The 103,487-nt window shown below is 42.7% G+C and carries 73 protein-coding genes, 4 tRNA genes, 1 rRNA gene and 1 other RNA gene; 27 read left to right on the top strand and 52 right to left on the bottom strand.

Features of this window, described 5'->3' with window-relative positions; genetic code table 11:
- From ACHUGF_RS15165 to ACHUGF_RS15135, 7 genes are all read left to right on the top strand, one after another.
- The coding region (locus tag ACHUGF_RS15165) for an Ig-like domain-containing protein (RefSeq protein ID WP_394132456.1) at positions 1–6,522 on the top strand (6,522 nt) is incomplete at its 5' end.
- Positions 6,523–6,650: 128 nt separating this feature from the next.
- Complete coding sequence (locus ACHUGF_RS15160; protein ID WP_394132455.1) at positions 6,651–8,831, top strand: type I secretion system permease/ATPase; 2,181 nt, start codon at positions 6,651–6,653, stop codon at positions 8,829–8,831.
- A complete protein-coding gene (locus ACHUGF_RS15155) occupies positions 8,828–10,210 on the top strand; it encodes an HlyD family type I secretion periplasmic adaptor subunit (protein WP_394132453.1) in 1,383 nt (460 codons plus the stop codon). Before ACHUGF_RS15160 ends, ACHUGF_RS15155 begins: the two co-directional genes overlap by 4 nt.
- Positions 10,211–10,233: 23 nt before the next feature.
- Complete coding sequence (locus ACHUGF_RS15150; RefSeq protein WP_394132451.1) at positions 10,234–11,643, top strand: TolC family outer membrane protein; 1,410 nt, start codon at positions 10,234–10,236, stop codon at positions 11,641–11,643.
- Positions 11,643–12,251, top strand: a complete 609-nt coding sequence (locus ACHUGF_RS15145; protein WP_394132449.1) for an OmpA family protein — start codon at positions 11,643–11,645, stop codon at positions 12,249–12,251. Before ACHUGF_RS15150 ends, ACHUGF_RS15145 begins: the two co-directional genes overlap by 1 nt.
- A 90-nt stretch (positions 12,252–12,341) precedes the next feature.
- Positions 12,342–12,995: a transglutaminase-like cysteine peptidase gene (locus ACHUGF_RS15140; protein ID WP_394132463.1), complete on the top strand. Its 654-nt coding sequence runs from the start codon at positions 12,342–12,344 to the stop codon at positions 12,993–12,995.
- A gap of 6 nt (positions 12,996–13,001) precedes the next feature.
- Complete coding sequence (locus ACHUGF_RS15135) at positions 13,002–14,924, top strand: bifunctional diguanylate cyclase/phosphodiesterase (protein WP_394132448.1); 1,923 nt, start codon at positions 13,002–13,004, stop codon at positions 14,922–14,924.
- 151 nt (positions 14,925–15,075) lie between these two features.
- Here ACHUGF_RS15135 and ACHUGF_RS15130 read toward each other — a convergent pair.
- The 4 genes from ACHUGF_RS15130 to ACHUGF_RS15115 form a co-directional block, all read right to left on the bottom strand.
- Positions 15,076–15,152 (bottom strand) — tRNA-Pro (locus ACHUGF_RS15130).
- A 161-nt stretch (positions 15,153–15,313) separates the two neighbouring features.
- A tRNA-Pro gene (locus ACHUGF_RS15125) sits at positions 15,314–15,390 on the bottom strand.
- 167 nt (positions 15,391–15,557) lie between these two features.
- A tRNA-His gene (locus tag ACHUGF_RS15120) sits at positions 15,558–15,633 on the bottom strand.
- Between the two features lie 39 nt (positions 15,634–15,672).
- A tRNA-Arg gene (locus ACHUGF_RS15115) sits at positions 15,673–15,749 on the bottom strand.
- 220 nt (positions 15,750–15,969) lie between these two features.
- Here ACHUGF_RS15115 and ACHUGF_RS15110 point away from each other — a divergent pair.
- Entirely contained in the window at positions 15,970–18,582 is a 2,613-nt protein-coding gene (locus ACHUGF_RS15110) for a sensor domain-containing phosphodiesterase (protein WP_394132447.1), read from the top strand.
- A gap of 3 nt (positions 18,583–18,585) precedes the next feature.
- On the opposite strand, the gene rep is transcribed toward ACHUGF_RS15110, so the two are convergent.
- A complete protein-coding gene (gene rep, locus ACHUGF_RS15105; RefSeq protein WP_394132445.1) occupies positions 18,586–20,598 on the bottom strand; it encodes a DNA helicase Rep in 2,013 nt (670 codons plus the stop codon).
- 155 nt (positions 20,599–20,753) lie between these two features.
- On the opposite strand from rep, the gene ubiK reads away from it, so the two are divergent.
- Positions 20,754–21,011, top strand: a complete 258-nt coding sequence (gene ubiK / locus ACHUGF_RS15100) for a ubiquinone biosynthesis accessory factor UbiK (RefSeq protein ID WP_394132443.1) — start codon at positions 20,754–20,756, stop codon at positions 21,009–21,011.
- Between the two features lie 74 nt (positions 21,012–21,085).
- Here ubiK and ACHUGF_RS15095 read toward each other — a convergent pair whose 3' ends face one another.
- From ACHUGF_RS15095 to ilvC, 6 genes are all read right to left on the bottom strand, one after another.
- A complete protein-coding gene (locus ACHUGF_RS15095) occupies positions 21,086–22,228 on the bottom strand; it encodes a pyridoxal-phosphate-dependent aminotransferase family protein (RefSeq protein ID WP_394132442.1) in 1,143 nt (380 codons plus the stop codon).
- Between the two features lie 262 nt (positions 22,229–22,490).
- Positions 22,491–24,056: a threonine ammonia-lyase, biosynthetic gene (gene ilvA, locus ACHUGF_RS15090; protein WP_394132441.1), complete on the bottom strand. Its 1,566-nt coding sequence runs from the start codon at positions 24,054–24,056 to the stop codon at positions 22,491–22,493.
- 1 nt (position 24,057) lies between these two features.
- The gene (ilvD, locus tag ACHUGF_RS15085) at positions 24,058–25,917 is read right to left on the bottom strand and encodes a dihydroxy-acid dehydratase (RefSeq protein WP_394132440.1); all 1,860 of its coding nucleotides are present in this window, start codon (positions 25,915–25,917) and stop codon (positions 24,058–24,060) included.
- A 78-nt stretch (positions 25,918–25,995) separates the two neighbouring features.
- Positions 25,996–26,253 carry an acetolactate synthase 2 small subunit gene (gene ilvM, locus ACHUGF_RS15080; protein WP_394132438.1) on the bottom strand — a complete coding sequence of 86 codons (258 nt, stop codon included), beginning with the start codon at positions 26,251–26,253 and terminating at the stop codon, positions 25,996–25,998.
- Complete coding sequence (gene ilvG, locus ACHUGF_RS15075; protein ID WP_394132437.1) at positions 26,250–27,935, bottom strand: acetolactate synthase 2 catalytic subunit; 1,686 nt, start codon at positions 27,933–27,935, stop codon at positions 26,250–26,252. The genes ilvM and ilvG overlap by 4 nt, the downstream gene beginning before the upstream one ends.
- A 484-nt stretch (positions 27,936–28,419) precedes the next feature.
- Positions 28,420–29,901, bottom strand: a complete 1,482-nt coding sequence (ilvC, locus tag ACHUGF_RS15070; RefSeq protein ID WP_394132435.1) for a ketol-acid reductoisomerase — start codon at positions 29,899–29,901, stop codon at positions 28,420–28,422.
- Positions 29,902–30,147: 246 nt separating this feature from the next.
- On the opposite strand from ilvC, the gene ilvY reads away from it, so the two are divergent.
- From ilvY to ACHUGF_RS15045, 5 genes are all read left to right on the top strand, one after another.
- Positions 30,148–31,020 carry an HTH-type transcriptional activator IlvY gene (ilvY, locus tag ACHUGF_RS15065; RefSeq protein WP_394132433.1) on the top strand — a complete coding sequence of 291 codons (873 nt, stop codon included), beginning with the start codon at positions 30,148–30,150 and terminating at the stop codon, positions 31,018–31,020.
- A gap of 96 nt (positions 31,021–31,116) precedes the next feature.
- Positions 31,117–32,637: a YifB family Mg chelatase-like AAA ATPase gene (locus ACHUGF_RS15060; protein ID WP_394132432.1), complete on the top strand. Its 1,521-nt coding sequence runs from the start codon at positions 31,117–31,119 to the stop codon at positions 32,635–32,637.
- A gap of 78 nt (positions 32,638–32,715) precedes the next feature.
- A complete protein-coding gene (locus ACHUGF_RS15055) occupies positions 32,716–33,642 on the top strand; it encodes an acyltransferase (RefSeq protein WP_394132431.1) in 927 nt (308 codons plus the stop codon).
- 6 nt (positions 33,643–33,648) lie between these two features.
- On the top strand, positions 33,649–34,566 hold the full coding sequence (locus tag ACHUGF_RS15050; RefSeq protein ID WP_394132430.1) for an acyltransferase: 918 nt from the start codon (positions 33,649–33,651) through the stop codon (positions 34,564–34,566).
- 236 nt (positions 34,567–34,802) lie between these two features.
- Positions 34,803–39,356 carry an EAL domain-containing protein gene (locus tag ACHUGF_RS15045; RefSeq protein WP_394132428.1) on the top strand — a complete coding sequence of 1,518 codons (4,554 nt, stop codon included), beginning with the start codon at positions 34,803–34,805 and terminating at the stop codon, positions 39,354–39,356.
- A gap of 176 nt (positions 39,357–39,532) precedes the next feature.
- On the opposite strand, the gene ACHUGF_RS15040 is transcribed toward ACHUGF_RS15045, so the two are convergent.
- Positions 39,533–40,633 carry a branched-chain amino acid aminotransferase gene (locus ACHUGF_RS15040; RefSeq protein WP_394132427.1) on the bottom strand — a complete coding sequence of 367 codons (1,101 nt, stop codon included), beginning with the start codon at positions 40,631–40,633 and terminating at the stop codon, positions 39,533–39,535.
- A gap of 342 nt (positions 40,634–40,975) precedes the next feature.
- Here ACHUGF_RS15040 and ACHUGF_RS15035 point away from each other — a divergent pair, with 342 nt between their 5' ends.
- Complete coding sequence (locus ACHUGF_RS15035; RefSeq protein ID WP_394132425.1) at positions 40,976–41,176, top strand: cell division protein ZapB; 201 nt, start codon at positions 40,976–40,978, stop codon at positions 41,174–41,176.
- Here ACHUGF_RS15035 and ACHUGF_RS15030 read toward each other — a convergent pair.
- The 7 genes from ACHUGF_RS15030 to ACHUGF_RS15000 all read right to left on the bottom strand — a co-directional run bounded on the left by ACHUGF_RS15030 (position 41,173) and on the right by ACHUGF_RS15000 (position 46,539).
- Positions 41,173–41,385: a DUF1107 domain-containing protein gene (locus ACHUGF_RS15030; RefSeq protein ID WP_394132424.1), complete on the bottom strand. Its 213-nt coding sequence runs from the start codon at positions 41,383–41,385 to the stop codon at positions 41,173–41,175. The two genes, ACHUGF_RS15035 and ACHUGF_RS15030, sit on opposite strands and share 4 nt — an antisense overlap.
- 456 nt (positions 41,386–41,841) lie before the next feature.
- Positions 41,842–42,453 (bottom strand): thiol:disulfide interchange protein DsbA/DsbL, encoded by a 612-nt coding sequence (locus ACHUGF_RS15025; RefSeq protein ID WP_394132422.1) that lies wholly within the window; start codon positions 42,451–42,453, stop codon positions 41,842–41,844.
- Positions 42,454–42,592: 139 nt separating this feature from the next.
- Positions 42,593–43,591, bottom strand: a complete 999-nt coding sequence (locus ACHUGF_RS15020) for a serine/threonine protein kinase (RefSeq protein ID WP_394132420.1) — start codon at positions 43,589–43,591, stop codon at positions 42,593–42,595.
- 10 nt (positions 43,592–43,601) lie between these two features.
- On the bottom strand, positions 43,602–43,916 hold the full coding sequence (locus ACHUGF_RS15015) for a DUF3630 family protein (RefSeq protein WP_394132419.1): 315 nt from the start codon (positions 43,914–43,916) through the stop codon (positions 43,602–43,604).
- A gap of 40 nt (positions 43,917–43,956) precedes the next feature.
- Complete coding sequence (locus ACHUGF_RS15010; RefSeq protein WP_394132418.1) at positions 43,957–45,399, bottom strand: protein adenylyltransferase SelO; 1,443 nt, start codon at positions 45,397–45,399, stop codon at positions 43,957–43,959.
- A complete protein-coding gene (locus tag ACHUGF_RS15005) occupies positions 45,389–45,718 on the bottom strand; it encodes a hypothetical protein (RefSeq protein ID WP_394132416.1) in 330 nt (109 codons plus the stop codon). Before ACHUGF_RS15005 ends, ACHUGF_RS15010 begins: the two co-directional genes overlap by 11 nt.
- A 140-nt stretch (positions 45,719–45,858) precedes the next feature.
- On the bottom strand, positions 45,859–46,539 hold the full coding sequence (locus ACHUGF_RS15000) for a hypothetical protein (protein WP_394132415.1): 681 nt from the start codon (positions 46,537–46,539) through the stop codon (positions 45,859–45,861).
- Positions 46,540–46,899: 360 nt separating this feature from the next.
- Here ACHUGF_RS15000 and ACHUGF_RS14995 point away from each other — a divergent pair, with 360 nt between their 5' ends.
- The 3 genes from ACHUGF_RS14995 to ACHUGF_RS14985 all read left to right on the top strand — a co-directional run bounded on the left by ACHUGF_RS14995 (position 46,900) and on the right by ACHUGF_RS14985 (position 48,907).
- Positions 46,900–47,292 carry a nitrous oxide-stimulated promoter family protein gene (locus tag ACHUGF_RS14995; RefSeq protein WP_394132413.1) on the top strand — a complete coding sequence of 131 codons (393 nt, stop codon included), beginning with the start codon at positions 46,900–46,902 and terminating at the stop codon, positions 47,290–47,292.
- 75 nt (positions 47,293–47,367) lie between these two features.
- Positions 47,368–48,249: a hypothetical protein gene (locus ACHUGF_RS14990; RefSeq protein ID WP_394132411.1), complete on the top strand. Its 882-nt coding sequence runs from the start codon at positions 47,368–47,370 to the stop codon at positions 48,247–48,249.
- 79 nt (positions 48,250–48,328) lie between these two features.
- Complete coding sequence (locus tag ACHUGF_RS14985; RefSeq protein WP_394132410.1) at positions 48,329–48,907, top strand: lipid-binding SYLF domain-containing protein; 579 nt, start codon at positions 48,329–48,331, stop codon at positions 48,905–48,907.
- Between the two features lie 59 nt (positions 48,908–48,966).
- On the opposite strand, the gene ACHUGF_RS14980 is transcribed toward ACHUGF_RS14985, so the two are convergent.
- From ACHUGF_RS14980 to ACHUGF_RS14950, 7 genes are all read right to left on the bottom strand, one after another.
- Complete coding sequence (locus ACHUGF_RS14980; protein WP_394132409.1) at positions 48,967–50,463, bottom strand: sensor histidine kinase; 1,497 nt, start codon at positions 50,461–50,463, stop codon at positions 48,967–48,969.
- Positions 50,464–50,472: 9 nt separating this feature from the next.
- A complete protein-coding gene (locus ACHUGF_RS14975) occupies positions 50,473–51,939 on the bottom strand; it encodes a sigma-54-dependent transcriptional regulator (protein WP_394132408.1) in 1,467 nt (488 codons plus the stop codon).
- Positions 51,940–52,126: 187 nt separating this feature from the next.
- Positions 52,127–53,335: an ABC transporter permease gene (locus tag ACHUGF_RS14970; RefSeq protein ID WP_394132406.1), complete on the bottom strand. Its 1,209-nt coding sequence runs from the start codon at positions 53,333–53,335 to the stop codon at positions 52,127–52,129.
- A 22-nt stretch (positions 53,336–53,357) separates the two neighbouring features.
- Positions 53,358–54,671, bottom strand: coding sequence for an ABC transporter permease (locus ACHUGF_RS14965; RefSeq protein ID WP_394132404.1), 1,314 nt, complete (start codon positions 54,669–54,671; stop codon positions 53,358–53,360).
- A 12-nt stretch (positions 54,672–54,683) separates the two neighbouring features.
- Complete coding sequence (locus tag ACHUGF_RS14960) at positions 54,684–55,412, bottom strand: ABC transporter ATP-binding protein (protein ID WP_130597985.1); 729 nt, start codon at positions 55,410–55,412, stop codon at positions 54,684–54,686.
- Positions 55,413–55,667: 255 nt separating this feature from the next.
- On the bottom strand, positions 55,668–55,946 hold the full coding sequence (locus tag ACHUGF_RS14955) for a hypothetical protein (protein ID WP_394132402.1): 279 nt from the start codon (positions 55,944–55,946) through the stop codon (positions 55,668–55,670).
- A 43-nt stretch (positions 55,947–55,989) separates the two neighbouring features.
- Complete coding sequence (locus tag ACHUGF_RS14950) at positions 55,990–57,261, bottom strand: efflux RND transporter periplasmic adaptor subunit (protein WP_394132401.1); 1,272 nt, start codon at positions 57,259–57,261, stop codon at positions 55,990–55,992.
- 534 nt (positions 57,262–57,795) lie between these two features.
- On the opposite strand from ACHUGF_RS14950, the gene ACHUGF_RS14945 reads away from it, so the two are divergent.
- The gene (locus ACHUGF_RS14945; RefSeq protein ID WP_394132461.1) at positions 57,796–58,425 is read left to right on the top strand and encodes a DUF6445 family protein; all 630 of its coding nucleotides are present in this window, start codon (positions 57,796–57,798) and stop codon (positions 58,423–58,425) included.
- A 411-nt stretch (positions 58,426–58,836) separates the two neighbouring features.
- Here ACHUGF_RS14945 and ACHUGF_RS14940 read toward each other — a convergent pair whose 3' ends face one another.
- Positions 58,837–59,814: a transposase gene (locus ACHUGF_RS14940; RefSeq protein ID WP_394132399.1), complete on the bottom strand. Its 978-nt coding sequence runs from the start codon at positions 59,812–59,814 to the stop codon at positions 58,837–58,839.
- 135 nt (positions 59,815–59,949) lie between these two features.
- On the opposite strand from ACHUGF_RS14940, the gene ACHUGF_RS14935 reads away from it, so the two are divergent.
- On the top strand, positions 59,950–60,945 hold the full coding sequence (locus tag ACHUGF_RS14935) for a hypothetical protein (protein WP_394132397.1): 996 nt from the start codon (positions 59,950–59,952) through the stop codon (positions 60,943–60,945).
- A 443-nt stretch (positions 60,946–61,388) separates the two neighbouring features.
- On the opposite strand, the gene ACHUGF_RS14930 is transcribed toward ACHUGF_RS14935, so the two are convergent.
- From ACHUGF_RS14930 to ACHUGF_RS14910, 5 genes are all read right to left on the bottom strand, one after another.
- On the bottom strand, positions 61,389–61,997 hold the full coding sequence (locus ACHUGF_RS14930; protein WP_394132396.1) for a tetratricopeptide repeat protein: 609 nt from the start codon (positions 61,995–61,997) through the stop codon (positions 61,389–61,391).
- The gene (locus ACHUGF_RS14925) at positions 61,997–69,160 is read right to left on the bottom strand and encodes an RHS repeat-associated core domain-containing protein (RefSeq protein WP_394132394.1); all 7,164 of its coding nucleotides are present in this window, start codon (positions 69,158–69,160) and stop codon (positions 61,997–61,999) included. Before ACHUGF_RS14925 ends, ACHUGF_RS14930 begins: the two co-directional genes overlap by 1 nt.
- 428 nt (positions 69,161–69,588) lie before the next feature.
- On the bottom strand, positions 69,589–70,134 hold the full coding sequence (locus ACHUGF_RS14920) for a hypothetical protein (RefSeq protein WP_394132460.1): 546 nt from the start codon (positions 70,132–70,134) through the stop codon (positions 69,589–69,591).
- Between the two features lie 276 nt (positions 70,135–70,410).
- Positions 70,411–72,735 carry a YgiQ family radical SAM protein gene (locus ACHUGF_RS14915; protein WP_394132392.1) on the bottom strand — a complete coding sequence of 775 codons (2,325 nt, stop codon included), beginning with the start codon at positions 72,733–72,735 and terminating at the stop codon, positions 70,411–70,413.
- Positions 72,736–72,857: 122 nt separating this feature from the next.
- Positions 72,858–73,253 (bottom strand): MAPEG family protein, encoded by a 396-nt coding sequence (locus ACHUGF_RS14910; protein ID WP_394132391.1) that lies wholly within the window; start codon positions 73,251–73,253, stop codon positions 72,858–72,860.
- A gap of 159 nt (positions 73,254–73,412) precedes the next feature.
- On the opposite strand from ACHUGF_RS14910, the gene ACHUGF_RS14905 reads away from it, so the two are divergent.
- Complete coding sequence (locus ACHUGF_RS14905) at positions 73,413–74,633, top strand: threonine/serine exporter family protein (RefSeq protein ID WP_394132389.1); 1,221 nt, start codon at positions 73,413–73,415, stop codon at positions 74,631–74,633.
- 333 nt (positions 74,634–74,966) lie between these two features.
- The gene (locus tag ACHUGF_RS14900; protein ID WP_394132388.1) at positions 74,967–76,595 is read left to right on the top strand and encodes a BamA/TamA family outer membrane protein; all 1,629 of its coding nucleotides are present in this window, start codon (positions 74,967–74,969) and stop codon (positions 76,593–76,595) included.
- A 12-nt stretch (positions 76,596–76,607) separates the two neighbouring features.
- On the opposite strand, the gene ACHUGF_RS14895 is transcribed toward ACHUGF_RS14900, so the two are convergent.
- On the bottom strand, positions 76,608–77,162 hold the full coding sequence (locus tag ACHUGF_RS14895) for an NADPH-dependent FMN reductase (protein WP_394132386.1): 555 nt from the start codon (positions 77,160–77,162) through the stop codon (positions 76,608–76,610).
- Positions 77,163–77,331: 169 nt separating this feature from the next.
- Here ACHUGF_RS14895 and ACHUGF_RS14890 point away from each other — a divergent pair, with 169 nt between their 5' ends.
- Positions 77,332–78,237 carry a LysR family transcriptional regulator gene (locus ACHUGF_RS14890; RefSeq protein ID WP_394132384.1) on the top strand — a complete coding sequence of 302 codons (906 nt, stop codon included), beginning with the start codon at positions 77,332–77,334 and terminating at the stop codon, positions 78,235–78,237.
- Between the two features lie 121 nt (positions 78,238–78,358).
- On the opposite strand, the gene ACHUGF_RS14885 is transcribed toward ACHUGF_RS14890, so the two are convergent.
- The 4 genes from ACHUGF_RS14885 to ACHUGF_RS14870 form a co-directional block, all read right to left on the bottom strand.
- Complete coding sequence (locus ACHUGF_RS14885; protein WP_394132382.1) at positions 78,359–79,609, bottom strand: 5'-nucleotidase C-terminal domain-containing protein; 1,251 nt, start codon at positions 79,607–79,609, stop codon at positions 78,359–78,361.
- A 228-nt stretch (positions 79,610–79,837) separates the two neighbouring features.
- Positions 79,838–81,085 (bottom strand): OprD family outer membrane porin, encoded by a 1,248-nt coding sequence (locus ACHUGF_RS14880; RefSeq protein ID WP_394132381.1) that lies wholly within the window; start codon positions 81,083–81,085, stop codon positions 79,838–79,840.
- Between the two features lie 52 nt (positions 81,086–81,137).
- The gene (locus ACHUGF_RS14875) at positions 81,138–81,488 is read right to left on the bottom strand and encodes a cytochrome c3 family protein (protein ID WP_282167177.1); all 351 of its coding nucleotides are present in this window, start codon (positions 81,486–81,488) and stop codon (positions 81,138–81,140) included.
- 78 nt (positions 81,489–81,566) lie between these two features.
- Positions 81,567–83,228, bottom strand: coding sequence for an FAD-binding protein (locus tag ACHUGF_RS14870; protein ID WP_394132380.1), 1,662 nt, complete (start codon positions 83,226–83,228; stop codon positions 81,567–81,569).
- 683 nt (positions 83,229–83,911) lie between these two features.
- Between ACHUGF_RS14870 and ACHUGF_RS14865 the strand changes: the two genes are divergently transcribed.
- The 4 genes from ACHUGF_RS14865 to ACHUGF_RS14850 all read left to right on the top strand — a co-directional run bounded on the left by ACHUGF_RS14865 (position 83,912) and on the right by ACHUGF_RS14850 (position 90,096).
- A complete protein-coding gene (locus ACHUGF_RS14865) occupies positions 83,912–84,622 on the top strand; it encodes a FadR/GntR family transcriptional regulator (protein WP_394132458.1) in 711 nt (236 codons plus the stop codon).
- Between the two features lie 282 nt (positions 84,623–84,904).
- Positions 84,905–85,585: a response regulator transcription factor gene (locus ACHUGF_RS14860; protein WP_394132379.1), complete on the top strand. Its 681-nt coding sequence runs from the start codon at positions 84,905–84,907 to the stop codon at positions 85,583–85,585.
- Entirely contained in the window at positions 85,582–86,976 is a 1,395-nt protein-coding gene (locus tag ACHUGF_RS14855; RefSeq protein WP_394132378.1) for a sensor histidine kinase, read from the top strand. The genes ACHUGF_RS14860 and ACHUGF_RS14855 overlap by 4 nt, the downstream gene beginning before the upstream one ends.
- Before the next feature lie 72 nt (positions 86,977–87,048).
- Positions 87,049–90,096, top strand: a complete 3,048-nt coding sequence (locus ACHUGF_RS14850; RefSeq protein WP_394132376.1) for an Lcl domain-containing protein — start codon at positions 87,049–87,051, stop codon at positions 90,094–90,096.
- Positions 90,097–90,498: 402 nt separating this feature from the next.
- Here the strand turns inward: ACHUGF_RS14850 and ACHUGF_RS14845 are convergent, their stop codons facing one another.
- From ACHUGF_RS14845 to rrf, 15 genes are all read right to left on the bottom strand, one after another.
- Positions 90,499–91,644 (bottom strand): type 1 glutamine amidotransferase domain-containing protein, encoded by a 1,146-nt coding sequence (locus ACHUGF_RS14845; protein ID WP_394132375.1) that lies wholly within the window; start codon positions 91,642–91,644, stop codon positions 90,499–90,501.
- Positions 91,645–91,730: 86 nt separating this feature from the next.
- Positions 91,731–93,056 carry a HAMP domain-containing protein gene (locus ACHUGF_RS14840; protein ID WP_394132373.1) on the bottom strand — a complete coding sequence of 442 codons (1,326 nt, stop codon included), beginning with the start codon at positions 93,054–93,056 and terminating at the stop codon, positions 91,731–91,733.
- Positions 93,057–93,073: 17 nt separating this feature from the next.
- The gene (locus tag ACHUGF_RS14835; RefSeq protein WP_394132371.1) at positions 93,074–93,763 is read right to left on the bottom strand and encodes a response regulator transcription factor; all 690 of its coding nucleotides are present in this window, start codon (positions 93,761–93,763) and stop codon (positions 93,074–93,076) included.
- A 349-nt stretch (positions 93,764–94,112) separates the two neighbouring features.
- On the bottom strand, positions 94,113–95,825 hold the full coding sequence (locus ACHUGF_RS14830) for a Na(+)/H(+) antiporter subunit D (protein WP_394132369.1): 1,713 nt from the start codon (positions 95,823–95,825) through the stop codon (positions 94,113–94,115).
- Positions 95,815–96,069, bottom strand: a complete 255-nt coding sequence (locus tag ACHUGF_RS14825) for a hypothetical protein (protein WP_394132367.1) — start codon at positions 96,067–96,069, stop codon at positions 95,815–95,817. Before ACHUGF_RS14825 ends, ACHUGF_RS14830 begins: the two co-directional genes overlap by 11 nt.
- Positions 96,070–97,584 carry a proton-conducting transporter transmembrane domain-containing protein gene (locus ACHUGF_RS14820; RefSeq protein ID WP_394132365.1) on the bottom strand — a complete coding sequence of 505 codons (1,515 nt, stop codon included), beginning with the start codon at positions 97,582–97,584 and terminating at the stop codon, positions 96,070–96,072.
- Positions 97,581–99,098 carry a monovalent cation/H+ antiporter subunit D family protein gene (locus ACHUGF_RS14815; protein ID WP_394132364.1) on the bottom strand — a complete coding sequence of 506 codons (1,518 nt, stop codon included), beginning with the start codon at positions 99,096–99,098 and terminating at the stop codon, positions 97,581–97,583. Before ACHUGF_RS14815 ends, ACHUGF_RS14820 begins: the two co-directional genes overlap by 4 nt.
- A complete protein-coding gene (locus tag ACHUGF_RS14810; protein WP_394132362.1) occupies positions 99,098–99,454 on the bottom strand; it encodes a cation:proton antiporter subunit C in 357 nt (118 codons plus the stop codon). Before ACHUGF_RS14810 ends, ACHUGF_RS14815 begins: the two co-directional genes overlap by 1 nt.
- Entirely contained in the window at positions 99,451–100,428 is a 978-nt protein-coding gene (locus tag ACHUGF_RS14805; protein ID WP_394132361.1) for a DUF4040 domain-containing protein, read from the bottom strand. The genes ACHUGF_RS14810 and ACHUGF_RS14805 overlap by 4 nt, the downstream gene beginning before the upstream one ends.
- Positions 100,428–100,760: a monovalent cation/H(+) antiporter subunit G gene (mnhG, locus tag ACHUGF_RS14800; RefSeq protein WP_394132360.1), complete on the bottom strand. Its 333-nt coding sequence runs from the start codon at positions 100,758–100,760 to the stop codon at positions 100,428–100,430. The genes ACHUGF_RS14805 and mnhG overlap by 1 nt, the downstream gene beginning before the upstream one ends.
- Positions 100,761–100,762: 2 nt before the next feature.
- On the bottom strand, positions 100,763–101,059 hold the full coding sequence (locus ACHUGF_RS14795) for an MrpF/PhaF family protein (RefSeq protein WP_394132359.1): 297 nt from the start codon (positions 101,057–101,059) through the stop codon (positions 100,763–100,765).
- Entirely contained in the window at positions 101,059–101,556 is a 498-nt protein-coding gene (locus tag ACHUGF_RS14790; protein WP_394132357.1) for a Na+/H+ antiporter subunit E, read from the bottom strand. Before ACHUGF_RS14790 ends, ACHUGF_RS14795 begins: the two co-directional genes overlap by 1 nt.
- A gap of 73 nt (positions 101,557–101,629) precedes the next feature.
- On the bottom strand, positions 101,630–102,493 hold the full coding sequence (locus ACHUGF_RS14785) for a universal stress protein (protein ID WP_394132355.1): 864 nt from the start codon (positions 102,491–102,493) through the stop codon (positions 101,630–101,632).
- 411 nt (positions 102,494–102,904) lie between these two features.
- Positions 102,905–103,266, bottom strand: an RNA gene (gene rnpB / locus ACHUGF_RS14780) — RNase P RNA component class A.
- 147 nt (positions 103,267–103,413) lie between these two features.
- Positions 103,414–103,487: ribosomal RNA gene (gene rrf / locus ACHUGF_RS17965) — 5S ribosomal RNA — on the bottom strand; the annotation flags it as partial.

Below are 103,487 nucleotides of genomic sequence, written 5' to 3'. Positions count from 1 at the left end.
GCTGACGGTTCATACTCATTCACGCCAGCCACTGATTGGAACGGTACTTTACCTGTCATCACCTACACCACTAATACAGGCTCAACAGCGACACTGACCATTGAAGTGACACCTGTTGATGATGCATCTGTGCTTCAAAACGACAGCAATACTGTGGCGGAAGATACCGTTGCAACAGGTAATGTGTTGGATAACGACAGCGATGTAGATCATGCATTAACTGTGGCGACCTTCACGGTTGCCGGTGACAACACCATTCACAGCGCAGGTGACTCAGTCACAGTTGAAGGCGGCACGTTAGTATTAAATGCTGACGGTAGCTACAGCTTTACACCTGCACAAGATTGGAACGGCACGCTGCCGGTGATCACTTACACCACTAACACAGGTATTTCTGCGACACTGACCATTGAAGTGACACCTGTTGATGATGCATCTGTGCTTCAAAACGACAGCAATACTGTGGCGGAAGATACCGTTGCAACAGGTAATGTGTTGGATAACGACAGCGATGTAGATCATGCATTAACTGTGGCGACCTTCACGGTTGCCGGTGACAACACCATTCACAGCGCAGGTGACTCAGTCACGGTTGAAGGCGGCACGTTAGTATTGAATGCTGACGGTTCATACTCATTCACGCCAGCCACTGATTGGAACGGCACGCTGCCGGTGATCACCTACACCACCAATACCGGCTCAACAGCGACACTGACAATCGAAGTCACTCCAGAAAATGACGATTCTATTATTGCCCATGACACTAACACTATTGCTGAAGATCAAGTTGCCACAGGTAATGTGCTTGATAACGACAGCGATGTAGATAATGCATTAACTGTGGCGACCTTCACGGTTGCCAGTGACAACACCATTCACAGCGCAGGTGACTCAGTCACAGTTGAAGGCGGCACGTTAGTATTGAATGCTGACGGTTCATACTCATTCACGCCAGCCACTGATTGGAACGGCACGCTGCCGGTCATCACCTACACCACCAACACAGGTATTTCTGCAACACTGACCATTGAAGTCACGCCAGTTGATGATGCGTCTGTGCTTCAAAACGACAGCAATACCGTGGCGGAAGATACCGTTGCCACAGGTAACGTGCTAACCAATGATTCTGACGTCGATAATGCATTAACTGTGGCGACCTTCACGGTTGCCGGTGACAACACCATTCACAACGCAGGTGACTCGGTCACGGTTGAAGGCGGCACCTTAGTATTAAATGCTGACGGTAGCTACAGCTTTACACCTGCACAAGATTGGAACGGTACTTTACCTGTCATCACCTACACCACCAATACAGGTATTTCTGCGACACTGACGATTGAAGTCACACCTGCTGATGATGCATCTGTCTTGGTTAATGACAGCAATACCGTGGCGGAAGATACCGTTGCCACAGGTAACGTGCTAACCAATGATTCTGACGTCGATAATGCATTAACTGTGGCGACCTTCACGGTTGCCGGTGACAACACCATTCACAACGCAGGTGATTCCGTTACAGTTGAAGGCGGCACGTTAGTATTGAATGCTGACGGTTCGTACTCATTCACGCCAGCCACTGATTGGAACGGCACGCTGCCGGTGATCACTTACACCACCAATACAGGCTCAACAGCGACACTGACTATTGAAGTCACGCCAGTTGATGATGCATCTGTGCTTCAAAACGACAGCAATACCGTGGCGGAAGATACCGTTGCCACAGGTAACGTGCTAACCAATGATTCTGACGTCGATAATGCATTAACTGTGGCGACCTTCACGGTTGCCGGCGACAACACGATTCACAACGCAGGTGACTCAGTTACAGTTGAAGGCGGCACGTTAGTATTGAATGCTGATGGTTCATACTCATTCACGCCAACAAGAGATTGGAGTGGTAATTTACCTGTCATTACTTATATGACGAATACAGGTTTGACAGCAACATTAACCATCATAGTTACACCACAAAATGATGCACCAGATGCAATTGACAATACCTATGTCGCGAATGAGAACCAACAAATCACTGGTAACCTTATTGATGATGATACTGGTGCTGGGCAGGATGTTGATATTGACGGAGATAATCTAACCATTACTCATATCAATGGAGCTGCGCTCACGTTTGTTGCAGGTGCAGCAACAGTCAACATTGATGGCGGTACACTGATTATCAATGAAGATGGAGAGTTCACCTTCACTCATGATGGCACAACCACCAGCATCCCTAGCTTTGAGTACACTGTTTCAGATGGTGCAGGCGGAACAGATACTGCCACGGTTACACTGAATTACAATGATGTAGATGCCGAAAATGACGGTGAGGCAGGTGCTGCATACTCTGTCGTAGCCGACTTCACTTCTGGCCCACTAATCCCAGTAGATGGCGATGGTAACCCAATGTTTACCATGCGCGCGCTGACTTACGATAGTAATGGCAACCTTATTGAAGGTAATTTCTCAACTATCAATGGAGAAGGGATTGGTGTTGCAGGCAGTATTCGTACTGACGGTAAAATCTCATCACAAATTGAATTTGATCCAGTAACTGGCCGCTCAGAAGGGATTGAAATTCAATTCAATGAGCTGGTTAACCAGGTTGAGTTCTCTGTAGCCAGATTATTCGCAGATGAAAATGTTGCTGAACAAGGTGTGTGGAAAGCCTATTACAATGGCGAACTTGTCGCTACTGGCCTGTTTAGCAATCCAACAGGGCAAACAGGCACATTCAATATTGATACCGGTGACGCCGTGTTCGACACCTTGGTATTTGAAGCAGCCAATAATGCTGATCCAATATTGAGCGGTGATTCATCAGACTACGTACTAACTTCAATCTCCGCCACGGGGGCAGGTTTAGGAGAAGGTGCAATTGTCACAGGTGAAAATCAAACGCTTACCATTAATGATCCAACGACGGGTTTACTTGCTAATGATACTGACCTACAAGGCGATAATTTCTCAATTACTGCCATAAATGGCTCGTCAGTAACTAATGGCTCAACAGTGGTACTGCCAAGTGGCGCATTACTGACTATCTATAGTGACGGTACATACAGCTACAACCCTAACGATGCATTTGATAGCTTAACTGCAGGACAAGTTGATCAAGATACATTTACCTATACCATTACCGATGCTAATGGCGCCACTGATACAGCCACAGTTACCATTAACATCATTGGTGCTAATGACGCACCCATTGCAGATGACGATAACTTCTCTGCAGCTGAAGGCTCTGTGTTGGCACTATCTGACAGTTCGTTTGTTGGTAATGACACTGATTTAGAAGGTAACCCGCTTACCGTAGCTGCATTTGCTCAAGACATCACTGGTACAGGCGAGATTGACGCGAATACCTCTGGCAATACCATCACCACAGCATTAGGCGGCACGGTAACTATCAATCCTGATGGTAGCTTTAGCTATCAAGCACCGAGCAATATTGACCATAGTGCAGGCAACGTCACTGATAGTTTTTACTATAAAGCTAGTAATGGATATGAAGACAGCGCTTGGACTCAAGTGATCATTGATGTCACTGATACAGCCCCCGATGCCAATGACGATGTAGACAGTGTCGGCTTTGGTGGCACGGCATATGGCAATGTGATCACAGGTGAAGGTACTGATGGCAGCGGTGTTGATAACATTGGTGCGGATGATACTGAACTAACAAGCATCACCATTGGCGACACGATTTATGACAGTTTCGATGCTAATGGCAATATTACCGTCACTACCAGCGAAGGTATTATTACTATCAACCGAAATGGTAGTTATAGCTTTGTCTCTACAGTGCCAGAACAAAATGGACAAACCGCTCCAAACACACTGATTACATATACCTTGACTGATGCAGATGGTAACTCTAGCCAAGCATTATTGACTATGGTTCAAGACTCAGCACCATCGATTAACGATGATGTTGCAACGGTTAATGAATCAGGCATTGCAGGTGGTACCACTGAAGGTGACGGTAGCAATATTGTCACGGGTAATCTACTGGATAATGACGAAGGTATCAGTGGTTCAACCGTTATCATGCAAGTAGAAGGTATCACACCTATTAATGGCATCATTACGGTCACAACCGCACTGGGTGAGTTGAGAGTTTACACTCAAGATACTGCTGACAACCGAGCTGGTGATTATGAATACACCTTAAACAGTAATAGTGATGGTGACTCAGTCTCAGAAAGCTTTAACTATCAGGTCACTAATGGACTAGGTAATTCAGATGACGGCAGCTTAACCGTCGATATTGTTGATGACGCACCAATCACCAACAACATCCAACAAAACTTAATGTCGGATGCAAATCCAATTACCACTAATATCACAATCGTACTAGATGTGTCAGGCAGTATGGATTACTCAGCGGGGAATGGTAAAACTTACCTAGAAACGGCTGTTGAAGCGCTCACTGCGTTGATCCATGAGGTGGATAAAACCGGTAACGTAAATGTTCAGCTAGTGAGTTTTGCGAGCAGTGCAAATACCACAGGTTGGATGGTTGACGACATTGCAGCGGCAATTGAAGCACTTGAAGCGCTAATCGCTAACGGAGGTACTAATTACGCAGAAGCACTCGATGAAGTGATGAATAGCGGTACTTTACCTCCTGCTGATCAAAGCTTGCTTTACTTTATCTCTGACGGTGAACCCAATGACGGTGGTGAAGTAGATTCTGATTTACAGGATACTTGGGAAGCCTACCTAGCAAACGGAGCTAACGGCGCAGCCTTATATGACATTGCATTTGGTATTGGTATCGGTAATGCTGACCTTACTGAGATTTTCCCAATCTCTCATCCAGAGCCAAATGGTAATGAAGAGTACGCTGTACAAGTTGACAATGCTGATGACTTAACCAGCACAATCATCAATTACTTCGACGGAAATACCATCTCAGGTAACCTAGGTATTTTAAGCGCCTCATCAAGCAGCGGCGTATTGATTGGTGCTGATGGTGGTACTGTTACCAGCATCACTATCGATGGTACTGTTTACTCACTCGACCTAGCAAATCAAATACAAGTCATCACAACAGCATTAGGTGGTGAGTTCACTATCGATTTTGTCACTGGCGAGTACAGTTATACTATCGAAGTTGATCGCAACGTACTTAACCAGAGTGAAAACTTCCAAGTTACTGTAACGGATGGCGACGGCGACAGCGACAGTTTAGAGCTTGTGCTTAATATTGATTATTACGCAGGTGTCGATGCCAATACCAATAATGTTATCACTAACTTAACCGCAGGCAGCACCATTGATATTCCTGTTGAGTACCTCACTCACGGTGATAAATCCCCTTATGAGACAGGTATCACTTCAGTCACTGGCGATGGCAGCTTAAATGGTGACGTTGTCACTGTAGTTAATGCCACTAATGATTCAAGCTTCAATTATCAATTGGACGGAAACGGCGCGACCGACAGTGCAGATGTTGACTTTGAATTTATTACCGGAAACAGACTGGTTGGTTCGGCTGAAAATGACATTATCATTGCAACTAGTTCAGGTAATCCTGGAGATATTCAAGTAAACGCAACAGTAAAACCAGGAAATACCAACGATACAAACGGCGGAAATCAAGTAGGTTTTACTTTTTATAGTGCTATTGCGGGTTTGTATATTACTAGCATTTCTATAGACCTTAGAGCGGGGAGTGACAACAATGCTTATTTTGACACCGATGACCGCTTTGAAATTGGTGACGATACAGTAGGAATTAATAACACCAGTATGTTCAGTTTCACTGACGAAAACTCTGTTTTAACAGCTACGTTTGACGCTAATGATTTTACTAATGGTGATGAGTTATGGTTCTCGGTAGGCACAGACCGATTAGGTAATGATAGAGGCCAAGAGTTTGCTTCTAGGGCTGTCACATTTACAGTTACTTTAAGTGACGGAACCACTCAAACAGGCGTATACGTTTCTGATGGTAATAATGGTGCCACAGCAACGCTGTTAATGGGGGGGGCAATTCTCGATGGTGGTGACGGCGACGACGTACTTGTCGGTGGTGAAGGTGGTGATCTATTAATCGGAGGCGATGGTGATGATGTACTTATCGGTGGCCTAGGTGACGACTTACTTGTGGGCGGTCAAGGCAATGATACTTTTGTCTGGACGCAAAATGATACGGGCATCGACACTATTGATGATTTTAATACTAGTGAAGACAAGCTTGACTTAAGTGACCTATTACAAGGCGAGACAGAATCAAACCTTGGTGATTATCTTTCATTCAGCTTCAACAACGGTAATACCACTATCGAAATTGATGTGGATGGCGACGGCAATGTAGATCAAACCATCATTCTAGATGGCGTAGATTTATCGTCTCTTGATTATTACGGTACAAGTAACGAAGGGGATGTGATTAATAGCTTAATCAATGATGGCGCATTAATCATCACTGATGATAGTCCATCAGACGCAGCGGGCATATCAAATACGAATGCACTTGCACCTCTTGATGAAAATAACGGCAATATCATCCCGTAAAAATAAAGCAATTATCCTACGTCCTATAGTAATATAGGGCGCAGGGATATTATTGCTAACGAATAAACAGCAAGTAAATAACAAAATAAACAAAAAATAAATAATAATAACCACTTAAGGATAAGTTTTTGGCGCAACCGGCTTCGACAGAAAAGCAGCAGCAATGGAGCATTCAGGCATCTCAGCGTGTCAATGTTGATCCGTTACTGGACTCTCTTGTCATTTTAACTGAGCATTTTGGAAACCCTTGCTCCATAGACTCGCTCGCTGCGGGTTTACCTTTATCTGGTGCCGTAATTACGCCGGAGATATTCCCTCAGGCTGCCGCCAGAGCGGGGTTAACTGCCAAGCTATCTCGAAAAAACCTCAACCAAATTTCAGATATTCTTTTACCTTGCATTTTGCTGCTAAAAGACCAACAAGCCTGCATACTGCGAAAAATTGATATTGAATCAGACACAGCGGTTATCCAGCTACCCGAGTCTGCGGGTGAAAAACAACTCAGCATTGAAGAGCTTGAATCACTCTATGTGGGCTACCTGTTTTTAGTCAAACAGCAATATCGTGGTGACAAAAGCTTTGATGTTCACGTACATGACAATACCACCCACTGGTTATGGCAAAGTATTAAAGGTGCAGCCCCTATCTACCGAGATGTACTCATTGCATCAGTATTGGTGAACCTTTTTGCATTGGTATCACCATTATTTATCATGAACGTCTATGACAAAGTCGTGCCCAATTTGGCTTTTGAGTCATTATGGGTGTTAGCAATTGGTGCAGGTATTGCTTATCTATTTGACCTCGTACTTCGGCAATTAAGAAGTTACTTAATTGATGTGGCAGGGAAAAAGATTGACATTATTGTCTCGTCACAACTATTTGCAAAAGCGATTGGTATTCCATTATCTAAACGCTCCCCTAGTGTAGGTGGCATGGCAAGACAACTCGGTGAGTTCGACTCTATTAGAGAGTTTCTTACTTCGGCCACCTTAACCGCACTAGTTGATCTTCCTTTTGCGCTACTGTTTATCCTAGTGATTTATGTAGTCGCGGGTGATTTAGCGATTATCCCAATAGCAGCAGGCATTGTGATCATTGCATTCACTTTGTATATACAGCCCAAACTGAAAGCAGCGATTGAAGAAAGCAATCGCTTCGCCAGCTTAAAGCATGGTCATTTAGTCGAGAGCTTGAACGCCTTAGAGTCAGTAAAAGCCAATGGCGCAGAAGGTCTTGTCCAAAAAAGCTGGCAACAAATGATTGGCCACACGGCAAACTGGAACCTGAAAACCAAGAAACTGACTAACTCAGTGACCAACGTGGCTAACTTTATCGTGCAGTTCAGTGTTGTCTGTATTGTTATTTTAGGAGTGTACCGCGTAGCTGATTATGAAATATCCATGGGTGGTATCATTGCAGCTGTTATGCTCGGTAGTCGTGCAATTAGTCCAATGGCTCAGATAGCAGGACTCATCACTCGTGGTAACTATACTGCCAGCTCACTACGTCAGCTTGATCAAATCATGAATGAAGAAGACGAGTTTGAAAATAAAGGCAACCTGGTTAGCACCCAAAGGCTCAATGGTAAAATTAACGCTGACAATATTAGTTTTAATTTCCCTAATACCGAGAAGCCCACACTCTACCCTATGTCTTTATCGATAAATCCGGGAGAGCGAGTTGCCATCATCGGTCGCAATGGGTCTGGCAAATCTACTTTAGCTAAATTATTGGTGGGCTTATACAAACCCACTGATGGTAGCTTACGTTATGACGGCATAGATTCAGGCCAAATACACCCAAGTGATTTGCGCCGAAACTTTGGCTATCTGCCACAAGATATCACCCTATTCCACGGCAGTATTCGTGACAACATATTATTCGGTTCACGCCAAGTCAGTGAACACCAACTCATGCGAGCAGTTCAGCTTTCAGGAGTCAGTCACTTTACTAACCTAGAATCAGAAGGGCTCGATCAGCAAGTGGGGGAAGGCGGTTTATCATTGAGCCGAGGTCAGCGCCAGACCGTAGCCCTCGCCCGTGCCACACTGAATGACCCGCCAGTACTGTTAATGGATGAACCCACTGCAAGTCTAGATGCACGTGCTGAGAAGCAATTCACTCAGTCAATGCGTCAAGTCACCAAAGACAGAACCCTACTGCTCATTACTCATAAAATGCATCTGCTTAACTTAGTCGATCGCATTATAGTATTAGACCGCGGCCACTTGATTGCTGATGGTCCCAAAGATCAGGTATTGAAAAAAATCAATGAAGGCATACTCGCGGGAGGAAAATCTCGATGAGTAAAAAGTTGACCACTGAAGATCTAGAAATGGCTGATGATGTATTCGGTGCAATTATGACCGATGCGCCTTCAGGCCATAGGCTTATTATCTGGTCATTAGCTGGCATGATGTTGTGCTTTTTCGTTTGGGCTTATTTCTCCGAGCTTGATCAGGTTACTGTGGGTGAAGGTAAAGTCATTCCTTCATCACAGGTGCAGATCATTGAAAGCCTTGATGGTGGTATCTTACAAGAAATCTTCGTTCAAGAAGGTGTATTAGTCACAAAAGGTCAGCCTCTGGCGCGTATTGATGACACTCGCTTTCGCTCAGACTTTGATCAACAAGAACAAGAAGTCATTGGCCTCGAAGCGAATGCAATTAGGATGCGTGCAGAATTAGACAGTATTTTGATTTCGGATATGAGTGCAAACTGGCGTGAACAGGTAAAAATTACCAAGCAGCCTTTAGTATTCCCACAACGACTCATTGAAGAGGAGCCTGAGTTAATTAAACGACAACAGGCAGAATACTCAGGCAAGCTAGATAACCTCAGTAACCAGTTGGAAATTCTTGTGCGTCAAATTCAACAACGCCAACAAGAAACAGAAGAGCTTTCATCCAAAATCAGCACATTAACGACCAGCTTCCAACTCATTTCACGTGAACTTGAGCTAACTCGTCCATTAGCAGAAAAAGGCATTGTACCTGAGGTTGAATTACTCAAGCTTGAGCGAACAGTTAACGACATTCAAGGTGAACTTAAAACGGTAAGGTTACTTCGTCCTAAGCTAAAAGCCGCAACCGATGAAGCGATTTTAAAGCGCCGAGAAGCGGTATTCGTTTATGCCGCGGAAGTCCGCGCCGAGCTAAATGAAACACAAAATAACCTGTCTCGCATGAACCAAGCACAGATTGGCGCTTTTGATAAAGTCAGCAAGGCGGTGATCACCTCCCCTGTTATCGGCACCATTAAAACCTTACATATCAACACGCTTGGCGGCGTGGTTCAGCCAGGTGAAGAAATTATTGAAATTGTCCCATCTGAAGACAAGCTATTAATTGAAACCAAAATTAAGCCAAAGGATATCGCATTTCTTCATCCGGGGTTACCTACTGTCGTTAAAGTCACAGCATATGATTTTACCCGTTATGGTGGCTTAAAAGGCACGGTGGAACATATTAGTGCTGACACCTCACAGGATGAAGAAGGCAACAGTTTTTATACCATAAGAGTAAGGACTGAAGAGTCCGTTTTATATAAAGATGATGGCACACAGATGCCAATAATTCCCGGAATGCTCACGACAGTGGATGTTATCACCGGGAAAAAATCGATTCTTGAGTACATATTTAACCCTATTCTAAGAGCTAAGGATACCGCTCTTCGCGAGCGATAAAAAAGACCAGGAGGTTTTTTGAAATGAGCACATTAAATAATCAGCGTACAAAGCTTAGTGCATTGGCACTGGCTTTATCAATGCTGGTTGTGCCTACAGCATATAGCCAGTCGTTAGAGCAAGCTGTTGCACGTACACTTGACACTCACCCTGAATTACGGATTGCATTCAACCGCTTTAAAATCCGCGAGGAGCAAGTGAACCAAGCATACACAGGTTACATGCCTACAGTTGATATAACCGCAGGTTATGGCTGGGAGCAAACCAATAGCCCCTCGACTAGAAGAAAAGCTGGACAAGGCGATGTTAATGACGAAGGCGTCATTGAACTGAACAGAGGTGAAGCTGGGTTTAGCATAAGACAAATGCTGTTTGATGGCTTCATGACCAGTAATGAAATTGACCGTTATTCATATGAAGCGAGTGCTGAGCAATGGGCGCTATTTGCCGCTGCAGAAGACATGGCACTTGAAGTCAGTAAAGTTTACCTTAACTATATTCAAGCCGATCAAGTTTTAATTCTGGCTGATAAAAACCTAAAAAGTCACGAAGAAATTTATGACCAAATTAAGCAGCGTACCGATTCAGGTTTAGGTTCTATTGCTGATTTATCACAAATTTCCGGTCGCCTTGCCCGTGCACATGCCAATGTAGCCTCAGCTAAGAATAACCTTGAGGATGCTCGCGCTCAATTCGTGCGAATAGTCGAAGCAGAACCAGAAAACTTAATCGTTCCTGTGCCTGATAACGACATGCTGCCACAGGATTTGCCTTCAACAATTAGCACAGCGCTAGATACTCACCCTGTTTTAAAAGCGGCGGCAAATGATATTGAAGCAGCAAAAATGGAGCGTAGGTCATCTCAATCTGGTTACTACCCAACGATTACGCTAGAAATAGAGGGTAACTGGAATAATGATACTCAAGGGGAAGATGGCTTCAGTGCGATAGCCAGCCAAAATGTAGGTGGCCATAACAACAACTTAGTGGGCATGGTTCGCATGAGGTACAATTTATTTTCTGGCGGCAAGGACTTATATCGTGAAAAAGAAGCTGCATATAAAATCAATGAAGCCAAAGAAATCCGCGAACGCGCTAGCCGTCAAGTGATCGAAGGAGCTCGCTTAGCTTGGAATGCTTATGACGCATTGTACCCACAGAAGAAATACATTCGCCAGCATGTGACGGCTGCAAAACAAACACAGGTAGCTTATACCCAGCAGTTTAATCTTGGCCAACGTAGCCTGTTAGATTTGCTGGACACCGAAAATGAGTTATTTGAAGCTCGAAAAGATTACCTTCGTACAGAATATGATGAAATTGTCGCAAAGTATCGTGTACTGAATTCAGCAGGAAAGTTGCTCGATTCGCTAAGAGTAACCCGACCAGCAGTATGGCGTGGTGAAAGCGAGTATGAAGGAGGAGTGAAATAATGAATAAGTTAATGATAATATTAGCTTTAGCCATGGCAGCTACAGGTTGCTCTTCACGTGAAATAGTGAAAATGGAGCACCCTACTCAACAAAGTTTTGACCTTTACGATCCTGATGGAGATGGTGTCATTACTGCCCGCGACCGTTGTGTTGAAACTATTACAGGTGCAGACATTAATAACTTTGGTTGTGGTGAAATTACCAATATTGATGAACGTAAAGAGCTAAAAATTCTTTTTGCAAACGATTCCTATCACATCGAACCAGAATATTATGGTCAAATTGAGCAAGTTGCATTATTGATGCAGCGCTATCCAAAAGCCATTGTCACCATCGAAGGTCACTGTAGTCAATCTGGAAGCTATGAGCTCAACCTTGCACTTTCTCAAAACCGTGCTGAAGCGGTAACTCAAGTTTTGCAAGACCAATTTAGCATTGATGCATCACGTCTGACAGCCGTAGGGTACAGCTACGATCAACCGATTGCGGATAACCTAACAGAGGAAGGCCGTCGGTTAAACCGCCGTGTAATTGCATCAGTTAAAGGTGATGGCACTCAAACAGAAATGAAGTGGCATATCTATACTGTGGATGAGGAAGTCGAATAACCAGTTTTAGCTTGAAAGGAACTCAATTTGAGCGGCGTAGGTATTTCATTTATTAAGTCATATACCAACAAACTGAGCCATGCCTTTGTCATGGTCACGGCATTGTTGGTATCAAGCTTATACGCCTCGCCAACTCAAAACCTAGATTCAACCAAAATTATCAATGCTCTTAAAGCCAGCTACGGAGAAAGAGCTGGGTTGCGTGCCAAAGCTTGGTTCAAAATTTTAGATGAATCAGCCAGTTTGAGTGACAAGCAAAAACTGGAAAATGTGAATAATTTTTTCAATATGTTCCGCTTTATTGATGATGCCAAGCTTTGGGGTGACTCCAATTACTGGGCATCACCGATGGAGTTCATTGGTGTCAGTGGTGGTGATTGCGAAGACTTTTCAATCGCAAAGTATTTCACATTATTACAACTGGGTATTCCGGAAGAAAAGCTGCGGATCACCATGGTAAAAGCGACCTCGTTAAACCAATACCATATGGTGCTGGCTTACTATGAAAAACCCAGCGCAATTCCACTGGTGCTAGATAACTTAGATAAGCAAATAAAACCTGCAACTCAGCGTAATGATTTATTACCCGTATACAGTTTTAACGGTAAACAGCTGTGGTTAAACAAAGAAAAAGGTCGAGGCCAGCTTGCTGGTTCTTCTTCTCGATTAGAGAAATGGACTGACCTTAAACATCGATTGGGTGTAGAGCGTTTACGCCAACCTAAAATGAAAATAATGGAGTAGTGCCCCATGACCCTGTTCCGGCAGATTTATGCGTTACTTTTTGTGCTTTTCTTGTTAACTATTACAAGTTTAGCATATGTACAGATCACTGAGACTCAGAGCTTTTTAACTAAGCAAATGGAGTCGGATCTCAACAATGCCAGTAACTCACTGGGGCTAATGCTAGTCCCCGTGCTTGAGGCGGGTGATAACGCAGGCGCAGAAACCCTAGTCAATGTGATTTTTGAGGGAGGTTATTACCAACAGGTAAAACTCACTTGGTTAGTCGATGGCCAGCAGCAAATATGGAACAATGCCATCCGTATTCAAGGTGTACCACAATGGTTTATCGAACTAGGTATTTTTGACACAATTTCAAAAGAAACCACCATTACCTCAGGTTGGCTACAGTTAGCCAATCTGGAGATTACCGCTCATCCAGGTTTTGGCTACCATGAATTGTGGCGTATTATCTCTAATACCATCATCCTGTTTTCAATCTTATTCTTGGTTGCGATTGTGATGGCTCGGGTAGGACTAACCTGGATTTTAAAGCCACTGCACAACATAGCTGACCACGCCCAGAAAGTGGCTAACCGTCAGTTTGGCCCAGATATGCCAACCCCTAAAACATCTGAGTTAAAGGACTTGGTAAATGCCTTCAATAGCATGTCTGCACAACTCAAGCAGGTATTTAGCTCGCTTGACTCAGAAGTATCAGAGCTGCGTAAGAAAAACTTAATAGACCAAGTATCCAACCTACCTAATAGACAATATATGGTCAGCCGCCTCAACGGCTGGTTAAGTGAACCCAGTTCAGGCGCATTGTACCTAGCTAAGTTTGACTGGCTAGAAGAGGTCCACAGTAAATATGGCTTCCAAGTTCGTGATGAGACTATTCGCTTATTGAGTGAAAGATTGCAGCAAGATCTCGATAAAGAAAACCCATCGGTTATTGCCAGAATTGCCGCCTATGAGTTTGCTTTTTTAGTTGAAGATCAAGAACACGAGCAACTGACTAAATACTTGCAAGCACTGATCAGAACCGTTAATCAGGAAATATCAAAAGCGGGTAGCAAGCCAAATGAGCTATTTGCCATTGGTGTTGCTGAACGTGCAGAGAACATGTCGGTATCTGACTTATTAGCTCAGGCAGATAACGCGCTGCAAGCCGCACTTAAAGCAAATAAAGCATTCCATTGGTATGAAAACTCAGAAAGGCAGTTATTCAGCCGAGAGCAATGGCGTAGCAACTTAACTAAAGCAATCAATGACAAACAATTTAAATTTCGTTGGCAACCTATTCAATTATGCGAAAATAACGAAGTTTGTCAGCGGGAGATTTATTGCCAACTGGATGTGAATGGTGAAGTTATCCATGCTGGGCAATTTATGCCTTATGTAGAGTTATTATCTCTCGGCACTATGCTGGATCGCTGTTTAATTGAGTCTGTTAATGAGCGCCAATTTTTCGATCGCAACTACGAACCACTGGCCATTAACCTGACTTTTGACAGTATCCGAAACAACGAATTCCACACTTGGTTAAAACAATTTTTAAGATCACATAATCACCCAGAAAGAATTTGCTTCGAAATACCTGAAGCCAGTATTTATAGTGATTTAGAAGCTTGTGAAAACCTGTGTAATATCATCAGAGACTCAGGTGCACACTTTGGTATTGACCACTTTGGCCGCCAATTTGGCTCAATGAGTTACTTACAAAGCTTGCGCCCCAGTTATGTCAAATTAGATCAATCTTTCGCGCACTTCGAGGACAGTCTACAAAACAGTGAACTCTGCCGCGCTTTAGTTAACGTAGCAAAAGGTTTAGATATACAAGTCATTGTGACAGGCATACAGCAAGAGCAGCAATTAACTCGCTTTGAAAGCTTACGCTTGGATGCGTATCAAGGCTTCATTGTGCCACCAACAGTGATTGACGGCTAAGCCAAAAGCGATAGTGCTTAGACACCAACATAGCCACTCTTTTGAGTGGCTTTTTATTAATGAGTAAATCGGAAGGTGGTTTTTCTGAGTGATATATACTTACCCAGCGCTAGAAAGCAAAAAACCACTCGAAAGAGTGGCTTTTTTAATGTGGTCGGTGATAGAGGATTCGAACCTCTGACCCTCTGCTCCCAAAGCAGATGCGCTACCGGGCTGCGCTAATCACCGAGACTTGCCTGATACATGAGCAATACTTTTTGCCCGACTCTAGCTATCTAAAAGAAAGCTAAGTTGTGATGCGCTATCTGGCTACGCTAATCACTATTTCTGTATTACTTCCGTACGTTAACTTCAAAACTAGGTTTAAAGCAATGACCAAAGTATATAATTGGTCGGTGATAGAGGATTCGAACCTCTGACCCTCTGCTCCCAAAGCAGATGCGCTACCGGGCTGCGCTAATCACCGAAAAGTTCCTAGTATTTGAGCAATACTTCGAGGGTAAACCCTCTGCTCCACTCCTATAAAGAGCCGTGATGCGCTACCGGGCTGCGCTAATCACCGAGTAATTGATTTTGCAAAGCTTGAATATCAAACCGAGACACGTTATCAATCAACGTAGAGATATGATTGAATGGGGTGACTGACGGGGATTGAACCCGCGACAACCGGAATCACAATCCGGGACTCTACCAACTGAGCTACAGTCACCACTGCTTTCAATCTACTAACCTTTGCGTATCCACGGAATGGTGCGCCCAGAAGGAGTCGAACCTTCGGCCTTACCCTCCGGAGGGGTACGCTCTATCCAGCTGAGCTATGGGCGCCCGTCTTGGTTAGCGACGCATATAGTAGGGATAAATTGCCTCGGAGTCTAGCCCTGTTTTACTTTTTTTCACTGTTTGCTTAAGTTTTGAGTAGTTGGGTTAAAAATAACCTTTTAATAAGTAGGTGAGTATCTGTTGGATCACTTTAATAAATATGGTAAAAATAAAAGTTGGTGTTGCGTTTTTCTTTTTATAAACGGGATATTGAAAGACAAGGAATATGGATAAGGATATTGATTTTTTGGAAGACACCTCCCTCCAGCAGCAAAGTGCATTAGAGCGACAAGTTACCCATTTAACCCGCTTAAATGATCAACTTAAGCGCTCAAAGCTCATACAAGACACATTATTAGCCATATCTAATATTGCAACCAAAGCAAACTCTTTAGAACATTTTTACCAAGACGTTCATCAATATCTACGTAACATCATCCCAGCAGACAACTTTTTTGTTGCCAATAAAAAGCCTGAAACAAACTTTATCACATTACCCTTTTTCTACGACCAACAAGACTCACACCCTTCAGATCTTTACCCAGATCAAACAATATCTGAATTACTCAATAAAGGGATCACGGGTTATGCTTTTAAAACTGAGCAAACCTTGCACTGCGATAGAGCAAAATATGATGAATATATCAAACAAGGCCGCTTTAAAGATTTAGGTTCGCCTTGCCATCAGTGGCTTGGTGTGCCGATTAAAAATAACAATGGAACCCGTGGCTTATTGGTAGTGCAAACCTATGATGAAGCTATCACCTACGGTGACCTGGAAGTCGAATTGCTCGAGTTCATCTCACAACATATCTCTGGTGTTATGGAGCGACTTCAACACCAGCAGCAACTCGAAATTGCTATTGAAGAACGAACCCGAGAATTAAGTAATGCTTACCATAACCTCAAGCTGGAAGTGAAAGTTAGAGAAACAGCCGAACAACTGCAAAAGTCTTTATTTGAAATTGCTGACTTATCTGCCACAGTCACTGAAGAGAATCATTTTTATACAAAACTGCACCATATCCTAAGTGACCTAATTCCGGCGCAAAATTGCTTTATCGCCCTTAAATCAGGCAATCAATTGACGTTCCCTTTTTACAAGTCTCAACTTAACTCAAGTAGGCCAGAGCCCAGAGCCATGGAAGATGGCTTAACTGAGTTTATTATGGCGAATAAAAAGCCTGCGCTCATTACCAACCAAGAAATACAACGACTTGTTGAACAAAAAAAGATATATACCCATACACCTGAGCTAAATAGAACACAATCGATGCATCAATGGATTGGTATTCCATTAATAATCGATGCTGAAGTAATAGGAGCCCTGACCTTATATAGCCTAGAAGAAAAACATCAGTACAAAGCGAAGGATGTCGAATTTCTCACATTTGTTTCTCAACACATTGCCAATGCTATTGCCCGTAAAAATGCTGTGGCATCTCTGCAGCGCAGCCATGAAGAGCTCGAAGAACAAGTGGTTAAACGCACCCGTGCACTCAAGGCAAGCAACACCCAATTACAAAGTGAGATAGAGCAAAGACGAAATATTGAAGCACAATTAGTCCACGATGCCTTACATGATGGACTAACAGGGTTACCCAACCGAAATTTGTTGATGGATCAACTCAATCAAGCCATTAAGAATCACCGACGCCTCAACCTCGATCCATTTGCTCTACTATTTATTGATCTCGATAGATTTAAACTGATCAATGACACCTTAGGCCACCAGCAAGGTGACCATTTTTTAATTGAAACGGCAAAGCGCCTTAAATCCTGTATTCGTCAGCACGACACCTTAGCAAGAATGGGCGGCGATGAATTTGTGATTCTGCTAAGTGCAATCAATGGCCTTAATGACGCTAAAGAAGTAGCCGAACGGATATTACCCACCCTAGCAGAACCTTACATACTCGCCAAACAAGCATTCACCTCTGGGGCCAGTATAGGTATTTCTTACATTGACCAACATAAAACCGCGACAAGCGAAACACTGTTACGTGAAGCAGATGCAGCCATGTATCAAGCCAAAGCCAATGGCAAAGGCTGTTACGTCGTATTTGATGATTCCTTAGAGCAACGCACTGAGTCAAAACACCTGCAAGAAAAAGCATTCAAAACAGCGTTAGATCAGCAAAAAATTGAAGTGTACTTTGAAGAAGTCATCGACATAGTCTCGAACAACATTGTCGCCATAGAACCCAGAGTAAAATGGACTCAAGGTGCAGAAGAAAGCTTCAACCATGCACAAATGTCGAACTTAGCAGAACAATATCAACTCACTTTACATCTAGATGCATATGTTTTTGCTCATATAAATGCCGTTTACCCTTGCCTTAAACAGCGCTACGGCGCAGACACCATGTTGCACATGCCTGTTTCAAGCCGACATTTGAAAAATAAATACACTATGCGCAACCTGAAAAACACCTTAACTCAGAGCAAAATAGACCCAGCAAAAATTCAGCTGTTTTTTGCTGAGAAAGGCCTAGTTAAGGACATAGAAAGCCATATTAATGCATTCAAAATCATCACTGATCACGGTATTAAAGTTGGAATAAATGGCTATGGTATTGGCTATAGTGCTTTAGCAAATATCAGCTTTTTGCCGCTAACTTCGCTCAAGCTTGACGATAGCGTATGCCAAGTTACCACTAATTCTCAGCAAAAAAGTTTACTTAAAAGCTACCTTTTATCAGCTACTGCATTAGGACTTGAAGTATTCACTGCTGGGATAGATCTGCAAGAGCAAAAAAAGCAACTCATCAATCTTGGCTTTACCTTGGGCCAAGGCAAATTGTGCCAATCTTCAACTTCGCAATGCGAAAGATGTTAAGCGCTATTTTTTAAACATCTCACGTAAATTTGCAATGTTACTTTTACCGGTTTCTACCCGTTGTTGCTCTGTTTGAGCCGGTCTACGATTTTCCCAAATCAAATCATCCTGGGGCAGTTCCATTAAGAAACGGCTTGGTTCGCAGCGCATGGTTTCCCCAAACTGCCGACGCTCACGACAGAGCATAAACCACAGTTCCTTCTGGGCTCGGGTTATGCCCACATAAGCTAAGCGACGCTCTTCTTCAACATTGTCTTCATCGATACTGCTTTGGTGCGGCAAAATACGCTCTTCCACGCCCACCATAAATACATAGGGAAATTCCAAGCCTTTGGATGCATGCAGCGTCATCAACTGCACTTGATCAGAACCTTCTTCCTCATTATTGCGCTCCATCATGTCGCGCAATGTTAAACGAGTAACCACTTCAGGCAGCGTCATCGGCTCTTCAAGTTCATCACCTTGCAGCATTTCTGTTACCCAACGATATAGTTCTGAAATATTCTTCATGCGCATTTCAGCCGCTTTAGCACTGGTACTGGTCTCGTAAAGGTAATCTTCATAATTGATTTTACGGATAAGCTGTTTAATGGCTTCGACAGGGTCTCCGCGAGAAGCCATTTCACCAGTATCAACCACGAATTTACCAAATTCATATAGCGACTTCATCGCCGCAGGCGCCAGATGATGATTCAGATCTGCCTCAAAAATTGCCGCAAATATTGAGATATGCTTTTGATTGGCGAAATTACCTAGCTTTTCTAATGTGGCTGGACCAATACCACGTTTAGGTAAGTTAATGACTCGTAATAACGAGTTATCATCATCAGGATTTACCACAAGTTTGAGGTAAGCCATGATGTCTTTAATTTCTGCACGGGCAAAAAATGAAGTGCCGCCACTTAATTTATAAGGAATACGGTTGGTCATTAACGCACGTTCAAGCAAACGTGATTGATGGTTACCTCGATATAAAATGGCATAATCACCAAACTGCGTTCGCCCCACAAACTTATGCCTAATGATCTCAGCAACAACCCGCTCAGCTTCTTGTTCTTCATTGGCAGCAAATAGCACTCTTAGAGGCTCACCGTAGGCCAATTCACTGAATAACGACTTGTCATAAACATGGGGATTATTGGCAATTAGGATATTCGCCGCATGTAAGATACGCTGACTAGAACGATAATTTTGCTCAAGCTTAATCAATTTCAATTTTGGAAAATCTTTACCCAACAACACCAAGTTTTGCGGCTTAGCACCACGCCAGGAGTAAATGGATTGGTCATCATCCCCTACTACGGTAAACCGTGCGCGCTCACCGACCAAGAGTTTGACTAATTCATACTGACTGGTATTGGTATCTTGATACTCATCCACTAGCAAATATTGAATACGGGTTTGCCAGCGAGTTCTGACCTCCTCATTCATGCGCAACAACAAGGTTGGGATCAAAATTAAATCATCAAAATCTAGCGCATTATAAGCTTTCATTTGTTGAGCATAACGCTGGTAGAGCTTAGCAAAAAGTTGGCTTTGTTCATCTTTAGCCGCTTTCATTGCATGCTGTGGGATCATCAGTGCCCCTTTCCAATTGGAAATGGCTGAAGCAAGCGCTTTAATCAAGTCTTTGTCTTCATCTAACTCATCTTGAGTGAGCTCTTTAAGCAATGCGAAAGTATCTTGATCATCAAACAGTGAAAAACCTGGCTTTAATCCAAGCGCTTTATACTCACGTTTAACAATTTCCAAGCCTAAGGTGTGAAAGGTTGAAATCCACAACCCACGCGCCTCTTTGCGTCCCATAGATTGCGCCACACGCTCTTTCATTTCTCTAGCGGCTTTATTGGTAAAGGTTACTGCCGCAATATTGCGTGCCTTATAACCACATTTTTCAACTAAGTAAGCGATTTTATTAATAATCACACGTGTTTTACCACTGCCCGCACCTGCCAGTACTAGGCAAGGTCCAGAAACATAGTGAACGGCATCATTTTGGCCAGGGTTTAACTTCATGTGAATTTCCAAATGACTACAATTACTCGCGAAGGCGGATCATAGCAGATGCGAGTGATACCGGTGAACGACTATTGATTAAAATTTTCTATGACGTATTTAGAAAATCTCTCAGCTTAGCTACAATAAGCCCACATTATGAATAGGAAATGCACATGATTAACCCAAAAAAGATTGAAGATGTGGCTAAGCAACTCAGTGATAACTTGCCAAGCGGGTTAAAGCAGTTTGCCGGTGAGTTTGAAGAAAAAAGCAAACAAATTATTCAAAGCCAATTGATGAAGCTTGATGTGGTCTCTCGTGAAGAGTTTGAAGTACAACAACACGTACTGCTCAAAACCCGTGAAAAGCTAGAAGCTTTGCAAGCTCAAGTGGCTGAGCTTGAGAAGAAATTGGAACAAGACCAAGATTAATCATCCGCTTACCTTGCTTCAATAAAATGGCGCCTAGAGCGCCATTTTTATTGATATTCACAATGCTAATACCACTACTGTGCTAATACTTCCTCTAATGCACGTAAGCATAATGCAACGTTTTCGCGTCTAGCACCAAAGCCCATTAAGCCAATACGCCAAGCTTTACCTGCTAACGCACCTAAACCTGCACCAATTTCAAGGTTATAGTTTTCAAGTAGCTGAGTACGTACCGCGCCATCATCCACACCATCAGGAATATAAACCGCATTAAGTTGCGGCAGTCGAGATGCTTCATCAACCACAAAAGTTAGCCCCATTTTTTCAAGGCCTGTTTTGAGTGTTTGATGCATTTGCTGATGTCGCTGCCAAGCTTGCTCAAGTCCTTCATTTGCAAGTAACCTTAATGACTCATGCAACGCATATAAAGCATTCACTGGCGCAGTATGATGATAACTACGTTTGCCACCAACACTGCCTGAACCCCAATATCCCATGACTAAGCTTTGGTCTAGAAACCAACTCTGCACAGGCGTTGCTCGTTGAGATAGCTTTTCAACCGCTTTTGGCGAGAATGACACAGGTGATAAGCCTGGCACACAAGATAAACATTTCTGGCTACCTGAATAAATGGCATCAATTCCCCAATCATCGACGCGAAGTTCAACGCCACCGAGGGAAGTCACTGCATCAACAATAGTGAGACAATCATGCTGTCGCGCAAGCTGACACAAAGTTTTTGCATCAGAAAGTGCACCTGTTGATGTTTCAGCATGCACAAAAGCTAAGAACTTCGCTTGTGGGTTATCTGCTAAGGCTTGCGCTACCTTTTGAGGACAAACAGGTTCACCCCAGTCATTATCAACAACCACTGCTGTTGCACCCACACGCTCAACATTTTGACGCATGCGCTCACCAAAGACCCCATTGCGACAAACAATCACGGTCTCGCCGGGTTCAACTAGATTGACAAAGCAAGTTTCCATTCCAGCACTACCAGGAGCAGATACAGCTAATGTCATTTCATTTTTGGTTTGAAACGCATACTGGATTAACGATTTAAGCTCATCCATCATGCCAACAAATAATGGGTCTAGATGGCCAATGGTGGGTTTTGACTGTGCGGCTAACACCTCAGGATACACATCAGATGGACCAGGTCCCATTAGGGTACGACGGGGTGGAGTAAATGGGTTAATGGTCGGTACGGGTAACATTTATCTCTCCTTAAGAAACCATAAATACAACTAACTGACTCAGTACTTAGCGCACTGAGATATTTACCCTACATTCAATGATTTTATTAATTTTGCACCGCCGAATATGTTTTCGTTTGCGGTTAAGCTTAAGCGCATTGGCGTTTTAAGACTGACGTTAAAAACTCTACCACACTGACAGTGAAGTAAAAACTTTAACGCCAAATAATTTTAAACTAGTGTTTAATACCAACGTAATAAATAAATGAACACCCTAGCCAATTCAGTTGTGATTATTTAAAAACAACTGATATGCAGGATTATGGGTTTCCTCTTGATAAACAAATCCAAGCTCGGTAAGAAACTGAGCAAATAGTTGTTTATCTGATTCTGGTACTTCAAACCCTGCCAATACTCGGCCAAAAGCAGCGCCATGGTTGCGATAATGGAATAAACTGATATTCCATTGACTTTGAAGTGTGGTTAAAAACTTGAGTAATGCGCCTGGGTGCTCAGGAAATTCAAAACTGAATATCCGCTCATCTAATGCCACTGGCGGTTGTCCGCCGACCATGTATCTAACGTGCAACTTTGCGGTTTCATCGTTTGACAAATCTTGCACCGCAAAATCTTCAGCTTCCAAAGCCGCAATAATTTGCGCCAGTTCACTTTGCCCGTCAGTCAATCTGATACCCGCAAACACAACAGCACTATTACGACTACTAAAGCGGTAATTGCACTCAGTTAAAGAACGTGAACCCAGTAACTGGCAAAAGCGTAAAAAACTCCCCGGCTTTTCAGGCACAGTAACGGCTAACACCGCTTCTTTTTGCTCGCCTAATTCACAACGTTCTGACACATACCGTAAGCTGTGAAAATTGACATTCGCTCCACTAAGAATGGCTGCAACAGGTTCTTGTATGTCATGGTGCTGTTGATACTTTTTTAACCCTGCTAACGATAATGCACCAGCGGGCTCAGCAATTGCGCGGGTATCTTCAAAGATGTCTTTTACTGCAGCGCAGATCTCGTCTGACGACACTGTCACCACATCATCAACATATTGTTGAGCCACCTCAAATGGTGCTTGTCCAATCCGCTTAACTGCCACACCATCAGCAAATAAACCTACATTAGCAAGGTCAACAGGTTCACCCGCCTTCATCGCAGCCTGCAAACATGCTGCATCTTCTGGCTCGACAGCGATAATTTTCACTTCAGGCATCACCGCTTTATAATAAGCAGCGATACCAGCAACTAGCCCGCCGCCGCCCACAGGGACAAATACCATTTTGATGTCGCGCTGTTGTTGCACCATCTCTTGAGCCACCGTACCTTGCCCAGCAATGACTGCAGGGTCATCGAAAGGCGCAATATATACCCGCTGCTCAGTTTGAGCGAGATGCTTGGCGTGGCTATTGGCTTGATCAAAAGACTGACCATGTAACACCACATTGCCCCCAAGGCGCTTAACGGCATCAATTTTAATATCGGGCGTGGTTTCTGGCATCACAATCACGGCACTGAGCCCTTTAGCATAAGCCGACATAGCAACACCTTGAGCATGATTCCCCGCCGATGCACAGACTACGCCTCTTGCCATTTCCTCTGCCGATAACGCCGAAATACGGTTATAAGCGCCGCGCAACTTAAATGAGTGCACTGGCTGCATATCTTCACGCTTGAGAAAAACTTGTGCCCCAATCCTTGCTGACAGCTTTTTCATCTCACTTAATGGCGTGACCTTGGCAACATCGTAAACAGACGACAGCAATATCTTTTGTAAGTACTTCTGAGCTAACGACATTTCTACAACTTCCTCAGCATTATTTTCGGCTATGGCAAGCATATTAGCCTTCCAGTTTACTGCGATCGCGCACAGCACCTTTATCCGCACTGGTCGCTAACATGGCATAGGCTTTTAACGCCAAAGACACGTAACGCTGACGAGCAAGGGGTTTCCAAGCCATTGTGCCTCTTGCAAGCATGGCAGTTTGACGTTCACTCAACTCATTTGCATCAACATTTAACACAATTGAACGATTAGGAATATCAATGGCAATCTCATCACCATTTTCAATCAATGCGATGGTGCCGCCGGCTGCAGCTTCTGGCGATACGTGACCAATAGACAATCCTGAAGTGCCGCCAGAGAAACGGCCATCAGTGATCAGAGCACATGCTGCGCCTAAACCACGGGATTTTAAATAGGATGTTGGGTACAGCATTTCTTGCATTCCGGGGCCACCTTTCGGCCCCTCATAACGAATGACGACGACTTCACCTGCGACCACTTCACCATCTAAAATGCCGGCAACGGCATCATCTTGGCTTTCGTAGACTCTAGCACGACCAACAAAGGTGAGATTGGATTCATCTACCCCTGCCGTTTTCACAATGCAACCATGCTCAGCTAGGTTACCGCTCAATACGGCAAGCCCACCTTCTTGGCTAAAGGCATGTTCGCGGCTTCGAATACACCCTTGCTGGCGATCATCATCAACACTGTCCCAACGACAATCTTGACTAAATGCAGTTTGGGTTGGAATACCTGCAGGACCAGCGGCAAAAAAGCGTTGAACTTGCGGGTCATCTGTTTGTTTAAGATCGTATTTTGCTAATACAGATTTTAGATTGCCACCATTATCTGCAGCCACATGTGGCACATCATTATGCAATAGACCTGCGCGGTCTAGTTCACCAAGGATCCCCATCACACCACCTGCACGGTGTACGTCTTCCATGTGGTATTTAGGCGTAGAAGGCGCCACTTTACATAGGTGTGGCACTTTACGAGACATGCGGTCGATGTCTTCCATGGTAAAGTCCACTTCTGCTTCTTGCGCTGCGGCGAGTAAGTGAAGCACGGTATTGGATGAACCACCCATGGCGATATCTAACGCCATGGCATTTTCAAATGCTTTAAAACTCGCAATATTTCTTGGCAGAGCGCTGTCATCACCATCACGATAATATCGCGTAGCCAAAGTCATCACTCGACGACCTGCTTCTAAAAATAATTCGCGTCGATCCGCATGTGTGGCCAATAGAGAACCATTCCCCGGTAAAGATAAACCTAAGGCTTCAGTTAGACAATTCATTGAGTTGGCGGTAAACATACCAGAGCATGAACCACAGGTAGGGCAGGCACTACGTTCAATCTTCTCACTGTCTTCGTCACTGACATTACTGTCAGCTGCGGCGACCATCGCATCCACTAAGTCAAGTTTGATTAACTTATCTGAAAGCTTGGTTTTACCTGCTTCCATCGGTCCACCAGACACAAACACCACAGGAATGTTCAGTCTCAGCGCAGCCATCAACATGCCTGGGGTGATTTTGTCACAGTTAGAAATACACACTAAAGCGTCTGCACAGTGGGCATTTACCATGTATTCAACACTATCTGCAATCAACTCCCGCGAAGGTAAGCTATACAACATGCCACCATGACCCATCGCGATGCCATCATCGACTGCAATCGTGTTGAATTCTTTAGCTATGCCACCTGCCTCTTCAATCGCGCCAGCGACCAGTGAGCCCATATCTTTTAAATGTACATGACCGGGAACAAATTGCGTAAAAGAGTTAGCAATAGCAATAATTGGCTTACCAAAATCATTATCTTTTACGCCTGTGGCACGCCATAAAGCGCGAGCGCCAGCCATGTTACGACCTTCAGTACTTGTTGCGGAGCGAAGTTTTGGCATTGCCTTACCCTTTTATAATAAATTGCTGTGAATATGTTTGCTGATCTTCACCATGTTGAGTTCGCCTTAAGCGAACGGTTAAGCATTAACGGTTGCTGCAAAAGGTGTATTGGATACCACCTTACAGGCCGTCACATCTATCAGCTTATCTAATTGATTGCTGAGTAACTCAATCGCACGGTCAGCTTCTACCTGCATATCAACGGCGATACTGGCATCATCATTGATACACATTTGCATATTGGTGACAGTAAATCCACGGTGACGTGTGACTCGTAATAAACGTTCTAATACTTCTGGGCGCTGCTGCACGGTTATTGCTAATGTATGCATCATGTCTGCTTCTCCATTTGATCCATCATGTCACTATTACTGGCCCCTGGTGGTACTAACGGCCAAACGTTAAAGGCATCATCAATTGCCACATGCAATAAATATGGGCCTTCGCTGGTTAACATTTCATCCAATGCATCTTCTACTTGGCAGGCTTTATGGATTGTGCGCCCCGGTATATCAAATGCCGACGCTAAGGTGACGAAATCAGGGTTATCTGATAAGTCGGTTTCACTGTATCTTTGCTCAAAAAATAACTGTTGCCATTGTTTAACCATACCTAGCTTTTGGTTATCAATTAACAAGATTTTTAGCGGTAATTTTTTACGTTTAATGGTAGTCAGTTCTTGTACGTTCATCATAAATGAACCATCACCCGATACGGTGACAACAGTCGCATCCGGCCGAGCAATTTGTGCGCCGATCCCCGCAGGTAAACCAAAACCCATGGTACCTAGCCCTGCGCTTGATAAGTGATCTTCTGGGCGGCGAAACCACATATGCTGTGCGACCCACATTTGATGTTGCCCGACATCGCAACTGACGACACTGTCTTCAGGCAGCTTATTGGCTAAACGGCGTAACATTGCTGGTGCAAATATCAATTCTCCAGGGTGTTCATAGCGCCATTGGTGCTCATCATGCAACTGTGCCACTTGCGCTTTCCACTGCGCGATAGCCACACTTCCCTTAACCTGCTCTGTAAGTTTGGGAAGTACACTGCGTAAATCTGCGGCGATGGCAACATCGGCTTGACGTAGCTTGCCAATTTCTGCGGCATCAATATCTAAATGGATCACCTTTGCCTTACTTGCAAAGCTGGCTAACCGCCCCGTCACTCGGTCATCGAAACGCGCCCCGACCACAATCAATAAATCGCATTCTTGCACCGCTAAGTTTGCCGCTTTGGTACCATGCATACCTAACATGCCTAAGTAGCCAGGTGTGCCGTGAGCAATACTGCCTAAACCTTTCAAGGTCGCAACCGAAGGAATGTTAGTGGCTTCGATAAATTGGCGTAAATGCGCCACAGCTCCTGCCATTCCCACTCCACCACCTACGTACAACATTGGTTGTTTCGCGTTTGCTATAAGCTCACTAGCAGCCGCTATTTGACTCTCTGAGGCTTGCAATTCTGGCTCAATTGTTTGTAAAGGCGTTTTATAATCAAGCTCAGCTATTTGAATATCTTTTGGGATATCGACCAAAACAGGGCCAGGACGACCAGAAGCCGCGATTTCAAACGCCTGATACAAAGTCGGCAATAGGTCTTCAACGCGAGTCACCATAAAACTATGCTTAGTGCATGACAGAGACATACCCAACACATCAATCTCTTGAAAGGCATCGGTGCCAATCACACTCGTCGATACTTGCCCAGTGATTGCTACTACAGGTACAGAATCCAGTAACGCATCAGCCAGAGAGGTAATTAAGTTAGTCGCTCCAGGTCCAGAGGTTGCGAAACACACGCCTGTTTTACCACTTGCTCTGGCATAACCAACAGCTGCAAATGCTGCACCTTGTTCATGACGACTCAGCAAGTGTTCAACAGGGCTTTCATACAGGGCATCATAAATCGGCATAATTGCTCCACCGGGATAACCAAAGACTGTGGTTACACCGTGAGCGGCTAGCACTTTGATCACTGCATCTGCGCCTCTGATTTTCTGCCCTGTTTGCATAAGTTTCTCTCTGTGTTAATTGATGCACTGCATCTTTTGCCCTAAAACGAAAAAGCCCCCGGTCCTTTCGGAGCGGGGGCTTTTGCAATTTGTTTGACTTTTAGGTCAGTCTCGTTGCCATGCGCCACCCCCGCTGTGATTTAATAATCACTACGGTAATAATCGCGATAATGAGCATGGCCGCTTGGTTAAACATGGATGACTGTATCCTAATTGCGTTAAAAAAAGTCGTTTTAACAATATGTCAGTGTTTATAGAAGTAACACATAAACTTTCTATTGCACAACTAATAATCTGCTTAGTTAAAAAAAATTCAGCTTCCTTGCCGATACAATGCAAACAACAACAAAAATTATTATGTGGATGATCAAACATTTACTTATCAATTCCTTTGACCATCCATCATCAATTATTTGTTTGATACTTGCCTGCTCGACAACAAATGACCTAAATCTTCCTGAACAGGTGAGTGCTTACCAAACAATTAACTGGCTTCAACAATACGCTTCATGTCGGTCATATAACCGCGAAGTTCAGCGCCAACAAACTCAACATCTGTATTTCTGATAGCTTCATTCACTTCAATCAAACGTAAGTTATCAACACCATTCGAACCGTCAGCTAGCCCTGCACCTAACACTTCAGCTGGCATGGCATTAACATAATCACGTAGCAGTGGCACCGCTTGGTGATTAAACAAATAACAGCCATATTCTGCGGTATCTGAAATCACAATATTCATTTCATACAAACGCTTACGTGCAATAGTATTGGCAATCAGAGGGGTTTCGTGTAGTGATTCGTAATAAGCTGACTCTTCAACAATACCGGCTGCAACCATGGTATCGAATGCCAATTCAACACCGGCTTTGATCATGGCAACTAAGAAAATACCTTTGTCGAAATAATCTTGCTCACTAATTTCAACAGCTGTTTTTGGTGCATTTTCAAAGGATGTGTCGTTAGTTTCTGCGCGCCAGCGCAGTAGATTCGCATCATCATTTGCCCAGTCTTCCATCATGGTTTTAGAAAACTCACCACTGATGATGTCGTCCATGTGCTTTTCAAATAATGGCGCTAGGATTTGCTTTAACTCATCTGCCATATCAAACGCTTTGATTTTTGCCGGGTTTGATAAACGATCCATCATGTTGGTGATACCACCATGCTTGAGCGCTTCAGTGACAGTTTCCCAGCCTTGCTGAATGAGTTTAGCCGCATAGCCAGCCTCAACACCGTCAGCCAACATTTTTTCATAACCTAGGATGGCACCGGTTTGCAACATGCCACACAAAATGGTTTGTTCACCCATCAAGTCAGATTTAACTTCAGCAATAAATGATGAAAGTAATACCCCGGCACGGTCCCCCCCCGTAGCACTAGCGTATGCTTTCGCAATATCTAACCCGTCACCATTGGGATCGTTTTCAGGGTGAACAGCAATCAGTGTTGGTACACCAAAGCCGCGCTTGTATTCTTCGCGAACCTCTGTACCAGGGCATTTTGGCGCAACCATCACCACAGTAATGTCTGGGCGAACCTGCATGCCTTCTTCAACAATATTGAAACCATGAGAGTATGATAATGTGGCACCCTGTTTCATGAGTGGCATCACGGTATTAACCACATTTGAGTGCTGTTTATCTGGTGTAAGGTTCAATACTAAATCTGCTTGAGGGATTAACTCCTCAAAGGTACCAACAGTAAAGTCGTTGTCTGTGGCTTTTTGCCAAGAAGCACGCTTTTCGGCGATCGCTTGTGGACGAAGGGCAAAAGAAATGTTCAACCCAGAGTCACGCATATTTAGACCTTGGTTTAAACCTTGCGCACCACACCCCAGAATGACGATGTTCCAGTCTTTAATATATTCACAACCACTACTAAATTCAGAGCGGTCCATAAAGCGGCATTGTGCAAGTTGAGCAAGTTGTTGACGTAAATTGAGAGAATTAAAATAATTCGCCATGGAAGTACCACCTTAACTACTTAATTTTAGACACATTCTATAAGCCACATTGATAATTAATCATTGTTATTCATTAACAAATCGAAACTGGCGAATAGTGCGATTAAGTTCAATATAGCTGATGCACTTGATTGCTTAAAATGATATATATACAACTTGATATTGCATTATTTGCAACATGATAGTTTTATATTGTGAACTGCAATAGCAATGCTTGAGTATTGCCGTCAACACAGTAGGTAGAACATGGATATTAGAACATTAAAACTGTACTTAACCCTATGTGATAGTTTGCACTTTGCTAAAACGGCAGAACAATCTCACATGAGCCCGTCGACACTAAGCCGTACATTACAACGGCTGGAACAAGCCGTTGGCTGTAAGCTATTTGAACGGGATAATCGCTGCGTTACCATCACTGCCGCAGGGGTTGAATTTAAGCAATTTGCCGAAAAAACATTGACGAACTGGGCTCAACTTAAGCAAAAGGTCGACCCTAAACATGCTTTACTCTCTGGGCGGCTCAATCTGTATTGCTCTGTTACAGCAGCTTACAGTCACTTACCTGATTTACTGGACAGATTTCGCCGAGAACACCCACAGGTTGAGCTAAATTTGATCACGGGTGACGCGGCCAATGCAGTAAAAGAAGTACAGCAAGGTCGTGCCGATATCGCTATATCCGCTTACCCTGACGACTTCCCAGATAATTTGTATTTCGTACATATGGATATTGTGCCGTTATTAATATTGGCACCTAATCGCCCTTGCCAAGTACAACAAATGGTGTCTCAAACCAGCATTGATTGGCAGCAATTACCTTTTATCGTGCCAGATCACGGGCCTGGGTTACGCCGCGCTGAGTCATGGTTTAAGCAAATGGGCATCAAGCCCAATATTTACGCCCATGTTTCTGGTCAAGAAGCGATGACGTCCATGGTTGCTTTAGGCTGTGGCGTCAGCATCACCCCTGATGTAGTGATCCACAACAGCCCAGTCAGAGATCGCTTGCAAGTAATTGACTCCCCCATTTCGATACCTGCATTTGAGTTGGGTTGCTGTTGCAAAGACAAACGTAAATCCGACCCATTAATCCAAGCATTTCTAGACATTGTGTAACCCAAAAGCAGTTTTTAAACTAGCTGCTACACTTTAGAACAATTCAAAGGAATGAAGTGTTCCCCTTTTCTAGCCTCGTAAACAAAGGAACTGTTTATGGCGATTGCCTGTGTTATCACTCGCGCCTGTTGCGGCGTAGAAGCTCCCCAAGTGACTGTTGAAGTACATCTTAGCAATGGCTTACCTGCCTTTAGTCTAGTTGGCCTGCCTGAGACTTCTGTTAGAGAAGCAAAAGAAAGAGTTAGAAGCGCCATCATCAATTCAGGCTTTGAGTTCCCTCAAAAACGCATCACGGTGAACTTGGCGCCAGCTGACTTACCAAAACAAGGTGGGCGTTATGATTTACCTATCGCTATCGGTATTTTAGCTGCATCAGATCAACTTCCAATCAATACCATTAAAGATTGCGAATTCATCGGAGAGCTTGCCTTATCAGGCCAAATTAGATTCTGTACAGGTATGTTACCAGGCATAATTGCAGCCAAAACTGTGCAGCATCGGCTGTTCATTCCACTCGATAACCGCCATGAAGCAGAGCTGGTCGGCTATAACCAGACATTCTTTGCCGCCCATTTACAAAACTTAACGGCCTACTTACGTGGCCAAAGCCAATTACCTTTTGTCGATACTCAGCCACAATGGATAGAAACTGAAACCCAATCGACTCAACTTTGCCTCAGTGAAGTCATCGGTCAATACCAAGCAAAACAAGGATTAGAAATTGCCGCCGCCGGTGGACATAACATCTTGTTTTTGGGGCCACCAGGTACAGGGAAGAGCATGTTGGCCAACCGTATAATGCCCCTATTGCCTAAACTTAGTTATGAAGAAGCCATTGAAGTCGCGGCGATACACTCGGTGGCAGGGGTGAATATAAAACCTCAGCAGTTTCTACAGCGGCCATTTCGCTCACCCCATCACACTTGCTCAAGCATCTCATTAGTCGGTGGTGGCAGTGTACCTAAGCCAGGTGAAATATCGTTAGCACACAGGGGGGTACTGTTTTTAGATGAAGTGGCAGAGTTTCCTCGTAAAATACTCGATTGTTTACGTGAACCTTTAGAAACCGGTGAAGTGGTTATTTCACGTGCAGCAGCCAAGCTGACGTTTCAAAGTCGCTTCCAACTCATTGCAGCCATGAACCCAAGTCCTTGCGGTGATGCCGATAATGCCCGAGCAACACCAGATCAAATATTGCGATACTTATCTCGGCTTAGCGGGCCTTTTCTGGACCGATTTGATTTAACCATAGATGTGCCTAAATTACCTGCTGGCACATTAACCTCGAATCAAGAACAGGCTGAAACCAGTGCTGAAGTCGCCAAACGCGTGGCAATGGCAAGGCAAAACCAATTGGCGCGACAAGGTGTTTTGAACAGTGAGTTGTCACCCAAACAGCTCAAGCAGGATTGTCATGTTAAAGCAGAAGACTTACAGTTTTTGGAGCACAGTGTCACGCAACTAGGGCTGTCAGTGAGAAGTTTTCATCGCATTCAGCGAGTTGCTAGAACCATTGCAGATTTACAACAATCACCCACAACTGAAAGGCAGCATATCGCGCAAGCACTCGGATATCGGGCAATGGATAAACTTTTAGCGCAATTATCCCGTTATTGAATGAAATAACACGCTGCAATGGATTGAGCAAAAGCTCAGCAACGAGTAACATAACCCTCCGTTTTGTTGGAGGGCTAAATGACACTGTTATCGAAAATTAAAGGTTCAATTGCATTTCTGTGTTGCGTGATTAACACGTTTTTTTGGATTGTGCCGATTTTAATTTTTAGTTTGGTTAAGGTAATACCATTCACACCAAGTCGTAAACTTTGCAGTTATATTATTGATAACTGCGCCTCTGCTTGGATCAGTGTTAATAACATCATTGAAGCCATATTGCATCCGGTGAACATCCACTTAACTGGCGATGATAACTTCTCAGAAAAACAATGGTATATGGTCATTGCAAATCACCAATCTTGGGTAGACATCTTAATTCTTCAACGTGTACTTAATCGAAAAATTCCATTTTTAAAGTTCTTTCTTAAGAAAGAGCTGATGTTTGTACCCGTACTCGGGCTCGCATGGTGGGCGTTGGATTTTCCATTTATGAGCCGCTACAGCAATGCCAAGCTGAAAAAGCATCCGCATTTAAAAGGCAAAGATATTGATGAAACACGTAAGGCCTGTGAAAAGTTTAAGTACAAGCCGGTTAGTGTAATGAATTTTGTTGAGGGAACCCGTTTTTCTCCAGCAAAACATACCAAACAAGATGCACCATTTAATCATTTGCTAAAACCTAAAGCTGGCGGAATGGCATTTGCACTTTCCATGCTGGGTGATCACATTCATACACTGGTCAACGTGACTATCTATTATCCTAATAATAAAATCCCAACGTATTGGGAATACATTTGTGGCCAACTTGATGAAGTAAAAGTAGATATTCAAGTATCTGACATCCCAGATGCCATGCGTGGTGACTATATCAATGATCGTCAATTTAAAATTGATTTTCAGCAACAACTTACCGCACTCTGGCAAGACAAAGATAAGCAGCTCACCCATATGGATGTCGCTCATCGTAATGCAACACAACCCACTCAAATTGAACAAGAGGTATAAAGGTCAATGTTATCGTTCCTACCTGGACCTATTTTATTTTTCATCAGCTCAGTCTTACTGCTCCTTAACACTGCAGTGTGGGCAGGCTTAATTTCAATTGGCGGTATCATTAAACTGATTATTCCAATTGCAGGTTTTCGCAAAGTGATGACCAAGTTAATGAATGGGTTTATGTGGTGCTGGGCAACATGCAATGGCGGCATTTTATTCTTGATCACTCGCATGGAGTGGGATGTTGAAGGGCTTGAAAACCTAGATAAAGATGGATGGTATCTCATTGTCAGTAACCACATAAGTGGTTTTGACATTGCTGCACAAACATATTTACTGAGAGACCATATCCCAATGTTAAAGTTCTTTTTGAAAAAAGAACTAATTTACGTCCCCTTTTTAGGATTAGGCTGCTGGGCTTTAGACATGCCTTTTATGGATCGCACTAGCCCAGCTAAGCTAAAGAAAAACCCGAAGCTAAGAGGCAAAGATCTCGAGACAACCCGTAAAGTATGTGAGAAGTTTAAACATTTTCCCACCACCATCATTAACTATGTTGAGGGAAGTCGCTACACCGAAGATAAGCGCCAAAGACAAAACTCACCTTATCGTTATTTGTTGCGCCCTAAAGCCGGCGGAGTGGCTTTTACCTTGTCCGCTATGGGTGAGCAATTTACTAACGTATTGAATATCACCTTGGTATACCCAGAAACCGAAAATGACGTGTTATATGAAGTTATGAACGGTAAAGTCACCAAGGTTGTAATGAAGGTTGAAGTGTTACCTGTACCAGAAGTTAATGCTGAAAAGTACTTTTCTGAAGCTGAATACAGAGTCGACTTCCAACGTAAACTAAATGATATATGGCAGAAAAAAGATGAACAGATTCATCAGGTTCTCAAGCAATATGATTCGAAGTTGTTAAAAACCTGACGACTGATAGCTAGAATAAAACGCACTTTAGGTGCGTTTTTTTATGGAATTTAATGACTAGAATAAATATAGGTAAATTATATGACGAGTTTATGATTAATAAATTGAATTTTCACCACTTACTAGTAAGATTATTGTACGAATAATGTTTACTCAGTGAAACTAATGGGTGTCGTTTGAATTTATCTTTTGTCGCGCGTTTTTTTATTATTTTTGCTCTTTGTAGCCTTGGGGTTATGTCTTCACCCGCCCTAGCTCAGCCAAATACCCGCTTCGATGATATCGCTGAGGTAAAATTTCAGCATTTCACTGCCAATAACAACCTTAACCAAAATTCGGTAACTAGCCTATTCATGGACAGTGCAGGCATGTTGTGGATTGGTACACAAGATGGTTTACACAGTTATAACGGCATTAATTACGAACTGTTTTTGCACGACATAAATTCGCAAGTGAATAGTATTTCAGGCAATTTCATCACTGATATTATTCAAACACCCGACGGAAGTTTGTGGATTGGTACCTATAACAATGGGTTAAATAAACTTGATTTAACCACCGGTGAGTTTACTCATTTCAAACAAGAGCAAGGCCTCAATGATCTGCACGTGTCTGACTTGGCAGTGATTGGCGATACCTTGTGGATTGGTACTCAGTCAGGTTTGTATATTTTGTCACTCAAAAGCGGCAAGCTGTCACCGGTTAATCTAAACAATAGTATCACCCCTCAAATTACAGATATTGCCAATATAGACAACAAATTCATTTTAGTCGGCACCAAGGATAATGGCACATTCGCCATTGATTCGAGCACCATCATACGCCTTGATATCCCTTCGGGTATGACAGTCCATAAAATTGTTGCCAGTTCTGTGTATTCAGTATGGCTAGCCATTGATAACCAAATCTGGCGTTACAACCTCGACACCCATAAAAAAGAACTCATTTGGGTTAAAGAGAATAACTTTGGCGAATTAGATTTTATTCGAGATTTTGTCATTAACAATGCCAATCAAGTCTGGGCAATCAGTAATAATGATGGCTTATTCCAGCTCGATTACGATGGCAAAAAGTGGCACAGCCAAGTACATAAACACAATCCCAAATCATTATCGTCAATCAGTGAAAATAATATCCAAACTTTACTGCTAGACCACCGTGGCAGCTTATGGCTTGGCATGGGTTATTCAGGCATTGATAAGCTGGATTTGAGGCAACAATATTTTACTCATATTTACGACTATCACTCAAAAATGCCAAAAGCGGCAAATATGATCAGAGCACTTTTCCGTGACAGTCAATCAAGACTATGGATAGGTACTGAAGGTGCTGGCGTAAAATATTTAGATAATAAAAATCAGTTTATTTATATTAATGATAAGTTTGCCAGTCATCTTGGTATCACTGAATCAGAGCTCAATCTATCAGTACAAGATATCATTGAAGATCGTGAAGGTTATGTTTGGTTTGCAACTAACTATGGCGTAGCAAGAATTGATGAAAACCAGCAGTTAAGCTTTATTCGTCAGGCTGATGAGAAGTTATTAGCAGACAATATAGCCTTAAGCTTTGCTATCGATAAAAAACACCGCTTATGGGTGGCAACTAAATTAGGTCTATATTTTATTTCAGAGCACTCTGAAAAAATGTACGCTTACAATTTTGGTTTTCAAAACAGTTACTCTCCCTTTAGACATCAAATTCTAACGATTCACCACGCACTAGATCACCTTTGGTTAGGCACCTTAGGCGGTTTAGTCAGATTAAAGCCTGAGCAAAAAGAACTCGATTTTGTCCAGCACGAACCAGACAACCCAAATAGTTTAAGTGATAATCGAATCCGCGATTTTCATCTAACAAGCAAAGGTGATTTTTGGGTTGCGACTCACAGCGGTATCGACAAACTAACCACTGATTACGGCATATTTAATTTTGAACGGGTAGATGTTAACGCAGACAGCACCAGTAATACCGTCTACAGCATCTTAGAAGATGAGAACCAGCTCTTATGGCTGAGCACCAACTCTGGCCTCACCCGCTACAATCCAGAAGATGGTAGCTATGTTGCTTACAACCAATATGAAGGTCTACAGTCCAACGAATTTAACGGAGCAGTAAAACATAGAGACAGTAATGGTGACTTATGGTTCGGGGGCATTAATGGTATTAACTACTTCATTCCAAGCACCATTCCGTTTACACGTACTCAAGCTAAACTCGCACTGACGCAATACACGATAGGTGAAAGTCTGTATAAGGTTTTAGACCTAAGCCATGCGCCTAAACTCAACATGCCTTATGAGAAAAAGCTAATTAGTTTTGAAGTTAGCTCTTTAGATTTCAATTACCCAAACCTTAATCGATTTAGCTACACACTTAAAAACTTTGAAAATGTTTGGCACGAACTGTCCTCAAGCGGACAAATAACGTATACCAATTTACCCCCTGGAGACTATGAGTTAGTGGTTCGCCATGCCCTTGGCAGCAATCAATACAGCGACTATAGTCTCAACATCAAACTGTCGGTGATCCCACCGGTCTATATGACCCAAACGGCCTACATTGCCTATGCGTTACTCGCACTGATCTTATTTGCGGTTCTGTTGTACTCTAGGAAGAACAAACGTCAGCAACAGCAAGAGTTTGAGACCAGTATTCGTGCTTCTGAAGAGCGATTAAAGCTAGCACTTTGGGCATCGGGCGATGGTATGTGGGACTGGAATATCAAAGAAGATACTGTTTACCGAACTAACATGGCACTGCCAATGAATGTGAAGAGCGAGAATGAATTGCTCATCAAAAACATTCATATCGAAGACAAGCCATTAGTACAGAAACTTCTCAATCAGCACCTTGAAGGTAAAAGTGAGTTTTTCGAAGTAGAATACCGGATTGAGTCATCGCCTGGAAACTGGATTTGGTTATTAGACCGAGGCCAGGTAGTTGAGCGCGATAATAAAAATGTCCCGATTCGGATGGCTGGTACCCATAAAGATATTACCAGTCGCAAAATGACTGAAAATGAACTTAAGTTATCGTCACAAGTTTTGTTCAGTATGAATGAAGCGGTTGTGGTGGGAGAGCTTGATTACCGCGTCAGATCGGTTAATCCAGCCTTTAGCCGTATTACTGGGTTTAAGCCTAAAGAAGTGGCGGGTAAACACTTCTTATATTTGGCTATGGGAAAACAGTCTCGCGACTTCTACCATGCCGTCGAGCGACAACTATTACGTCACAAGCATTGGGCTGGCGAAATAAAAATTCGCACCAAAGATAGAAAAGGTATTCTCGCTTGGCTGGAAATCAATCAGGTATTAGATAATAAGGGCGAGACCAGCCACTTTGTTGCCGTATTTACTGATATCACAGCCCGTAAAAAAGCCGAAGAAGATTTACGCGTATTAGCCAACTTTGATCCATTAACGGGATTGCCAAACCGCACACTATTCCAAGATAGATTAAACCAAGCTTTGACTAAGGCTCATCGCGCAAATAGCATTGTCGCTCTATTGTTTTTAGATCTCGATAGATTCAAACACATTAATGACTCTATGGGACATCATATTGGAGATTTACTGTTAAAAGCTGTGGCCAGTAGACTGCAAAATGCAGTTCGAGAAGGCGATACTGTTGCCCGTCTCGGCGGTGATGAATTTACGATTGTGCTTGAAGGGGTCTCGAAAACCAAAGCGGCAACCGTCATTGCAGAGAAAGTATTACATGCTTTCCAAACACCGTTCTTATTGGATGACAAAACCCTCACTATTTCACCGTCAATTGGTATTAGTTTGTACCCTAATGACGCAGATGATTCGACGAATTTAACCAAGTATGCCGATACGGCGATGTACCATGCGAAATCACTTGGGCGAAACAACTTTCAGTTCTATACCGAACAGCTCAACAAGTATGCGACGCGTCATGTACAGTTGGAATCCGGCCTAAAACAAGCGATGCAGGAGAATCAACTCTATCTTGTCTATCAACCTAAGTTTGATGTTAAAAGCCAACAAATTGTTGGATTAGAGGCATTATTACGCTGGGAAAGCCCAGAGCTTGGGTTTATATCACCTGCTGAGTTTATCCCTCTTGCTGAAGAAACCGGGATGATCAATCAAATTGGTCACTGGGCCATTAATCAGGCTTGTAGCCAATTGTCCATTTGGCATAGTTATGGCTTTGAAAATATTTCTGTTGCGGTAAACCTGTCTGCAAGGCAGCTAAAAGCCGACATTATTTCAACCATTGAAGTAGCCTTAGCGGTGTCAGGTTTACCTGCAAGGGCGCTTGAATTGGAGTTAACCGAGTCAATGATCATGGGTAACCCACAGGATTCTGTGGCAATCTTGTCGCAATTAAAAGCGTTAGGATTAACCATCGCAGTAGATGATTTCGGCACAGGCTACTCAAGTTTAAGCTACTTAAAACGTTTCCCTATCGACACCCTTAAAATTGACCGTGAGTTTGTACGTGATATTACAGAGGATCCTGATGATGCTGCTATCACCAGTGCAATTATTACGCTTGCTCACAGTTTAGATCTTAGCGTTGTCGCAGAGGGCGTTGAAACCCAAGAGCAACTTTCTTTCTTAAAAGAAGATGGGTGTGATCAAGTGCAAGGCTTCTTACTCAGCAAGCCTCTAAGTCCAGACGATTGCTTAGCACTCTTACAATCTGAGAAGAAAAAACGTGATGTACAAGATAACTCGTCGCTAGATGCAAAACTTAGCAACACATCTAGCAATGATCACCTGCAAGACAATTCCTCAGAGGTTAACAATGAAATATAACAGCATTGTTAACTACAGCTTATGAAAACGACGAGACATTCAATTTAACAAACTGACTTCTGTAATCTGAATCACAATGAAGAGATATCAGCTCTAGCTGACATAAACGGTAAATGACATCTAATAAAAAAGGCTCATAATGAGCCTTTTTCGATTAATGGCTGCCAGTGCCAATATTAAGTATTTGGTGCAACACGCTCGACACGTTTAACCCAGCCAGCCGGAGCAGGCATTAACCCCTTTTGCATCGCGGTATACACTTCATAAATACGCTTCACTTTTGGCCCAACCAGACCATCACCCACAGTGACGATTCTGCCATCCTCAAAGATATACGAGCTAACTGGAGAAACGACAGCAGCCGTACCAAAACCACCCGCTTCGATAATCTCGCCAGACTCAATGCCAGCAATAAACTCATCAAGCATCACTGTCTCTTGGCGGATTTCACAGTCCAATTGCTCACCAAGTTCCATGATAGATTGTGAAGTAATTGACTTCAAAATAGTATCAGTGAATTTAGGGATAATTACTGTGCCATCTTTTAACACGTGAAAGTGATTCATCGCCCCTACTTCTTCAATTTGTGTATTAGTAGAGTCTAAATACAATACCTGTGCAGCACCATATTGCGCAGCGGCCTTTCCAGCTCGAAGTGAAGCAGCATAATTACCTGCAGCTTTAGAAGCACCTGTCCCGCCAGATACCGCACGATGAAATTCGGTACTAATTAATAATCGAATACCCTCGTTAACACCACCAGCAGAATAATAAGAGCCTGACGGGCTTAGCATGACACAGAAAGTGTATTGCTCACTTGGGCTAACCGATAATCTATCTTCGGTAGCAAAAATAAATGGACGAATGTATAAGCAAGCACCATCTTGTGCAGGGAACCATAAACGGTCCACATCAATTAAGGCATTAATGGCATCGAGTTGCATTTGTTCATCGATATTCGGGATACACACAATATCTGCTGAACGATTCATGCGCTGTGCATTCTTATCTAAACGGAATGTATAAATCTCGCCATCTTCGTGCATGAAAGCTTTGGCGCCTTCAAAAATGGATTGGCCATAATGTAAGGTCATCGCTCCAGGCGACATTTCAAAAGGACCGTAAGGTACAATGCGAGGTTCGCACCATTGGCCATCTTTATAATCCATCAAAAACATGTGATCAGTTCTGTGTTTACCAAAACCGACATTTCCATCTGGGGTAAATTGCTCAGTGCGGCGCTGTGACGCGGGTTTTAAGTTATATTTTATATCCATTGCATACCACCTTAAATACTGAGCTTGCAGACTATGGAGCATAGCTACCAAAGTCAAGTTGTTGCTGTAATTCCTATCATAAAATACGTCAATTGAATTGAACATTCATCAAGAAAAATATTCATATGAGCGCACGTTAAAGGAGAAATTAGCACAGTCAATGGCTATTCAAAAATGCATTTTATGAGACTTTGGCAACTATCAGCATCTAAAAGCACATAAAGTGCTAGAAAAGTGATTAATTTTGATGATTTTATGTTCACTTAGCGAATTATGCTGTTCCTTCGCCCTAGGTCGCTGATAGAATCAATGCTTCAACCAGCAACTGTTATAGGACGAGCCATGAGCCTTGAATTACTGTCCCAATTGGAAACGAAAATCCAAGCGACTCTCGAAAGTGTAGAGCTACTAAAAATGGAGCTTGAAGAAGAGAAGCAAAAGAATGAAGCTTTAGAATCAAAAAACCAACAATTACAAGAAGACCTCAATTCTTGGAACGATAAGGTCAATGGCCTTGTTGGTTTATTGAATAGCGAAGTTTAAGCAAGGTTCGATTCGCAACGTTGCGACTCCATCATTGAATTAAGTTCTGAAATAGCCTGCCTCACACGAGGGAGGCTTTTTTTAGGCATAATAAAGCGCCCATTAGCAAATTCTAGCTGTCCCAGATCCTTTACCCAAATCACCCCATTAAGAAAAATGCGTACATGTTTGATGATCAACTTCGGGGAGTAAACCGGAAACATTCTCATAAATCCTCCAATAAGAAAAACTTACCTAACCAATACCAAATTTGGACAATAAACGTACTCAAGAGTTTCCAACATTGTCCAATTTTTCACTTCAAACAAAAAATAATCCCAAATGACAATAAAATGCCACTTGCCAAAATTTTGACACACTGATAACATTCGTATCGTTACTCAGGGTAAAAACCGAGTCAATTGACTCTAATCCGTATCGCTTCGGCGCATACGGTTTTTTTTTTGCCTGCAATTCGTAGTCTACACATACTTCCTTAACGGCAGCTGTCTGAGGGTCTCATCCGATGTAAATGACACTACTCATTTTCATATCATTAGATGGAAACTGATGCCATTAGGTAAATTAAGGCATAAAAAAGGAGCCCAAGGCTCCTTTATGCGTAATTACACTGCTATCAATATATCAAGTAATGCTGCAACAAGTGCTTACTTGCACAATGCTAATTACTTATTTTGTGCCAAGTAATATGCAATTTCTAATAGCTCGTCATAAGACTTAACCGCACCTGTTTCAACACGGTATTTACCGTTAACGACTAATGCAGGTACACCTGAAATTTTTGCATTTTCAGTATCACGTTTCATTTTAGACATTTGCGCATTCACCATAAATGAATTGGCTGCAGCATCAAAATCTTTACCTGCAACACCATTAGCAATAAACACTTTACGAATATCATCACGAGTGGCAAATCTTTGCTTATTTACGTGAATTGCACGGAAAATGGCATCTTCAATTTTCTTCTCAACGTTAAGTTGATGTGCAACAGCAAACGCACGTGACATTTCTATACCCATATCACGACCAATAAACTCAACGTGGTTCTGATTGAAGGAGACACCTTCTGGTAGAGTTTGTTTGATTTTCGGTAATACCGTTGTTGCAAAGTTAAAACAGTGACCACAGAAAAATGAAAAGTACTCTGTGATTTCAGGCTTAGCTGAACCAGGGCCATTATTGATTACAGTGTAATGTTTACCTTCTTCAAACTGCGCAGCTTGTGCTGCCATAGGTGCAAACATAAATGCTGCAACTAACATCAAGACTTTTTTCATTTTTCTTCCTTAAGTGTTGTCATTGAGACAATGATAATATTATTGCGGCTATGATAGCCACCTCAAAGGCACAGCTCAAATGCTTATTGCCTGTATTTGTAACAAATTAACTTGTTTACAGTAAGTAAATTTTTGTTAATTAAAATGGCGTTAAACTTAAACTTGGTTCATTAAGCGCGGCTAGCTGTTCTTTAAATGCTAGTGTCTGCTGCTCCCAATATTTGACGTCACCAAACCATGGAAAGTTCATTGGAAAAGCAGGATCTTGCCAACGTCTCGCTAACCAAGCGTTATAATGCAACATGCGTAATCCACGTAACGGCTCAATTAACGCTAATTGCTTCATATCAAACTCGGCAAATTCTTGATACGCCTCCAGTAGCACATCCAATTGCATCGTTTGCTGCGCCCTATCACCGGTTAGCATCATCCAAATATCTTGTACCGCTGGTCCTTGTTTGGCGTCATCTAAGTCCACAAAGCCTGGGCCTTCTGGCGTCCATAGAATATTGCCAGGGTGTAAATCACCGTGCAAACGGATATTGTCACATTGCACGCTTTGCCAACGCGTAACACAACTTTGATAAACCTGCTCCGCAACGGTAAAAAAAGCTTCAGCAATATAAGCATCGACCATGCCTGATGCTTTGAGTGTTTGTAAAGATTCAGCACCCAGTAACTCTGGCGTTAAAGATTCGCGATGCTTGAAAGGCTGCTTGGCACCGTATTGATGAATACGACCAATAAAACGCCCGACAGACTCCAGTTGTTCAAGATTATCTACCTCGAATGAGCGACCACCAATCGATGGAAATAGCGTGAAGCGATAACCTTGATAATGATGCAAACTTCGGCCATCAATCAACACAGGTACTGCAATTGGCACCTCGGCAGCAGCGAGCTCAGCCGCATGAGAGTGTTCTTCAAGGATTTGCTCATCACTCCAACGTAATGGACGATAAAACTTCACCACATAACGTTGCCCTTGATCGCAGCGAAATTGATAAACCCGATTTTCATAACTATTTAGCGCTAATAGCCCTGTTTCAGGAAAGATACCTATGCTCTCAATTGCATCAAGGATAAGATCCGGTGTTAACGCTTGAAAATGGAACGCTGCAGATGGTGCCGATGACATATTCAGTTCCTTATGCATCTAATTGCTTTTTCAATAAACTATTTCGCAATAAACCAGCCAAATAACTCACCACTTCAAAATCGTCTGGAGTATCAGCTTTTATCCAGCAAATTCCACCATAAAATTCATAATCCAATGATAAACCTGTTCCTTCAAACATCAGTCGCCATTGATGACGATCGGCTCCCCATTGTTTTTCAACAACTCGACAATCTAACAATTGGGCTAAAGACTCACCAAAATCGTCAAATTGATCAAAATCGACATCGACTTCAATCAATAAACTGGCAATATTTTCATCTAATTTTACTGACACGATACTCAAGATAATTACTCGTTATTAGGTTACTTTCGGAGCGATACAGCTAACTGCTGCAAGATAAAATCAACCCTTGTCCCCATTCTGGTGGTCGCTGAGCAAGATGTTCAAGATCACTATGCTCATCAAATGGCGATGCTAATACTTGCTGCAATTGCTGCAGTTTACGGGTATCTGCATCTTGTTCAATATCTATAATGGCTTCTTGTGCAAGATAATTGCGTAAGATGAATTTAGGATTAGCTTGATTACGTGTTAGCTGCCAAGCTTCAATATCAGCAACATGACCCACTCTTTGTTGATAAAGACTGAACCATTCATCATAGGCTTTAGTATCTTTCATATCATCACGCAGCAAAGAGGATTTGCTCGTCATATCTAGCTGACCGAATTTTCGCATTGATAAGGTGTAATCAAGCTGATTGGCTTCTAACAGTTGAGTAAATTGACCTATCAACTGCAAGTCAGACTCATTGTTATCTTCAGCGCTTAAACCAAGCTTGTTGCGCATCAACTTTAAATAATGGCTGACTAACTCATGTTGATAGGTATTTAATGCATCTATAAGGTCGTCAGATCCAATCACTGGCGTTAATGCTTGTGCTAATCGTTGTAAATTCCACAAACCAATGCCTGGCTGTTGATCAAATGCATATCGACCATGATGATCAGAATGATTGCAAACAAAGCCTTCTTGAAAGGTATCTAAAAACGAGAAAGGCCCAAAGTCAAAGCTGTCGCCAAGGATCGACATGTTATCGGTATTCAGTACACCATGAGCAAAACCAACCGCTTGCCAATGAGCAATTAACTTAGCAGTGCGAGCAACCACTTCAGTAAACCACTGCTTATAGCCTGCTGTATCTTGCGATAAGTGAGGGAAATGCTGAGCTAGAGTAAAGTTCACCAATTGGGTAAGTTTAGCTTTATCACCTGACTCACTATGACAAACGAACTCAAAGTGACCAAAACGAATATGACTCTTTGCCAACCTCACGGTGATTGCTGCAGTTTCTTGGGTTTCACGCCAAACAGGTAAGTCAGAACCTATCACAGCAAGGGCTCGAGTGGTTGGCACATGCAAACTCGCCAAGGCTTCTGAAATCAAAAACTCTCGAACGGCAGAGCGCATCACCGCGCGGCCATCACCTTGTCTCGAATAAGGCGTGGGGCCGCCCCCTTTTAATGCCACATCCCAATTAGTATCAGGTCCAATTGCCTCTCCTAGTATAATGGCTCTGCCATCACCTAATCTCGGCGTATAACCACCAAACTGATGACCACTGTACACTTGTGCATAATAACGGGCACCTGGGGCGGCAATATTACCGGAAAGCTGCATCAGCAACTCTGCATTAGGTTGCGCTAGCCCAATGAGTTTCGCTGCACTGTCGCTCCACCCCAACCAATGAGGTTGTGATAAAGGGGTGGGATACACTTGTGAATAGAATCCTTCTAACTGCTCAAAAAAGTCCTGTTTAAAATGCATTCGCTTTACCTGGCGCTATGGTTTGGCATTGTATAGCGCCGGTTTGTTCATTGTTTTCACATAACTCACCACAAACAAAAGCATCTTTAGGTGCCACGTTACTGGCAGCTAGCTTTAACATGCCATTGCCTTTCGCCTGACACTGTTCAAGCGCGCCGTAATAGCCAGTGATGAAATCATGTTGTACAAGATTCTCAGGCAACTCAGCTTGATCTGCAGCGTAAAACAAAGTCCATTGTGGCTGTTGAATACAGCCAACAAGCGAAAAGCCAATAAAGGATAAGCAGACAAAACGAGTGATAGAAGATAACTTTTTCATGGGCATCTCAATAAGGAATAAACAAAAAACGCGAACTCAGTTCGCGTTTTATATCATGGCTAATATCATAGCGCATTAGTCAACTATTGTCTGTTTAGCTTATTGCTCAACGAATGCACCAATATCATTAGTATTTCACATTAACTTTCCGCTTTGGACTGGGCTTTTTGAATGCGAGTCACTCTTCCCTCAAACCCCGTAACTGTACCATCTGTCAATTGATGCGCGACAGCCTGTTGGCATACCAGTAAAGCTTGATCAAATTGACCGTTATCATTCAACAGGGTTGCTAATTGCATATGCACCACTGACTTGGTATCTGCATTGTCACCGACCATATTTAACTCGCTGTATTGCGGTAAAAATTGTTGGTACATAGACGCGCCATATTGACAATACTCCGTTTGTTTACGCATTTTATAACACTGACCAATCACTTTTGTTAGTACTTGCAATCGTTCCTTCTCGGTCGTTGCATGTTGGTAACTGACCACCGTATCAATAAAGGCATCACTTGCCCAAGCAGTCGATACATGAGGTAGTGCGACTGGCTCTGGCTCTGGCTCTGGCTCTGGCTCTGGCTCTGGCTCTGGCTCTGGCTCTGGCTCTGGCTCTGGCTCTGGCTCTGCAGTAACGTTAGCTGACTCAGCTGTCACTGCAACATCAGAAGACGTTTCTGGCTCAGGTTGTACTTGCTGGTCTTGCTGAGACTCATTATTAAATTCATCTTGACGCTGGCTCTCTTGATCAGCGACACGCTGGGTACGTCTAAATAAATAAATACCGACAATAACCAACACTAAAATTAGAATAAATTTCATTTTTATTATCCAGTTGGAGCAACACGTGCTCATTATATTTTATGCGTTACTTGCAAGCGCCTGTGTCATTAAACTATGAATACCTAATAAAAATATTTGAATGCTTCAATGACGTTTTTTTAATCAGCACTAAAGCTGTTTTAGCGATTTGAGCACCACAAATCAAGTATTTGCTGATAAATAACGGTTAAAAATTATCAATGTGCCCTCCTATAAGTCTCAACTTGTGATAAAAAGCCAATTAGTGACACTTTTGTGCTTAAGGTCTCAGTTATCTCGACCTTTGTTGAGGCATGTCTAATAGAGGCATAAAATAACAATAACCAACCTGTTTGCTGGGTTTTATTGTAGGGGATTGAAATGGCTGAAGATGATGTATTATCAAACAACTTGCTATATGAATACCGAACCATATCTGCCATGGTTGAAATCTACTGTAAAGCGCATCATCCCAATAAACCCAAACGAGGTGTCTGCCAAGAGTGCGAAACATTTTTAGAATATGCGCACACAAGGTTAGACCGTTGCCCATATGGACAAGACAAACCAACGTGCAACAAGTGTCCAGTGCATTGCTACAAACCTGAAATGAAGCAGCATGCACGTGACATTATGATCTATGCAGGTCCACGCATGTTATTACCGCACCCAATTATGGCAATTAAACATTTACTCGCCGAACGAAAACCCGCTCCAGGGAAACCACCAGCAGGCGTATCAAATCGTCATATTCGAAAATCTAAAGCGGTATAGTGCCGATTTTCGTCATTTCATCTCGATGTATTGCGACGATTGCTTTAATATCATCTTTCTCAAGAGAAAATGATAATGAATGAATATAGTCCTTTTTTTTCTGATGCTTATTGGTGGTTATCTTTAATTGGCGGTATACACTGCGTAGGTGTAGGTATCTATATCCGCTATATTTATCAAAGCCATAATAGAAGTCACAAATTATTAGCGGCCATCTTTGTGCTTATCGGTATCTATTTCTTTACGGGGTTAATCACCAAAGAGACCAGCCCTGTCCCTATTCACCTAGTGCTCACCTTATTTGTTCCCATTTATCTGTTATTAATGCCCTTATTGTATTTATATTGCAAAAACAGCTTAACGGGGCAATCGAAAAATAATTATTGGAAACACTTTGCACCAGCATTAATTTCTGCATTTACGGTGAGTACGGCGGTATTATTGCGAGTAGGTTTTGATCCACATATTCATTTAGAACCGATAAATTCTCTTAAACAACTCAGCCATATAAATGTACTGGCTATCATTTTCCCGCTGCTATTAATCGCTCAAGCGCTAGTGTATTTTAGTTTATTGTTTTCCATGTTTAGCCAATATCGCAAACGTTTTTCAGTACTAGACCAAACCACTATCAAGGATATTCGTTTTAGATGGTTAGTGTTACTTACAGTCGGCATTTTATTTAATTGGATCACTCGGTTAGCATTAGTAGCAATACCGTTTTATGTCGGCGATTACTTCACTACACTTAACCAAGCCATTGCCCGCCTGAGCATGTTGATTACTGTATATGTGTTTGCTTTTTATGGATTAACTCAAATCACCCGCATGGCTTACCTCAGAGGTAACCTTGCTTCCGACTCAAATAGCCCCGTTAAAGCATCAGCACAATTACTCAACGCTGAGGAAATGCAATATTTGCAAGGTGTTATAAAGGACGATGAGAAAAGTACTTGAAAAAAAATTAGAAAATGCCAAAGTGATGCAAATCTGTAAAATCTTATAACCCACAATGCAGCACTCAAATGAGGTTACCATGACACGTATATTATCCACTATGCTCAGTATTGCTATTTTATCTTTAGTAGCAGTGAGCTCATCTGTTTTTGCTGATAACTCAAGCTACTCAGAAGCGATTACCAACTTCAAGAAAGCACCTGAAACCCGTGAGTTTTTTAACAATGCTTATGGCTATGCAATTTTTCCTACAGTGGGTAAAGGTGGTTTTGGTATCGGGGCAGCTTATGGTAAAGGCCGTGTTTATCGTGGCGGTGCACACACAGGTAATTCTTCACTCTCTCAAATATCTATTGGATTCCAACTAGGCGGTCAAGCCTACAGCGAAATCATCTTCTTCCAAACTGCCAAGGCGTACAATAGCTTCACCAGTGGTAGTTTTGAATTTAGTGCTCAAGCATCAGCAGTGGCCATTAATGTTGGTGCCAGTGCCCAAGCCGGTACAACTGGTAACTCTGCTGGTGCTGGTCAAGGTGGCAGTAATCATTCTGCAGCAGCAAGCTATGTGAATGGTATGGCTATTTTCACCGCAGCAAAAGGCGGATTAATGTATGAAGCAGCACTGGCTGGTCAGTCATTTACTTTTGATGCTAAGTAACTAAGCAACCCAAAAAAGGCTTCTTGCATCTTGCTGAAGCCTTGTTGATTTTTTAATATTTAGTGAGCGATCGGTAACCATAAACTTACGCTTAAACCACCTTGTTCACGGTTTTTCATGCTCATATGGCCACCATGAGCTTCTACTATCTCGCGGCACAAAGGCAAGCCTATACCTGTCCCTGATTGCTTGGTGGAGTAAAACGGTAACAAGGCTTGGGCTAATACCTCACTCGGCATCCCTGAGCCAGCATCATCAAGAGTAATCAACACCCCTTGCATTGGCTGCGAAAGGTAACGAATATCTAACGTAATTTCATCTGGGCTTGAACCAGATTCATGGGCATTTTTAAGTAGGTTAATCAAGACCTGCTCAAGCTGCACACTATCTAACAACACCTGCTGATACACGTTAGCGTTTTGTCCTACTTGAGACTGATGCATATTCTCTTCAGAGTGAGACTCGAACATCTGAGTCTCTAAAAGCTCAGGCACAATAGGTCTTAATAAACGAAAACGATATTGCTGTTGCAGCTGTGCAACTAAGCCAGCCCAATCCACTACCTTTCTATCTGGCAGCGGCAACTTAGCAAACTGGGCATAGTGGGAAATAAACTGACTCAGGTGAGAAGTGCGACTTTCGATAGTATCAAATATTAACTCCAACTTACTGTTTTGCTGATCTTTAGTCAGCAGACGCCCTGAATTGACCATAGACGCGATGGGCGCCACCGAGTTGTTAAGTTCATGGCTGATAATGCGGATAACCTTTTTCCACACTGCTACTTCCTGCCGATTTAGCTCCTTAGTAAGTTGTTTAAGTAGAATAAGGTGATGTTGCTGGTTATTCTGATTAAAGCTACCACGGGAGATATGCCAGCGCTCAAGCTCAGCTTCATTTAGGCTTTCAGCGGCTGACGCTTCATCTGCGTCAGCATCGTCTCCATGAACCGCAAACAAGCCCTCTTGCTCGCTCGCCAATGCCTGACGCAACCCTTGAGGTAATTCGACTACTAACTCGGTTAACGCCATTCCCTCAATACGTACGCCTTTATTGAATAAATGCCTCGCGGCATCATTGGCGTACAAAATCCGCTGATGATCATCCACCAGCATCATTACATTAGGCGAGTTTTGAATGACTTTATCCAGCATTAATTCACGCTGATAAATATATTGCCGCTCATCGCGCATCTTAGCGGCAGCATGATTATAAAGCTCGGCAATAGCATCAAGCTGCGGCTCGCCGTAGGTGTGCAATGCCGCGCTAAATTCGTTGTCTTTAAGGTTAAGTAAACCGATCTCTAGTGATTGCAAACTGGCATCAAGTTTACGGGTAAGCCACATGACTAATAAAAAGCACACCCCAAGCCCAAGCAACGCGGCAGAAATAACTGAATCAAGCGCAAGATAATGCCAACATAACCACACAACTGTACCCGCAATCGCACAGCTGAGCAAACTAGCCAATACCAGTTTATATCTGAGGCTAAGCAAGCCTCGGGATGTCATTTTTTGAATTGATTTTGCCACTGGTTTATCGGTTGTCGCGCTCATTGTGATCACTTATTTTTTACTAGAAAGGCCGTACTTCTCCATACGGCGATACAAAGCCTGACGGCTCAAACCGAGTGATTTTGCCACTCGTGCGATCACGCCATTATGCTCAGTTAGCGCTGCTTCAATATCACTCTTACTCGGCTCAGGACTATTCACTTTACTAAGCTCAAGGCTGACTTTTTCTGGTTCACTGATATTGTTGCTTACCGCTGAGTTAGAGTTAACTGATTGAGCTATATCCAGCTGTGAAGCTTGTGCCGGCTGAGCAATTTGAGCTAGATGCGGTTCAGGCCGAGACTCAAAACGCTCAATCCCTAAATCGGCAACACCAATAAGTTCAGATTGAGCTAGCAATACTGCACGCTTACAAACATTCTCAAGCTCACGTACATTGCCCGACCAGGCATGAGCAAGCATCGCTTGCTGCGCTTGTTTATCGAAGCGATAACCTTGGCCGACAAAGTGCTGAGCCAGCGGCAAAATATCATCCACACGCTGATTTAATGGTGCTAGCGCTAACTCAATCACATTAAGGCGATAAAACAAATCCTCGCGGAAACTGCCGTTACTGATATCCTCCGCAAGATCAGCGTTTGTTGCGCTAATCACTCGCACCTTTACTTTGCGCGTTTGATGACTACCTAAGCGTTCGAATTCACCCGTTTGCAACACTCTTAATAGTTTAATCTGCCCAGATAACGGTAAATTACCAATTTCATCAAGAAACAAGGTGCCGCCATCAGCCGCTTCAAAGCGACCAATCCGAGCTTTAGTCGCGCCTGTAAATGCGCCAGCTTCAGCGCCAAATAACTCAGCCTCGAGTAAATCGATTGGCAAAGCGCCAATGTTAACCTTAATAAAAGGTTTGTTATGCAGCAGCGAATTTGCCTGAATAATGTCGGCGAGCTTATCTTTACCCGCGCCATTAGGCCCAGTGATCATCACTGACACATCAGACTTTGCAACTTGCAGAGCTAAATCAATTGAGCGTTGCATGGCGCCACTACCAAAAACAATGCCGCATAAATTAGCCTGGCTTATCGCCTGCATGCGTTCTGAATCGACTCGACTCAGCTGCTGATTTTGTTTAGCAAGATGATATATCGACAGCAGATTATTAATGCTAGTGAGTAGCTTAGCGTCATCCCAAGGCTTACCCATATAGTCAGCCGCGCCAGCTTTTACTAGTTCAACCGCGGTTTCTAATTGGGTCCAGGCAGTCATTAAAATAATTGGCAACTGAGCTTGTTGCTCACGCAAGGAATAGAACAAGCGCTTACCTTCCTCGCCAGAGGTGGTGTCACGGCTAAAATTCATGTCCTGAATAACCAAACTAATATCCTGCTCGGCAACCAGCTTTATCGCATCCTCTGGAGTATGACAAACTAGCGTTTTATAGCCGTGGATTTCCAGCATAAGAGAAAGCGCGCTGCAAATAGCCTGATTGTCATCGACGATTAAAATGCTATCCATAAAAAACCGTTAAATATCCTTGTGTTGCTTAAGCTAGTTACATTTGACAGGCTCATTTTGCCTTAGGTGTTACTTGTTTAAAACTTCTGCAGCCGTGTAGTCAACTGGTGGCCCTGCTACTTAGTCCTGCTAAGCTACCTTATTTATTAGCGATTTTCGAGTTTGCCATTGATTGCACTCACAATGGCTATACCGTTCTGGTTGCTGTGGCAGGCGCGATATTAGCCGCCCTAAAGGCTGGGAAGATAACCGCGAACGTTGTGACTAATAACAATCCAGCCACTGCGGCAATTGGGTACATATTAGGTAGCATAGGCAACGAGTATAGCTTCATTAACTGCTCTCCAAGCTGCAGCGCTAGCAAACCTCCAATGACACCGCCAACGATACAAATCAGGTAGTTCTCCACCATAAAGTGCTTAATGATATCTATTTTGCTTGCACCTAGCGCACGGCGAGTACCAATTTGCTTAGTGCGGCGCTGAATATTAAACATCACCATACCGGTTAAACCTAAAGCAGTGATCAACAGCAGTAGCACCACCATGGTACTTAATAGCCACGCCATTAAACGGTGATTATTATAGGTGCGCTGTTTGATATCACTTAAGGTGTGGAACTCGTTAATCACTCGATTTGGGTTTTCGGCAAGTAGTGTTTCGGTTACCTGCTGTTCAAAATCTTCCATATGCTCAGGCAATAAACGTACTGCATAGGTTTTGTTTTGCGAGCTGCCACCAAAGTCGATGTTTTGAATTACGCTGTACTCAAAATGGCGGTGGTCAACCCAGGCACCTTGAAGTTGCTTGATAACGCCGATGATCTCAATGGTTTGGTCGCCTTGATACATGATTTTGCCAACTGGAGACTCATCTCCCCAAAACTCAGTTGCTAAAGCTTGTGACACCATGGCTTTCATGCCTGTGTCATCCAGACGAGTATTAATCTCATCAGGGCGGAAGTTACGCCCATCGGCTAACTCTGCGCCAAATACATCAAGTAGGTGCTGGTTGCCTAAATACAAGGCAAAACCAGGCATGCTTTTGGCGGTATCTGGATTAGGGCCGTCTACGTAGCGGTCCATCCAACCGCTGCCACTAACAGGCATCATATTGGTTGAACTTACGGCCATCACATTTGGCAAGCTTCGAATGATTTGTTGGTCAATGACATTTTGCTGCACATGGTCAATTGTTGGCTCAAAGCTATACACATTAAAGCGTACAATTTGCTCCTCAACCACGCCTGAATCGCGCGCCATTAACGATAGGCGCTCGTGGATAATAAAGCTAGCATTGGCAACAATCGCTACCGACAAAATAATCTGTAATAACAGCAGTATTGGGCCGCTTTTACTACGTGACAGGCTAGAAATGATAGGTTTAATATGTAACATGATTTGGTCCTTGCAAAATAGGCTATTGCGCTTTTAAGTACACGCTCGGTTTCGTTCTACATATCACCCAGGCTGGATATACGCCCGCAAGCACGGCTGTCGAAATAGCGATAGCTGGCGTGATGATCCACATACTGGCATCAAGGCCGGTTACCGCTGCATCCATGCCAAACTCACCATGTAAGATTGATAGTGCTCCCCACGCCCAAAGCAGGCCAACAACACCACCAATAAAGCCAATCACGCCCACTTCAACCATATATTGGGCGAATATTTGCCCTTGGCTGGCACCAATGGCTCGGCGTACCCCTACTTCTGGTGCGCGTTTTAGGAATTTGGTTAGCAGTAGTCCAAGAATGTTCACCAGACACACACTTAAAAACAGAGCGCTTAGCCCAACCAAAATCTTGCTGTCACGGGGAACAACATTGTTATCCTCTAACCACTTTTCTACATCGCTTATTTGCGCTAATTCAGTCACTTGCTTAGCGGTGTCGGTATAACGCCCCATTTGTCTTTGCTCGGTGACATATTGAGTTAACCATTGTTGCACTTGCGCTTTATTTTCTTCAGTCTCTAAAAATGTCCAAAATTGAATCCACACCTTTTCAGAGTTGAGCCTGTCTTGATGGTTGAGCATTGGCTCAAACTTCCAACCACTGGTGTTGCCCCAAACATCAAATTCTTGCTCTGCGACTAACGAAAATGGAATAAAGATTTGTTCGGCATCATTAAAAGGACCATTAAGTGGGTCAAAATACTTAGGCTGCGGGTTCCACTCTTTAATCACCCCTGCAATTTGAAACGGCTTACGGTCTAAAAACACCGTTTGTCCAACACTATTAGCACCATTAAAGAAAGTTTGATTAAGCTGCTCACTAATAACGACTTGATAGCCGCCCTGCACGTCCACTTCTGTTGCCCATTTATCACCGTATAAAAACTCCACCTCAAAGATGTCGAAAAAGTCGCGGTCTGTCATGCGCACGCTGTTAAGTTCAGGTTTGATATCTGTGTTTTCCGACTGGATGGCTAAACCTGTACGAAACGATGCTGCCTTTAATTGAATGTCCTGGTTATTACGCAGATTCATAGCATCGGTATAGGTGATGTTTGAACTGAACTCATCCCAGGTATCAAGCCCTTGAGTCCAAAGCTGAATCGAGTTGATTTGTTCACTACGATCGCCCGCAGGGTTATAAGACATGGTCTTGTACACGTTAAGCGTGGTGATGGTAATGCCGATACCAATCGAGATAGCAAGCACCATTAGCAGCGACAATATCGGTGTTTTCTTAATGCTGCGCCAAGCAAGATCACAATAATAAATAAACATAATGACCTCCGCTTACTGACCGCTATTGGCGACTTGTTGCAGCTCTTGCATCATCTGCTGCGGCTTTTGGTACTGAGTAAAATCACACACCTGACCGTCGACAATTTGAATATTACGCTGCGCGCGGCGGGCAAGCTCAACGTCGTGAGTCACCATAATGATGGTAGTGCCAGACTGATTAATATCTTCAAGCAGCTCCATCACCTGACGCGCCATTAAGCTATCTAAATTACCGGTTGGCTCATCGGCAAGTAGGAATCTAGGCTCACCTGCAAGTGCACGCGCAATGGCAACGCGTTGCTGCTGACCACCAGAAAGCTGAGTTGGTAGGTGCTTCATTCTCGATGCTAGCCCCACCTTCTCTAGTGCTTCCGTCACGCGGCGTTGGCGCTCTTTGGCATTGATGCCGCGATAACGCAGTGGCACTTCAACGTTTTCAGCCAAATTTAGATCTGGAATTAGGTTAAAGCCCTGAAAGATAAAGCCAATCTTTTCATTGCGTACTTTGGCGCTATGGTTATCTGATAGGTTCGATACATTGACGCCATCAAGTAAATACTCGCCTGAGCTAAAGCCCTCTAGTAAGCCTGCAATGTTCAAAAACGTGGTTTTACCCGAGCCTGACGGGCCGGTTACCGCCACAAACTCACCTTCATTGACCTGCAAACTAAAGTCTCGCAGCGCATGGGTCTCCACTAAATCCGTTTTAAATACCTTGCTGATGTTGGTCATGGTTAACATGGTGATGTCCTTGTAATCTAATTCTGTTGTTTGTTTTGTTTTCCTGTGACGCTACGTCTAAAGTCACAGTAAATAGCTAATGTGTTGTTAAATTCGCTGATGCATTACCAATTGGGATAAATTAGTGATCAGAGGTTACGTAAGAAATATCGATTAGAACAAGGTGAAAATTGCAGTTAGATAGTTGTTCTAACTACAAAATTTCTAACGAAGTCATAAGCGATTTTAACCAGTAAAAATGATCACATACTTGTGCTAATTGGTATGAAACAGCCAATCCAAAATCAACCGCGTAAGCTCCGCTGCATTAACCTGCAAAGCCTCGCTTGAAATACTAATAATTGGTGTATTTGGCACTGCTGGCATATGCATTGAAGTGGTGAATTGCCCTGTGGCATCAATAAGCTGAAAGCTCACCAGTAACCAGTCGATGCCTTGCTCTAATCGATAACTGATAGCCAACGCCAGTAAAGCAAGGGCGATAAAACCTAATAACTGTTTTGATTTGCTTGCCTGTCTGCTAATTTGTTTCATCTCTGACTCCACTTCCTTGAATCTTTGTTTTATTGATAGTGTACTAGCGCAGTTGAATTTGTTTATCGCGACCAAACTCTTCAGTACCTGATACCACCCAAACATCGCCTTCATTGGCACCTGCAATGACTTCAACATGGCTCATGCTGCGAGCGCCCAGAGTCACATCGGCTAGTGAAGCAACATCATCATTAACCACAAAGGCACTTGCGCCGCCATGATTTAAAAAATCGCCGCGCTTTACCATCAGCACATCAGGGCGATGCTCTAGCAATACACGGGCAGATAGTCGCTGGTTTTGTCTAAGCGATAATTCATCGGTTGGGATAAAGCGCACTCTGGCAACCACTTCACGATTGCGCACTTCAGGAGAAATAGATGCCAGCTGACCTATCACCTTGATATGACCCAAGCTCAGCTCAACATCCATGCCTATGCCTAGGTCGTCAGCGTAAGATTCAGGCACGGCTAACTCTGCTTCAAAGGCGCTTAAATCAACTACCGTCAGTAATGATTGACTAGCTCCAATACGCGCTTTTTGCTCTACTAACCAGTTACCAATAATGCCGTCAACAGGCGCTTTGATATTCAGGGCTTCAATTTGTCTTGCTAGCTCATTGACCACTAACGCTTGACGGTCGACTTCTAGAGCGCGGTTTTTTAACTCAAATGCCAAGGTATCGCGCATCAGCTCAACTTCTTGCAGCGCATGCTTATGAAGCAGCTTAGCTTTATGCAGATCATCTTTGCCTTTTTCAAAATCGATGCGGCTAATTAGGCTGGTTTCAATCAATTGATCGCCGCGGCGACTTTCACGATCGGCCGCTTCTAAATCCACTTTTGCCATATCGAGTACCTGGCTAACGCGCAGTTGCTCACGCCTTGCATCAAGCTTGGCGCGCTCTAAATCGCTTTCCATCGCGGCAAGTAACGATTTTTGCTGCTCAAAGTGGCTTTGTAGTTTAGGGCTGGCAATGGTGGCGACTACTTGCTGAGCACTGACAGTATCACCCGGCTGACTAAGTAGGGTTACCACGCCTTGCTCTGTGCTGTACAAAATCGGCGCATTTGCCGCAACAATTTTACCGGTCGCAGCAATATCACGAATCAAGGTGCCGCGACTCACAGTAGCAAAACGTAATAGCTCACTGTCTACCGAGCGTATGCTGGTATCACGGTCGAAACTGGCAAAACCAAGGGCGCTAACCAGTAATAAAGCGCCACCAGCAATTAAAGGCAGGCGGAATTTATGGCTGAGCTTTTGCCCTAGCGTAGGTGCGATAACGGTATCTTGTGCACTGGTATCTTTAATCATCTGTCGTCCTTAACCCCAATCGAGCTGTCCGCAACAATATTCAATGACTAGATACAGCACAGAGTATGCCAAAAAACATAAAAACTTATATAACATGCACTTAGAGTTTAACAGGCAAATAGAAAGTGTCCGCGGACACTAAATAATCTTATGAGCGGACACAAAAAAGTGTCCGGTGGACACTTACTTGTTCAACTCTCTCATTGAAAATGAGCTACTATGCTAGATGCCGTTTTATACTTATCTCACATCAAACTTAAGTCCCTATTCTTGCTGCTTTTATCTAGTCATCAGCTCGATGCCGATCAAAGCCTAGTATCATTTATCCACTGTCCACCATAAGCTATCGCATTCGATTTTTACGCGGTATCGCTCTTAACCTTAAGCAAAGATCCTTCTTCATCAGCAATGCGTAACTTGTGACATCGCCTTTGACCTAAAGCAAACGGACTTCATATCAAAATGACGACAATCAACAGTGAATTAACCATTCAAGTTATCCGCATTCCCAACTCAGATCAGTTGATATGAGTCATCGATGACTTTGTTAACGACTTTGACTCACTGCTTCACTGTAGCCGCACTAAAGCTTATTTTAATCAAGCTGGAGCTGACGGTACTTTATTTCCTGGTGTGCGAGATGAAATGCCAACACCTTATTATCAATGCTTATCTGCTTTGATTGAGCGAATTGCACCTCACCCACACGGTCAGCTATTCAGTCAGCATTCCATTGCCAAATGTTGGCTATCAAAAGTCACCCTTGAGCCAGAACAACTCAATGCATTTCAAACCATGCCTCACTATGACTCACTTGCCGCCCATGATATGGCAGCAGTTCATTACTTGAGTGGCGAACACCTAGGCGGCACTCACTTCTACCGATATAAGAAAGCAAACAAGCTTCAATTTACTAAGCAGGATGAAGCACTGATTATGCAAATGGTGCAGGAGGTTAAGCAGTCAGCTAAGGAACGCCAAGGCTATATGAATGAATCAGATAACATATTTGAAAATGTGTTCAGCATTGAAGCTAAACCCAATCGAATTGTGATTTACTCAGGCAATATATCGCACAGCGCTAACATCACTGACCAGGTAGATTTCGATAAACGCGCCCAACATAATCGCACATCTATTAATTCATTTTTTAGCTTAAATTAAAGCATTTATCATAAAAAAGCACAGTAATAATACTGTGCTTCATGATGGTTAAATGTCGCTGCAAGCATAAGCAGACATAAGCCTGACTTTTCTTTCAATCACTTAGCTTAAAAATATAAGCATATCCTGACATAAAATATAACCATAAGCTGACAAATTTGAACTCAGGCATTTAAATGAAAACTGCTGAATGTTCTTTTATTACACATAACACAACCACCCATTATTAAAATTTAAGATACTTCATTTCATATCGAAGTGTCAGCCATCTCTAACCTCATACTCCATCTGACAATAAACCAAGTTTATGAATTAGTTTGAGTCAAAAACGACCTACTTTCTTTTTTTCAGGCGCGCTGAAACTGCAAACTAAAAGTCCGCAATACAGTTTCTAAGTATTTGGGGTTGTCTCTAGGTTGCTAACCAGCGCTGGCAACTAGAAATGCCCTGCCGCCGCTTCCTGTCTGTATGCTCGCAGTACTGAGTAAGAGCAGGTAAATTGCCGACCGCATCTTTGAATAAGGCTTCAAACTCTGTGCTTATTTTTAACCAATTTTCTTCTGGAATATTGAGTCTGTCGAGGATGTGTAACGTACTACTGTTAATCGCACCACGTTTATCTTCTCTCATCACCCGACCAGTGTCTTCAACTAGGCACAAGTAATCTTTGACGCTAAACATTAACCCATTTGGCATATTAGCTTTTTCATTGCCAACAAAGTCTAGTAGCTCGGTGGGTTGCTCACCTTTTAGTGCTGATTTGATGCGCCTTTGAATGCTGGTGAAATCTGATTTCTCAGGTGTGGCAGCCATGTTTGCTCTCACAGGGTTTAGGTCTACATAAGCCATACAAGCAAGTAAAGCAGCTTCATCGAGCAAAGCCTGAGACTTGAACCTTCCCTCCCAAAATCTCCCTGTACAGTTATCTTCTCTATTGGCTTTACGGGCAATGGGTTCGCATAAGGAGCGCATAAACCAACTAATATCGGTGAGTCGTTCTCGGTACTGTGTGATGCACTCTTTCACTGTTGTTAGCTCAAAGCTTTCAAGCTTATCGCCGTTAACGAACTTGCGAGTAAGTAAGGTGCCTTTAAAACCTTTGTGCCATTGCTCAAGGACTTGTTTGTTGCTCCAGTTTTTAGCTTTATCCGCATCGACTTTAAGCACAACATGAAGATGATTAGACATCACGGCATAGGCGCAAATATCAATGGCAAAGATGGTCGCTAGCTCTAGAATACGAGACTCAACCCATTCTCTGCGATGTTCATAGTCATCACCTGTAGATTTATCGAATCCACACAAAAACGCCTTACGTACCACACGTGATACACAGTGGTAGTAAGGCGTATCTTCTAAGCTCACCAACGTCCTTCTCGGCCTTGCCATCTTGAAATCCTTTTCAGTTAAAAAGCGAGTTCAATAAGCGTAGTTTAGTGTTTTGCGATATTCAATAACCATGGGTGGCCATATTATTTGTTTATATAACGACCCGTGACTAGGTGTGACCACAATCAGTTTTCAATGGCCAATGAAAATTCCGTTCAACAAGCAGTAGAAAAAAAACGAGGGCGACCAAAGCGGAACCCTATCGACTCCCTGCGCGCACAACTTTACCTTCATGTTGTATGCCTTGCCGCTGGCATTAAAGGGACAGGTTATCAACTCGAGCAACATTTCGAACCAGAAAAAATAATTCGAAGTGAAAGAGATAATACCGTTCAACGTGGGTGCAAGTGGGATCGTTATATCAGAGGTACTGTGACACCAAGTATTCAAACACAAAGATTAATAGAGGGTCGTTACCCTGGCACACAGCAGTTTCTAACCAACCCTCTATGGCTCGCAATGAAAGCAGGAGAGCAGACTGAGGAATACTGGCAATTATTTTATAACTGTTTGCGCCTCAGTCTTCAGAACAAGATGTTTCAGGGACAATCAAAAAATGAGTTGATATTTAAGAAAAAAAACTACCTCCTTAAAGCTCTTGATCCAATTGCTAGAGAGGGCGATACAGAAGCACTTGCAAGTCTTATTGCAATTCTAAGGAAGTACAAAAGTAAACGATTTACACTCGATTATCACTGCATTGAAGTTCGCGTTATTAACCTGATGTGGGACACCTTTTGTGAGGAACCATACTTCAACTTTAGGCATGCTATTTTTGAATACCTGCGAGAACATATCGTTCATAATGACAAACGGATAGAGTATATGCCTCAATCCCCATGGAACTTAACTTACACCCAAGTCGAAAACTCAGTGATGTCACTCAAAATCGTCACAAGTCTTGCCGCAAGCCTATTACTGTTTACAGATAGGAAAGAAATGCGAGAATTTTTGTATTGGCTCAGGAAAGGTAATGTTGAAGAAATCACTTTAGATCTCGCCGAAGCTCATCGTAACGGCTTTTTAAATGTAAAACAGTCTCTCAGAGGATTAAGCTGGTTGCTCTCGAAACTTAATTCAACTCGCCCCATGTCGAAACAAATAACTAACCCACTACGCCGTCACTTCTAAATCGCATTCAATTAGTCAACTAATCAACTAATCAACAAGGTAAACTACTCGATCTGAGTGTCAGCAGCTCAGGCAATGAAATTCCAGCAGAGGTGGGCAGCTCTCACCAGCACAAGCGGGCAGTTCAACCAGTGCCTACAAATGTAGGCACTGGCCTCAATGGCTCACACTGCTGGTGAACAGAGATCGGCTCTACTGGTGAACACGACTCGGGCCGCTGGGGTAAAAGTAAGCAGCAGACAGAAAAAAGCCCCGCCAATTATAGAATAGGCGAGACCTGTATTTTGTCGCTAATACCTAACATCTAAAGGGCTCTGACCCCTTTATCTGATCTACAGGCAACAAAAAGCCCCAACTATGTGGGGCTAATTAGAAGTGGGGAAGTTAATAACATTAAACGCAACCTAGATTCGATTTGTCCAGCCTATTCTGATAAATACTGCCTATTGGTTTTTTACACATTCACTAACAATCACTCCATGATGAGATATATCTTTTCGTACACCTAAAAATATCTTCCAAGTTCCCTTTATGACCTTAGCTATACCTTTTATAAAATCACCACAAGATATATCGAAGCCACCACTTTCCTTTAAAGCTACATAGCTACCAAGCTTAATGGACTTCTCATAAAGCTCTTTTGCTTTAGCTATGTCAGGCTGAACACCATACCCGTAACGGTAAATACGTGCTAGCATCAACGTGGCAACTAGTCCCCCTTTGTTAGCAGCCTTTAAGTACAATTGCTTTGATTGTGCATAGTCAACCTCAACACCAACACCGAAAAAATATAGCCTTCCTAGAGCAGTATAGGCATACATGTCATCGTTTAAAGCAATCGCTTTTTTATAATAAATTACCGCTTGTACAAAGTTTTGCTCAATAGTTTCTGAGGTTGGCATTTCATACAGTCGGCCTATTTCTACCAATGCCTCAACAACTCCATTTTTAGCCATACGTTTATACAAATATATAGCTTGATCATACTTTTTTTCACTCACAAGACGTATTGCATCGTCCCATAAAGAAAGTTCATCATACCTAGAATGCATTATCGAGCCCTCTTAAGTTTATTCTTCCCTAAGCTCTCAACTGTATTACTTTCTCTTACTTTACGAACAGCTTCTCTGTGTCTAAAAATCTGGCCTCCTCTTGAAGGCACCTCAAAGGTCAACTTCCCTCCATTGCCCGATGTTAGACTAGAGCAAACGGCAATACCAAAAGCACTACACCATTTACGTGCTTTTTTTGCATTCCCAGCAACGGATAACCAAGCTCGACTTGCAATAACACCCTCAACAGCCAATGCGCCTCCCAAGATTCCCCCGAGTACAGCCCCCTGATATTTAGCTGTTTCAGCTTGAGATGCATAGTAAGCTTTTCTCATATGAAACATCTGTAAATCAAGACGTGACATATTGAATTGATGCCCGTCGGCCGCCACTTTTTGACAAGATGTCCCACAATTTACATTGGCGTTAGTTATATTACCGCTATCGTCTTTAGTTATGCTTCCCCAACTTGCATCAACACTCCCTTCCGAGCTATAGCCTAAATCATTACCAACAGATTGTATCCCTTCATGAGCCTGCTGTTTAATCTGATCTTGCAAAGATCCTTGATAGCGACCTTCATTGTCATTATTGGAAGCGCTTTGAGCAATATTACTTTGCCCACCAATATCACTAACCTTAAAGCCAGCAGCCGAAAGCTTACCTGCAACAGCATTTTTGGCGGCACTTCTTGACGCGCCATTGCCACCGGAGAAAGTTACCGTCGCACCACCTTTGCCATTACTCGAAACAGTAGCTGTTACCGATCTTTTGATGCGACTACCCGTTGTCGCTACCTTAATCTTAAACTCTTTTTCTTCCGCCACATACCCCGTCGGATCTGTCCCAGCCAGCGGGTTATTCATAATATATGAATACGGATTAACACTCTGGGTCGATGTCGGCGATTGAATAAACGGATCCACCGACATAAAGCGGCCCATGTTGTAATCGTACACCCGGCCGTTCATATGAATAAGCTGCTGCTCATTCATATGCTCATGGTCGGTAAAGCCACGACGATAACGATTGGTAATGTCTAAATCAGCCAGTTTTGAACGAGTAGCATTCTTACTTGCCATATCTTCTTTATGGCGAACACCTAAATTAGCTGCTCGGCCGAAAGGATCAAAATAGCGCTGTGTTATGATAATGCCGCTATGATCAGCCAATGTTGTAGCACTACCTAATCTATCTTTTAGTGTAAAGTGCAATAAATGTTTTCGCTTAGCCGTATAACTCATTACAGCCACATCTTCGATATATGCACGCCAACTGCCATCACTGTCCGCCTCATATAACTTATCAACATAATAGGTAGTAACATTATCTGAGCTGCGCGTCTGCTTAACACGCATCCCGTCGCTGCCATACCTAAACGTTGTTGTCGTACCAGAGCGATTAATGGATATGGGCTTGTCCATTTCATTATAAACTAGGCTCAAGCCATCACCCGTCAGTAGGTTCCCTCGCTTATCGTAATGGAAACTAACATTGCTACCATTGAGCTTAGTCAGCCTACAAATCGCATTTGGCCCAGCATTTTGGCTAGTTGAACATCCCGTCTCAACACCGTAGCGATATGCGTTTGCAATGTTGGCACTATAATCAGTTTTCTTTAGGAAGTTACCCACACTGTCATAGTCATAGTTTACTGTCGCAGTATAGGTTGGGTTGTTATTACTAAATGTATAGGTTTTTAAGCGGTTTAAGGTGTCATAATTATATTGCTTCCTTAACCCTGTCACACCATTATGCTCATCTTTAATATTCATAAAGCTGTCATACTCGTTGTAGTAATGAGCATGAATTAAGCCAAGTGCTGTATCAACTTTGGTATAATTTAAGGTACCTTCTGGGTTGTATAGGTTGGTTTGCGTCATCACTTGGTTACCAAGTTGTGCACCTGTGATGTGGCCTTTTTCATCCATATCTGTGACATGACGGTACACGTAACCCGATGCAGCATTTGATGTGCTTTCCAAATAACCAAAGTCGTTATAACCGTATTTAAGCGTTAGCCCATTTGGATACTCCAACGCTTTAGGGCGACCATAGAAACCATCATATTGATGCTTAATCGTATGACTAATACCATTCACGCTAACTGTCATGCTGGTCAGCTGGCTACGCGTGTTGTAGCCATAGGTGCGTGTTACATCTGAATTTTTTTCTGATGTCAGCAAGCCTTTTTTGACCGTATCCCAAGTGTAAGTTGACGTATCAGCAGCATTGCCGCCTGTGACTTTCTTTTGAGATATACGGCCAAGTTGGTCAACAGTAAATGTTTGAACCACACCATTTGCATCGGTTTGTTTATCTAACTCACCAAAAGTGTTGTATCCAAATAACGTGGTGCCTTGGTTAGGGTCAATCACTTTTGTTTTATGACCAAAACCGTTGTAACTGGCGATAATATTTTGTTTGTTGGCATCTTGGATAACCAGTGGCCGCTTAGCCCCATCATAGGCAAAGCGGTTTGTTCCGCCTTTTGCATCAACGGTTTCATACAACAATCCGCCTGCGCCATAAGTGCGAGACATTGAGCGACCTTCAACATCAATGTCAGTTCTGGTGCCATAATAGGTATAAGCCGATGTCAAGCCTCCAGAAGTACCGTTAGGTATGCTTCTTGAGCCGGGTCTATCCAGCGCATCAAAATTGAAATATTGGGTATATTCAGCGCTGCTTCCATTTCCATAGGGTGTAGACTCCTTTGTTAACCTCCCTAGCGCATCATAGTGTTTATCGACATATTGGTATCCCCCATCAAACCCTTGAGTCGCAATACGAACTTCACGACCTAAACTATCAGCATACTTTTCAGTTGTAGGCTGCCCAGCCGCAGTCACCCTTACGACAGTCTTGGCGGTATTTACCGTAAATGGTTGATTATCAACTTCGTTCGCCCAAAGGTAACGTAAATACTGCGTAGGCTTGCCAGTTGATGTAACCTCAATTGGACGACCAGCCCCATCATACTGAGTGGTTGTGACCAAGTTGTTTGGGTCTATCACCTTAACGGGTAGCCCAAGCCCCATATCGTAATGCGTTGTGGCTTTATGGCCTTTTGCATTAGTGACCACAAACGGCAGATAACCGTCAGCCGCTGCACTTGTACCGTTTTTAGTGTAGGTAAATTGCGTTTTTCTGACGGGTAGGGAGCCACATGAGCTTGAGCGGCCACTCACTTGTACCCAATTAGGCATGCCGTATGTGTTGTAGCTTGCTTCTTCAACTCGGTTGCAGCTGCTGCCGATTCCGCTCGCAGTAACCGTCGCTTTAGTTGGTTTACGGTGGGTCGAGTCCCAGGTATTAACAGTTGTTGTCTGCCAACTTGAAACATCACTTCCAGTATATGGATCATCTGACCAATTACGGATAACCTTTCCATACCAGACTTTCTTAAAGTTATATTTGTTAATCCACCAATTTGACTCACTTGGTACATAATCTGCGCTTTCAACTGAGACATAACGATTGCTTTGTGTGCCAAAATAGTCCCAATGGTAATTAACCCTTCGTTCAATATTTGAATAAGCATCAATATCAGCATCATTCACTACAGTTTGCGTTTTCGCTAACCTAACCCCATTTAAGTCCCATGTTTGGTTAATGGATTTATGTAAGTAACGACTTTCTACTCCAGAAATATTATGAGCAGGATTATCTTTCCATGTGTTATCAGTTTGAGAGATCAACCGTGAGCCTACTTTTACAGTTTGCTTAGTCAGCAAGCCGGTTTCTGGAAACTGCTGTTTAAACGTAGAGTGCACGGTTTTTCCCCGTTGCATGTCTTTTTCCCAGATTTGATTAAAACCTGTAAACCCTCTTCCTTGAAGGTTGTACATTGCCCCCTTATAGGCATATTGAGTTTCGTTGCTACCACCTTGACCATTTGACTGCTTGAAAGACTGAACTACATACATGCTTGATGCGAAGTGAATATAGCCACTTCCTATCGATGAATGGTCTGTTTTATTTAGTAAAGTTTGACCCGCACTTGGCTCTCCTGTTGATAAAGGTTTATAAGCCCATTGAGTCTCATTGCCCAGTTCATCAACAACTTGATCTAGGTAATCTACAGGTCCATATTCGTGAGAACCATTACCAGAACCTGAACCATAATTTCGAACTATATATGCACCTTCACCGCCATAAGTAAACTTTTCCGGGTTCAAGATTGAGTTATGTGACCCTCTTGCACCATAAGCAAAAACAAAGTCAATATTTCCATCACCAAAGTAATCTACAAAAGCAGACTGTGTTGCAGAACCTATAAATGGTGTATCAATAACTTCAGTGCTAAACGATCCATTTTCATCCAAATAAAACTTAATAGCTTTAAATTTATAAATTGAGTCGTCTCTTGATTTCACATCAATTAAACTAGTTACTACAGTATTTGTACTAACTCTAACACTGTCATATAATCCACTCCCACAGCGCGTTTCCAATTTATTTGAGTTTATTACCTCACTACAACCAGTTACCAGTCTCTCACTCGGGTATACAAACTCATTAATTCCATCTCCATCAATATCAACCACATGAAATAATGACTCATCATGATAAGGCACCCTTACTGTAACTGGCTCACCTGGAGAGTTTTGCTTTTCAACTTGATAGGTTCGTGTTGGGATGTTGATGTCAGTTTGAATTTGCTCTGAAAAGTTTCCTCCACCATAATTAACGCGTAACAAGATACCTTCACCATCAATCCACTCAAGCCAATCTCGAAGGCCATCTCCATTAACATCAATAAAATAGCTGAAATATCCAGGTTCAAAACTTGATGAAAATGAAGACTCAACATCTAACTGACTAAAATTGAGGTTATCACTGGTAGAGTTATTTAAAATAAATGATATTGGCCTATTTACTGATAAGCCATTATAAATTTTTGAATAGCTATTGCTATGAAGAAAGTCTGGGAGGCCATTACCATCGATATCATTTACGACAACAACATTAGTCGTAATTCTACCGTCAATGTATGTGTGATCCAATATGACTTTGCCTGATGTATCAAATATGCCTTGCCTGTTAATATATGCTTTAACTTGACTAGGCTTAGCATGGTCGATAACGATATCAACATATCCATCACCATTTAAATCTGAGATTGAAACTAAACGTGAATAGCGCCCATTATAGTATTCGGTTTTATCAAACTTTACGTTTGTGTTAACTAATGCATTTGTTTCACTGTCGATGTATTTAATAAAGCCACCAACTAATCGGACCTTATCTGTTATACCGTCTAGATTAAAGTCTGCATCTTGACATATCAGTTCTCCAATGACCCACTCTCGATAGCATATATCATCACTTTCATAGCTATTTGTTCCATTGAGTCTTTGTTCAGCATCAACACTATAACCAAGAAAATCTCGACTCCCATTACCATCAAAGTCACCATACAAGGCAAAATCATTTAGCCAGTTAACCCCTTCAAATACTGCTTCACCTGAAACTTTAATAGGTTCGGGGTTATTAAAATGTCTTTTATCTAGCCAATTTAGTGCTATTGGAGAAGTACAATTCCCATTAATACATTGCTGCAAATTAGTAAGCAGGCTTCTATTACTAGCTTGACTATATTCATAGTCAAATTCATAAGATGAATATTTTTGATTTGATAAATATGTTTCTATAGAGCTAAGTCTTCTTGTCTTAACTAATTTTCCTCCATATAAGTAAGAGACTCGCTTGTCATCTCTAGATTCATAATTGAATCTAATCTTTCGATCACCATAACTATTTCCATTTCCGGTATAATAAATATCCCGAAGAAGGCTCTCCCCATGAACAGATTTATCGTACACATAGTCTATTGAGTTCTTTTCCCCTGAATCGGTAGTTTTTGAAAGTTTCCATTCCAGAGTCTCATAAACTCCAACTGGTGAAAGTCGAGCGTTTTGGCTTGTTCCATAAAAGCTTTTTGTACCATTTTGGGTTTCGACACTAAAACTGACGTTACCGCTGCCGAGATCGCCAAACTGAGTAACTCGACTAAAATTGTCTATTTCAGTTCGATAAATCGCCCCTGAATGCCCATAATGACCAGAGACAATCATTAACCGCTGTCCACTCAAACAAAGCTTATCATCGTCTCCAAAAGTAACTGATAATGAATTCCTGTCATTAACGTGAGTATTCTTGCATCGCTGAATAGAAGAGCTGGCAGCTAAAGAAAAACCTACACCTAGTAGTCCATTACCTGATTGAGAGTTATAACTGATTCCTACTTGAGGCCTGATATTATTTCTTCCAGGTGGCACTAAAACAGGTAGAGAAGTAGCCGATTGCCCCCCAGTAACTCCTAGCTTTAAGTTCAGGGTATGGGTTGTAATATTCTCTTGTTCGGAAGGAGCATTATTATAATAATCAGCATCTTCAACATCTACAGAATATAAATTTTTCCAATTATCCTCATCAATATCGACTGTTGTTGTTGAAGATACTTTCCAATCACTGCATGTGACTTGCGTACAAGCACGAACTCTATGTTTAAATTGCTTACTACTAAATGATCTAACTTCGTAATCTCTAACCGTGCTTCTATCAAGTACTTTTTCCCAACCTAACCCGTTAACTTGTTGTTCAAGTTGAAAGTACTCACCGTATAAAGGAAGTCCTCCAGATGTCCAACTGACTTCAAAAACGCCATCATTATTAAAACTAGGGACTGTAATTGTAGCTGGTGTTGCAGGCTTCTCACCAAAATAACCAACCTGAATAGGATCTCCAAATTGTCCACAGCTGAAAGACGAGCTACAAACCTTAATCCGATAAAAATAACCTGTATTAGTACGTTGGTGAAGAACAACTTCTCTTCCGAGATCCAAACCGACGCACCCACCACCAAGATTATCTGATGGTGATACTGAGCTGGACATAATACCAATTGAACCGCTATCACTAGAACCACTGCCTGTATACACAGTATTCCAAGTTAAACGGTTGTTAGACTCTTGAATGACAACAGAAGAAGCTGCACACCCCATGTACCAATCTAAGTAAACAGTATCATTTGTTTTTTCACCGTTTAACGTTGGCGGATTAAGTACTTCAAATGAGTTAGCTGTAACAGGTATTAAACTATAGATAGTACCCATGAAAACAGATACCAAAAAAAGCATAAATTTATGCTTTAACATAACGAAGTTCCTTTTCAATATTTTCCATTAATCGGGCATATCATATTTAACAACATGATGTTCTGCAACTTTTTTATTACATATGTATCAATTCGATTATTTATGAACTGCATAGATAATCATTTAGAGCAGAAATAACTTCCTGTTTTACTGGTGACTGCCAGATATTGAATAATAAATGCTTGATATAAATCCATCGTTAGTGTTGCTGTAGTGGCCAAAATTACTATGCCACTACATACCACCTAGGTATTATTTGTGGTGACGTAGATAATTCATTCCAAAGAAAAAACCTCTTCCCATAAAATGAGAAGAGGCTTAACTGCCTTTTAGGCAGGTATTTCAAAGTCGACTCGTAAGTCACGATTATCAAGTTTTTTTAGCGACATTAAACGCGCGAGTTTTACATCCGCGTTTAGCGTGAAAAATTACTCATGTCCCCATGGGGTTGGCGGAAGTGCTACCGGTTTAGTTAAGTCAAAATCAACACGAAAATCACGATTTTCTCGGGTTAAACGGTAGGTAAATTGCGTTGGCGTAATATACATATGCCAAACATTGGTAATAGAGCGATCTAACCCGTTTTGTTTGAAGTTGGCGATGGATTCAGCGTCCACTGGAAATGATTGCTCTGAACTTGTACCTTTATCAGCAGTATCACCACCGTACATAGTTACTGCATCTTCGCTGCCGTCTTCATGGCGATGATCATGCTTTAAACGCAAACCTGTTTCAGTTTGCGTGATCACCCAAGTACGTGAATGATCATTGCTTACATGGAATGGCACTTTTAGTTGCTCAGGTTCACACTCTCTAACGTGCATCACTAGTGTTTGCGATGCAAAACCTGAGTCTTCCTCATTACCCGAAGTCACTTTTCCTTCAAACGCTTTACCACAATGCGCGGCAATAGCCTGCATGAAATCTTGCTGCGGACCGGCAATTGCCACAGATGAAACACCGATTGCACCCATAAGCACTGTGCTGGTAACCATTTTTTGTATCATTATTATTCCTTGGTATAAAAGCGAATTGATTGAGCATATCAAACTAACAAGCAAAGTTTAACTCAACCTGAAACAGGCATTGTGTTTCATAAACTCACTTAGCAGAGAAATAAAAACGCCTACTCATGCTAAGTAGGCGGATTGATGTATGTGGTAATGATGTGACGCTCATAATGTGCTGGTCATAATATACAGGCCATATGTACAAGATAGATATACATGGCATGGCATGGCATGTCAGCATTAACGCTTATTAGCGTGACTGGCTTTAGATTTAGCACCTGCCTTTGACCCCGAATTAGCACCGCTTCCAGCTTTACGACTAGCATTACTGCCGTATTTGGATTTGGTTGCCCAACCGGTATTTTTGCCTGAGGATTGGCTAGTTTTGGGTTTACGCTTTTTAGCCTGCTCTTTCCCTGCATCAGTAAATTGGTCTGATGAAAATCGGGTAACGGCTTTTTTGCCTTTCTCACTATTTTTAGCAGAATTAGCCTTATTACCCCATTTAGCACGCTGCTCAGCACGACCTTCAGGTGGCACCAGATGATGTGGACTATTACCAATTAACGATTCTTTGCCCATCGCCTTGAGCGCCTCACGGATCATCGGCCATCCTTCAGGATCATGGTAGCGTAATAGGAACTTATGCAGCTTACGCTGGCGGCCTTTTTTCGGCACACTCACTTGCTCACTATCATGCTTCACATTACGTAATGAATTCAGCTCTGTATGGTAAATAGTCGTCGCATTAGCCATCGGTGACGGATAAAAGTTTTGCACTTGGTCCAACTTAAACTTTTGCCCTTTCAGCCATAACGCCAGATTGACCATGTCTTCATCTGTCGTGCCTGGGTGGGCAGAGATAAAGTAAGGAATTAAGAACTGCTCTTTACCCGCTTCCTTTGAAAACTTGTCAAACATTTCTTTGAACTTGTCATAAGTGCCCATGCCCGGCTTCATCATTTTGCTGAGCGGCCCTTCTTCAGTATGCTCAGGGGCAATTTTCAAATAACCGCCAACATGGTGTTTAGCAAGCTCACGCACATAGCTTGGGTCTTCTGTTGCTAAGTCATAACGAACACCGGAAGCAATCAGGACCTTTTTGATACCCGGCACATCACGCGCGGCACGGTATAAATCCACGGTATGCTTGTGATCGGTATTTAAATGGCCACAGATAGACGGGTACACACAAGATAAACGTCGACAGGTGGTTTCAGCTTTCTCGCTGGAGCAACCCAAGCGATACATGTTGGCGGTTGGGCCACCTAAATCAGAGATAACACCCGTAAAGCCTGGTACTTTCTCTTGGATATCTTTAATTTCTTTAATGATGGATTCTTGCGAGCGACTTTGAATAATACGCCCTTCATGTTCTGTGATTGAGCAGAACGAACAACCACCAAAACAGCCTCGCATAATATTTATCGAGGTTTTAATCATGTCGTAAGCTGGGATTTTTTCTTTGCCGTAACGCGGATGTGGCACACGCTGATACGGCAAATCAAATACGGCATCCATTTCATCCGTATTTAACGGCCAAGCAGGCGGGTTTACCCAAACGCCACGATGCTCGTCATGAGGTTGAAACAATGCTCTAGCGCAGCCTGGGTTTTGCTCTTGATGCAATATACGCGATGCATGGGCATACAAATATTTATCGGTACTGACTTTGTTATAGGCAGGCAACAACACATAGGTTTTTTCCCATGGTTTTGGCCTTGCGGGCTGCACACTCACCGGCTTGGGTGCGTCGTTATCAAAGATCTTTTTGTCAGTCGGGCCAGAAAGTTTTTCACAGCCTACATCATCTGCACCATAAGGATTTGGGATAGGATCAATCTTATGTAGTTGATCAATTTTGCGCGAGTCCATCCCTTTCCAACCAGGTAAAGCCTCTTTGCGCATTACCGCAGTACCGCGAATGTTCACCATCTCTTTAATGCTTTCGCCTTTGCCTAGACGATGAGCAATATCAACTAATGGGCGTTCTGCATTACCGTAAACGAGAATATCGGCTTTAGAATCAGACAATACGGTTTTGCGCACTTTGTCAGACCAGTAATCATAATGGGCAATACGACGCAAACTGGCTTCAATACCGCCAATGACCACTGGCACATCTTTAAAGGCTTCTTTACAACGTTGGGTATACACTGTCACAGCGCGATCAGGGCGCTTGCCACCAACATTACCAGCTGTGTATGCATCGTCATGACGCAATCTTCTGTCGGCAGTGTAGCGGTTAATCATGGAATCCATGTTGCCAGCGGTTACCCCAAAAAATAAATTGGGGCGGCCAAGCTGCATAAACGCATCCTTACTTGACCAATCTGGTTGAGAAATAATACCGACACGAAAGCCTTGAGCTTCAAGTAAACGCCCAATGACCGCCATGCCAAAACTGGGGTGATCGACATAAGCATCACCTGTCACAATGATGATGTCACAGCTATCCCAGCCTAATTGCTTCATCTCTTTGCGAGACATAGGCAAAAATGGCGCTCTGCCAAAGCTATGAGCCCAATATTTAGGTTGAGTAAATAATGTCGATTCAACTTGCATGAAAATAACCTAGCGTGATGTCAAAAAATGCGGCAAAAGTAATCAATCGCACAAACAGCGCGCGAGTATATACTTTCGCTGATCAGATTGCGACTGACTGGCCTATAAATCCGCGCGAATCCTTACAGCCCCATGAAAAAACCAATATTCGCAATCGCGAGTCCAATCATGACTATCCAAGAAAGTAAGACACCCCAAAAACGACCAAAATGGATACCGCCATTGCTTTTATTTAACCCAATAGCGTGCAATATGCGCGCAACAATCCAAATAGTACCAAACACATGCATAAGGTAACTTGGCAAACCATTGACCTCAGCGACCACCAGCAGTAACAGCACGATAGGGGCATTTTCTAGCAAGTTACCATGAGCACGCATCGCCACTGATAAACTGCGATGGCCACCATCGCCAATGCCTACTTTATGAATACGTCTTTGAACTATGACTCGGTAGGTCAGTACAAAAATTAGGATTGAAGTTAAGGCAATATAAAGTCCACTGATGTGCAATGTCATTTGGCTTCCTTGGCAATAAGTAGGTTAATTATAGTGGGTGGATAATTTTTCATCGTTTTTTCGATATTTTGAAGCAAGTTGACTATAAACACACGTACTATTCAGTTAAAATTCGCGCAACCTTAACCGAGCAAGTTTTTGATAGAGTGACAACGCCAAGTGGACCATCAAGATTTTTTACTAAAACGTAAATTTATCATACGATTAGGAAAAGCTTTACATAAGTTTGGTACCCCTGCGTACCGATTAGAGTCACACCTGCAAACCGTATCCAAAACCCTCGGTATTGAAGGTTATTTCTTAATCTCACCGACGTCGATGACCTTTGTGCTACAACACGATACCGAGCAAGAGTATAACCATGTTGCACGCGTGAAACCTGGTGATCTCGACTTAGGCTCGTTAGCCCGTACATTTGATTTGGTTGAAGAAGTCAGTTCCGGCCAGCGTTCACTGCAAGAAGCGCTCGACAGATTAGAAGACATTGCCAATAAGCCTAATCCTTACGGTCACATGCTCACTCTTATGGCATTTGGTATCGGTTCTGGCGCCTTTGCCATGCTGATGGGCACAGGTTGGCATGATGTGCTTTGGTCAGGCTTGCTTGGGTTCATGGTATATGGATTGGTTTTTTGGGCCGAGCGCTCTAAACGTGTCACCGAAATGTTGGAGCCTCTGGCAGCCGTACTTTGTGCTATAGCTGCTTGCGGCATTGCGACTATCGACCCCAGCATCAATATTCCTGTTGCGATTTTATCTGGCATCATCATTTTCATCCCAGGCCTCGCATTAACCTTAGGCTTAGCAGAATTAGCCTCGCGAGATTTGTTATCGGGCACGGCGAGAATTATGGATGCCGCAATGCAGTTATTTAAGCTGTATTTTGGTGCCATACTCGGTATGACTATCGGCTCGGCAATATTTGGTAAAGTGGATTATATTGAGCCACAAAGTTTACCTACCTTGGCAATGTGGGCTGCTGTCCCCGTACTGTCATGTTCACTGGTCATTTTATTTAAAGCTCGTTTGAAAGACTCACCATGGGGAGTACTCGCGGGTATCGTGGCGTTTTTCTCAGCCATGCTAGGTGGCATATACTTGGGTGAATCTATTGGCATTTTTGTGGGTGCATTGGCAGTCGGGATCTACTCCAACTTATTTGCCCGCTGGATGAAAGCCCCTGTCTCTATCGCCTTATTGCAAGGCATTGTGATACTAGTGCCGGGCAGCAAAACCTATATTGGTCTCAATACACTGATTTCTGGTGAAACCATGCTCAATCAAGCTCATATTGGTTCACAGATATTTTTGATCTTTATGTCACTGGTTGCAGGGCTAATTTTTGCCAACGTCGTTGTGCCGCCTCGTCGTACACTTTAATGATATAGAACAGCAGTAAACATTGAAGCTCGCTTTCATGAAAACCATGAGAGTGAGCGACTCCCTCGCCAATATTGACACCGTTCTCACCCACCAATAAATGCTATAAGCGCGATAGAGTGAATACATTAAACTTGACTCCTCTTGCAATCCAGTGTGTCATTAACACAAACATAACAGCTATTTACTTGCTAGCACTCCTAAAAGTATTTATCTGACTTAGATGTCATAACTGCAATTAAAGTAGTTAACTTAAGCTATGACATGATCTCGCCACATTGCGATCAGTTGTCTCACGAATTAGGTGTCATCAACGACTTTCAAGGACATGAAATGAAGTATTACGTCCCAGTATACACATGTTGCCTGCTGTCAATGTTGACCTTACTGAGCCCTGTAGCCGCGCAAGAAAAAGACACCATTGAACCGATAAAATCAAAAGTCGGTAATATTGTGGTGATCAGTAATCCCATTTTCGACTTATCAGATCCAGAGACTTTTTTTATTCATGAGTGGGCCAACCTTCTTCATATCAATACCTTAGAAACCACCACGCTCAATAATCTGCCATTTGAAGAAGGCGATGACGTTACTGATAATGAAATAGCAGAAGCGCAAAGACTACTGCGCCAAGAGGCTTATATTCGCGATGCCAGTATTAGTATCAGTGAGGTTGATGATCCTGATGCAGATGCAGACACAGGTAAGCAAGTCATTGTTGAAACTTGGGATAACTGGTCTTTGCTACCCATACTGGATTTTAGCAGTAGCGGCGGCGAGACTAAGTATTCAATCGGGGTCAAAGAAGACAACCTGTTGGGGCTAGGGGTAAAAACACGTTTAAAATATCAATCTGATGCCGATCGCAGTGGCTACAAATTTTCGATTTCAACGCCTGTGTATTTTATCAAGCACGCCAAATTATCTATCGACTTACTTGATAACAGTGATGGCGAATTAACTCAGGTTAGATTTACTAACCCGTTTTATTCACTTAATTCGCCATATATGTATAGTTTCAATGTGAAACAAGAAACCCGAGTCGACACTGTCCGTCAAAATGGCAATGACGTGAATGAATTTGTGCACGACATTGAATACGCAGATGTACGCTTTGGTTGGCTGGCGAATAAAACAGAGTCAGACTTGCATCGATTCACCGTTGGTGTCACCCAAGATAAACATACCTTCGACAACACGTTAATCTACCCCGATGGCGAGTTACCCCGAGATAGGGATTTTCTATACCCTTGGCTAGGCTATGAATATATTGAAGATGATTACGAAGTATTACGTAATATTTACGTCATCAGTAAAAATGAAGACTTCAATTTAGGTTGGTATCACAGCCTAAAATTTGGCTTGGAAACACAAGACGTTTCCCCCGATAGTGACCTCGGTTATCACTTCAACTTTTATTCCAGTAAAGGTTACAGCCACGATGAACACTTAGTTTTACTGAAACTAAGTGGCCAAATGACTCTCAATACACTGCAAGACGATTTTTATAATGTCTCGGCACAAGCTGAATATTTTTATCAATTTTCTGAAAAGTGGAAAGGCTACTTAAAAGGCGTCGCCGCGACCTCGCAAAACAATTATATCGATCATACTTTTGCCTTGGGTGACAATACTGGCCTTAGGGGGTATCCCAATGATTACCAACATGGTGATAATCAATGGCTGCTCACTGCAGAACTACGCAATTACCCCAACTTTAACCTATATCAATTAGCTGATTTAGGTTGGGTGGTGTTTACTGATGTTGGCCACGCTTATGGTGGGCCAGATGAAAATAACGAAGTAGATTCACCACTGGGTAGTGTGGGGGTTGGCGCAAGAATTTATTCATCAAAATCCAGTTACAGTAGTGTCGCCCACATTGATTTAGCCGTGCCTTTCACCCAAGGTGAAGGCACGAATGACTGGGAATTTCGCTTTCAGGTAAAAAATCACTTCTAACCAAACACAATGCTAGCTATTAACGACAGCACTCAATTCAAGTGGTGCGAGCAATTTGGCCGCATCGACTAACTGTTGCTTAACTTCTGGCTGAGTGATTTGATTGCTTTCAAAATCATACACATCATAAAAGCTGGCCACTGATACACTCGCCTTCACATCTGCTGCAAAGTACGGCGCAGATGCCACAGCACTACTCAACACAGATCTTGCACCACCCGCCCCAGGTGATGTCGCTAGCATCAAGGTAGGTTTATTCTGGAACACTTTCATATCAATACGTGATGTCCAATCAAACAAGTTTTTATATGCCGCGGTATAAGAGCCATTATGTTCTGCAAACGCAATGACTAACGCATCTGCACTGCCTAATTTTTTGAAGAAGTCTTGCGCAAGCTGTGGTTGCCCCAACTCTTTCTCTCTATCTTCACTGAATAAAGGCATTTCGTAGTCATTGATATCTAAAAGTTCAACCTCTGCTCCTTCAACAAGTTGAGCTGTATAGTTAGCAAGTACCTTGTTGATTGACTTACGGCTACTAGTGGCAGCAAAAGCAATAATTTTCATGAGTGGCTCCAGACAAATTTGAGTGAATAACGAATAGCACTCAGTGTATGGCAAGCCTTTGCATTGAGTAACAGGCATAATAGAAAATGATATTTTCCATTTAGTGCCTAATGATGTATTTTAAAATTAATTATTTCCATATAACTCAAATATAACGTGGTGATTCCCCATGTCTGAACCCAAGCACCTTTTTGATGGCATGTACGTTTTTACTCAAGTCGTTGAACTAGGCAATTTTTCGGCGGCGGCTGAAAAGCTCGGCAGCTCAACATCTTATATCAGTAAGGAAGTCACCAAGCTGGAAAAGCGTATTGGGATTAGATTATTACAACGCACCACAAGAACGCTCAACTTAACCGAGGAAGGCAAGGTATTTCATTTACACTGCCAGCAAATCGTAGCTGATGCGCAACAAACACTCGACCTCCTCCATCATCAAAAAGCAACACCCACCGGTACACTGAAAATAAGCTGCCCCGTGACACTCGGAAACCGCTATTTACAGCCTATTATTAGCCAGTATTTGCATCAATTCCCTAAAGTAAAACTCGACATTGAGCTAAACGATCGACACGTTGATGTGGTTCAAGGCGGTTATGATTTGGTGATAAGAGCCACTAAGCAGTTGGATGACTCAACCTTAGTGTGTAAGAAAATCAGTCAATTTAAGGGAATTGTTATTGCATCGCCGCAGTACCTTGCAAAACATGGCACCCCGAATTCACCTGAAGAGCTAAAGCAACATCGATGTATTTGTTATAGCAATTTGAAGCAACCTAACCGTTGGTCGTTTACCGATAAACATGGCAAAACCACAACCGTAGAAGTACCGGACTACATTAATTGCACCAGTGCTGAAATGGAATTAGCGATGACCATAGATCATCATGGCATCTGTATGTTGCCGGAATTTGTCATTAAAGATGAAATAATCCAAGGAAAGCTCGTCACACTATTTAACGACTACCAACAGGTGCAAATAGATGTGTTTGCCATTTACCCAAGCAAAAGATTTCTTTCAGCAAAAGTACGGGCATTTATCGATCTCATGAGCCAAATGATGCCCAATAATTGAAGTAACAATAACAACCATATCTATCAATCACTGAGCCGCTCAACAGAAAAAACAAAGCCTACTTATTGCTAAGTAGGCCCTGTTACTAAAGGTGCTTTATTGCTAAAGCTTTAGCTATCCATTACTTCGCAGTACAGTTGAACTCACCACTGTAGTCAAAGTTAAAGTTGTAGATAGTAAAACCTGGCGTGCCTTCTTTTGTGCCATCTTCACCGTCGGTAGAAAGACCAGTGATTTCATTTGTTGCACAACGAATAGCTTCTTCAAGCTTAGCTGAAGCAAATGAAACGCTAGCTGTGGTTGGCGCGACTAGTTGGAATACTTTCGCATTCGGGAATTCAAGCTCAGTACCTTCTTGCATCTCTAAGCGGTCTGCTAAGTAGAACTGAACCAATTCACGATTGTTAAATGCGAACTCTTCTTTCACCATCTCAGCTTTATCAACACCAGGCATACTAGAGTTAGACGCACGGTAGTTGTTGGTAATCACATAGATTTCAGCATCATCAGTAATTTCAACACCGTTGTATGTCAGACTAACTAACTGCTCATTGTCAGTTTCAGTGTACTGGTGACCATTGATGTCAGTGAATCTTGACTCTTGTTCAACGTCCACAGTGTACTTAAGTAAACCTTCGCCATCAGCGTTAAAGCCACCGAAGAACGCATCAAAGTTATAACCAGGGAATTCTTCAACTAGGAAGGTTTCGCCCTCTGATAATGGCAAGCTGCGGTATGCATTTGAGTTAACCCACTCAATCCAACGCTTCATGTCTGCACCAGTCATTTTCAATACTGCTGGCGTGTTGTTATCAAATACATAGATATCTGCAACAGATGCGTTAGTTAATTCACCTTCTTGAATATTGGTGTAGTCTGCACCACCATTACGGCCTGACTTGAATGGCGCAGACACTGATAGGAAAATCGCATCTTCTGATGCATCAGCAAACTCACCTTCTGCTTTCCATTTGTTTAACTGATGAAGTTGCGCTTCGTTAACTACCTGAATAGATAAATCAGGCACCACTTGTGGGAAGAAGCTGTTGATGTTGACGTCGATGTCAGCAATGGTTTCAGCCATGTATTCCACTGTACCTTCATGCTCAGTGACAACTAAGTCTTCAACAGCACCATCAGAACCCGCGACAAGTGAACGCAACTCAGCTGTAGAGAAGCTATGATCAACTTCCCAAGTTTCACCTTGGTCTTTCGAGAACAATCTTAGATCAATCACACCTAACTTCGCGCCCCAGTAACCAGGCATAACAGCTGGAATGCCATTAATTAAGCCTTTCTCTGCATCAACATTGGGAATGTCGCCATACTCACCTGTTGAGTTAGGGAAATCACGGTGGTCGTGACCAAACATGATGGCATCAATCCCATCAACATAACCTAAGTGCAGTGAAGCATTTTCAGCAAATTCATCATTATTATCATGTTGCGCGCTCTGCCTTTCTTTGATTTCTTCACTTTTACTTCATCTTTGCTGCTTTTTTCCCCACTTGCTGCAAGCTAATTACTGACAAAAAAAGCCCATCAACCAAAGAGAGATGGGCAAAAAAGGTAAATGATGAAATATGAAAAAAAGCGTTAATTACACCTCGAATTTGTAGTAAATGTAGAATCGAGTATCCGTTAGGTCGTCGCCTGTTGCGTAATTCACAATGGCGTGACGAGCTCGAACACTTAGGCCTTCCACGTATTCAGTTAAGTCATAACGGACTGACAAATCGGTTTCGTCGATATCTTGGCTTGAATCACCATCAACTTGATAATTTGCATAATTCAAATAAGCACTCACCCCATTCAAGGCAGAGCTAGGGGCAAATCGATAAGATAACTGTGCACCATAGGCATCTTCATTCGCTCGACTCGATTGAACTACTTGTTGAATGATTACTTTTTCATCACCAAATGGCGCAATGATATTCCCGTCACCAGTAGTGACGTACTTCACTGTTGCATCAAAGCCATTCCACTTCATACCGAGGTGAAAGCCTGCTTGATAAGTGTCAAACTGCGCTGCGGTGTTATCTAAATTACCAATTGAATCTTGCTTCAAATACGACGGTTTGAAGTACCAATTAGTCGCCCCTAAATCACCGCTCAAATCAAACTTGATGTGATATTGGTCGTACACATCTTGCATTGAGTAGTACCAAACACTCGTTTTAGCCTTTATAACATCGATTGGTAAAGTGTAATTTGCGCCTAATGCCAACATAGGATTGTCATCAACATCAACGATAATACCGCTACGTGCTAACTCTCCTTGAACCCCCTCTGACACACTTACAAAAGACTCTTCAGTCCATCCCATGTAGTCAGTGATATACAAAGCCGAAATGGCTAAGTTATCGATAGAGGTATTTTTAACACTCGCACCACGGTAGGTGAATGGAATCGCACGCAATGGGAACGGATTCATCATAGGTGTACGCAGCTCTTGAGCACCGACGGTAATTTTAGTGTCAAACCAATTACCCGACACAAAGTACTCTTGTAATCGATTAACCGATTCACGTTCAGCGATACTACCTGGCGCTCCACCACCAACAAGGCCATAAATACCTTCACTGTTCGCATCCCAAATGGGGTTAGCTGAAGCAAAAGAACCGCCGAAGCTCACACCATTTGCCTCGCCTGAACGTAAGTAAAATAATCCGCCTAACGATGTATCACGACGATCAGTCGTCTCGCCATCAAAATCACGTTGAAAATCGAATAATTGAAATTGACCTTTAAAGCTACCGTCATCAAACAAGTTTGAGATGGGATCGGCAGCGAACGCTGGGCTTGCGGTCATGCACGCCACCACGAAAGGGAGTAGTTTTGTTTTCATTTTGTCATCCTTGTAAATCAAAAATTAGTTAATTGCTGGACTCGCTCATTGGCTAAGGCACAACAAAATCAAATCGAAGATGACAACCGCCACAGTAGTTTTCTGATGCTTTATGCTGATTGTGGCAGTAAGTACAGTCAGTCTCAGTGCTAAAGTGACGGTTTTCATGTGGGTTTGTTGGCATGACATTTTTAGTCGTTTCAGCCAATTCTTTAGTGTCATGACACTCTAAACACTTAAACATTGGCACCGCTTGAGGAGGCTTAGTTTCATGACAATCGCTACATTCAACACCAGCAGCTTTATGGGTGTTACCTAACGACTTATCAGCAGCGATTGCGCCATTAGCAAACACAGTCAATGCCATTGCAAGCAAGATATTTTGTAAGATAAATTTGTTCATTGTTTTATTCCATTTCCATCAAGTCATTTGGAATGGACGCCTGACGCTCAGGCCTCCATATCAGATATTCTTTGCAACTTATAAGTTAGCGACGTGCTTACCTGCTAAGTAACCGAAGGTGTAACAACGCCCTAGCGATAGACCGAATACCGTTAGTGGGTAATCAACGCCGCCATAGAATCCGCCGCCAAGATTTCCGATAACAAATAGGCCGCCAATCGGCTTACCATCGGCATCCAAAGCTTGATGGTTTTTATTCACCAACATGCCAGAACAAATAGTAGAGATACGCATACGACGATGAATACCGTAAAAAGGCGCTTTTACAACTGGCAGCATTTTGCTTGAAGGCTTACCAAAATCATCATCCATGCCTTTTGCGCAAAGCTCGTTATAACGCTTCACATTCGCAGCTAAAGTCTTAGGATCACACTCTAATTTCTCAGCTAACTCTTCGATTGTGTTAGCCACATAGGTGTTGGTTTGCGAAGCATAAACACCCGTTTTAGGTGTTGGGTCTTCAGGCATGTACTTTTTCAACTGCTCAGGAGAGTAAAGCTTGCCTGGCCAGCCTGCTGCTTCTGTCATGTAATTTGAGTCGAAGATTTGGCTGTAATGACCTGCATTTTCTTCGTCACGGAGATAGTTATTCATTAATGACATCGCAACGGTTTCGTTAACGAAACGATTACCTTTGCGATTAACAGCAAGGAATGGCATATCACACATAGAAGCAGGGCCAGCATCAAAATCGTGCAACATCTTAGTGTGGCCAACAGGTTCAATGACACCACCCGCCCAATAAGCCATGCTGAAACCGTCACCTGTACGTTCCATTTGCTTACGTTCGAAGTTCTTCAAATCAGGGATGAAAAAATTACACATCGCTTCATTATTTTGGTAATCACCAGACGATAAAATGACGCCTTTTTTGGCCATGTATTTGTGGTATTTACCATCACGGCTTTTTGCGATAACACCAATCACTTTGCCTGATGCATCTTGAATAAGTTGTTGCGCTGGCGTATTGAAGAAGAATTTCACACCCGCTTTTTCTGCTGTTTTAGCCAAGTCGCGCATACCGTCACCAGCGGTATAAGGCTTAGGTCCGAAATATGACGTCACAAAGTTAAGCTTATGCTCGGTGACGCCATGAATACCATGTTGAGGACCAGTACCTTGGTCAACCACTGACGCGCCACCTTTTTTAGCACGGTCAATCACCCAAGAAATGGCTTCACCAGAGTTGTATGCCCACTCTCGGACAAGCTCAGGATGACAACGGTGAGCACTGTCGCTCATTAAACGTGACACCATGGCTTCAACGCCTGCTTTGTCACAGTTTTTTAAGTCTAAACCTGAACCGGTATTACCTTGTGAAACCACAATGGCTTGCTTTTGCAATACAGCAACTTTGGCACCGTTTTCAGCAGCAGAAAGTGCAGCAGGAACGCCCGCAGCACCAGCACCCACTACTACCACGTCAAATGTTTGCGTCGAAGCAATGTCTTTATCAGCGATTGGTTTTGGTTTCGGCATGAAATCTAATGTCGCACCACCGACAGACGCATGAGCAGCTTCAGCTCCTGACTCTGCAGCAGTTGCACTTGCCATCCCCCCTAATCCAGCAAAAGCCACGGCGCCAGTACCTTGTACTGCACGTGTCATAAAACTACGACGAGAAATACCATTTTGAAGCACATTCGCAGTGTACTGATCGATAACGTTGTCTTTACTCATTTTAAAACTCCATTTGCATTCGCCGTAAATGAGAAGCTCCACGCTGCCACCAGCAACAATGAACTCTGTCAAAACAGCAAAGGCTACTTACTTATCAAAGTAGGGTTAGTGTGTTTGCGTCAGAAAAGGAGTAAGCCGCACTTTGATAGAAACGAAATTTGCTATGTCCCACCCCTTTAGGGCTAATGTATGACATATAACATTTCACCAAAAGGATCTAAGGTGACATTTATGCGGTCGATCTCAAAAAAAGTTATTTTGTGATCCATTAAGTAACAGGGTTGTAAAAGGCTAATGTACGTATTAGGCAAGATGGTGGGAGCAGTGATAAAGGAGCATTACAACAAGTGTTTCACCGCTTAAAAATAGGGTTTTAATTATTACCTATCAAAGGCTTAAATGGTTAGGACGTATTTTTGTATCGCATTAACCTTAACTAAAATGGAGCAATAAATCCGATCCTAGCAACCTGCTCAAGTATCCGAAATTATCCTTTTCGTAACAAAGCAGGAAGAAAAAAAGCCAAAAGATCTCCCATGTTTATAGAAGAAACATAGACTTAAAAACACCAAGCAGATCAGTTTTTTTGCCAATTTACCCCAAAACCAACGCGATATCCTGAGGCGATGGCCTATCGCCCATGCTATGATAATTGCCATAGTAAACTTCAGGAAAAATGTGTGATGGATTTTAAGCCAGTCAAACAACTTAAAGCGTCAAATGAAATAAGTAACCAGCTTAAAGATGCCATATTTCAAGGAAAATATATCGCTGGTGACAAGTTACCCTCTGAACGAGAGCTTGTAGAATCTTTTCAAGTCAGCCGCACCGTTGTTCGTGAAGCTATCAGAGGATTAGAAGCAAGCGGGCTTGTTGAAATCAAACAAGGCGCTATGGGCGGTGCATTTGTTAAAAGCATCACCTTCGAGCGTTTAATCAATGTGTGCCAAGAACTTTTTCTGATGGATCAAATGTCTTTTTCAGAAGTGTGTAATGCCAGACAAATAATTGAGCCAATGGTGGCGGGTTTAGCGGCCAAAAATTGTACCCCTGAAATGGCTGAAAAACTGCTTGAAGCCTGTGCTAATGAAACCCAAATACTTAGTTATGAAGAAACAGTCAAATTACGCCAAAATGTGCACTACCTGCTAGCTGACATGTCCAACAACCGCTTCTTAGCGGCTATTGTGAAATCCTTACTCAAAGTGATCAGTAATACCGCACAAGAGTTCGAACCAGACCATGATGAAATGCACCCTGCTGGTTTACATGATCCTATTGTTAAAGCTGTCATCGCAAATGATGAAGAATTAGCAAAAGCAGAAATGCATAAACATTTATTAGATTTCACCTTTAGACTTGATCAAGTTGAAACTAATTTCAGAAATAAATAATTTCAGTTAGCACTCACTTCAACAAACCTTACACATCACCTAACACTGCAGTGATGGTAAGGTTGCCGAGCAAATCCCTTCTTCAACAACAGTGAGGGCTCTCACAACCTAAATAGGCTAAGGATATACAGTAATTTAAGTAAGATTATTCCGTGTTCACCTTCTGCTCATGTTACCTTTAGTATATTGATTATAATCACCCCTGCTCGAACATTGTGGTAACGGTAAAGACCTAAGTGATTGACTTAATTAATGTTACTATCATCAACAAGAGAATATAATATGAAATTATTATTGGTCGAGGACTCAGAAGCCTTACGTCGACCTGTGATCAAAGCGCTTAAAGCATCGGGTTTTGCCGTTGATGCCACTGGTGATGGCCAAGAAGGTTTATGGATGGCACTTGAGCACGATTATGATGTCATTATTCTCGATATTATGCTGCCAAGTTTAGATGGCCGAGACGTGCTAAAGCAGTTACGCGAAGCCAATAATGAATCTCCGGTTTTATTCCTTACCGCTAAAGACGCCATTGAAGATCGTGTTGCTGGTTTGCGCTTGGGCGCCGATGATTACTTAGTCAAATCCTTTGCCATTGAAGAGCTCATCGCACGTGTCGAGGCCCTAGCAAGGCGTAAATACCAAAACCGCTCGCCAAAACTTGTTGTCGACGATTTGGAATTAGACCGCTCAGCGAAAACCGTAATGCGAGCACAACAATCGATATCATTACCATCGCAGTTATTTGCTTTATTGGAATATTTGATGCTGAACACCAATAAGGTTATTTCTCGAACTCAAATAGAACAACATATCTATGACGAACAAGTCTCACCTAGCAGCAATGTAGTCGATACCGCTGTCTGCGCCTTGCGAAAAGCGATTAGTGTATCAAGCAACAACGCCCCGCTTATCCACACTCGTCGAGGAATGGGCTACATGATCAGTGCAGAGAAACCATGACCAGCATTCGCGCCAAGTTACTATTTTGGCTAGTTCCCTGCTTTGTGATCATCGCCATATTAGCGATATCTGCTCTGTACCTTTCTGAGCAGCGTCGATTGAATGCCAGCCTCACTAATGAGTTGAATGAATTTGCTCGCATCATAAAACTCACGCTTAAAAGACCGCCTAACCGGTTCACTCCACCTGCGGCGTTAAATCAAGATTTTAGCGCTAATATCATGTCAAAACTCGACAATGAAAATAGCAATTACTATCTACAATCTTGGGACAAACAAGGTCAAACACTGCGTAAGTCCAGCAGTCTTGGTGACTATCAACTGCCTGCCCCCAGCAGTTTACAACAACCAGCCGACAGCTCAGATGATGTCGAATATAACAGCCAGCTAAGTAACGGCGATGCTATTCGTGTGTATTCATTTTCCGTTCAAGGTGGCCCAAGAAAACCAGCAGTAAACATATCTGTGGCCATAAACCGAGAAGAGATGAATCAACAGCTGTCCTCTTATGCACTGCAATTGATTGGCGGAGGATTATTTTTTTGCACCTTATTATCAGTCATGTTGGTGTTTGCTATTCGTAAAGCTTTAACGCCAATACAGAACTTGTCTGAACAGGTTGCAAAAGTCGAAGCAGGCTCGTTGCATAACCGATTAATTGCAACCAATGTCCCTTCTGAGATCAGCCCATTAGTCGACAGGCTTAACCAACTGCTCGCAAGGCTAGAACAAAGCTTTGCCAGAGAACGTCAATTTAATAATGACTTAGCCCACGAGCTACGCACCCCATTGGCCGCAATGCGAACCACCAGCGAGGTTGCTTTGAAATGGCCAGAGCAATCCTCATCTGAAGATTTTCAGTATATTGCTGAGTCATCAGCTCAATTACAGCAAACCATTGATAGCTTGCTGTCGTTAGCACGAATCGAAAACTCAAGCGCTGAAACATTACTGGAACAAGTCAATATAACCACGCTCATTGAAGAGTGTTTATCATTGCAGACCAACCAAATACAGCAGCGAAATATCACCATCAGTCAATTAGTCATTCAAGATCAATACATAGTGAGTGATCCTCGCTTACTGCGCGTTATTTTTTCAAATTTAATCAGCAATGCCATCGCCTATGCCCCGGTCAATAGTGACGTCATCATTGACAGTGTAAGCCAACAATCAGTCATTCGAGTCAGCAACCATGCACCTCATCTCAATCAAGATGACTTAACAACCATGTTTGATCGCCTCTGGCGAAAAGACAAAGCAAGAACGGATAACCAACATGTCGGTTTAGGCCTATCTATTGCCCATAGTGCTGCCCAAGCGCTATCGCTTGAGTTGCACGCCAAGCTTTGTGAGCAGCAGTTACACATGTCACTTAACTACAGTAAATAGCACTCGCTCATCTTCTGCTCATCTTTGGTTAATTATGCTACCCCTGTATGAACAACTCATAAGGGAAACACAGTGATAATTAAACTAAAAACAAACCACACGCTGCGTATACTTTGCTCAATGTTACTCAGTCTCATGTTATTGGGTTGCGGCAGCGATAGCACGGATAGCCAGCAAGACGAAACAGACATTGGCGAAACCCCCATCGATAATGGCGGCGATGATGGTGATGGAGACGACGGCGATTCAGGTAGCGGCGAAGATGAAGACGGTGGCGGCGAAGATGATGACGGTGGCGGCGAAGGTGATGACGGTGGCGGCGAAGGCGATGAAGCACCACCGGTGAGTTTCAATCTCGGCTCGGCAGCCCTTAACGATACCGGCATTACCTTTGGTGCAGACTACAACCGAAATGGTTTTGACTGCAGTACGACACTCACAGCAAGTGATAACACAACGCTCGCTCAAGATTGCAATCAAGGCCGAAGTGCTAGTGCGAGTCAAAGCGGTTTTGATTTTACCCGTATCAATGCAGATGGCACTGAATATAACGGCAGTGGTGACTATCAAACCGCACCTTGGGCATGTGTTAGAGACAATCGCACAGGCTTAATGTGGGAGGTCAAAACTCAGGATGGCGGCATTCACGATGCCAATAAAACCTACCGTTGGGGAGGATTAACTGCACTCGAAAGAGATCACCCTGAACGTCAAGGGGATTACTATGATGATTGGAACAGCTTAATCATTGGCACCAATGAAGCTAACCTCTGTGGCTACAGTGACTGGCGGGTACCGAGTAATCATCACTTGATGTCAATTGCCCATTTCGGTTCAACCTTTACCAATAGTAATGGCAATCTTGCCTCTAAAATTGATGGGCAATATTTTCCCAATACGGTTAGCGAGTTTTATTGGAGTTCGGTGCCTTATTCCGGCGAACATCAAGCGTTTTATGCATGGGCATTTCAATTTGTATTCGGCAATAACAAGAATATTCAGCGTTACCAGCCAGCAGCATTGCGCTTAGTGCGAGTGATTGACCCAATCGCCACCACCAATAGTGCGCAGCAAACCCCAGATGAACGTTACACAGTACATGATGACGGTACCGTTACTGACTTAGCCACTGGCCTAATGTGGGCACAATGTGTTGCCGGTCTTGATGGGCTTAACTGTGATAGTGGCTCAGCAGAAGCGATGGACTGGGGCGTAGCACTTGAGTACGCCCAAAATACTCAACTGGCAGGTTACAGCGATTGGCGTTTACCCAATAATAAAGAGCTATTTTCACTGGTAGATTTTAGTGCTGTCTCCCCTGCCATTAACCTCACCATTTTCCCTTCAACCACCAATGAATACACCTGGACCTCATCGCCGATGATCGAGTTCTCACAAGACTCATGGTTTATCAATTTTAAAACTGGGTTAAATTGGTTTAAAGGGCGTAGTGATAATATGTTAGTCAGAGTGGTGCGGGCTGGTACGTCAGACTCACAACTGGCAGATATTGATATTCAAGATGGCGAAGCGATAACCTTTGATGACGGTTTAGGTGCTATCGAAGGTAATATTGCGCCAGTAGACGTACACGCTCAAGTGCTTATTAATGAACAAGGATTAACAGGTGATCCTACAACAGGCCGCAATTTACCTGATATTAATGATGCTAAAGCCCAGTTAGGTAAAGCGCTGTTTTACTCAAAACGACTAAGTGGTGAATACGATACAGCCTGCGCCTCTTGTCATCATCCAGCGCTGGGTGGTGGTGACAATTTATCATGGCCAGTGGGTTACGATGCCGTTGATGTATTTCACGACTTTGCGCCTAACTTACTTGGTTCTGGTAGATACTTTAACGGCAGTGACAGTGATGAACTTGCGGGTTATCCCGTAATAGGTCGCAATGCGCCAACCGTGTTTAATCTTGGTCTGTTAGATCGAGGGCTGTTTTGGGATGGCCGTATCGAAAGCATCAGCGGTACACCGAATGCCCGTGGTACTGATGCAGGCATCATCACCCCTGACTCCGCTAACTTCAGCAGCGCAGATAGTAATGTCCCGTTAGGTGCATCATTAGCCAATGCGCAATCTCGCTTCCCCACTATTACCCATAACGAAATGCGTGGCGACGAGCCCCTAGGTGACAGTCATCAAGCATATCGCTCAATGTTAGCAGCTCGCTTTGAAGGTCATGCAGAATGGGAAGCACTATTTCTAGCCGCCTATGGCAATAACACGGTGACATTTGATCGTATTGCTGAAGCTCTGGCCGCCTTTGAAGAGTCCATGGTTTTTGCGAACAACCCATGGAGAGAGTATCTCGCAGCGCTGCGTGGTGAAGCCAATAACAACATCGATAGTCTCAGCTTTAATCAGAAAGTCGGTGCGGTATTGTTCATGACAGCAGGTGACGAAGGTGGCGCAGCTTGTAGCCAATGCCATACTGGAGATGCGTTTACTGACGGTAAATTCCACGCCATCGGTCTAGGCCAAGTCGGCCCGGGTAATGGTGACAACAATCAGTTTGTCATCGACAGCGACTTTGGACGCCAAAATATTACAGGTGATATTGGCGATGCTTATCATTTTCGCACCTCGCCATTACTGAACATTGCGGTCACTGGGCCGTATATGCATAACGGCGCTCTATCTACATTAGCCCAAGTCATGGATGTTTATGGTAATCCAGGTGGTGCCATGAATGACCTGTTAGGCATTAGCTCAATACTCAATGCCGACTCACAATTTAATGAGCTCAATAATGCCGATTATTGCCAACTGACCTCTGTCGTCGACTTAATGAACAAGTATGGTGAAAGCTGTGAGCAGGTTTACTACAATATGAACCCATACGCATTTGAAAATACACGCTTCTTGTTCCGTCAAAGCTTTGATGAATCAACATCTCATTCGCCAGCACCAGAAATCGATATCAATATCGAGCAATCCGATAAAGTCGTTGAATTTATGGAGGCGCTAACCGACCCCTGTGTGACCGATAGAGCCTGTTTACAACCATGGATTATCGATAGCAGTAATTGGCAACAACACCCTGATTATGCTGACAACCCTAGTTTGATATTAATAGGGGAAGATAAAAACGGTACTCTGCATTAACCTGCATAAAGCGAAGTGGATCAGCACAGCAAACCTTCAGACACTAAAAGTCTGAAGGTTTTCTTACTTAAAGGGTCAGTTAACCGTAAGAACAAAAATAAATTAGGCGTGTTGTTGGGCACAAATAATTCTTTATCAACCGCAAACGTCGTCGTAACGCATAATAAAGCTTAATAATTCTCTCTAGACGATTCAATACTGTTCGATAAACAGTGAATTTAAACACTAAAATGTAGAGACAGTTAATGCATATAGAAAAACAAAAGACCTCACATTGCTGTAAGGCCTTTACTTAATAGAGGTGAGTTAGCCCGTAAGTAAACTCAAACCTAAAACAAGTTAGCTCAAAAATTTACAATATAACCAATGTCATGTTACTTGGCATAGATTGAGCCTACGCAGTTACCCGTTATATTTTGCTTCTAAGGCTTCGGGTAATTTAAATTCAGCAAACTGTTTTTTCGCAGCTTGGTAGTGAAACTCTGCTCTGTCTTTATTGCCTATATCCAGATAAGTGCTAATCAGCTGCATCGAGTACTGCGGATGTTTAAAATGCTCTCCAATCTTCTCCATCAAGCGCAACTCCAGTGCTTTCTCTTCCTCAGACTCAGCAAGCTTATAAGCATAGATACCGTACAAAGCTAAGTACATCATATTGTATTGTTCAGGGTTTTGGGCCATGGCTAGGTCAATGTATGACATGCCCATGTAACGTGCGTTTGATATCAACTCCATGGTTGCTTCATCTTTAAATAACTCACGCGCCACAGGCGTTATACCAAGTTGAATAAGTAGTGCTTCGGCGGCTTTAGCCACTGACATTGGATTTTGTGCTGTAATCAAGTTTCCATCACGTGTAACAAATGGAAGCATTGGGCTGTTTGCAACAAAATTGGCACCACGCTTTTCCAATTCCGTCTGCACAATTACGGGGTACTTTTCGACATTTTCTTTTTTAAATGCGTAGTCTTCTACAGACGTAAAACTATTTACCCGTTTACCTGCAACATAATAACTTCCATCATCTAGCATAATATCTAATAACGCAGCAGGACCGTGACACACAGCAGCAATTGGCATGTCAGCCTTAGCAAATGACGTTAACCAATTTTGAGTGTGCTTTTCAAATGGCAAATCAAATACAGCGCCATCTCCCCCCACGACAAAAACCGCATCATAAGTGTTTTGGCTCGCTTGTTCTGCAGACAATGTATTAGCGAGTTGCTTCAGCCCTCTCGTCTGCAGCTTGAACTGTTTGATGTATGCTAAATCATCTTTATTCTTTTTAACCAAAACAGCGCCGCCTTCGGGGCTAACGATATCTATCTCTACGCCATTTTGATGAAATACTAAGTAACTCTGAACTAGCTCTTCTAAATCGTAAGATAGTGCTGGGTCAACTTTGCCGTGGCCTGAAATAAGCATGGCAACTTTTTTCGTTTCACTGGCGTTTTGCTTTTCTTTATTTGATGTTTCAGTCGATGCGTTTGTAACGTTTGATAATGCAAACGCACATAACAATAAGAGGGTTAATAGTTTTTTCATCATATGTCTCCTTATATTTGGCTACCTTGTTCATTAGGTTTGAGACATATGTTATGTGTGAGTGTGTCGTGTTTTTGTGAAGAGATGAATTATTTTTCAGTGAACACGATCTCTACCGAAAATAACCCTTGTTCGCTATGTGTATTGACCAACATCTGCCATTGGCATGCTTCACAAACTCGTTCAATCAAGCTAAGCCCCTGACCAATACCCTTGCTGCCCTTACCTTTAATCCCACTAGTTTCAAAGTTTTCTGGCAGAGGTTGTTCAAATGCATTGGTAAATCGTAAACTACCTTGATACAGCAAGACCTCAACATGCGAGCCACTAGCATGAGCAACGACATTCGATAATAGGTTGTTGATCAAAATCTCTAGCAGATTTCTATTTGCAGATATGATGACATCAGTGCTCGGCATATTGATGTAGAGTTCGAGTTGTTGACCCCTTACAGTATGGTTGAGCCCGAAGTGATTTAATACACAACTTTCAATAAGCTGATTTAAAGACAGACTTTCAGTGAGCGAGGACTCATTTCTAGCCAGTGCAAGTAAAATATGCGTTGTTTGCGAGAGGGTTTCGGTGGCATTTTTCATTTGCCTTACTGACTGTTCACTAAATGAAATTGGCGAGTTCTTATGCTGCTCTACAGCACTACTAGCATCAGTTTTTTCACCATTAGCTAGCTCTTGGCTTAGCGCATTTTGCAACACACTGATTGGCGTTCTAATTTCGTGGCTAATGTCTTTGGTAAAGTGAACTTCCCTAGAAAGCGCTTCGTTTAATTCAGTAAAGCTTTTATCAATAACTTGAGCCAAGGTTCCCACTTCGTTATTCGGCATCTTGTTGGCTAATTCTTTTAGTGAAGTTAAATCCCCCGAATCCGCTTTTTGCACAGATTCAGCTAGTTGCTCAATAGGCTTGGAAATATTACGCCCCATTTTCCAAGCGAGTAAGGCAATAATAGAACACGCAAACAAACCAAAAAGCCCTAACCAAGTGACCACAGCGTTGAGATAATCACGACTAACTTCAAAACCTGCAACATCAGCTAAAAGAACGTATTCGTCATTGCCGAGGTAAAATTGGGCTAAATGAAAGGTTTTTCCGTTAGACAAGGTGAATTCAACACGATTAGGCTCTTGTTGATAGGTTTTCCTGATCTCTTGTGGCACCCCATCCCAACCTTTGTAAAGCTGATACATTCGATTTTGTGCCAAATCAATTTTGCCGCTATCGCGATACTCCTGTTCAATGAAACTCACTTGCTGTGCAACCAAGCGGTTAAAGATATTATCTTCAACAAGCCACGAATACCCCAAAACAAACAGGCTATAAAGCACAGTTAACGTCAGTGTCAACCCAAATACCAGTTTAGTGATAGCTGAAGAAATATGTGTTTTGGTTTTGTTCATGTTATCTCAATATTTTTTTAGTCTTGGACAACTAATCGGAAACCAATTCCGTGAACCGTCTTAATCATTGCATAAGCAAACGGTTTATCTACGGCATTTCGTAATGTGTACATATGACTTCTAACTGCATCGGTTTCTGGTGAATCTTCTCCCCAGATCTTTGCAACAATTTGACGTTTGCTTATAGCATTAGGAAATGCTTCTGCGAGCAAAGTTAAGATCTGAAAGTCTTTACCTGACAACTTGATGACTTCATCTGCACGTGAAATTTCATTGGTACTGACATTAATTTTCAAATCACCCACTTCAAGCACCTTAGATTGGTGCAAACGGTGACGCCGAGTTAATGCTACACATCTCAAATACACTTCTTCCAAAACGAATGGCTTGGTTAGATAATCATCCGCACCAACACCAAAGCCTTCGACTTTATGTTCAATGCTGTCACGTGCGGTAAGCATTAGCACCGGAGGCACGGTATCACATGACTGCTTAATAGCTTCACAAACCTGAATACCGTCCATATCAGGTAACATTAAATCAAGAATAATCACATCATAATTGTTTGAGCTTGCAAGCGTAATTGCCAGCTCGCCAGTTTCTGCATAATCAACAAGGAATCCTTTACTCTCTAGGAAATCACAAAGTTGAACCGCTATATCATGCGTGTCTTCCACTACCAATATTGAACTATGTTGCTGATCCATTTATGACTACCTATTGGCTAACAGTCTGTTGATACCTTTTGTTTAACAGCAAGCCGATTAAATGCAGTGACTTGTCGCTTTGATTTTCTAATGCAATTTTATAGGGTTCGTGCACGTTAACGTGGCTCAACGAACTAAAATCAAATTCATTAACATTATAGTGCGGAATAACGCCACGACGGGTCAAGTCTTCTAGCATAAGCGTGGTGAAAGAAGTGGTGAATAAATATTAGAAATAGAAAACCGCTTAACTGATTAATAAGCTAAGCGGTTCTTACACTGACACTCGTTGGACAGTTTGTTAACTACACTGACATTACCCTAACTAAAAGCGATAGTGCCTAGAGACTTATATGTAATACGTCAATAGAATGCCTACCAATAAGAGTGCTACCCAAAACACCATTTTTTCAGTTGGCCATAACTGAGCAAAGTAACCTTTGGGTTGCGCCTTATCTTCATCATAAGAGCGATTGATCAGCTGTCTAATCCCGTTTTTGGCTAACTGCTCGATTTTGCCAACGACGGATATTGCCGAATAATAAATGGGTAACATGAAACCCGGCGCCAATTTACGATATAGCCAGTCGGCATCGAGATTCGTTGAAGGCAACTCTGGTGGATACATTTTCTTCAAGTTTAACCAAACAAACGCTAATGCCGAGAAGAATAATAGCTGTAATTGCGTCAAAACATGGGTGATATCATACGGGTCGTAGTCTACTTCCCATGGCAACAGTGCATAAACAGTATGTTGCGGGAAAGTCCCTATAATCAAGCAAAGTGATGCTGCAATAAACATCGCGGCTAACATATTTTTCGGCGGCTCAGTTGTACGAATCCCTGAGTCATGGGCGAAGAAAGCAAAATAAGGAATTTTGATACCGGCATGGTGGAATACACCTGCCGCTGCAAATAATAGTGCTAACCAAACATAATCATAACCTTCGGCAATAGCCGCGCTCATAATCATAGATTTCGAAACAAAGCCACTAAATAGCGGGAATGCGGAAATGGATGCTGCACCAACGATACATAAAATGGCGGTCTTGGGCATGGATTTATATAAGCCACCTAACTCTGAGCCATTAATCCGCCCTGTCATATGCAGCACAGCCCCCATCGTCATCATTAATAAGCCTTTAAAAATAACATCGTTAAAGGCATGAGCAACGGCACCATTGAGTGCTAATGATGTACCAATACCAACACCCACAACCATAAAGCCAACTTGGTTGATCATGCTGTAAGCTAATACGCGTCGTAAATCATTTTCAATTACCGCATAGAAGATTGGGAAACAAGCCATAGTGACGCCGATCCACACAAGCAATTCAGTTCCTGCAAAGCCTCGAGCTAGCGCATAAACAGCAACTTTTGTCGTGAACGAAGCTAAGAAAATCGTACCTGTCGGGGTTGCTTCTGGATAAGCATCGGTTAACCAAGTATGAGCAAATGGGAACGCACACTTAATACCAAAAGCTAAGAATATTAACCAAGCGCCTAGATTTAACACGCCTTCATGCTCTAAGCCAATATCCGAAAACCTTGCGCTACCAGTTTGATTAATAAAGATAATTGCACCAGAGAGCAATAGCACACCAGAAAGCACTTTAATAATGATATAACGCATACCTGCACCATAAGCCCGCTCGGTGCGTCTTGCCCAAACGAGAAATACTGAGGTGAGAGCTAATAATTCCCAAAAGACAAATAGCGTTAAGAAATCACCGGCAAAGACTGCACCAACCGCACTAGCGGCGTAGCTGAGAGCGGCAACATGCTGCACGGTATCTTTTAAATGAAGCGCGTAAACGACACCAATAAATGCGGCTAAATGAAACAGATAGCCAAACATAATACTGAGTTTATCAACACGAACAGGCTCGAGTTGATAACCCATAAACTCCATAGTCCAGTAAATGCCAGGCTCTAATCCAGCTAATTGAACTGCGCCCCAAATGGGTGCCAATAACATCACCGCACTACGTAAATGACCACGTAAGAAAAGCGCAGCAATTGAGCCAATTAATAAAGGTAAAAACGGTAGGCTACTTATCATAGTAGTCTTCCTCCTTCATTAACACTTTACGCATTCCTTTGGCGATAAGGACTAAAATGACACAGCCCACAAAGCCGTATATGGCGTAAAAACCAGGAACATTTTCCCAATTATGATAAATATGCCGATGCACAATAAAATCGGCTAAGACTAACAGCACGCAGATAACGTAAAAAACTTTTAATATTTTTTGAATATTCTCTGGTTTATCGAAAAAGTCCGGTTTGGTTTGCGGATCGCTCATTTAAGACTTCCCTCCGACAACAGTAGACACATCCGGTATCATGTTGATCAAATCAATAAATGGTTGTGAATAAAAGAATAATGCTAAACACAAGGCGCAGGTAATGCCCATGGCTATTAAGATTGGCAATGGCGCTTCTTTCGTTTCAGACCAAGACCAAGGTTGCTGATTTTGCCCTGCAGGGTTAAAGAACGCTTTGATCGGAATCGGCAATAAATACGCGACATTTAACAACGAGCTAATGGTTAACACAGCAACAATTATTAATTTGTCAGTTTCTAACGCCCCCATCACTAAATACCATTTACTCCAGGCACCCGCCATCGGTGGCAAACCAATAATACTTAACGCACCGATGGTAAAAGCAATCATCGTCAGCGGCATTTGACGGCCTAAGCCAACCATTTCACTGATATTTTTCTTATGCGCTGCCACCATAATCGCACCAGCACAGAAGAATAACGTAATTTTACCAACCGCATGCGTAACGATATGCAAAGTGGCACCTGCTGTAGCAATTGACGACGCAAGCAATGCACCGACAACAATATAGCTCAATTGACTCACCGTTGAATAAGCTAACCGCGCTTTTAAATTATCTTTAGTCATGGCAACACATGACGACAATAAAACCGTAGCCGCGCCGATATACAACATTAAATCAGTGGTGGCTATCTGGCTTAAGTTATCAATGCCTATGACATAAATCATAATTTTCAGAATACTGAACACACCGGCTTTTACTACCGCAACCGCATGAAGTAAAGCACTGACTGGTGTTGGTGCTACCATCGCTGCTGGCAGCCAACTGTGAAAAGGCATTAACGCCGCTTTACCAACACCATAGCAGAACAACACCAGTAACAATGCGACAATGCCATCTGATTGAACATCACCGAAAATACCACCAGGAGCAAAGTCTAGCGTGCCAGCAACTGACCAAGTGCCTAATATGGCAAACAATAAGAAGGCAATTGACGTCCCCAGTAAAATGCCCAGATAAACACGACCACCACGCTTGGCATCCTCATTACCTGCATGAGTCACTAACGGATACGTAGACAGCGTGAGTAATTCATAGAAAATAAATAGGGTGAGTAAGTTATCAGCGAAACAAATCGCCATAACGGTACTGATAGCGACAGCAAAAAAACAGAAAAAGCGTGTTTGATTCTGTTCATTATGACCACGCATATAACCAATGGCGTATATGGTCGTGATGATCCATAAGAAACTGGCGACTAGTGCAAACACCACACCCAAAGGCTCTACCAAGAAGCCAATATCTAAGCCAGGCATAACCGTTACCCAAGTCGTTGCCATATTGACTTGGTTAAACGTGTTATCGGTGATTGCTAATACGACAGTAAATAGAATAACTGCTGTTGTGATAGAAGCGGTTTCTCTTAAATTTGGATACTTACCTAACAGCACAACGAGTGCGGCACCGATCAACGGCACAACAATAGCAAGGTTAATCAATTGCGCAGGCTCTAGCGCTGACCAAATATTCATTTTACAGTCCCCATATTTAAAGAGGCTGCGCTATTACCTTCAGTTAACCACTGCGAGGCGGCTTCAGCAGCACCCACACTTAGCGATGTGTCGATACCAAAATAGATATTCGCTAATACCAGTACCCACATAGGGATCAGCATCAGCATTGGCGCTTCTTTAATTGTATTACCATCAACATGCTCTGCTGGCTTTTTAAGATAGGCAGCTTCAAGGATTCGACCAATGTAAATAACAGCAAATAAAGAACCAAGTAAAACAAGGAAAGCAATTACCCAGTCTTGTTGTTCAAGCGCTGCAGTCACTAAATACCATTTACTGACAAAGCCTGCCGTTAGTGGTACACCAATCAGGCTTAAGCCAGCAATGCTAAATGCCGCCATTGTCCACGGCATTTGCTTACCAAGTCCTTGAAACGCTTTTATATCAACTGAACCAGTTCTATATAAAACTGCACCCACCGCCATAAACAATGCGCCTTTCATTAACGCGTGGTTAAAAATATGCAGTAAGCCAGCCATTAAGCCTAGACTACTAACTAAGCTAATACCGAGGATCATATAACCAAGTTGCGCAACACTACTGTAGGCTAATACCGTTTTGACGTTGCTTTGTACCGTCGCCATAAATGAGCATTTGAAAATAGCTACAATCGCCAGCACCAGCAAAATAATGTCCATACTCATCGCATAGAACACATACTCAGCGCCATAGATAGTAAAGATGAAACGCACCATCACATAAACCGCAACTTTAGTCGCCGTACTGGCCAAAAATGCACTAACCGCAGATGGCGCATGGGTATACGCTGGCGGTAACCACATATGTAATGGAAACAATGCCAATTTAATACTGACGCCGACCAAAATAAAAGCAAGGCCAGTATTTAAAGTACGACTACTATCAAACTCAGCTATAAGAGCCGCTAAATCGAGCATGTTTAAGGTGCCAGTTTTCATATACATCATACCAACACCAATCAGTATGAAGGTCGCACCTATAGTGCCCATTACTAAGTAACGGAAAGCCGCGGTCAAACAGCGTTTATCTGACGCTAAACTCACCAAGGTGTAGGTTGATAGCGATGAAATTTCTAAAAAGACAAATAAGTTAAAAGCATCACCGGTACATAAAATGCCTGATAAGCCTGCTAAACACAGTAAGTGCGCGGTATAGAATAACGTGTGCAGGCTACTATCAATTTCTTTAGCAATGCTTTCTTTAGCATAAACTAACACAAGTGTAGAAATACCCGTGACAACACTAAGTATCAATGCGCTGGCTACGTCAATACGTATTTCAATGCCCCATGGCGGCTGCCAACCACCTAAGGCGTAACTTAGTACACCTTGGTCCAAAACAGTTAAAAGTAAATCAACCGAGATAAAGAAACTTAGCGCACTGATGACAGTGGCGAATAGCCAAGCTAACTGACTTCTAACCAATAAAATACAAAGTGGCGCTGCAATTAACGGAAGAACAATCGGTAAGACTGGGAAGTGTTGTGCAAACATCAGATTATATCTTCCTTATCTCTAAATTCATTTTCCTCTACAGTGCCATAGGCGCGTTTAATCCTAACAACAAGCGCTAAACCAACAGCCGTGGTGGCAACACCAACAACAATAGCGGTCAGAATTAATACATGTGGAAGTGGGTTCGAGTAGGTAGTAATACCATCAGCAACAATGGGGGCACTACCATCAGTGACTTTACCAATCGTGATATACATCATAAAAACCGAGGTCTGAAAAATATTTAAACCGACAATTTTTTTCACTAAATTGTTGGCAGAAATAACAATGTAGAAACCTGCCATCATTAAAAACACAACTATCCAGTAGTTGTAATAATCGACAATAAAACTCATTGAATATTCTTCCTTTCCGCTTGCGCTGCGAATGCATAGAAGATACTGAGCATAGCGGCAAAGACTGTTATACCTACACCTAGCTCGATAAGAATGATACCAATATGCTGTCCAGCAACAGGGTCGCTAGCTAACACATTGTAATCAAGGAAGTTGCCACCTAAGGCTAAACTAGCAACCCCAGTTCCTGCATAAATTAACACCCCAAGCGCAGCCAAGGCTTTTAGTAAGCTGGGCTTTATAACTTGGGTTGCTTTAAATAAACCAAACACCAAGGCATAGAGAATTAATGCCGCCGCCGCAATTACCCCCGCTTGGAAACCACCACCGGGACCATAATCACCATGGAATTGAACATATAAGGCAAATAATATTGTTAAAGGAATAACGAGCTTGGCAACCACTCTGAGCACGATATGTGACTTAATGCCTGACTCAATCGCCTGTCTATCTTCTCTTGGCAAACCTAACAAGCTAAATACACCAATCGCCGCGGCAAAAACAACCGCCGTTTCACCTAACGTATCAAAGGCACGATAACTTGCCAGTACTGACGTGACCATATTTGGCAAGCCAATTTCTTTTGGTGATTCTTCGATATAACGCGGAGCAACATGTTGATGAGCGGGGTTATCTGCATGGCCAAATGGCGGCATGTCTAACGTACCATAAATTAGCGCAGCCCCTGTCACTACAACAACCAATAAAGGCAACCATTTGGTTTGGTTATTACTTTTTTCTTTGCGTCCAGTTAACGCTAATGTTCCTAACATAAGTACCGTTGATATGCCGGTACCCACAGCAGCTTCAGTAAAAGCAACATCAACCGCATCAAGATTGACAAAAATCAGCGCCGATAAAAAGCTATAAATACCAAATAGCATAACGACTGCAAATAGATCTTTTAGAAAAATAACCCTTAATGCAGTGATCGCGAGCATAGCAAGTAAGACTAAATCAATAAACTCTGCCATTATTGGTTATCCTCTTTGGCTTCAGCTTTACTCTCACTCTCAGCTAAGGTCAGCAAGCCACCATGTCTAGCAGATTTAGCCAAGGCATGAGACGCAGTCGGGCCTGTTAACAATAAAAAAACTAAGATAAATGCCAATTTAATCGTGACTAAATCAAAATCTGTAAGAAGGATTAAGCCACCAAAAATCAATATCGTGGCAATAGTATCGGTGACACTAGCTGCATGGACGCGGGTAAAAAAGTCAGGAAACTTGAATAAACCTACGGCACCAGTCAGGCTAAAAAACGCCCCTAACCCCAGTAAGATTGCACTAAATGTTTCAGCTACCATGATCACTGTTCCTCTTTAGTGGTGTTCTGATGTTGCTTGTCATCTGCTGCGGTATATTCAAAAAAGCGCAAGACAGCAATCATGCCGATAAAATTAATTAACGCATATACAATAGCAATATCGAGAAAGTCAGGTCGACCACTAAGAAAGCCCATTACCGCAATAAATAACACAGTTTTAGTGCCAAACATATTAACGCCGAGAATACGGTCATAAACAGTATCGGCTTGTAATGCTCGAGCTAATGCCAAGGCCATTACAGAAAGAATAGCAACCGAAGTAGCCGCTAACATCACCATTAATCGTCTCCTCTAGCGCTTTCATTGACTTTTTGTGCCATATCACCATGACTTAGAGACTCTAGGGATTCTTTATCCAAAGCGTGAACAGTGACATGTTCTTTGTCGATATCGATAGCAAGTGTGCCGGGAGTTAACGTGATGGAATTAGCATAAAGTACGCGACTTTTTTCAGGCACATTGTTGACTGGTAATTTGCCAATTGCAGGAGATAGCTTGGTATGTTTCCCCCAAACCAATTTTGTTACCTCGACACTGGACAGAATAATTTGTCCTAACAGCCAGAAAACATAACGGAAGAAATGAAGATTTAAAGCCAGCTTTTGGTTTTCATTATCGGTTTTATCCATGCGCAGTAATATAACCATTACAAGTGCTACGGATATCACACCAAAACTGAGCAGCAAAGGTTTAAAAAAGCCTGACAAACACAGCCAAAATACAAAAAGTATTAAAGACCAAGTCACTATATATTTTATTTTCTTTCCATCCATCATTAACTTACAGAATCCTACTTTAGTTAATTTTTAATAGTTATAGGCGTAAATATCGATCACTAATCCGTTAAAACTAACTTTCTAACTCAACAATTAATGAATCTGTTCTTAAATGATGCATCACTTTTTCAGCGACATTACCTAGTAACACACCTTTTAAGCCACGTCGGCCAGTGCTGCCCATGATCACTAGCTCTGCTTTAAGCTCATTCGCGCAATGAGGAATCGTTCGCGCAGGTGAGCCAGCTGTCACGTGCATATGTACATTTGGAAGATCATAGCCGTTGATCAATTCCGCTAACTGTCTTTCACCTTCACTACGGTGAGTACGGGCATATTCTTTAACATCAATAATATCGAGTTCTTTTAAAATATTAGAAACAGGCAGGCAATAAACTAAATGGATTTCACAATTAAACGTATTAGCCCACTTTTTAGTCCACTCTAATATTTCTGTATTTAGCTGACGGTGCTCTTCATCTTTAGCGTTTGGGTCAAGGGCGGCTAATACAGCATGTTCTTGTTTCCAGCGTTGCTGATTAGCAATAAGCACTGGAATTTGAAGGCTACGAATTAATTCCCAATCGCACGGGGTATGGAATAAGGTTTCGCTGCGATGACCGGCTTTTACAACTAAATCAAAGTCTTTATCTTGACAGTAATCTATTACCCATTGGGCGACATCGTCAGAAACCACGACTTGAGTTTTGTTCGAGCCTTTATGCTGATAATCTTGAAAGAGGTCTTGAACATAGGTTTCTAGAGCTTGTGATTCTTGTTCAAGCCTTGCATCATCTAGCGATGCAGCTTCATTGGATTTGATAAAGCGTATCACATCTATGTCATCACCTAATGGAGCAGCGATATCGTGAGCCTTGGTTATAGAACAATGCTCAGTATCATGTGCATCGGTGATTACTAAGATGGATTTAGCCATAACTACCCTTCAACATAAAGACAATATCTAATCTATTGATTAACATTTGTATAGTCAAGATGAATCATAAACCAATCACCTCAAAGCTAGAAGTACATCGCAAACTCTGAACTCATTAGTGTCAGTTTAAGCCCTCAAAAAAAGACATATCACTAAATGGTAATGTTTTTATCAATTGAGTTTTAATCTCTAATAAAAATGTATAGGGAAGATTGACAAGAAAACCAGTTCCATCATATGAAAACAAAAATTTCCAACATTGCAGCGAGGGCTTTGGTTTGAATTTTATCTGCAGGTGGATAATCAGCCAGTTCATGATAAAGAGTGGAATGCAGTAATTCGCCTGACGCTTTATCGAGACAATAGGAAAACAAAAAGCCCTCGCATTACTGCGAGGGCTTTTAATGAAATGAGGTGAGTTGGCCGATAAGCCGGGTCCTGTCGTGGACAGTTATTCATCTAGGCCTGCAATTGCTCACAGGCTCAAGCGACCTACCCGGTCCCAACGCGAGCAGCGCATTAACTTACCGAGGTAAGCACTGGGACCCTATTTGGTCTTGCTTCGGATAGAGTTTACCTTGCAACCAACTGTTACCAGTGGCCCGGTGCGCTCTTACCGCACCCTTTCACCCTTACCAACCGAGGTTGGCGGTCTTCTCTCTGCTGCACTTGTCGTCGGTTTACACCGCCCAGGCGTTACCTGGTATCCTGCTCTGTGAAGCCCGGACTTTCCTCCCCGTTCTTGCGAACGCAGCAACTGTCTAGCCAACTCAGCGCGAATTATAACGCAACACACAATAGCGTACCATCGAAACATGCTGCACATGCGCTGTTTATTTCCCATGTTCGAGTAATCTTTCAAATGCTGAACATACAAAAAAGCCCGTTGCATTAGCAACGGGCTTTCTCATAAATTGGGCGCCTGGAAATGACCTACTCTCACATGGGGAAACCCCACACTACCATCGGCGATACTGCGTTTCACTACTGAGTT

The sequence above is a fragment of the Shewanella maritima genome, from assembly GCF_043643735.1.
Lineage (GTDB): Bacteria > Pseudomonadota > Gammaproteobacteria > Enterobacterales > Shewanellaceae > Shewanella > Shewanella maritima_A.
The sequence above is the reverse complement of the archived record's forward strand: the minus strand, read 5'-3'. Positions and strand labels throughout refer to the sequence as shown.

Bases quoted from the DNA above. Each gene is read 5' to 3' on its own strand.
- ACHUGF_RS14965 (WP_394132404.1), bottom strand. From the start codon at position 54,671: ATGTTTATTTATTATTGTGATCTTGCTTGGCGCAGCATTAAGAAAACA.
- ACHUGF_RS14810 (WP_394132362.1), bottom strand. From the start codon at position 99,454: ATGAGTTTTATTGTCGATTATTACAACTACTGGATAGTTGTGTTTTTA.
- ACHUGF_RS14915 (WP_394132392.1), bottom strand. From the start codon at position 72,735: ATGCAAGTTGAATCGACATTATTTACTCAACCTAAATATTGGGCTCAT.
- ACHUGF_RS14875 (WP_282167177.1), bottom strand. From the start codon at position 81,488: ATGAACAAATTTATCTTACAAAATATCTTGCTTGCAATGGCATTGACT.
- ACHUGF_RS14970 (WP_394132406.1), bottom strand. From the start codon at position 53,335: ATGTTACATATTAAACCTATCATTTCTAGCCTGTCACGTAGTAAAAGC.
- ACHUGF_RS15045 (WP_394132428.1), top strand. From the start codon at position 34,803: ATGTCTTCACCCGCCCTAGCTCAGCCAAATACCCGCTTCGATGATATC.
- ACHUGF_RS14865 (WP_394132458.1), top strand. From the start codon at position 83,912: ATGGATTTTAAGCCAGTCAAACAACTTAAAGCGTCAAATGAAATAAGT.
- ACHUGF_RS14985 (WP_394132410.1), top strand. From the start codon at position 48,329: ATGACACGTATATTATCCACTATGCTCAGTATTGCTATTTTATCTTTA.
- ACHUGF_RS14960 (WP_130597985.1), bottom strand. From the start codon at position 55,412: ATGTTAACCATGACCAACATCAGCAAGGTATTTAAAACGGATTTAGTG.
- ACHUGF_RS14795 (WP_394132359.1), bottom strand. From the start codon at position 101,059: ATGGTGATGTTAGCGGCTACTTCGGTTGCTATTCTTTCTGTAATGGCC.
- ACHUGF_RS14935 (WP_394132397.1), top strand. From the start codon at position 59,950: ATGGCCAATGAAAATTCCGTTCAACAAGCAGTAGAAAAAAAACGAGGG.
- ACHUGF_RS15140 (WP_394132463.1), top strand. From the start codon at position 12,342: ATGGTCACGGCATTGTTGGTATCAAGCTTATACGCCTCGCCAACTCAA.
- ACHUGF_RS14835 (WP_394132371.1), bottom strand. From the start codon at position 93,763: ATGGATCAGCAACATAGTTCAATATTGGTAGTGGAAGACACGCATGAT.
- ACHUGF_RS14950 (WP_394132401.1), bottom strand. From the start codon at position 57,261: ATGATTAAAGATACCAGTGCACAAGATACCGTTATCGCACCTACGCTA.
- ACHUGF_RS14825 (WP_394132367.1), bottom strand. From the start codon at position 96,069: ATGAGCGATCCGCAAACCAAACCGGACTTTTTCGATAAACCAGAGAAT.
- ACHUGF_RS14980 (WP_394132409.1), bottom strand. From the start codon at position 50,463: ATGAGCGCGACAACCGATAAACCAGTGGCAAAATCAATTCAAAAAATG.
- ACHUGF_RS14820 (WP_394132365.1), bottom strand. From the start codon at position 97,584: ATGAATATTTGGTCAGCGCTAGAGCCTGCGCAATTGATTAACCTTGCT.
- rep (WP_394132445.1), bottom strand. From the start codon at position 20,598: ATGAAGTTAAACCCTGGCCAAAATGATGCCGTTCACTATGTTTCTGGA.
- ACHUGF_RS14930 (WP_394132396.1), bottom strand. From the start codon at position 61,997: ATGCATTCTAGGTATGATGAACTTTCTTTATGGGACGATGCAATACGT.
- ACHUGF_RS14995 (WP_394132413.1), top strand. From the start codon at position 46,900: ATGGCTGAAGATGATGTATTATCAAACAACTTGCTATATGAATACCGA.
- ACHUGF_RS14925 (WP_394132394.1), bottom strand. From the start codon at position 69,160: ATGTTAAAGCATAAATTTATGCTTTTTTTGGTATCTGTTTTCATGGGT.
- ACHUGF_RS15020 (WP_394132420.1), bottom strand. From the start codon at position 43,591: ATGTCATCGGCACCATCTGCAGCGTTCCATTTTCAAGCGTTAACACCG.
- ACHUGF_RS15005 (WP_394132416.1), bottom strand. From the start codon at position 45,718: ATGAAAAAGTTATCTTCTATCACTCGTTTTGTCTGCTTATCCTTTATT.
- ilvM (WP_394132438.1), bottom strand. From the start codon at position 26,253: ATGATGCATACATTAGCAATAACCGTGCAGCAGCGCCCAGAAGTATTA.
- ilvD (WP_394132440.1), bottom strand. From the start codon at position 25,917: ATGCCAAAACTTCGCTCCGCAACAAGTACTGAAGGTCGTAACATGGCT.
- ilvY (WP_394132433.1), top strand. From the start codon at position 30,148: ATGGATATTAGAACATTAAAACTGTACTTAACCCTATGTGATAGTTTG.
- ACHUGF_RS14815 (WP_394132364.1), bottom strand. From the start codon at position 99,098: ATGTTTGCACAACACTTCCCAGTCTTACCGATTGTTCTTCCGTTAATT.
- ACHUGF_RS15055 (WP_394132431.1), top strand. From the start codon at position 32,716: ATGACACTGTTATCGAAAATTAAAGGTTCAATTGCATTTCTGTGTTGC.
- ACHUGF_RS15150 (WP_394132451.1), top strand. From the start codon at position 10,234: ATGAGCACATTAAATAATCAGCGTACAAAGCTTAGTGCATTGGCACTG.
- ACHUGF_RS14920 (WP_394132460.1), bottom strand. From the start codon at position 70,134: ATGGGTGCAATCGGTGTTTCATCTGTGGCAATTGCCGGTCCGCAGCAA.
- ACHUGF_RS14830 (WP_394132369.1), bottom strand. From the start codon at position 95,825: ATGATAAGTAGCCTACCGTTTTTACCTTTATTAATTGGCTCAATTGCT.
- ACHUGF_RS15095 (WP_394132442.1), bottom strand. From the start codon at position 22,228: ATGTTACCCGTACCGACCATTAACCCATTTACTCCACCCCGTCGTACC.
- ACHUGF_RS14880 (WP_394132381.1), bottom strand. From the start codon at position 81,085: ATGAAAACAAAACTACTCCCTTTCGTGGTGGCGTGCATGACCGCAAGC.
- ACHUGF_RS15110 (WP_394132447.1), top strand. From the start codon at position 15,970: ATGGATAAGGATATTGATTTTTTGGAAGACACCTCCCTCCAGCAGCAA.
- ACHUGF_RS15155 (WP_394132453.1), top strand. From the start codon at position 8,828: ATGAGTAAAAAGTTGACCACTGAAGATCTAGAAATGGCTGATGATGTA.
- ACHUGF_RS14895 (WP_394132386.1), bottom strand. From the start codon at position 77,162: ATGAAAATTATTGCTTTTGCTGCCACTAGTAGCCGTAAGTCAATCAAC.
- ACHUGF_RS15035 (WP_394132425.1), top strand. From the start codon at position 40,976: ATGAGCCTTGAATTACTGTCCCAATTGGAAACGAAAATCCAAGCGACT.
- ACHUGF_RS15030 (WP_394132424.1), bottom strand. From the start codon at position 41,385: ATGAGAATGTTTCCGGTTTACTCCCCGAAGTTGATCATCAAACATGTA.
- ACHUGF_RS15040 (WP_394132427.1), bottom strand. From the start codon at position 40,633: ATGGATATAAAATATAACTTAAAACCCGCGTCACAGCGCCGCACTGAG.
- ACHUGF_RS14805 (WP_394132361.1), bottom strand. From the start codon at position 100,428: ATGGCAGAGTTTATTGATTTAGTCTTACTTGCTATGCTCGCGATCACT.
- ilvA (WP_394132441.1), bottom strand. From the start codon at position 24,056: ATGCTTGCCATAGCCGAAAATAATGCTGAGGAAGTTGTAGAAATGTCG.
- ACHUGF_RS14885 (WP_394132382.1), bottom strand. From the start codon at position 79,609: ATGTTTGGTCACGACCACCGTGATTTCCCTAACTCAACAGGTGAGTAT.
- ACHUGF_RS14890 (WP_394132384.1), top strand. From the start codon at position 77,332: ATGTCTGAACCCAAGCACCTTTTTGATGGCATGTACGTTTTTACTCAA.
- ilvG (WP_394132437.1), bottom strand. From the start codon at position 27,935: ATGCAAACAGGGCAGAAAATCAGAGGCGCAGATGCAGTGATCAAAGTG.
- ubiK (WP_394132443.1), top strand. From the start codon at position 20,754: ATGATTAACCCAAAAAAGATTGAAGATGTGGCTAAGCAACTCAGTGAT.
- ACHUGF_RS14910 (WP_394132391.1), bottom strand. From the start codon at position 73,253: ATGACATTGCACATCAGTGGACTTTATATTGCCTTAACTTCAATCCTA.
- mnhG (WP_394132360.1), bottom strand. From the start codon at position 100,760: ATGGTAGCTGAAACATTTAGTGCAATCTTACTGGGGTTAGGGGCGTTT.
- ACHUGF_RS14855 (WP_394132378.1), top strand. From the start codon at position 85,582: ATGACCAGCATTCGCGCCAAGTTACTATTTTGGCTAGTTCCCTGCTTT.
- ACHUGF_RS15145 (WP_394132449.1), top strand. From the start codon at position 11,643: ATGAATAAGTTAATGATAATATTAGCTTTAGCCATGGCAGCTACAGGT.
- ACHUGF_RS14990 (WP_394132411.1), top strand. From the start codon at position 47,368: ATGAATGAATATAGTCCTTTTTTTTCTGATGCTTATTGGTGGTTATCT.
- ACHUGF_RS15000 (WP_394132415.1), bottom strand. From the start codon at position 46,539: ATGAAATTTATTCTAATTTTAGTGTTGGTTATTGTCGGTATTTATTTA.
- ACHUGF_RS14975 (WP_394132408.1), bottom strand. From the start codon at position 51,939: ATGGATAGCATTTTAATCGTCGATGACAATCAGGCTATTTGCAGCGCG.
- ACHUGF_RS14845 (WP_394132375.1), bottom strand. From the start codon at position 91,644: ATGATGAAAAAACTATTAACCCTCTTATTGTTATGTGCGTTTGCATTA.
- ACHUGF_RS14870 (WP_394132380.1), bottom strand. From the start codon at position 83,228: ATGAGTAAAGACAACGTTATCGATCAGTACACTGCGAATGTGCTTCAA.
- ACHUGF_RS14860 (WP_394132379.1), top strand. From the start codon at position 84,905: ATGAAATTATTATTGGTCGAGGACTCAGAAGCCTTACGTCGACCTGTG.
- ACHUGF_RS14840 (WP_394132373.1), bottom strand. From the start codon at position 93,056: ATGAACAAAACCAAAACACATATTTCTTCAGCTATCACTAAACTGGTA.
- ACHUGF_RS14785 (WP_394132355.1), bottom strand. From the start codon at position 102,493: ATGGCTAAATCCATCTTAGTAATCACCGATGCACATGATACTGAGCAT.
- ACHUGF_RS15010 (WP_394132418.1), bottom strand. From the start codon at position 45,399: ATGCATTTTAAACAGGACTTTTTTGAGCAGTTAGAAGGATTCTATTCA.
- ACHUGF_RS15025 (WP_394132422.1), bottom strand. From the start codon at position 42,453: ATGAAAAAAGTCTTGATGTTAGTTGCAGCATTTATGTTTGCACCTATG.
- ACHUGF_RS15060 (WP_394132432.1), top strand. From the start codon at position 31,117: ATGGCGATTGCCTGTGTTATCACTCGCGCCTGTTGCGGCGTAGAAGCT.
- ACHUGF_RS15135 (WP_394132448.1), top strand. From the start codon at position 13,002: ATGACCCTGTTCCGGCAGATTTATGCGTTACTTTTTGTGCTTTTCTTG.
- ACHUGF_RS14940 (WP_394132399.1), bottom strand. From the start codon at position 59,814: ATGGCAAGGCCGAGAAGGACGTTGGTGAGCTTAGAAGATACGCCTTAC.
- ACHUGF_RS15050 (WP_394132430.1), top strand. From the start codon at position 33,649: ATGTTATCGTTCCTACCTGGACCTATTTTATTTTTCATCAGCTCAGTC.
- ACHUGF_RS14955 (WP_394132402.1), bottom strand. From the start codon at position 55,946: ATGAAACAAATTAGCAGACAGGCAAGCAAATCAAAACAGTTATTAGGT.
- ACHUGF_RS14900 (WP_394132388.1), top strand. From the start codon at position 74,967: ATGAAGTATTACGTCCCAGTATACACATGTTGCCTGCTGTCAATGTTG.
- ilvC (WP_394132435.1), bottom strand. From the start codon at position 29,901: ATGGCGAATTATTTTAATTCTCTCAATTTACGTCAACAACTTGCTCAA.
- ACHUGF_RS14790 (WP_394132357.1), bottom strand. From the start codon at position 101,556: ATGATGGATGGAAAGAAAATAAAATATATAGTGACTTGGTCTTTAATA.